Raw genomic sequence first — 114,063 nt, forward strand, 5'->3', positions numbered from 1 at the left:
GGATCCGGAGCTCATGCGCCGGGCCGCCCCGCGGCTGGCCTTGATCAGCACGGGGGAGGACAACCCGTACGGCCATCCGGCCCCGGGCACGGTCGCCGCACTGCGCGCCGGGGGCGCGACGGTGCTGCGCACGGACCGGGACGGGGCGCTGGCGGTGACGGGCGGAGGGGAGGGGAGCGAAGGACTGGCGGTGACGCGGCACTGAGAGCCCGACCGGCGGGACCGGTGGAACCGGCGTGACGGAGGGCGTGACCGGCCTGACCGGCGGCCGACCCCGGTGCCGGACAATGGCCGGGTGAGTGATGTGCGACATGTGCTGGTGCTGCCCGACCGTGATGCCGCGGAGGAGGTGGCCGAGGCCCTCGGGGAGCGGTTCGGCGTGGACGAGGAGCCGCGGCTGGTGCGGGACGCCCTGGCGGGGGAGGACGACGCGGAGGACGCGCAGTGGCTCGTCGTCCTGCGGGACGAGCCGGGGAGGCTCGACCCCGAGGAGCTGAACGAGTTCGTGGCCGGGTGGGACGGCTGGCGCGAGGAGCCCTAGTCTCACGGGCCCCGGGCCCCCGGCTTCCGGGCCCCGGCTCACGGGCCCCGGGCCCCCGGCTTCCGGGCCCCCGGCTCACGGGCCCCGGCTCATGGACTCCGGGCTCACGGGGCCCGGCGAAGCGGTCGCGGGCCCGGCGGTGTTGTCGGTGGCGCGTGGGATGCTTGTCGCGATGGCCAGGAAATCCGCATCCGACGACCCCCTCGCCCCGGTGACGCTCGCCGTGGGCCAGGAGGACCTGCTGCTCGACCGCGCCGTGCGGGAGGTGGTGGCCGCCGCGAGGGCCGCCGACGCCGACACGGACGTCCGTGACCTGACACCGGACCAGCTCCAGCCCGGCACCCTCGCCGAGCTGACCAGCCCGTCGCTCTTCGCGGAGCGCAAGGTCGTCGTCGTACGCGATGCGCAGGACCTGTCGGCCGACACCGTCAAGGACGTGAAGGCGTATCTCACGGCGCCCGCCGAGGAGATCACCCTCGTGCTGCTGCACGCGGGCGGTGTCAGGGGCAAGGGGCTGCTCGACGCGGCGCGCAAGGCGGGGGCGCGGGAGGTGTCGTGCCCGAAGATGACGAAGGCCACGGACCGGCTGTCCTTCGTGCGGGGCGAGTTCCGCACGGCGGGGAGGTCGGCCACACCGGACGCGTGCCAGGCGCTCGTGGACGCCCTGGGCAGTGATCTGCGGGAGCTGGCCTCGGCCGTGTCCCAGCTCGTCGCCGACATCGAGGGGACGATCGACGCGGCGGTCGTCGGGCGGTACTACTCCGGGCGGTCGGAGGCCTCGAACTTCACCCTCGCGGACCGGGCGGTGGAGGGGAAGCTCGTGGAGGCCCTGGAGGCGCTGCGGTGGTCGCTCGCCACCGGGGAGCCGCCGGTGAGGATCGTCAGCGCGCTGGCGCAGGGCGTACGGGCCATCGGCAAGCTGCAGTCGGCGCCGGGCGCCCGTCCCGCCGATCTCGGCATGCCGCCGTGGAAGATCAACCAGGTGCGGCAGCAGATGCGCGGCTGGACCCCGGACGGCGTGGCCGTCGCGCTGCGCGCGGTCGCCGAGGCGGACGCGGGGGTGAAGGGCGGCGGGGACGACCCGGAGTACGCCCTGGAGAAGGCGGTGGTCGCGATCGCCCGGGCCGCCCGCTCGCGCGGCCGGGGCTGACAGCCGCCGCCCCACGGACCGCCGCCCCCCACGGACCGCCGCCCCACGGACCGCCGCCCCACGGACCGCCGCCCCACGGACCGCCGACGCCCCACGGACCGCCGCCCCACGGACCGCCGCCCCACGGACCGCCGACGCCCCACGGACCGCCGCCCCACGGACCGCCGCCCCCCCACGGACCGCCGCCCCACGGACCGACGCCGCCCGACGGACCGCGCTGGCCAGACCGGGAGAACCGGGAGGACCGGGAGGACCGGGAGGACCGGGGGCCGGGAGGACCGGGAGGACCGGGAACGCCGGAAGGCCCCGGTTGCCCGTCCTGGGGAAGGACGGCACCGGGGCCTTCGACTGAAGCGTGTGAGCCCGTACCCGCGTGGCGAACGCAGGCCGCGTACGAGCTCGGGGTGCCGGCCGGGGGCGGATGAGAGAGGGCCCGCCCGGAGTCCCGCCGACGGTCAGATCAAAGGGTTGTTCAGCCCTTGACGGCCGCGACCTTCTGAGCCAGCGCCGACTTCTTGTTGGCGGCCTGGTTCTTGTGGATGACGCCCTTGGAGACGGCCTTGTCGAGCAGACGAGCGGCGGAGCGCTGGTACTCGGTGGCCTTCTCGGTGTCACCCGCGGCGGCGGCCTCGCGGGCCTTGCGGATCGCGGTCTTCAGAGAGGACTTGACGGCCTTGTTGCGCAGCCGGGCCTTCTCGTTGGTCTTGTTCCGCTTGATCTGGGACTTGATGTTCGCCACGAATGAGCCTCTACAGGTTCTGGCACGAGGGCCGCTCGGATTCCGCGCGGATCCCGCACCGGGTGATTTCTTGGGGTGTGCCTCGCGCTGAGAGGGCATGAGACACAGCCCCCACACTACCAGCGGCCCATTCGGTGGCCCAAACCCGTTCCGGGTCGCCACCCGTGGGACCATGGAGGCTACGTATCGATCCGACCCGAGACCGCAGACGCACAAGCACACGTATGCGGACGCCTCAAGAATCAGGACCCTGCGTGCCCGCGATCCCCAGCCATGTGCCCGAGCCGAGCCGTACCGACCCGGCGCTGATCCGCAATTTCTGCATCATCGCGCACATCGACCACGGCAAGTCCACGCTCGCCGACCGGATGCTCCAGCTGACCGGAGTGGTCGAGCAGCGGCAGATGCGCGCTCAGTACCTCGACCGCATGGACATCGAGCGCGAGCGCGGCATCACGATCAAGTCCCAGGCGGTGCGGTTGCCGTGGGCCCCGACCCACGACAAGAGCGACACGCACATCCTCAACATGATCGACACCCCGGGGCACGTCGACTTCACCTACGAGGTCTCCCGCTCGCTCGCCGCCTGCGAGGGCACGATCCTGCTGGTCGACGCCGCCCAGGGCATCGAGGCCCAGACCCTCGCCAACCTCTACCTGGCGATGGAGAACGACCTCACGATCATCCCGGTGCTCAACAAGATCGACCTGCCGGCCGCGCAGCCGGAGAAGTTCGCCGAGGAGCTGGCGAACCTGGTCGGCTGCGACCCCGACGACGTCCTCAAGGTGTCCGCGAAGACCGGTCTGGGCGTCGAGGCGCTGCTGGACAAGGTGGTCGCCGAGATCCCCGCCCCGGTCGGCGTCAAGGACGCCCCCGCCCGCGCGATGATCTTCGACTCGGTCTACGACTCCTACCGCGGTGTCGTGACGTACGTCCGTGTCATCGACGGCCAGCTCAACAAGCGCGAGCGGATCCGGATGATGTCCACCGGCGCGACCCACGAGCTGCTGGAGATCGGCACCAACTCCCCGGAGATGCTGCCCGCCGACGGCCTCGGCGTCGGCGAGGTGGGCTACCTGATCACCGGTGTGAAGGACGTCCGCCAGTCGAAGGTCGGTGACACCGTCACCAGCCAGCACAAGGGTGCCCAGGAGGCGCTCGGCGGCTACAAGGACCCCAAGCCCATGGTGTTCTCCGGCCTCTACCCGCTGGACGGCTCGGACTACCCGGAGCTGCGCGAGGCCCTCGACAAGCTCCAGCTCAACGACGCCGCCCTGGTCTACGAACCGGAGACCTCCGCCGCCCTCGGCTTCGGCTTCCGCGTCGGCTTCCTCGGCCTGCTGCACCTGGACGTGATCCGCGAGCGGCTGGAGCGCGAGTTCGGCCTCGACCTGATCGCGACCGCGCCGAACGTGGTCTACCGCGTGGTCATGGAGGACGGCAGCGAGCACATCGTCACCAACCCGAGCGAGTTCCCCGAGGGGAAGATCGGCGAGGTGTACGAGCCGGTCGTGCGCGCCACCATCCTGGCGCCCAGCGAGTTCATCGGCTCGATCATGGAGCTGTGCCAGACCCGGCGCGGTGTGCTGCTCGGCATGGACTACCTCTCCGAGGACCGGGTCGAGATCCGCTACACCCTGCCGCTCGCCGAGATCGTCTTCGACTTCTTCGACCAGCTGAAGTCCAAGACCCGCGGCTACGCCTCCCTCGACTACGAGCCCACCGGCGAGCAGACCTCCAGCCTGGTCAAGGTGGACATCCTGCTGCACGGCGACAAGGTGGACGCGTTCTCCGCGATCACCCACAAGGACGCGGCGTACGCGTACGGGGTGCGGCTCGTCGCCAAGCTGCGCGAACTCATCCCGCGCCAGGCCTTCGAGGTGCCCATCCAGGCCGCCATCGGCTCGCGGGTCATCGCCCGCGAGACCATCCGCGCCATCCGCAAGGACGTCCTCGCCAAGTGCTACGGCGGTGACATCTCCCGCAAGCGGAAGCTGCTGGAGAAGCAGAAGGAAGGCAAGAAGCGGATGAAGATGGTGGGTTCCGTGGAAGTTCCGCAGGAGGCCTTCATCGCGGTCCTGTCCAGCGATGACAGCGCGGGATCGGGCAAGAGCAAGAAGTAGCCGGGGTTACTGCGGGTCACTCCGCGAACCGGGCGGAACAGGGGCCCGTCGCACGCGCGTGCGGCGGGCCCCCGCGCGTACACGGGGTAGCTGTCTGTACGAAGTGACAGGCCGTGGCCCCTTACGCGGTGGCCGATCGACCCTTACTCTGTCCGTGCTCGATAGTTACTCGCGAGTTAAACAACGACGCGAGGGAAACCCAGCCGCACTGAGCCAGCCGCACCGTCGCGGGCCCGGAGGATGTCGTGAGCGACACACAGACACTGATCGAGAACCGTCCGCCGAGCGTGGCGACCCTCTTCCTGGAGCGTGTGGCGGCCACACCGGACGCCGAGGCCTACCGCTACCCGGTCCCGTCCGCCTCGGGCGAGGGCCCGGACAACTGGAAGTCGCTGACCTGGGCGGGCACCGCCGAGCGGGTCCAGGCCATCGCGGCCGGGCTGATCGAGCTGGGTGTACAGCCGGAGGAGCGGGTCGCGCTGGCGTCGTCGACGCGCGTCGAGTGGATCCTCGCCGACCTCGGCATCCTGTGCGCGGGCGCCGCCACCACCACGATCTACCCGCAGACCAACGCCGAGGAGTCCGCCTACATCCTCTCGGACTCCCAGAGCCGGGTGCTCATCGCGGAGGACGCCGCGCAGGTCGCCAAGGCGGTGGAGCGGCGCGCCGAGCTGCCCGAGCTGATCCAGGTGGTGGTCGTCGACGCGGCCGGCGTCGAGACCGACGACTGGGTGATCACCCTCGCCGAGCTGGAGCGGCGCGGTGGGGCCCGGCTGGCCAAGGACGCGGAGCTGGTCGAGGAGCGGGTCGCCGCGATCACCAAGGACCAGCTCGCCACCCTCATCTACACCTCCGGCACCACCGGCCGCCCCAAGGGCGTGCGCCTGCCGCACGACTGCTGGGCGTACATGGCCAAGGCGATCGCCGCGACCGGACTGGTCAGCGGCGAGGACGTGCAGTACCTGTGGCTGCCGCTCGCGCACGTCTTCGGCAAGGTGCTCACCTCCGGCCAGATCGAGGTCGGTCACGTCACCGCCGTCGACGGCCGCGTCGACAAGATCATCGAGAATCTGCCCGTGGTCCAGCCGACCTACATGGCGGCCGTCCCCCGCATCTTCGAGAAGGTCTACAACGGTGTCGCGGCCAAGGCGAAGGCCGGCGGCGGCGCCAAGTACAAGATTTTCCAGTGGGCCGCCGGCATCGCCCGCGAGTACGCCAAGGTCGCCCAGGACAACTTCCGCCGCACCGGCACCGCGAGCGTCCCCTTCGGCCTCGGCGCCAAGCACGCCGTCGCGGACAAGCTCGTCTACGCCAAGATCCGCGAGGCCTTCGGCGGCAACCTGCGCGCCTGCGTCTCCGGCTCGGCCGCCCTCGCCCCCGAGATCGGCTACTTCTTCTCCGGCGCCGGCATCCACATCCTGGAGGGCTACGGCCTCACCGAGTCCTCCGCGGCCTCCTTCGTCAACCCCGGCGAGGCCTACCGCACCGGCACCGTCGGCAAGCCGCTGCCCGGCACCGAGGTGCGCATCGCCGACGACGGCGAGATCCTGCTGCGCGGCCCCGGCATCATGCAGGGCTACCACAACCTGCCCGAGAAGACCGCCGAGGTGCTGGAGGACGACGGCTGGTTCCACACCGGCGACATCGGCGAGCTCTCGCCCGACGGCTATCTGCGCATCACCGACCGCAAGAAGGACCTGATCAAGACCTCCGGCGGCAAGTACATCGCGCCCGCCGAGGTCGAGGGCCGGTTCAAGGCGGTGTGCCCGTACGTCTCCAACATCCTGGTGCACGGCGCCGACCGGAACTACTGCACCGCCCTCATCGCCCTCGACGAGGTCGCGATCACGGCATGGGCCGCCGAGAACGGCATGGAGGGCAAGCCGTACGCGGAGATCGTCGCCGCGCCGGCCACGGTCGAGATGGTCGACGGCTACATCAAGCAGCTCAACGAGGGCCTGCAGCGCTGGCAGACCATCAAGAAGTTCCGCCTGCTGCCGCGCGACCTCGACGTCGAGCACGGCGAGATCACCCCGAGCCTGAAGCTGAAGCGCCCGGTGGTGGAGCGCGAGTACAAGGACCTCATCGAGGAGATGTACGCGGGCACGCGCGAGGCGTGACCGAGCGGGGCGGGTGGTCTCCCGCCCCGCTCGGGGCCGGCAGCGTGCGGGCACGGTGACGGGGCCCGTCGCGTCGGCGACGGGCCCCGTCACCGTGCCCGTCAGTCGGGGAGGTGTTCCAGGCAGGGCCCGTCGGCTCCGTTCGGCAGGCTCGCCCGGTACGTCGCCTCGTCCGTCTCCTCGTAGCCCAGCGCCCGGTAGGCGCCGGCGTCGCGCAGGTTGTAGACGGCCTGGACGCCCTCGCCCTGTCTGGTGAAGTAGCGTGCGCGGGGCCCGGGGGCCGGTCCGGTGCCGGTTTCGCCGCTCATCGGCGTCCTCCTGGTCGGAGATCTTGTGCCAGGAGATGCGGGGCGCGCGCACCTCGGCGCGTTGCACCGTGCTGTTCTCGGCCACGCGGCCGTAGGCGGCGGCGACCACGCGGAGAGTGGCCCGGTCACCGACGACGACGTTGCGCGTGAGGGACCCCTGGCCGACGTGGCACGCCTGGTGGCCGTCGCCCGCGGCCGGGAAGCCGTACTGGTGCTGCACCACGCCGTAGGCGGTCAGCACTGCTCGAAACAGGTCATCTTTTTGGCTGTTCCTGAGCGTTCTTGGAGCGCTGTTCTCACCCCTGGCGGCCCACTTCGGTAACTCGGCGCTTATGAGTGGGGTCGGTCTGTCACCCTGTGGGCGTCGATCGAGGTTCTATTCGTACGAACTGCCCGGGGAGCTGCCCATGAGGGCCATTCCGACCCAACGGGAGACCGCCTCGTGCGCCTTGGGCGCGCGGGGGTGCGCGCGGGTGGAAGCGACCCTGTCCGGAAGTCCCCTCGCGCCGGGTGCCGCGCGGGCCCTGCTGCGCAAGGCGCTCGGTGAGTGGGCGCGACGCCCGCTGCCCGGCGCCGAGCACCTCACCGGCCGGGTCGGCGACGACGCCCTGCTGGTCGTCAGCGAGCTCGTCACCAACGCCGTCGTGCACGCCGGCACCGAGGTGCGCCTGACGTGCGCACTCGACGAGGAGACCGGCGCGCTCGTCGTCGAGGTCGCCGACCGGCACCCCTCCCGGGCGCCGCGCGGTGGCGAGCCGGAAGCGCCGGCGCACGACGCCCCCGAGTTCGGGCGCGGTCTGCGCCTGGTCGCCGCGCTCTGCGAGGCCTGGGGGATCACGTACCGCACGGGCACGAAGACGGTGTGGGCGCGCCTGCCCGCCGGGGGGTGCGCGGCGGACGACCAGAGGGAGGCGTACGCGGGGGAGCGCGCGTTGGCGCGCGATCTGAGGGTCGCGGAGATCCTCGCTCCCGACCCCCTGCCCCCGCGGGACCCGCCGGGTTCCCGGGGGCCGTCCGCGCACCGGGACGGGCCCGGCGCCCGGGAGGCCTGGCGGGGCGGCTCCTACGGCGACGACTGGCTCGCCCGCCGCCCCGGGCGGGACGGCGCCTGGCTGGGGCGCGGCGCGCTGTCCTTCCTCGCCGAGGCCTCCGACCTGCTCGCCGGCCAGCTGGACGAGGACCTGGTCGCCTCCCTCACCGGCCAGCTGATCGTGCCGCGCCTGGCCGACTGGTGTGCGGTGTGGCTGGAGGACGAGGCCACCGGGCACGGGGGCTGGAGCGGCGCGACCCGGATCGGCGGCCCCCGCCTCGCCCGGGTCTGGCACGCCAGCGAGAACCGCATCGAGGAACTGAGCCGGGCCCTGGAGCGGAACCCGCCCGATCCACCCGGCCCCGGAGACCCGTCAGGACCGGGTCCGGTGCCCTACCCCTGGCCGGACGAGGCGCTCGACGTGCCGGCCGACGTCCTGATCGACGTACCGGCCGGCGCCGCCGGTGACGCCCCCCATGCCCACGCCCTCGCCACCATCCCCACCCCCTCCGGCCCCACCCCCTCCGACCCCTCCGACCCCTCCGACCCCTCCGACCCCTCCGGCACCGCCCTCGCCTACCGGCTCGTCGCCGGCGGGCGGCCGCTGGGCACGCTGGTGATCGGGCGGGGCGGGATCGACCGCTTCCCGGACGAGATCACCGGGCTCGTGGAGGACCTCGGCCGACGGGTCGCGCTCGCCATCGGGGCGGCCCGGCAGTACTCCCGCCAGGCCACCATCAGTGCCGTGCTCCAGCGCGGACTGCTCCCCGGCGCCGTCGCCGAGATCCCCGGCGTGCGCAGCGCCCTCGTCTACGAGCCCTGCGACAAGGGCGGGCCGAGCGGCGACTTCTACGACCTCTTCCCGGCCGGACAGGGCCGCTGGTGCTTCGCCGTCGGCGACGTCCAGGGCAAGGGCCCGGAGGCCGCCGTCGTCATCGGGCTGGCCCGGCCCTGGCTGCGGTTGCTCGCCCGCGAGGGCTACCGTGTCGCCGACGTCCTCGACCGCCTCAACCAGCTCCTCCTCGACGACGCCACCGAGGCCGCCGACGCCGCCGCCCGCGCCCTGGTGGCCGCCGGCGCGCGCCCCACCGCCCCCGGCGACGGCCCCCAGACCCGCTTCCTCTCCCTCCTCTACGGCGAACTCGTCCCCTTCGAGGGCGGCGTCCGCTGCACCCTCGCCTCCGCCGGGCACCCCCTGCCGCTGCTGCTCGCCCCCGACGGCACCGTCCGCGCGGTCGCCCAGCCGCAGACCCTGCTCGGCGTCGTCGAGGACGCCACGTACACCAGCGAGACCTTCGAGATGTACTCCGGCGACACCCTGCTCTGCGTCACCGACGGGGTCACCGAGCGGCGCTCCGGCTCCCGCCAGTTCGACGACGGGGACGGGCTCGCCACGGCCCTGGCGGGGTGCGCGGGGATGGACGCCGGCCCGATAGCGGAGCGCATCACGCGGCTCGTGCACGACTTCGGGGCCCGCCCGCCCGCCGACGATCTCGCCCTCCTGGTGCTGCAGGCGGAGTGACGCGGTGGGTGCGGGACAATGGAGCACATGCCTTCCGCACTCCCCGACGGCGAGCCCGTCCCCGCCGACGGCGCGCTGCCCGCGTCCGCGCTCGCCGGGGCCGCCGACCGCCCCCTCGGGTTCTACCTGCACGTCCCCTACTGCGCGACCCGCTGCGGCTACTGCGACTTCAACACCTACACCGCCACCGAGCTGCGCGGCAGCGGCGGAGTGCTGGCCTCGCGCGACAACTACGCCGAGACCCTGATCGACGAGGTCCGCCTGGCCCGCAAGGTCCTCGGGGACGACCCGCGGCCGGTCCGCACGGTGTTCGTCGGCGGCGGTACGCCGACGCTGCTCGCGGCCGACGACCTGGTACGGATGCTGGGGGCGGTCCGGGAGGAGTTCGGGCTGTCGGACGACGCCGAGGTGACCACCGAGGCCAACCCGGAATCGGTCGACCCGGCCTATCTGGCCACCCTGCGGGCCGGCGGCTTCAACCGGATCTCCTTCGGTATGCAGAGCGCCCGGCGGCACGTGCTGAAGGTCCTGGACCGCACGCACACCCCCGGCCGCCCCGAGGCCTGCGTCGCCGAGGCCCGCGCGGCCGGCTTCGAGCACGTCAACCTCGACCTGATCTACGGCACCCCGGGCGAGTCCGACGACGACTGGCGGGCGTCCCTGGACGCGGCGATCGGCGCCGGGCCGGACCACGTCAGCGCGTACGCCCTGATCGTGGAGGAGGGCACCCAGCTCGCCCGCCGCATCCGGCGCGGCGAGGTCCCGATGACGGACGACGACGTCCACGCGGACCGCTACCTGATCGCCGAGGAGATGCTGTCCGCGGCGGGCTTCGCCTGGTACGAGGTCTCCAACTGGGCCACCTCCGAGGCGGGCCGCTGCCTGCACAACGAGCTGTACTGGCGCGGCGCCGACTGGTGGGGCGCGGGCCCCGGCGCCCACTCCCACGTGGGCGGGGTGCGCTGGTGGAACGTCAAGCACCCGGGCGCCTACGCGGCGGCCCTGGCGGACGGGCGGTCGCCCGGGGCGGGCCGCGAGCTGCTGTCGGACGAGGACCGGAGGGTGGAGCGGATCCTGCTGGAGCTGCGGCTCGAGGAAGGCGTTCCGCTCGCGCTCCTGCGGCCGGAAGGGCTGGCGGCTTCCCGGCGGGCCCTGAGCGACGGGCTGCTCCAGGAGGGCCCGTACGAGGAGGGCCGGGCGGTCCTCACCCTGCGCGGGCGGCTGCTGGCGGACGCGGTGGTGCGGGACCTGGTGGACTGACTCCTCCCCGTCCCGCCGGGGTGGCGAGGGCCGTCCCGTGCGTCCGTCAGGCCGGCGCCGTCACGAAGTCGATCAGTTCCTCCACCCTGCCCAGCAGGGCGGGCTCCAGGTCCTTGTAGGAGTGCACCGAGCCGAGGATCCGCTGCCACGCCTCCCCGGTGTTCGCCACCCGCCACCCCAGCGCCGCGCACACCCCGGTCTTCCAGTCCTGGCCGCGCGGCACCCGGGGCCAGCCGGCGATCCCCACGGACGACGGCTTCACCGCCTCCCAGACGTCGATGTACGGGTGGCCCACCACCAGCGCGTGCTCGCTCGTCACCGACTCGGCGATCCGCCACTCCTTCGAGCCCGGGACCAGATGGTCCACCAGGACGCCCAGACGCGCGTCCGGGCCGGGACCGAATGCGGAAACGATCGACGGCAGGTCGTCCACGCCCTCCAGGTACTCCACCACCACGCCCTCGACGCGCAGGTCGTCGCCCCACACCTTCTCGACCAGTTCGGCGTCGTGCCGGCCCTCCACGTAGATGCGTCCCGCCCGGGCGACCCGCGCGCGGGCGCCGGGGACGGCCACCGAGCCGGACGCCGTACGGGTGGGGCGTGCCGGGCCGGCGGACGGCCGCACCAGCGTGACCACGCGGCCCTCCAGCAGGAATCCCCTCGGCTCCAGCGGGAACACGCGGTGCTTGCCGAAGCGGTCCTCCAGGGTCACCGTGCCCGCCTCGCAGCCGATCACCGCGCCGCAGAAACCGGTGCCGGGCTCCTCCACCACCAGACCGGGCTCGGCCGGAACCTCCGGCACCGGCTGCGGTTTCTTCCACGGAGGGGTCAGATCGGCGGAGTACTGGCGCATTCTGATGACGATACGAGGAGCCCGCCCGTGACGATCAGCACGACACGCCGTTCACCCCGACACGCCGAACCTGGCCGCCAGGGCGTCCCGTTGGGCCCGTACGAACGCCGCGTCCACCACCGCTCCGTGACCGGGCACGTACCGCGCGTCCTCGCCGCCCAGCTCCAGCAGCCGGTCCAGCGCGGCCGGCCAGTGCGACGGCACGGCGTCGGGGCCGGCCTGCGGCTCGCCCGACTCCTCGACCAGGTCGCCGCAGAAGACCACCTCCGGGTCGCCGGGGACGAGCACGGCGAGGTCGTGCGCCGTGTGCCCCGGGCCCACGTTCGCCAGCAGCGCCTGCCGGCCTCCGCCCAGGTCGAGCGTCCACTCGCCGCACACCGCGTGCCGCGGCCGGACCAGCGCGTCCACCGCCTCCTCCGCCGCCCGCGGGTCCAGCCCGTGACGTACCGCGTCCGCCCGCAGCTCCTCACGCCCCCGGCCCGCCAGCGCCATGTCCATCCCCACCGCGCCGAACACCTCCGCGCCCGCGAACGCCGCCGCCCCGAGGACGTGGTCGAAATGGGGGTGGGTGAGCGCGAGATGCGTCACACGGCGGCCGGTCAGCGCCTGCGCCTCGGTCCGCAACCGCGCGCCCTCGCCCAGACTGGAACCCGCGTCCACGAGGAGCACGGCGTCCGTGCCGACGACGAGCCCCGCCGTGCAGTCCCACCCCGGCAGCCGGCACCGCCCGGCCCCGGCCGCCACCCGTTCCCACCCCGGCTCTTCCCACGTCACGCTCATACCGCGACGCTAGCTGCCACGACGGCCCGGGGCGCGACGGCGTGGACCGCCCTTGCCCGGGGCGTACCCCCCGGCCGTACACTGGGCCGGGGAACTCTGGCACTCGCGTACGAAGAGTGCCAGGGAAGTGTCGGAAGTGCCGGGCGGAAGGCTTCTGGAGGTGTGCGCGATGCTCAGTGAACGCAGGCTCCAGGTGCTGCGCGCCATCGTCCAGGACTACGTGGGCACCGAGGAGCCGGTCGGCTCCAAGGCCCTCACCGAGCGGCACAACCTCGGCGTCTCCCCGGCCACCGTGCGCAACGACATGGCGGCCCTGGAGGACGAGGGCTTCATTGCCCAGCCGCACACCAGCGCCGGGCGCATCCCCACCGACAAGGGCTACCGGCTGTTCGTCGACAAGCTCGCCGGCGTCAAGCCGATGAGCCCGCCCGAGCGGCGGGCCATCCAGAACTTCCTCGAGGGCGCCGTCGACCTCGACGACGTGGTGGCCAGGACGGTGCGGCTGCTCGCGCAGCTGACCCGGCAGGTCGCCGTCGTGCAGTACCCGTCGCTGACCCGCTCGACGGTGCGGCACGTGGAGCTGCTGTCGCTGGCGCCCGCGCGGCTGATGCTGGTGCTGATCACGGACACCGGCCGGGTCGAGCAGCGCATGGTCGACTGCCCGGCGCCCTTCGGTGAGTCGTCCCTGGCGGATCTGCGGGCGCGGCTGAACAGCCGGGTCGCGGGCCGCCGGTTCACCGATGTGCCCGGTCTGGTGGAGGATCTTCCCGAGGCCTTCGAGGCCGAGGACCGCGGTACGGTCTCGACGGTGCTCTCCACCCTCCTGGAGACGCTCGTCGAGGAGAACGAGGAGCGGCTGATGATCGGCGGCACCGCCAATCTGACCCGCTTCGGACATGACTTCCCCTTGGTGATCCGGCCCGTCCTGGAGGCGCTGGAGGAGCAGGTCGTGCTCCTCAAGCTGCTCGGCGAGGCGAAGGATCCGGGCGTGACCGTCCGTATCGGTCATGAGAACGCCCACGAGGGACTCAACTCCACGTCCGTCGTGTCGGTGGGCTACGGTTCGGGCGGCGAGGCGGTTGCCAAGCTCGGCGTGGTCGGACCGACCCGCATGGACTACCCGGGAACGATGGGAGCGGTACGCGCAGTGGCACGGTACGTCGGACAGATCCTGGCGGAGTCGTAGTGGCCACGGACTACTACGCCGTACTCGGCGTGCGCCGCGACGCGTCGCAGGAAGAGATCAAGAAGGCCTTCCGGCGGCTCGCCCGCGAGCTGCATCCGGACGTCAATCCGGATCCGAAGACCCAGGAGCGGTTCAAGGAGATCAACGCCGCCTACGAGGTGCTCTCGGACCCGCAGAAGAAGCAGGTCTACGACCTCGGCGGCGACCCGCTCTCGCAGGCCGGCGGCGCCGGTGGCGCGGGCGGCTTCGGGGCCGGCGGCTTCGGCAACTTCTCCGACATCATGGACGCGTTCTTCGGCACGGCGTCGCAGCGCGGGCCGCGCTCGCGCACCCGCCGCGGCCAGGACGCGATGATCCGCATCGAGGTGGAGCTGGACGAGGCCGCGTTCGGCACGACCAAGGACATCCAGGTCGACACGGCGATCGTCTGCACCACCTGCAGCGGCGAGGGCGCCGCGCCCGGCACCAGCGCGCAGACCTGCGACATGTGCCGCGGCCGCGGTGAGGTCTCGCAGGTCACCCGGTCCTTCCTGGGCCAGGTCATGACCTCCCGGCCCTGCCCGCAGTGCCAGGGCTTCGGCACCGTCGTCCCCACCCCGTGCCCGGAGTGCGCGGGCGACGGCCGGATCCGCTCCCGGCGCACCCTCACCGTCAAGATCCCGGCCGGTGTGGACAACGGCACCCGCATCCAGCTCGCCGGTGAGGGCGAGGTCGGCCCCGGCGGCGGTCCCGCCGGCGACCTGTACGTCGAGATCCACGAGCTGCCGCACGCGCAGTTCCAGCGGCGCGGCGACGACCTGCACTGCACGGTCACCCTCCCGATGACGGCGGCGGCCCTCGGCACCAAGGTGCCGCTGGAGACGCTGGACGGCATGGAGGAGGTCGACATCCGGCCCGGCACCCAGTCCGGCCAGTCGATCCCGCTGCACGGCCGGGGCGTCACCCACCTGCGCGGTGGCGGCCGGGGCGACCTGATCGTCCACGTCGAGGTGCAGACCCCGGGCAAGCTCGACCCCGAGCAGGAGCGCCTGCTGCGCGAGCTGGCCAAACTCCGCGGCGAGGAACGCCCCACGGGCCAGTTCCAGCCGGGGCAGCAAGGGTTGTTCTCCCGGTTGAAGGACGCCTTCAACGGGCGGTGACGGTCCTCTCGGAGCCCCTCCGAAAAGTGGCTCATGCCAAGGGGAAGGGCCGATTCGGAGTTGGTCGGGGGACGTGACAACATGCCGTCATGTCCTCCGTACCGGCCGATCTCCTACGGCACCCGATCGTGCAGGCCCCCATGGCGGGCGGCGTGTCCGTGCCGCGGCTCGCCGCCGCCGTGTCCGAGGCGGGCGGGCTCGGTTTCCTGGCCGCCGGGTACAAGACCGCGGACGGGATGTACCAGGAGATCAAGCAGCTGCGGGGACTGACCGCCCGGCCCTTCGGGGTCAACCTCTTCCTGCCGCAGCCGGAGACCGCCGACCCGGCCGCCGTCGGCGTCTACGCCCACCAGCTGGCCGGTGAGGCCTCCTGGTACGAGACCGAGCTGGGCGACCCCGACTGCGGACGCGACGACGGCTACGACGCCAAGCTCGCCGTGCTGCTGGACAACCCGGTGCCGGCCGTCTCGTTCCACTTCGGCGTGCCGGCCCGCGAGGTACTGGAGTCGCTGCGCCGCGTCGGCACGTTCACGCTGGTCACCGCCACGACAGCGGAGGAGGCCCGGGCCGTGGAACGGGCCGGGGCGGACGCGGTGATCGCGCAGGGCGTCGAGGCCGGCGGCCACCAGGGCACCCACCGGGACGTCCCGGAGGCGGACGGCTCCGGGCTCGGACTGCTCTGCCTGGTCGCCCAGGTCCGCGAGTCCGTCGGCATACCGGTGGTCGCCGCGGGCGGCATCATGCGGGGCGGCCAGATCGCCGCCGTGCTCGCCGCCGGCGCCGCCGCCGCCCAGCTCGGCACGGCCTTCCTGGCCACCCCGGAGTCCGGCGCGCACTCCCTGCACAAGCAGGCCCTGACCAACCCCCTCTTCGTGCGCACCGAGCTGACCCGGGCCTTCTCCGGCCGCCCCGCCCGCGGTCTGGTCAACCGCTTCCTGCGCGAGCACGGCCCCTACGCGCCCGCCGCCTACCCGGACGTCCACCACCTCACCGCGCCGCTGCGCAAGGCCGCCGCGAAGGCCGGGGACGCGCAGGGCCTGGCGCTGTGGGCGGGACAGGGCCACCGCATGGCCCGCGAGCTGCCCGCCGGGCAGCTGGTGGAGGTGCTGGCCGCCGAACTGGCCGCCGCCCGGACGGCGTTGTCGGCGGGGGGTGCCCGATGACCGCGCCGGTGTTCGTCGTCGACCACTTCGGCACCGACGGTTCCGGCCGTTACGTGCTCGACGGGCCCGAGGGGCGGCACGCCGTCTCCGTGAAGCGGCTGCGGGCCGGCGAGGACGTCGTCCTCACCGACGGCGCTGGCCGCTGGGCCGAGGGCGTGGTGGACGGCACCGAGGGCAAGGACCGCCTGGTCGTGCGGCTCGGTGAAGTCACCGAGGAGGCCGAGGAGTTCCCCCGCCTCACCGTCGTACAGGCGCTGCCCAAGGGGGACCGGGGCGAGCTGGCCGTGGAGACGATGACCGAGGTCGGCGTCGACGCGGTCGTGCCGTGGCAGGCGTCCCGCTGCATCACCCAGTGGAAGGGCGAGCGCGGGGCGAAGTCCCTCGCCAAGTGGCGTGCGACGGCCCGGGAGGCCGGCAAGCAGTCCCGCCGGGTGCGCTTCCCCGAGGTCGGGGACGCGGCGACCACCAAGCGGGTTGCCTCACTTCTCGCCGAAGCGGACTTCGCCGCCGTCCTGCACGAGAGCGGTACGCGGGCCCTGGCGACCGCCGAACTCCCGGCCACCGGGGACATCGTGCTGGTCGTGGGGCCCGAAGGCGGGGTCTCGCCGGAGGAGTTGGCGCTCTTCGAGGAGGCGGGCGCGCGGGCGTACCGGCTGGGCCGCAGTGTGCTGCGCACGTCCACCGCGGGGACGGCCGCCGCGGCGCTGCTGCTGGGGCGCACGGGACGCTGGTCCTGACCTGCGGGTTCCGCCCCCCCGCCGCGCCCTGCCCGTCCCGTCCCCGGGACTCCGCCCCGCCGCCCCTGCCCGTCAGCCCGTCCCCGGACACCGGACGGGCTGACGGCGCGTAAGTGACCGTATGCGCTCTACCGCGCCCGCCCGTGGCGGTGGCAGGCTGCCGTGCATGGGGGCGATGACGAGGATTGCGCGTGGGACGGGCCGGTGGCGGCGGCGGGCGCTCGCCGTCGGGTTCGCCGTCGCGGCCGTGGGCGGTGTCGCGGCGTGCGAGGGCGGCGGACTGGGATCCGCGGCCGTCGCGATCACCACCGACGAGACCGTGACCGAGGAGCTCAACCGGCAGAAGGCCGGGGTGCGTTGGCTGACCTGCACCGCGTCCTTCGGCGACGACGGCGCCTCGCCCGCCGCCGGCGACGACACGGTCGCCTCGGTCGACTGTGAGGGGGAGACGCAGGACGGCGAGGAGATCACCGTCACCGGCAAGGTCACCCACGCCGTCAACGGCGCCTGCGTACGCGGGAACATCACCGCGAAGGTGGACGGAAAGGAGTGGTTCCGGGTCGACGGCCTGGGCGACTGCGACTCCACCAGCCCGCCGCGCGTGGGCGAACCGACGAAGCGCGGACCGAACCCCACCGTCACCGTGACCGTCACCACGACCGTGTGGTGCGAGGAGTACCCGTCGTGTCGTCCCGTCGAGGGCAAGTGATCGAAACCCCTGTCCAGGCCGCCCGCGCTTGCATAGGGTGATCGGGTGACACAGCCTGCATCGGTCGCCTCCGCCGCTTATCTCCGGTTCCCGCATCTGCACGGCGAGTTGGTCGCCTTCACCGCCGAGGACGACGTGTGGCTCGCCCCGCTCGACGGCGGCCGGGCCTGGCGGGTCAGCGCCGACAACGTGCCGGTGAACCACCCCCGCATCTCGCCCGACGGCACCACCGTCGCCTGGACCTCCACCCGGGACGGCGCCCCCGAGGTGCACGTCGCGCCCGTCGACGGTGGCCCCGCCCGGCGGCTGACCCACTGGGGGAACCCCAGGACCCAGGTGCGCGGCTGGACCGAGGACGGCCGGGTCCTGGCGATCGGCGCCCACGGCGAGGCGAGCCTGCGCCGCACCTGGGCCCGCGCCGTCCCCCTCGACGGCGGCCCCGCCACCACCCTGCCGTACGGCCCCGTCGGCGACGTCGCCCACGGGCCGCACACCGTGCTGCTGTCCGCGCCGATGGGCCGCGAGGCCGCCTGGTGGAAGCGCTACCGGGGCGGCACGGCGGGCAAGCTGTGGATCGACCGCGACGGCGACGGCGCGTTCGTCCGGCTGCACGAGGAGCTGGACGGGAACATCGAGTACCCGCTGTGGGTGGGGATGGGGGTCCCCCCGCTCGAGCGAAGCCGAGAGTGGGGGAGGATCGCGTTCCTCTCGGACCACGAGGGCACCGGCGCGCTGTACTCCTCCCTCGCCGACGGCTCAGACCTGCGCCGCCACACACCCCTCCACGGCTTCTACGCCCGGCACGCCGCCACCGACGGCACCCGGGTCGTCTACTCCAGCGCCGGTGAACTCTGGCTGCTGGACGACCTCGACGGCGCCGAACCGCGCCGCCTGGACATCCGGCTCGGCGGACAGCGCGTCGACCTCCAGCCGTTCCCGGTGAACGCCGCCCGCTGGTTCGGCTCCGCGTCCCCCGACCACACCGCCCGCGGCAGCGCCGTCTGCGTGCGCGGCACCGTCCACTGGGTCACCCACCGCTCCGGGCCCGCCCGCGCGCTCGCCGCCGCCCCGGGCGTACGGGCCCGCAAGCCGCGCGCCTTCCGCGCGGACGGCGAGGAGTGGGTGGTGTGGGTGACCGACGCCGAGGGCGACGACGCCCTGGAGTTCGCCCCCGCCACCGGTCTCGCCCCGGGCGCCACCCCGCGCCGCATCGCCGCCGGGCAGCTCGGCCGCGTGCTGGAACTGGCCATGGCCCCCGACGGCGGCCGCGCCGCGATCGCCTCGCACGACGGCCGGGTCCTGCTCGTCGAGCGGGAGACCGGAGAGGTCCGGGAGGTCGACCGCAGCGAGGACGGCGACGTCTCCGGGCTGGTCTTCTCCCCCGACTCCGCCTGGCTCGCCTGGTCCCACCCCGGCCCCAGCCCGCTCAGCCAGCTCCGGCTCGCCAACACCACCGACCTGTCGGTCACCGAGGCGACCCCGCTGCGCTTCCAGGACTACGCGCCCGCCTTCACCCTCGACGGCAAGCACCTCGCGTTCCTGTCGACCCGCTCCTTCGACCCGGTCTACGACGAGCACGTCTTCGACCTGGCCTTCGTCGAGGGCGTACGCCCCTACCTGATCACCCTCGCGGCGACCACCCCGTCCCCGTTCGGCCCGCAGCGGCACGGTCGCCCCTTCGAGACCCCGGACCGCGACGAGACCCCCGACAGCGAGGGCACCCCCACCACCCGCATCGACCTCGACGGCCTCGCCGACCGGATCGTGCCGTTCCCGGTGGAGGCCGCCCGCTACACCAACCTGCGCGCCGCCAAGGACGGGGTGCTGTGGCTGCGCCACCCGGTGCGCGGAGTGCTCGGCGCCAACCGCGCCACCCCCGACGACCCGGACCCGAAGACCGACCTGGAGCGCTACGACCTCGCCCAGCAGCGCATCGAGCACCTGGCCGTGGACGCCGACCACTTCGAGGTCAGCGGCGACGGCAAGCGGGTGCTGCTGTGGACCGACGGGCGGCTCAAGGTCGTCCCCAGCGACCGGCGCGCCTCCGGCGACGAGGACAGCGACAGCAACATCACCGTCGACCTGGGCCGGGTGCGCCAGTTCATCGACCCGGCCGCCGAGTGGCGGCAGATGTTCGACGAGAACGGCCGCATCATGCGGGACAACTTCTGGCGCCCCGACATGAACGGCGTCGACTGGGACGCCGTCCTGGACCGCTACCGCCCCGTCCTCGACCGCCTGGCCACCCACGACGACCTGGTCGACCTGCTCTGGGAGGTGCAGGGCGAGCTGGGCACCTCGCACGCCTACGTCACCCCGCGCGGCGGCTCCGGCGGCGGTGCCCGGCAGGGCCTGCTCGGCGCGGACATCTCCCGGCACGAGGACGGCAGCTGGCGGGTGGACCGCGTCCTGCCCGCGGAGACCTCCGACCCCGACGCCCGCTCCCCGCTCGCCGCGCCCGGTGTCGCCATCCGGCCCGGTGACGCGATCGTCGCCGTCGCGGGGCAGCCGGTCGACCCGGTGACCGGGCCGGCGCCGCTGCTGGTCGGCACGGCGGGCAAGCCGGTGGAGCTGACCGTCTCCCCGGCGGGCGGCGGCGACCCGCGGCACGCGGTCGTCGTCCCCCTCGCGGACGAGGAACCGCTGCGCTACCACGCCTGGGTCACCGGCCGGCGCGCCCATGTGCTGGAGACGTCCGGCGGACGGCTGGGGTACATCCACGTCCCCGACATGCAGGCGCCCGGCTGGGCGCAGATCCACCGCGACCTGCGGGTGGAGGTGCTGCGCGAGGGGCTGATCGTGGACGTGCGGGAGAACCGGGGCGGACACACCTCGCAGCTGGTGGTGGAGAAGCTGGCCCGGCGGATCGTCGGCTGGGACCTGCCGCGCGGCATGCGGGCGGAGAGCTACCCCCGGGACGCGCCCCGGGGGCCCGTCGTCGCCGTCGCCAACGAGTTCTCCGGGTCGGACGGCGACATCGTCAACGCGGCGATCCGGGCGCTCGGCATCGGACCGGTGGTCGGCACCCGCACCTGGGGCGGGGTGATCGGCATCGACAGCCGCTACCGCCTGGTCGACGGGACGCTGGTCACCCAGCCGAAGTACGCGTTCTGGCTGGAGGGTTACGGCTGGGGCGTGGAGAACCACGGCGTCGACCCCGACGTGGAGGTCGTGCAGCGGCCGCAGGACCACGCGGCGGGCCGGGACCCGCAGCTGGACGAGGCGGTGCGGCTGGCGCTGGCCGCGCTGGAGACGTCCCCCGCGAAGGTGCCGCCCACGCTGTCCTAGGTCCTGTTCGTCGAACTCCCGTCTGCCGCGCGACGACAGGACCCGGCCGGGAGGCGGTCGCGCGGCCCGGCACGACTGCCCCCGGCCGCGCGGCGCGGATACCATGCCTGCGTACGTGATCACCGGGCCGAGGAGGGTGTATGGCTGGGGAGCCCCAGGACGACTGTCTGTTCTGCAAGATCGTGGCCGGGAGCATTCCCGCGACGATCGTGCGGGAGACGGAGACCACCGTCGCGTTCCGCGACATAAACCCCCAGGCGCCCACCCACGTCCTGGTGATTCCGAAGGCGCACCACCAGGATGCCGCGGCCCTCGCCGCCGCCGCGCCCGAGCTCGCCGCGGACGTGCTGCGCGAGACGCGGGCCGTCGCGGACGAGGAGAAGCTGGAGAGCTACCGCATCGTCTTCAACACCGGCACCGGCGCCGGCCAGACCGTCTGGCACGCGCACGCCCACGTCCTGGGCGGGCGCGGCTTCGAGTGGCCCCCCGGATAAGCCGTGTCCGTACGCGAACTGGTGGTGCTCGGCACCGCCAGCCAGGTCCCCACCCGGCACCGCAACCACAACGGCTACCTGCTGCGCTGGGACGGCGAGGGCATCCTGTTCGACCCCGGCGAGGGCACACAGCGCCAGATGCTGCGCGCCGGGGTCGCCGCCCACGACCTCAACCGGATCTGTGTCACCCACTTCCACGGCGACCACTCGCTGGGACTCGCCGGGGTGATCCAGCGGATCAACCTCGACAAGGTGCCGCACCGGGTCACCGCCCACTTCCCGCGCTCCGGGCAGCGCTTCTTCGACCGGCTGCGGTACGCCACCGCCTACCGCGAGACCGTCGCGCTCACCGAGGCCCCGGTCGACGCGGACGGCCCCGTCGCCCGTACGCCCGGCTACACCCTGGAGGCGCGCAGGCTGTCCCACCCGGTCGAGGCGTACGGCTACCGGCTGGTCGAGCCGGACGGCCGGCGCATGCTGCCCGACCGGCTGGCCGCGCACGGCATCACCGGCCCGGACGTCGGCCGGCTCCAGCGCGAGGGCGTGCTCGGCGGGGTGCGGCTGGAGGAGGTCAGCGAGGTGCGGCGCGGGCAGCGGTTCGCGTTCGTCATGGACACCCGGCTGTGCGACGGGGTGTACGCGCTCGCCGAGGGCTGCGACATGCTCGTCATCGAGTCGACGTTCCTCGACGAGGACGAGGAACTGGCCGTGGAGTTCGGACACCTGACGGCCGGCCAGGCGGCGCGGGTGGCGCGGGACGCGGGCGTACGGCACCTCGTCCTGACCCACTTCAGCCAGCGCTACGCGGAGCCGGCGGAGTTCGAGCGGCAGGCGCGGGCGGCCGGCTACGAGGGCGAGCTGAGCGTGGCCCGGGACCTGCAACGGGTGGGGCTTCCGAAGCGTCGGTGAAACCGCCGTACGATATTTCGATGCTCGTACCCAAAGCCGAACTGCACCTTCACATCGAAGGCACGCTCGAACCCGAGCTGGCCTTCGCGCTCGCCGCGCGCAACGGCGTCGCGCTGCCCTACGCCGACACCGACGCGCTCCGCGAGGCGTACCGCTTCGAGGACCTGCAGTCCTTCCTGAACCTGTACTACGAGCTGATGGCGGTGCTGCGCACCGAGCGGGACTTCGAGGACCTCGCCGACGCCTACCTCGCCCGTGCCGCCGCGCAGGGCGTGCGGCACGCGGAGATCTTCTTCGACCCGCAGGCGCACCTGGCGCGCGGCGTCGGCATGGACACGGTGGTCGAGGGACTGTGGCGGGCCCTGGGCAGGAGTGTCGAGACGCACGGCGTCTCGACCCGGCTGATCCTGTGCTTCCTGCGCGACGAGTCCGCCGCGTCCGCCCTGGCCACCCTGGACGCCGCGAAGCCGTACCTGGACCGGATCACCGGTGTCGGGCTCGACTCGGCCGAGGTCGGGCATCCGCCGGCGAAGTTCCGCGAGGTGTACGAGGCCGCCGCCGCGCTGGGGCTGCGGCGCGTGGCGCACGCCGGTGAGGAGGGGCCGCCGGAGTACATCACCGAGGCCCTGGACGTGCTCGGCGTCGAGCGCGTCGACCACGGGCTGCGCTGCGTGGAGGATCCGGCGCTGGTGGCGCGGCTGGTGAGGGAGCGGATACCGCTGACCCTGTGCCCGCTGTCCAACGTCCGGCTGCGCACGGTGGACACCCTCGCCGCCCATCCGCTGCCCGCGATGCTCGACGCCGGACTGATGTGCACGGTCAACTCCGACGACCCGGCGTACTTCGGCGGCTACGCCGGGGACACCTTCGACGCGGTGCGCGACACCCTCGGCCTGCCGCCGGAGCGCCTGCGCGAGCTGGCCCGCAACTCCTTCCTCGCCTCCTTCCTGGAGGACGACGAGGAGCTGCGGGCGCGGTACCTGGCCGAGGTGGAGGCGTACGACTTCGGCGCCGGCGTCCGCTGACCCCTCAGGGCGCCCCGGGTGCCCGGGTCGCCGCCGCGGTGTCGTAGGCGCGGCGGGCCGGGGCGGGGGTGCCGTCCATCGGGATCTCCACCACGGGCTGTTCCGGGGCGCCGATCTCCGGGACCGTGCCCGCCGGGGCGCCCGGGGCCGCGGCCACCACGGCCGCCGGGTGGCCGCCGCGGCGCCGGACCGCGCCCGGCAGCAGCGGTCGCCCGCCGGTGTGCAGGGCGACGGCGGTCATCGGGAGCGCGACCAGCAGCAGTCCGGCGGCGAGCACGGTGCCCATCACCGGGAACCCGGCCTGCGCGGACAGCACGCTGCCGGTCAGCGGCCCGGCGGCGGTGCCCAGCGAGGACGCGGAGCCCACGAGCACGGCCCAGCGTCCGCGCGGGTCCAGCGAGGCGGCGAGTCCGATCAGGTACGACAGGACGACCGGGTAGACCGTGTTCCAGGCGATCTCCCCGGCGGCGAAGCCGCCCAGACCGGTCGCGGAGGCGCTGAGCGCGATGCAGCCGGCGATGACGACCGTGCCGCCGCCGATGGGCAGCGCCCGCCCGAGCCGCGGGCCCAGCGCGCCCGCGCCCAGGACACCCAGCAGTCCGGCGCCCAGCGCCACCGCGAAGACGACGCCCACGGTCGCCTCGGAGAGGTGCGCCTGGTCGACCCCGATGCGTCCGCTCACGCCCCACAGCGCGTTCTGCGCGAGGGACCACAGCAGCATGGCGCCGGCCAGGACCGTCCCCGACCGCAGGTGGGGCAGACGGGCGGCCGTCGCCGGCTCGGCGTGGCGCGGACCGGGGGTGCCGGCGGGCAGCCGGGAGGTCAGCGGCCACACGGCCAGCGCCGTGAGGGCGATGGCGGCCAGGGTGAGCCCGTGGCCCGGCAGATGGGGCACCGTCAGGTACACCACGCCCGCGAGCGCGGAGACGCTGAGGAGTCCGAGCGTGGAGGCCCGGTGGGGGTCCCGTTCGGCGGCGATCCGGGTGGCGGCGACCGTCGTGGCCGTGCCCGAGCCGAAGCCGCCGACCATCGCACCGGCGACGACGGCCGGTACGGCGGTGGTGAGGGCGGCCCCGCCGTATCCGACGGCGGCCAGCACGAGACCCAGCCGGGCCAGGGTGCGCGCCCCGGCCCGCTCCACGCGGGAGGCCAGCAGGAACCCGGCCGTGGCGGAACTCAGCAGCAGCGCGCTGCCGACGGCTCCGGCCTGGGTGGCGGACAGATCGAGGCCGCGTTCCAGCCGGCCGACGGTGGTCGGCAGCAGATACGGGGCGAGGTACCCGGCCGTGAAAAGGGCGACGAGGGGCCAGGGAGTGGTGCGGGGGGCGAACACGGGCGTTCCCAGGGCATGCGAAGGGGACGGTGCGGAATTGCGGAGAAAGGGGGAGCGACGACCGTCGATCGACAGGAGCGCGCGGGCAATTTGTATCAAGCCGGGGGAGGGCAACGGGAGCGCGCAAGGTGTGATCTAAGACACTCTTGCGTTTGAGGTTTCGGGGGCGGGGGTAGCCGCGTCCGCTACCGCCAGTGAATGGCCCCGCCACCTGCGGGAACCGTCGCCTCCACCTTGGTCCGGATCTCCCGCATCACGGCGACGATCCGCCGCTCGCGCTCCGGCGTCAGCCGGGCCACCGGCACCGAGCAGCTGATGGCGTCCTGCGCGGGGGAGTCGTACCGCAGGGCGAAGCCGAAGCCGACGATCCCGGGCACGCCCTCCTCCCGGTCCACGGAGTGGCCGCGCTCCCGCACCCGGCCCAGATCGGCCGCCAGCGCCTCCCGCGAGGTGAGCGTGTTGGGCGTGGCCGCCTCGTACGGTCCCTCGGGCAGCTCCTCGTCCGGCCGCTCCGCCAGCAGCGCCTTGCCCAGCGCGCCCATGTGGGCGGGCAGCCGCCGGCCGACGCGGCTGATGGTGCGCAGGTACTCGTGCGACTCGCGCGTCGCCAGATAGGCCACGTCGTGCCCGTCCAGCCGCCCCATGTGGATGGTCTCGCCCAGCGCGTCGGACGCCTCGTCGAGATACGGGCGCACGATCCGCACGCGGGGGTCCGAGTCGAGGTAGCTGGTGCCGGTGAGCAGGGCGTGGATGCCGATGCCGTACAGCGAGCCGGTGACGTCGGTGCGCACCCAGCCGCGCCCGATCAGGGTCTGCAGCAGCGCGTACATCGAGCTGCGCGGCACCTCCAGCGCGTCCGCCAGCTCCTGGAGGCGGGCGGGGCGGTCGCCGCGCGCGGCGAGCAGTTCCAGCAGATCCACTGTCCGCGCGGCGGACTTCACCTCGCGCACGCCCCCGGTCTCCGACATGCGCCGATCGTAGTCCGGCGGGAGAAGGGGCGCTCCGGACCGTTGACGGCTCCTGTTCGCGTACCTAACCTTCATCTCCATACGTGGATGACGTCTACATAGGGAGATGGGTGCGGGTGAGTCCCGATACGGACCCGAGCGGTGCGGCCGCCGTGGCGAGCCGCCTGAAGGACGCGATGGCGAACGGGGTGCTCTCCTTCCCGCTCACCGCCTTCCACGACGACGGCTCCCTCGACCCGGACGGCTTCCGCGCCTACGTCGCGGCTCAGCTCGCCACCGGCCCCGGCGCCGTCTTCCCCGCCTGCGGCACCGGCGAGTTCTTCTCCCTGGACGAGGAGGAGTACCGGCAGGTCGTCACCATCACCGCCGAGGAGAGCGCGGGCCGGGTGCCGGTCGTCGCCGGCACCGGCTACGGCTGGGCCCAGGCCGCCCGGTTCGCGCGCATCGCCGAGGAGGCCGGCGCCGACGCCCTCCTCGTCCTGCCGCACTACCTCGTCACCGCCCCGCAGGACGGCCTCGTCGCCCAGGTGGAGGCGATCGCCGCCCGCACCCGGCTGCCGCTCGTCGCCTACCAGCGCGGCCAGGTCGCCTACACCGCCGACGCGCTGAAGCGGATCGCCGCCCTGCCGAACGTCATCGGCCTCAAGGACGGCCACAGCGACCTCGACCGCCTGCTGCGCCTCACCCTCGCCGCCCCCGAGGACTTCCTCTTCTTCAACGGCGCCGCCACCGCCGAGATCCAGGCCCGCGCCTACGCCACCGTCGGCGTCCCCGCCTACTCCTCCGCCGTCCACGCCTTCGCCCCCGAGATCGCGAACGCCTTCTTCGCCGCCCTGCGCGACGGCGCCGGGGACACCGTCGACGCGCTGCTGCGCGGCTTCTACATCCCCCTCGTCGAACTGCGCGACCGCGTGCCCGGATACGCGGTGTCGCTGGTGAAGGCCGCGGCCCGGCTGCGCGGCCGCCCCGTGGGCCCCGTACGCGCCCCGCTCACCGACCCGTCGGCCCGGGACCTGGCCGACCTCGAAGCCCTGCTCACCACCGGACTCGACCTCGTAGGAGCCGCCCTGTGACCTCCCCGACCGCCCGCGACCTGACCGTGACGGAGGTCCGGCTCACCCCGATCCTCGTCGCCGACCCGCCCCTGCTCAACACCCAGGGCGTCCACCAGCCCTACACCCCCCGCCTGATCATCGAGGTGGTCACCGCCGACGGGACCACCGGACTGGGCGAGACCTACGGCGACACCAAGTACCTGGACCTCGCCAAGCCCCTCGCGGACAGGCTCGTCGGCCGCCAGGCCGGCGACCTGAACGCGCTGTTCATGGAGGCCGACGAGGTCGCCGTCGACGCCTCCCAGGTCTCCGGCAAGGTCGACGTCGGCGGACTGCGCGGCGTGCAGACCGCCGACAAGCTCCGCCTGTCGGTGCTCTCCGGCTTCGAGGTCGCCTGCCTCGACGCCCTCGGCAAGTCCCTCGGCCTGCCCGTGCACGCCCTGCTCGGCGGCAAGGTGCGCGACGCCGTCGAGTACAGCGCGTACCTCTTCTACAAGTGGGCCGGCCACCCCGAGGGCGTCACCGCGGAGCAGGACGACTGGGGCGCCGCCGTCGACCCGGCCGGCGTCGTCGAGCAGGCCCGCGTCTTCAAGGAGCGCTACGGCTTCACCTCCTTCAAGCTCAAGGGCGGCGTCTTCCCGCCCGACGAGGAGATCGCCGCGATCCGCGCCCTCGCCGACGCCTTCCCCGGCCACCCCCTGCGCCTGGACCCCAACGGCGCCTGGTCCGTGGAGACCTCGCTGAAGGTCGCCGAGGAACTCGGGGACGTCCTCGAATACCTGGAGGACCCCACGCTCGGCACCCCCGCCATGGCCGAGGTCGCCGCCCGCATGCAAGGGGCGGCGCGCAGCGCCTCGGACAAGGGCGGTGGTGGGCGACGGGTGGGCGTGCCGCTCGCCACCAACATGTGCGTGACGACGTTCGCCGAGATCAAGGAGGCGTTCACCACCGGCGCCGTCCAGGTCGTCCTCTCCGACCACCACTACTGGGGCGGACTGCGCAACACCCAGCAACTCGCCGCCATCTGCCGCACCTTCGGCGTCGGCGTCTCCATGCACTCCAACACCCACCTCGGCATCAGCCTCGCCGCCATGACCCACGTGGCGGCCACCGTCCCCAACCTCCACCACGCCTGCGACTCCCACTACCCCTGGCAGTCGGAGGACGTCCTCACCGAACGCCTCACCTTCGAGGGCGGCACCCTGCGGGTCTCCGACGCCCCCGGCCTCGGCGTCGCACTCGACCGCGACCGCCTCGCCCTCCTGCACCAGCGGTGGCTCGACGACGACGGCTCGCTGCGCGACCGCGACGACGCGGCGGCCATGCGGGTCACCGACCCCGACTGGGTCACCCCGGCCGTCCCGCGCTGGTGACCGCCCGGCGGGGGCGGGCGGCCGTCGCCGCCCGCCCCCGCCGACCCCACCTCCCCCCTGCCACGATCGGAGCCGCTCGTGTCCGCAGTGCCCCAGGTCCCCGAAGTGATCCACCCGCCGGCCGTCCAGTCGGCCATCCGCAAGATCTTCCGCCGCGTCGTCCCGCTGTTCTTCGTCATGTTCGTCGCGAACTACATGGACCGCGTCAACCTCGGCTTCGCCCAGGACGAACTCCGCGCCGACGTCGGCCTGTCGGCCGCCGCGTTCGGCCTCGGCGCCGGCATCTTCTTCATCGCCTACGCCCTCTTCGAGGTCCCCTCCAACATCCTCATGGAGCGCTACGGGCCCAAGGTCTGGCTCACCCGCATCATGATCAGCTGGGGCGTCGTCGCCACCGCGATGGCCTTCGTCAACAGCGTCGAGATGTTCTACGCCCTGCGCTTCCTGCTCGGCGTCGCCGAGGCCGGCTTCTTCCCCGCCGTCATCTACTACTTCAGCCGCTGGCTGCCCGACTCCCACCGCGGCCGCGCCACCTCGATGTTCCTCATGGGCTCGGGCACCGCCACCGTCATCGTCGGACCCGTCTCCGGCGCCCTGATGGAGATGCACGGCATCTGGGGCCACGCCGGCTGGCAGTGGATGTTCTTCATCGAGGGCGTCTTCTCCGTCGTCCTCGGCTTCGTCGTCTACCGCTTCCTCGACTCCGGCATCGACAAGGCCGACTGGCTCACCGACGAGGAGAAGACCGGCCTGGTCGCCGTCATCGACGCCGAACAGGACGCCCGCGACGCACAGCGCGGCACCCGCGGCCGCGCCTCCCGCTGGAAGCTGCTCGCCGACCCCCAGATGCTGCTCTTCCTGTGGATCTACTTCGCGATCAACGTCGCCCTGTACGCGGTCACCTTCTGGCTGCCGTCGATCGTGGCCGACATCGGCGGGCTCAGCTCCTTCCAGGTCGGGCTGCTGACGTCCGTGCCATGGCTGTGCGCCATCGCCGCCGTGTACCTCAGCGGGCGGGTCTCCGACCGCATCGGCAAGCGGCGCCCCGTACTGATGACCCTGCTCGTCCTCGGCGGCTGCGGCACCCTGCTGGCCGTGTTCGTCTCGCCCTGGGCGGGACTGGGCGCGCTCTGCCTGGCCGCCATGGGCTTCAAACCGGCCTCCCCGATCTTCTGGACCATCCCGCAGAGCTATCTCGACGCCCGCGCGGCGGCCCCCGGCATCGCTCTCATCAACTCCATCGGCAACCTCGGCGGCTTCGTCGCCCCCACCGCCTTCGGGATCATCGAGGACTCGACGGGCTCCACCAAGGGCGGCCTGGTCGGACTCACCGTCGTCGGCTTCCTGGCCGCGCTGAGCGTGCTGCTGGTGCGCGGCGGCGGACGCAACGACCGCGTCAGGACCAGCCCGTCCAAGGCCCCGACGGCCACCGCACCCGGGACGACACCGGGCGCGGCGCGCACCGCGCACCCGGGGCCCTCGACGGCCTGAGACTCCTCGAAGGGCGGGCCCGCACCGTGACAGCCGTCACGGTGTCGGTGATGTGGTGCACACTGGCCAGATCCGCACCATGTCAGGGAGTCCACCGTGATGGCGTCCACAGGGAAGGCAGTCACCGACGGATCGCACCGCTCGTTCCGGGTCGATCCCCTCGCCGCCCTGCGCACCCCGCACGATCCCCCCTGGGACGTCTACCTCACCGGCACCGTCTTCCTCGACATCGTCTTCACCGGGCTCGACTCCGCCCCGGTGCGCGGGACCGAGTCCTGGGCACGCGGGATGGGGTCGAGCCCCGGCGGCGTCGCCAACATGGCCACCGCGCTGGCGCGCCTCGGCCTGCGCACCTCCCTCGCGGCGGCCTTCGGCGACGACCACTACGGCGAGTACTGCTGGGACGCGCTGGAGCAGGGCGAGGGCATCGACCTCTCCCCGTCGCGCACCGTGCCCGGCTGGCACTCGCCGGTCACGGTCTCCATGGCCTACGAGGGCGAGCGCACGATGGTCTCCCACGGCCACGAACCGCCCCCCGAGGAGCCCGACCGCCCGTCGCCCGCCACCACCCGCACGCGCCGCCCCCCGGGCGCCGGCCTGCCTCCGTGCCCGCCCCGCGCGCGGGCCGCGGTCGCCTCCCTCACGCCGGGCCGCAGCGCCCCCTGGATCGCGCAGGCCGTGCGCCAGGGCGCCAGGATCTTCGGCGACGTCGGCTGGGACGACACGGGCGCCTGGGACCTCGCCGCGCTCGGCGACCTGCGGCACTGCGAGGCCTTCCTGCCGAACGCGCAGGAGGCCATGCGCTACACCGGCACCGACTGCCCCCGCGCCGCCGCGCACGCCCTCACCGAGCACGTGCCGGTCGCGGTGGTCACCCTCGGCGCGGAGGGTGCGTACGCGGTGGACCGGCGCACCGGGGAGACCGCCTCGGTGCCGGCCATCGAGGTGGAGGCGCTGGACCCGACCGGGGCGGGCGACGTGTTCGTCGCGGGCTTCGTCACCGGCACGCTGGCCGGCTGGCCGCTGGCCGACCGCCTCGCCTTCGCCGGCCTCACCGCCGCGCTGTCCGTCCAGGAGTTCGGCGGCTCGCTGTCGGCGCCGGGGTGGACGGAGATCGCGGGGTGGTGGCGCAGGGTCCAGTCGGTCGAGGGGCAGGACCCCGCCGCGCTGCGGCGGTACGCGTTCCTGGCGGACGTGGTCCCGGAGGACTGCGTACGGCCCTGGCCGCTGAGGCGCGCGGTCCCGACGATCGGCTTCCGCCGCTCGGCCTGAGGGGGAGCGGGAGCGGGCGGAGGGCGGTCGACGGAGGGGGCGGTCGACGGACGGGCCCCGGTGCTCGCGGGGACAGCCGGTGAACGGCCGGTGGCCGGAAGCGCGGCCGGTGGGTGGAAGCCGGGCGTCCGGACAAACGGCGGTCGAAAAGGCCTACGGCCTTGTCACCCCCGCGGCGTACCCTGGGACACGCGAGGCCGCCCTCAGCCGTGCGGCCCTGACGAGGAGGAACCGCAGGCCTTCAGCGCCGGCCCATGACTCAGACACCCACAGCTCACACCCCCGCGCAGGGGCAGGCGAGAGTGCAGTTGACCGTCCCCGCCCAGCACCCCATGGTGACCGTGCTGGGTTCCGGAGACTCCCTCCTGCGCGTGATCGAGAAGGCCTTCCCGGGGGCCGACATCCACGTCCGGGGCAACGAGATCAGCGCGGTCGGCGACGCGAGCGAGGTCGCCCTCATTTCGCGCGTGTTCGACGAGATGATGCTGGTGCTCCGCACCGGACAGCCGATGACGGAGGACGCAGTGGAACGCTCGATCGCCATGCTCAAGGCGAGCGAGGACGGGCAGAGCGACGGCCAGGAGACCCCTGCCCAGGTGCTCACGCAGAACATCCTGTCCTCCCGCGGCCGCACCATCCGCCCCAAGACCCTCAACCAGAAGCGCTACGTCGACGCCATCGACAAGCACACCATCGTCTTCGGCATCGGCCCGGCCGGCACCGGCAAGACCTACCTCGCCATGGCCAAGGCGGTGCAGGCCCTGCAGTCCAAGCAGGTCAACCGCATCATCCTGACCCGGCCCGCGGTCGAGGCGGGGGAGCGGCTCGGCTTCCTGCCGGGCACGCTCTACGAGAAGATCGACCCGTACCTGCGCCCGCTGTACGACGCGCTGCACGACATGCTCGACCCCGACTCCATCCCCCGCCTGATGGCGGCCGGGACCATCGAGGTCGCCCCGCTGGCGTACATGCGCGGCAGGGCCCAGCCGGTCTTCACCAACGTCCTCACCCCGGACGGATGGCGTCCTATCGGTGACCTCAGGGTCGGTGACCTGGTCATCGGTTCGAACGGCCAGCCGACCCCCGTCCTCGGCGTGTACCCCCAGGGGGAGAAGGACGTCTACCGCCTCTCGGCGCAGGACGGCTCATGGACCCTGTGCTGTGGTGAGCACCTGTGGACCGTCCGTACGGCCGCGGACAGGCGCCGGGACAAGCCGTGGAGAGTCCTCGAAACCCAGGAGATGATCGGCGACCTGCGCGCGGGACATGCCCGTCGTTACGAACTGCCGACGCTCACCGCGCCGGTACAGCTTCCGGAGGCCGAGGTCCCCATGGACCCGTACGCTCTCGGGCTGCTGCTCGGCGATGGATGCCTGACCGGCTCCACCACCCCGTCCTTCGCGACGGAGGACCCGGAGCTGGCCCGGGCGCTGGAGTCCGCGCTGCCGGGCGTCACGCTGCGGCACCGTGGTGGCCCCGACTACGTCATCAACAGGACGAAGTCCCCCGGCGACGTGATCACGTTGGAGAACCCGGTCACCGGGGTCCTGCGCCGACTCGACCTCCTGCACACCAGGTCCCACACCAAGTTCGTGCCGGACGACTACCTGTACAACTCCGCAGAGGTACGACTGGGCGTTCTCCAGGGTCTCCTCGACTCCGACGGTGGTCCGGTGGTCCAGAAGGACCGGACCTGCCGGGTGCAGTTCACCACCACGTCGGTCCTGCTCCGGGACGACGTGATCGCCCTCGTCCGGTCGTTGGGCGGAGTGGCCTACGCCCGTCGGCGAGCGGCGGAGGGCCGTGAGCCGGGTCGTGCGGGCGGCCGGGACGTCATCCACCGCCGGGACGCCCACGTCATCGACATCCGCCTCCCCGAAGGCATCGAGCCCTTCCGCCTCGCCCGCAAACGCGCCACGTACGACGCGGCGGGAGGTGGCGGCCGTCCGATGCGGTTCATCGACAGCATCGAGCCCGCGGGCCGCGAGGAGACGGTCTGCATCCAGGTCGCGGCCGAGGACTCGCTGTACGTCACCCAGGACTACCTGCTGACGCACAACACGCTCAACGACGCGTTCATCATTCTCGACGAGGCCCAGAACACCAGCCCCGAGCAGATGAAGATGTTCCTCACCCGCCTCGGCTTCGAGTCGAAGATCGTGATCACGGGTGACGTGACGCAGGTCGACCTGCCGGACGGCACCAAGTCCGGCCTGCGGCAGGTGCAGGACATCCTGGAGGGCCTGGACGACGTCCACTTCTCCCGGCTGTCGTCCCACGACGTCGTCCGGCACAAGCTGGTGGGCCGTATCGTCGACGCGTACGAGCAGTACGACAGCCAGCACGGCACCCAGAACGGCACGCACAAGGGCGGCCGGGGCAAGTCCGGGCACAAGGGGAAGTAGACCGAGCACCAGATGTCGATCGACGTCAACAACGAGTCCGGAACCGAGGTCGACGAGCAGGCGATCCTCGACATCGCCCGCTACGCGCTCGCGCGGATGCGCATCCACCCGCTCTCCGAGCTCTCGGTGATCGTCGTGGACGCCGGCGCCATGGAGCAGCTGCACATCCAGTGGATGGACCTGCCCGGGCCGACGGACGTCATGTCGTTCCCGATGGACGAGCTGCGGCCGCCGTCCAAGGACGACGACGAGCCTCCGCAGGGGCTGCTCGGCGACATCGTGCTCTGCCCCGAGGTCGCCGCCAGGCAGGGTGAGGAAGCGGAGACGCGGCACACCATGGACGAGGAGCTCCAGCTGCTCACCGTCCACGGTGTGCTGCACCTGCTCGGCTATGACCACGAGGAACCGGACGAGAAGGCCGAGATGTTCGGTCTGCAGGCCGCCATCGTGGACGGCTGGCGCGCGGAGAGGGGCCTGACCGGCCCGTCCCCGGCCCCGACCGTGTCATGAGCCCGCAGCTCGTCCTCGGTGCGATCGCCCTGGTGGTCGTGGCCTGGCTCGCCGCCTGCGCGGAAGCCGGTATCGCCCGCGTCTCCAGCTTCCGCGCGGAGGAGGCCGTACGGTCCGGCCGCCGCGGCAGCGCCCGGCTCGCGCAGATCGCCGCCGATCCCACCCGCTACCTCAACGTGGCGCTGCTGGTCCGCGTCGCCTGCGAGATGGCCGCCGCCGCGCTCATCACGTACGGCTGTCTGCGCGAGTTCGACGGCACGGCCGAGGCGCTGCTGATCGCCATCGCGGTCATGGTCCTCGTCTCCTACGTCGCCGTCGGCGTCTCCCCGCGCACCATCGGCCGCCAGCACCCGCTGAACACGGCCACGGCCGCCGCGTACGTCCTGGTGCCGCTCGCGCGGATCATGGGCCCGATCCCGTCTCTGCTGATCCTCATCGGCAACGCGCTCACCCCGGGCAAGGGCTTCCGGCACGGGCCCTTCGCCTCCGAGGCGGAGCTGCGCGCGCTGGTCGACCTGGCGGAGGCGGAGTCGCTGATCGAGGACGACGAGCGCCGCATGGTGCACTCGGTCTTCGAACTGGGCGACACCCTGGTGCGCGAGGTGATGGTGCCGCGCACCGACCTGGTGGTGATCGAGCGGTACAAGACCATCCGCCAGGCCCTCACCCTCGCCCTGCGCTCCGGGTTCTCCCGGATCCCGGTGACCGGGGAGAGCGAGGACGACATCGTCGGGATCGTCTACCTCAAGGACCTGGCCCGCAAGACGCACATCAGCCGGGACGCCGAGAGCGAGCTGGTGTCCACGGCGATGCGCCCGGCGTTCTTCGTGCCCGACACCAAGAACGCCGGCGACCTGCTGCGCGAGATGCAGAAGGAGCGCAACCACGTCGCCGTCGCCGTCGACGAGTACGGCGGCACCGCGGGCATCGTCACCATCGAGGACATCCTCGAGGAGATCGTCGGCGAGATCACCGACGAGTACGACCGCGAGCTGCCGCCCGTGGAGGAGCTGGGCGGGGACCGCTACCGAGTCACCGCCCGCCTCGACATCGGCGACCTGGGCGAGCTGTACGGCCTGGAGGCGTTCGACGACGAGGACGTGGAGACCGTCGGCGGGCTGCTCGCCAAGCACCTGGGCCGGGTGCCGATCGCGGGCGCCTCGTCCGTGGTCGCGCTGCCCGACACCCGCGAGCTGCGGCTGACCGCGGAGGCGGCGGCCGGACGCCGGAACAAGATCGTGACGGTGCTGGTGGAGCCGGTGGACCCGGCCGGCCCGCCCGCCGAGGAGGAGGCGAAGCCGGAGTGACCCCGGCACGGCTGCGTGCGCTCTGCCTGTCCTTCGACGCGACCGTGGAGGACTTCCCCTTCAACCCGGAGACGTCGGTCTTCAAGGTGCTGGGCAAGATGTTCGCGCTGACGAACCTGGACGCGCGCCCCCTCACGGTCAACCTCAAGTGCGACCCCGACGACGCCCTCCGGCTCCGCACCGACCACCCGGGCCTGATCGTCCCCGGCTACCACATGAACAAGCGCCACTGGAACACGGTGACGGCCGACGGCGCCCTCCCGGACCGCCTGGTCCGGGAGCTGGTCGAGGACTCCTACGACCTGGTCGTGGCCGGCCTGCCACGAGCGGAACGGCTGAAGCTCGACCGGGCGTGACCCACCCGAACGTGCCCCCGGCGCACACCGAATTGGCCTGACTGGCCCCTCGCCAACGCCGTGGCACGGCGGCAGAATGTACGCACGGTGCGCTACGACGCCACCGCTCCGGGCCGCCTGCCAGGGAAACTCGGAGCGGAAGCGTCTTCCTACAGCGTCCGCCGCTCTCGGCCCCGGCCCTTCAGGTCGGGGCTGACTGCTGTCACACGAAGGGCAGAACCCACTCGTCGACGATCTTGTGGATCGCGATGAGGAGATTGATCAGCGGGAGGGCCAGGGCCACCCGCTTCCCCCATGTGCGCTCGGCTCGTTCGGGGCGGCGCTCTCCTTCCTGTTCCTGTCGGTCCGGCATCGGTGATCGGCTCCTCTCGGCTCCGTCCGTCGCCGTGTCCCGGCGAGCCTCGAACGGGCGGTGTCAGGAGTAAGGACGATGCCTCTGACGTGCACTCACCGTGTCCGCTGGGCGTTCTGATGGCTGATCAACCCCCTTGCCGACGTGGGCTGTTCGACAAGCGTTACGCTGGACAGCGTAACCCGAAGGGTCCGCATTGGACAGTGCCTGTTGTAAGCCAGCTATGCGAGTCCTCTGAAAAGGTTCATCCGATGTGCGACATCGCAGATTGCGTGACTCCCGAGTGCGGGTGGGTGCGTGCTGTGGTAGTCCTCTCCCTGGGTCTATGCGCAGCTCTCCACCCGGTGCACCCTTCTCGAAAGGTCTCGATGAGTAATATGCACATCTGCTACGTTGCACAGTGCTGGATCCGGTGGGGGGTGGAGCAGTCATGGTCGTGACGAGTGCGGCGTTGCTGCGCCTGCGGCTGCGCACCGAACTGCGCAAGGCCCGTCTGGCCGCTGGCCTGACGCAGCGTGAGGTCGCCGACCGGATGGAGTGGAGTCCGTCCAAGCTCATCCGGATCGAAGCCGGCGAGGTCGGCATTTCGGTCAACGATCTGCGTCCGCTCGTCGCCGCGTACGGGATCACGGACCGGCGCAAGCTCGAAGAGCTGCTGAACATGGCCCGGGGTAGCCGGCGGATGCCGTTCACCGAGTACCGGGACCTGTACGGCAAGGACTTCCTGCAGTTCCTGGCCCTGGAGTCGGCCGCCTGGATCAACCGGCAGTACAGCTCACTCGTCATCCCCGGCCTGCTGCAGACCGAGGAGTACATGCGTGCCGTGATGGAGGCGTTCGGCAAGGGGGCGTCGGAGGAGCGCGTCGATCGCGGTGTCGAGGCGCGCCTGGCCCGTCAGGAGCTGCTGGAGGAGTCCGGCGGACGTGAGTTCTTCTTCGTCCTTGACGAGTCGGTGGTGCGCCGGCAGACCGGAGGCAGAGGGGTGATGCGAGCGCAACTGGAGCACTTGGCCGAGCTGTCCACGCGCGACCACATCACGATCCAGATCCTGCCGTTCAGTGTGGGCGCCCACCCCGGGATTCACGGGCCCTTCACTCTGTTCGAATTCCAGGCCGAGGAGATGGAGGACGCACTCTTCATCGAGGACTCACGAGGTGCCATCTATCCCGGTGGTTCCTCGGAGGAGACCAGGCGGTACCTGGAGCGGTTCTGGGAGCTCGAGGACCTGGCGCTCAAGGACGGCATGGATGTGGTGCTCCGGCGCCTCGCCGAGCGCGTCACCGAGGGTGGAGACGAACTGGAGGTCCTGCTGCAACAGGATCCCGCCTGAATCGCCCCGAGCCCGCCAACTTCCGGCTGTGGTCGGCAAGTTGGCGGGAATTGTCGTGTTCGAATACATGGCCCGTCCCGCTATCCTGGTCTCGCTGCTGCGTGTCCCCGCGACAGCTGTACGGGGGCACCCCGGCTGGACCGTTCCGCGACCGGGGTGGAGGTTGAGGGTGAGTGGGTCATGGACATGGCGTAAGAGCAGTGCCAGCCCGGAGAATCCGTCGACCTGTGTCGAGGTCGCCTGTACCGGCAGCATGATTCTGATTCGCGACTCGAAGCGGCGGTACGGCAGTGTCGTCGGTGTCACGCCCGCCGCCTGGGGCTCCTTCCTCCTTTCCCTTTCCGGCGGCGCCGAGGCTGCGGAGCGGACCGAGCCGGGGCACCCCCGGCGCTGACCGGGTCTGCTTCCTTATGCTCACCCCATGACTGAAAGCACCGACCTCGCCCCCGAGGACCGCAAGATCGTCACCCTGGCCCGTTCCGCGCGGGCCCGTAACGGTGTGCCCGAGGGGGCGGCCGTGCGCGACGAGACCGGGCGGACGTATGTCGCCGGGACCGTGGCCCTGGAGTCCCTGAAGCTCAGTGCCCTGCAGACGGCCGTGGCGATGGCCGTGGCGTCCGGCGCGACGTCGCTGGAGGCGGCGGCCGTGGTGACGGAGGCGGAGTCGGCGTCGCCCGAGGACCGGGCGGCCGTACGGGACCTCGGCGGGCCACGGACGCCCGTGCTGGTGGCCGGTACGGACGGGACGGTCCGGGAGACCGTCACCGCGGGCTGAGACCGCCAGGGGCACCCATCTGTTACCGGCGGTAAGTAGGCCGGATTTCAACCTTGTCGCGCCCTGCCTCCCGCGCATCAATGGAGACGCCGGTCCTGACACCACGTCAGCCGGTGTGGTGCAGCGGGTCCGGACCCCATCTGCCGAGCAGTTCCCCCCACGGAATTCCCCCCACACGGAAAGGGACCGGAATCCTATGAGAGGCAAGCGAATCGGAACAGGTGCGTCCCTGGTCGCGGGTGCCCTCGCGGTCTGCGGGCTCGCGTTCGCCCCCACGGCCGCCGCCGTCGCCCCCGGCACGGCGACGGTCAACGCCGACTGCGGGAGCTGGGGCGGCGGCGAGGCCGCCCTGACGGCCACCCAGAACGGCACGTCCGCCACCGTCACCATCTCCACCTCCGCGGTCACCGCGCCCGTCGCGCTCGGCCGGGACTCCCTCGTCTCGGAGCTCACCCTGGTCAAGGCCGGCGGCGGCAAGACCGTGTTCAAGGGCACCAAGAACCCGGCCATGGCGGTCGGCGACGCCCTCGAGGTCGGCCCGCTCACCGGAACCGTGGCCTCCGGCGACAGCCTGGAGGCGTTCGGCGGCACCCTGAAGGTGACCGCGTTCGGCTTCATCACCATCACCTGCACGGCGACCGGGCCGCAGGCGCCGGGCCCGTTCGTCTTCGACTGATCCACCGGGCGGACGGCCGGGACGGGCACCACGGCGCCCGTCCCGGCCCCGCCGTTCCGGGCGGTGGTACGGCGGGGCTCCGACGATCAGGGACAATGGGCGGCATGAGCGTTCGTACCCAGTCATCGCAGCAGCCGGCCGAAGCCGTTCACCGGGCCGGTTTCGCCTGCTTCGTGGGCCGCCCCAACGCGGGCAAGTCCACCCTCACGAACGCTCTGGTCGGGCAGAAGGTGGCGATCACCTCCAACCGGCCGCAGACGACCCGGCACACCGTGCGCGGCATCGTGCACCGCCCCGAGGCCCAGCTGATCCTGGTCGACACCCCCGGGCTGCACAAGCCGCGCACCCTGCTCGGCGAGCGGCTGAACGACGTGGTCCGCACCACGTGGGCGGAGGTCGACGCGATCGGCTTCTGCATCCCCGCCGACCAGAAGATCGGCCCCGGCGACCGCTTCATCGCCAAGGAGCTGGCCGGGATCAAGAAGACCCCCAAGGTCGCGGTCGTCACCAAGACCGACCTGGTGGACGGCAAGGCACTGGCCGAACAGCTCATCGCCGTCGACCAGCTGGGCCAGGAGCTGGGCATCACCTGGACGGAGATCGTCCCGGTGTCGGCGACCGCCAACAAGCAGGTCGGCCTGCTGGCGGACCTGCTGATCCCGCTGATGCCCGAGGGCCCGGCCCTCTACCCCGAGGGCGACCTCACCGACGAGCCCGAACAGGTCATGGTCGCGGAGCTGATCCGCGAGGCGGCCCTGGAGGGCGTCCGCGACGAACTCCCGCACTCCATCGCCGTGGTCGTCGAGGAGATGCTCCCGCGCGAGGACCGCCCCGCCGACAAGCCCCTGCTCGACATCCACGCCAACCTCTTCATCGAGCGCCCCAGCCAGAAGGGCATCGTCATCGGCCCCAAGGGCAAGCGCCTGAAGGACGTCGGCATCAAGTCCCGCAAGCAGATCGAGGCGCTGCTGGGAACCCCCGTCTTCCTCGACCTCCACGTCAAGGTCGCCAAGGACTGGCAGCGCGACCCGAAGCAGCTGCGGCGCCTGGGGTTCTGAGGCGCGCGGCGCCGCACCCGCGGCCCGCGCCCGTACGGTCCTCGTGTCCTCGCCGCCCGGCAGGCGCTTACGCGCCTTCCTTCAGCACCCTGCGGATGAGCGTCCGCTCCTCCTCCGTCAGCCGGGGATCCGCGCAGTACACCGACCTGCCGTCCACCGTGATGCGGTAACCGAAGCCGTCCGGAACCCCGGTGGGCGGGGTGCCCCGGCCGACGGCCACCACCCGCTCGGCCAGGGCGTGCCACTCGGGGGCGTCCGCGCGGCCCGAGGTGTCCACCTCGGCCCGCCGCTCGATGCCCGCGAACCCACCGGTGCGTGTCACCTGAATGCGCATGGTCCGTGTCTAGTACGGATCTACGGCGTGCGCACCCCCACCCGGTCCCACGCCTTGGTCACCGCCAGCAGCTCGTCGCCCTCCCCGTAGCGGGCGCGGGCCGCCTTCACCGTGAGCGTCGCGAAGTCGGTGAACTGCGCGTCCTGCTCCAGCTCCCCGCCGGTGAGAACGTCGTACCAGACCTGTCCCGCCCGCTCCCAGGCGTGCCCGCCGAGGGCGGTGGCCGCCAGGTAGAAGGCGTGGTTCGGGATGCCGGAGTTGATGTGCACCCCGCCGTTGTCGCGGCCGGTGCGGACGTAGTCGTCCATCGTCGCCGGCTGCGGGTCCTTGCCGAGGACGTCGTCGTCGTACGCCGTGCCCGGGGCCTTCATCGAGCGCAGCGCCGTGCCCGTGACGCGCGGGGCGAGCAGGCCCGCGCCGATCAGCCAGTCGGCCTCGGTCGCGGTCTGGCCCAGCGAGTACTGCTTGATGAGCGCGCCGAAGACGTCGGACACCGACTCGTTGAGCGCGCCGGACTGGCCGAAGTAGTCCAGGTTCGCGGTGTACTGCGTGACGCCGTGGGCGAGTTCGTGGCCGATGACGTCGATGGGGAGGGTGAAGTCCAGGAAGATCTCGCCGTCACCGTCGCCGAACACCATCTGCTCGCCGTTCCAGAAGGCGTTGTTGTAGTCCTCGTCGTAGTGCACGGTCGCGTCCATCGGCAGCCCCTTGCCGTCGATCGAGTCGCGGCCGTAGGCCTTGAGGAACAGCTCGAACGTGGCGCCCAGCCCCGCGTAGGCGCGGTTGACGGTGGCGTCCCGGCCGGGCTCGTCGCCCTCGCCGCGCACCTTCTCGCCCGGCAGGCCGGTGCCGTGCCCGGCGTCGTACACGGTGCGGTGCGGGGTGCCGGGCCGGGCCTCGGCGAGCGGGGCGACGGCCGGGGCGCCGACGACGGTGGTGAGCCGGCGCTGGGTGCGCTCGTAGGCGTCGCGGCGGAGGGTCCGGCGGGCGGGTCCGGCGAGGACGGGGTCGTCGGCCTGCGCGAGGCGGTCGAGGACGTGGGGCGGGACGATGGTGCAGAAGACGGGCTCGAAGCCCCCGTGGGTGGTCATACCCGGAACCATCGCACTCCGTGACACGACTGTCACCAGCCGCAACCGTGATGGATGAAATCTCCGGCCACTCCGCCTCCGGCTCTCCTGTGCGGTGGTATACGGCACTTTTTGTCCCGTTCATCCCCCGGGTCCCGCATACTGATACGGACCCTCGCACGGTGGGCGTCTCGGTTAAGCTGCGGAGCATCATGCGTTTCGGGCTGCTTCTCCTTAGCTGCCGCGGTGAGGGTCTGCAGTAGAGGCCGACCCCCTCCCCGCGGAGTCTGGCGTTGCGCCGTCGGCCGTCCCTTCCGGACACCCCGCGGACCACCGAGGAGCCCCCGCATCATGGCGAACCGCCAGCAGCCCAGCCCCATGCCGATCCACAAGTACGGCCGGTACGACCAGGTCGACATCCCCGACCGCACCTGGCCGGAGAAGCGGATCACCACCGCCCCCCGCTGGCTCTCCACCGACCTGCGCGACGGCAACCAGGCCCTGATCGACCCCATGTCGCCCGCCCGCAAGCGCGCGATGTTCGACCTGCTGGTCAGGATGGGCTACAAGGAGATCGAGGTCGGCTTCCCCGCCTCCGGCCAGACCGACTTCGACTTCGTCCGCTCGATCGTCGAGGACCCGGACGCCATCCCGGACGACGTCACCATCTCCGTACTGACCCAGGCCCGCGAGGACCTGATCGAGCGCACGGTGGAGTCCCTGAAGGGCGCCAAGCGCGCCACCGTCCACCTGTACAACGCCACCGCCCCGGTCTTCCGCCGCGTCGTCTTCCGCGGCTCCCGTGGCGACATCAAGCAGATCGCCGTCGACGGCACCCGGCTGGTCATGGAGTACGCCGAGAAGCTGCTGGGCGACGAGACCGAGTTCGGCTACCAGTACAGCCCGGAGATCTTCACCGACACCGAGCTGGACTTCGCGCTGGAGGTCTGTGAGGCGGTGATGGACGTCTACCAGCCGGGACCGGGCCGCGAGATCATCCTCAACCTGCCCGCCACCGTCGAGCGTTCCACCCCCTCCACGCACGCCGACCGCTTCGAGTGGATGGGCCGCCACCTCTCCCGCCGCGAGCACGTCTGCCTGTCGGTCCACCCGCACAACGACCGCGGCACCGCCGTCGCCGCCGCCGAGCTGGCCCTGATGGCCGGCGCCGACCGTGTCGAGGGCTGCCTGTTCGGTCAGGGCGAGCGCACCGGCAACGTCGACCTGGTCACCCTGGGCATGAACCTGTTCTCCCAGGGCGTCGACCCGCAGATCGACTTCTCCGACATCGACGAGATCCGCCGTACCTGGGAGTACTGCAACCAGATGGAGGTCCACCCGCGCCACCCGTACGTGGGCGACCTGGTCTACACGTCCTTCTCCGGCTCCCACCAGGACGCCATCAAGAAGGGCTTCGACGCGATGGAGGCCGACGCGGCCGCCCGGGGCGTCACCGTCGACGACATCGAGTGGGCCGTCCCGTACCTGCCCATCGACCCCAAGGACGTCGGCCGCTCCTACGAGGCCGTCATCCGCGTCAACTCCCAGTCCGGCAAGGGCGGCATCGCCTACGTCCTGAAGAACGACCACAAGCTGGACCTGCCGCGCCGAATGCAGATCGAGTTCTCCAAGCTCATCCAGGCCAAGACGGACGCCGAGGGCGGCGAGATCACCCCGGCCGACATCTGGGCCGTCTTCCAGGACGAGTACCTGCCCAACCCGGAGAACCCCTGGGGCCGCATCCAGGTCGCCAACGGCCAGTCCACCACCGACCGCGACGGCGTGGACACCCTCACCGTCGAGGCCACGGTCGACGGCACCGAGACCACCCTGGTCGGCACCGGCAACGGTCCGATCTCGGCGTTCTTCCACGCGCTGCAGGGCATCGGCATCGACGTACGCCTGCTGGACTACCAGGAGCACACCATGAGCGAGGGCGCCTCCGCGCAGGCCGCCTCGTACATCGAGTGCGCCATCGGCGACAAGGTCCTGTGGGGCATCGGAATCGACGCGAACACCACGCGGGCCTCGCTGAAGGCGGTCGTCTCGGCCGTCAACCGCGCGGCGCGCTGAACAGCCGTTTCGAGGAGTTTGAGGGCTCCGTCCGCCTTGTCCGGCGGGCGGAGCCCCGTCGTATACCGGCCAAATGCTGTGGAGGTCACGGAAAGGTCTCGTCCGGGGTACTGACTCCGACTCCCGGATGTGGCTAACATCACGCAAGCGCGGCGATGGTGCTGTGGCCATATGGAGGTGCGACGTGCTGCCAGGACGGGGACCCAACGGCCGTGCCGCTGCCACCAGACTGTCCCGCCTGCTGGGCACCCGCACCGCCTGGACGCCCGTCGGGGACGGCGAGTTCTTCTGCCCCGGCTGCGGCGGCGACCGCAACTACCAGCGCCTGACCGGACACCGCCGCCTCGCCCTCTTCGGCGTGCCGGTGCTGCCGCGCGGCGAGACCGGGCCGGTCGTCGAATGCGCCGCCTGCCGCCGCCACTTCGGCACCGACGTCCTGGACCACCCCACCACCACCCGCTTCTCCGCGATGCTCCGCGACGCCGTCCACACCGTCGCCCTCGCCGTGCTGACCGCGGGCGGCACCGGCTCGCGCGCGTCCCTGGAGACCGCCGCCACCGCGGTGCGCGCGGCCGGCTTCGACGACTGCACGGAGGAGCAGCTGGCCGCGCTCGTCGAGGCGCTGGAGGCGGACACCGGCCGCTTCACCGGCGAGCCCTGCGCGGCGGGACTGGCCATCGAGCTGCACGAGGCCCTCGACCCGCTCGCCCCGCACCTCGCCGCGCCGGGCCGCGAGTCGATCCTCCTCCAGGGCGCCCGCATCGCCCTCGCCGACGGGCCCTACACCCCCGCCGAGCGCGACACCCTGGCCACCGTGGGCGCGGCCCTCACCATCTGCGCGGACGACGTCACCCGCCTGCTGGCGGCGGCCCGCACGCCGTCCTGACCGGAGCCGCCGCCCGTCGCGGCGGCTCAGCGGTTCCCGGGGAGTGCGAGGCGCAGGATCTGGCGGTCCTGGCCGGGGCCGAAGTAGTCCCGGCGCAGGCCGTCGCCGGGCTGTTCGGGCCGGAATCCCAGCGACCGGTACAGCAGGATCGCGGCGCGGTTGGCGGGCTCGACGGTCAGCCGCACGTGTTCGATCCCGTCCCGGCGCAGCCGTGCCAGGATCTCCGTCATCAGCTCGCGGCCCAGTCCGTGACGGCGGCGGTCCGGGGTCACGCACAGCCCGAGGATCCAGCTGTCCCGGTTCAGGGCCGTGGTGGCGGCCAGCACGTAGCCGCGCAGACGGCCCTCGCCCTCGTCGAGGACCAGCAGGTGCCCGGCGTACATGTCGTAGAGCTGGCGCAGCAGGAACGCGGGGTAGGCGACCTCCTGGAAGACCTCCTCGTCGAGCCGGCGCAGCTCGGGCAGGTCGGACTCCCGTGCCGCCCGGAGGACCAGGCGCCCGGCCCCCGGGAAACCGGCCGGTTCCCCGAGGTCCTCGCGGCGGTCCAGGGCGTACTCCAGCGGTTCGGCGGTCATGCCACCCCCCAGTCGGGACATGCGGACGTCAACGCGGCACGCACCGGCCCCATCACCCGGGAGGATTGCGGCTCCCGCTGGCGGCCGGTGAGTTCTTCTGGCTAGAGTGAGCTTCCAACTCACCGCGTGCAAGGGCGAGTTCAGGCGTGCGGAGTTATACCGGCGTGCGCCTGGTGTGCGCCCGTTCATTGAGGACTGGCGTGTTCCTGGCTTTTTCCGCGTGCCCCACCGGCCTACCGTGCGAGCACCGGAGATGCTGCTTCACCTGCCGACGTTCACGAGGACGCGCAGACAGGCACACGGTCTTGTCCGACACTGAATGGAACGCGGCAGGGTGACTATGGACCGCAACGCCGACGCCCCGTGGTCGAAGTTCGATCCGGAGGCCTATGTCGACCTCAATTACCGCACTCCGCTCGAGGTCGACCTGCTGATCGTCCGATTGCTGCGCGACTATTTCAGCGGCTGCTTCGACGGCGGAATTCCGGATTCGGTGCGCGGTGTCGACGTGGGGGCCGGTGCGAATCTCTATCCCGCGCTGTCCATGCTGCCCTGGTGCGAAAAGATCCTCTTGCTGGAATACGCCCGCCCGAACGTCGAATACCTCGAAAGGCAGGCGTCGCCCGAGGGATACGACGAGGTGTGGGACGCGTTCTGGGACGTGCTCCGCGACGCCCCCGCCTACCAGTCGCTCGACCCGCGCAGCCGGTTCGGCGAGATCGTCCGCGCGGAGCGGGCCAACCTGCTCGACCTGGACGGACAGCGCCGCTGGGACATCGGGACGATGTTCTTCGTCGCCGACTCCATGTCCGAGTGCCCCGACGAGTTCCGGCGGGGCGTGCGGTGCTTCATGGACGCGCTGAACGAGTCGGCGCCGTTCGCCGCCGCGTTCATGAAGGAGTCGGTCGGATACAAGGTCGGCGCCCACCGGTATCCGGCCTACCGGGTGAACGAGAACCGGGTCAGGGAGAGCCTGGAGGAGTTCACCGACGAACTGGAGATCCACGATCTGCACCACATGGTGCGGCCGGGACACGAGGGAATGATCCTCGCGCTGGGGCGGCGGAATTCCGCGATTGCCGCCCCGTAGGAACGGGGACCATGTCTGAACACGGGCAACCGGATCTGTACGAGGGGTAGGGGGATGCAGATCAAGCCACGCCAGCATCTGCTGGACATCTGGCGGGCAGCGGCCCGCTATTCGTTCGACGACGGAAAGCTCGTCTGGGGGGACACCGACGGGCTGAGCAGCGTCGCGGACGCCGAGCGGCTGCTCTGTCTGCTGTACCCCGCCACCGAGGTCCCCGCGTTCCGCCTGGACCAGCCGGACACCACCGAGCGGGACGTGCTGCGCGCACTGGAGCGGGTCGGCAGCCGGCTGGAGATCCCGCCCAACCTGATCACCGCGCTGACCCAGTTCATGCGCACGTACACCGGGCCGGACGACAGCCCCACCTTCGCGGGCGGACCGTACTTCAAACCGGCCGACCCCAAGGACGAACTCACCTACGAGCAGGGCAAGCTGGGCGTCGTCGACTCCTACTCCATGTCCGTCACCCTCTGCCTCGCCACGCTCGGGTTCCTCAAGGTCTACGAGACCAGCACCACCCGCCCCGAAGTGCGCAAGGCGCTCGGCGAGCTGAGGGAGGCCACCAGCACCCGGCTGACCGCCGCGATGATCAACCTGCTGCGCTCCTTCACCGTCAACGTCTTCGACGCCGAGTCCGAACAGGGCCGCCGGCTCATCGACGTCATCGGGCAGAACAGACAGTCCGACCGGGCGGTGCTCCAGCAGTTCTCCCGCCGGTTCCGCCCGCTGCGCGCCACGATCATCGAGAGCCTCAGCCGCGGCATCGAGGTCGAGGAGAGCATCCGGGACGAGAGCCAGCTCTTCGAGTGCGGCTGGGCCTGGGGCGTCGTCAAGGACGCGCCGCAGATCACCGACCTGAGCGTGCACGTCCCCGGCCAGCCCGACGGCATCGCCGACCGGCTGCCCTACGTGTACTTCACCGTCGTCGCCCTGGACGGCATCCAGGACCTCTTCTCCGAGCGCACCCTCACCCTGGGCCTGCTCGACGCCGACCAGCAGAAACTCGCCGAGGCGCTGCGGCTGCGCTGGGAACTCAGCCAGCAGTACTGGTCGGCCGTCGCCCGGTTCGGCAGCGAACGCTGGCCCCTGGAGGACCTCCCCTGGCAGACCACCGGCCTGCGGCTGGAGTCGGAGTACTTCTCCCTCACCGTCGCGGCCATCCTCGTGCACGACCTGGTCCGCCGGAAGGCCACCGACGACGACCTCACCCGCACCGTCGCCATCATGGAACGCCTCGCCGACCGCGGCCGGATCACCAGCCGGATGACGCGGAACGACCCCGTGGTCCGGCTGCACGACCCGGGAGTGATGATGCCGCTCGCCGGCTCCGAACGCTCCGGCTCGCTCCTCCAGTGGCGGATGACCGACTTCTCGGCCCAGCTGCTCAAGCGGACCATCCAGCTCGCCGAGCTGTCCCGGAACATCGACGCCCAGGACCGTCTGCTGCGCCTCGCCGAGCAGACCTTCGAGCACCTGTGGAACCGGCGGATCGAAGAGGGCCACGGCACCGGCCTGTGGGACAACGTGCAGGCCGTCTACCCGGACGCGCGCGGCCTCACCCGGCGCCTGTCCTGGAGCGTCACCGAACGCGTCACCGAGTGCCTGGTCGCCGCGCGCAACTTGTACGAGCAAGAGCCCATCCGCAGCCCGGAACTGGCCCAGCTCGCCAGGGAACTGCTCAGCGAGGCCACCCACCTGTTCGGCAAGGAGCAGCTGGAGGCACCCGCCTCCGCCGACGGCAGCCGGGGGCGGGCCATGCGGAGCATCGAGAGCCGCCTCGACCACGCCCGCGGCCTGGTCGACGAACGGCCCGCCACCGCCTTCGCGCTCGCCCTGCCCGTGCTCCAGGAACTCGACACCCTGGCCCAGGCCCGGGGTGCCGCCACACAGGAGGGCTGAGCCGTGCTCGTCTTCGCCGCCTCCGACAAAGGAGGCACGGGCCGCTCGGTCACCAGCGCCAACCTGGCCTACCAGCGGGCCCTGACCGGCGACCACGTGGCCTACGTCGACTTCGACTTCGGCTCGCCCACCGCCGCCGCCGTCTTCGACGTCCCCGGCGCGATGCGCGGCACCGACGAACGGGGCCTGCACTCCTACCTCGAGGGCGCGGTCACCGAGCCGGCCCGGATCGACGTCTGGCGGCAGACCGAGCACCCGCTGCTGCGGTCCCGGCCGAACCAGTCCGGCCGCCTGGTCCTCTTCCCCGGTGACGTCGGCGGCGGCGAGTTCGCCACGGACGACGACGCCCTGGAGCGGTGCGTCGACCTCCTGCTCCAGCTCAACGGCGAGTTCGACCTCATCGTGGTCGACCTGAGCGCGGGCCGCAGCTACGCCGTGGACCTCGTCCTGGCGGCCACGGCCCACCCCCGCATGCGCTACGTCCCCTTCCGCTGGCTCGTCTTCCACCGCTGGACCCGGCAGCACGTGATCGCCGCCTCCGGTCTCGTCCACCGGGAGAACGGCATCGTCAGGGGCGGCGTGGACCGCGGACACGACGAGGACACCCTGCAGGGCGCCATCCGCTTCGTCCGGGCCGCCGTGCCCGACCCGGACTCGCCGGTGTGGCTGCACGGCTCGCCCGCCCAGGCCGCCTGGATGCAGTCCTGCGACGAGGCGCTGCGCCGGCTCGCCGCGGAGCACCGCATCGGGGACAGCGTCGTCCTCGGCATCGTGCCGCTGGAGCCCATCCTGCAGTGGCGCGAACAGCTGATCACCGAAGAGGACGTGCTCTCCACCCAGATCGCCAACAAGGAGACGCTGGAGGCGCTCGAGGAGATCGCCCGGCGCCTGACCGACGACTCCCACTGGGGGCGGACATGACGGAAGCGGTGTTCCGCGAGACCTCCGCCGAACCACGGACCCAGGCGGTCCCGCTGTCCCATCTCTCCCTGGAACTCGGCCACTTCTACCTGGAGGACTTCGAGGCCGGCCCCGCCCACCTGCGGCAGCACTTCGACCGGGTCCGCCCCTGGGTGGAGGCGGCGCGTACGTTCGCCGCCGCCCAGGCGGGCGGCACACGCCCCCGGATCAGCACCTGCTTCCTGATCGACGACTACTTCACCCGGTTCTCCAGCCCCGCCGAACTCGTCCCCCTGCTGCTGGCCGAGGCCGACCGCGCCGGACTGGTCATCGACTACCTGGCCCGCGAGTCCGGCTGCGCCGTCACCGGCAAGGTGCCGGTCGCGGAGGCGGTGGCCGGCCGCATCGTCGAGGAACCCCCGCCCGGCAGCCACGGCGTGCGGCCACCGGCCGCGCAGACCGGCTGGCTGGCCAACGGCGAGCGCAGCCCCACCGCGCGCGCCCCGCAGGCGATGAAGAAGGCCACCGCCTGGCAGCCGCCCACGGAGACCGCGGCCCGCCGCCACTCCGTCTTCCTGGACGTCGAGCTGTGGAGCGACACCCCGGACGGGCAGCGCATCTGGTCCTGCCCCTTCCTGGCCGCCGTGTGGCAGCTCGCCCGCCTCGGGCTGCTGCGCAACCAGGGCGAGGCGGTCCTGACCCCCCAGCCGGCCACCGACGCCGGCTTCCCCGACGACTGGGACGAACTGCCCACGCTGGTGCGGCTCAACCCGCGGGCGGACCCCTTCGCCGCCTACCGGACCTGCTCCGTGCTGCCCAACCGCTTCCTGCCCGTCGAACACGCCGTCCGGGTGATCCTCGACCAGATCGAGGTCGACCCGGAGGCGCTGCACCAGGTCGCCGAACGGTCCGCCCGCGAAGCGGCCGCCGTACCCGACTCGGTGGCCGACCGCGTCTCCTACCTCTTCTACGCGGGGACCTGACATGAGGCCGGAGGCGCCCGCACCGCGTGCCGTGCTCGCCTGCGGCGAGGTCCGGACCTGCCTGCTGCCCACCGGGCAGGCCCTCGACAGCCGGGCCGCCGCCCAGCTGCTGCGGCTGCGCGCCGACGAGCGGGTCCTGGTCTCCGAGCGGCCCAACGTGTACGGGCGTTCCCCCGACACCCTCACCGGGGTCGACTGCCCCCTCCCCAGCTCCAACGGCGCCCGGGTCCGTGCGGTCGGCACGGTCGCCGCGCGGGCCGCGCTCACCGAGGGACGCGTCCTGCAGACCTCCGCGTCCTTCCGGGTCCCCGCCACCGGCCCCGACCACCGCCGGCCCTGGGGCCACTACCTGGTACGGCCCGGGGTCGTCGAGCCGTTCGGGAAACTGCCCCGGGACGCGGTCGCGCAGGGCCTCCTCGACGGCGGCGGGCGCGGTGAACTCGACGTCGGGCTGATCGCCGGCGGACTGCTCACCCGGCTGCTGCGCCACCCCCTGCTCGACCACCGGCCGCCCCTGAGGTCCCGGCCCACCCGGCTGCGCTGGGTGGCCCTGCCCACCCGGCACGGCGAGGGGCCGTCCATCGAGCGGTTCACCGTCGAGGAGGACGAGCTGCGCACCGTACGGCTGCGGGTCCCCGAGGGCACCCGCGGCGCCGAGGTGGCCGGGCTCTGCGAGGACCTCGCCCTGCACGACTGGCTGCTGACGACCGTCGTCCACATCCTGGACGGCATCCGCCTGGGCCCCGGAACACCGCGCGCCCGGCCGCGCCCGGGCCCGTCCGGGGACCGCCCCGCCGTCGTCACCGCGCTGCGGCCGGCCGTCGACCACCTGCTGCACCTGTGGATGCCCCGGGCCCGGGTGTCCGCGGAACTGGCCCCGCTGTGGGCCGCGCTGGAGGAACAGCCCGGTTTCACCCGGCAGTGGCAGGTGCTGGTGCAGCGCATCCGCGACCAGCTGACCCTGCACGCCATCCCCTCGGCGCACCGGGAGGTGGAGCCCACTCCCTAGCCCGTCCCCTCCGAGACGCCCACCAGCCGTGAGCGGACCCGACCCGATCCCCACGCACAGTCCCGCATCCCGAACCGACGTGTATCCCAACGGGGGAGAAGCGAGATGAGCACGGCACAGTCATCCCAGCCCGACGACACACCCGGCCCGCCGGACCCGGCCCTCTGGACCCGCAGACTGCTGGTCGCACTCGTCCTCGGCCTGCTGGCCTGGGGCGTGGCCGCGCTGCTGAGCCCGGAGGACGGACCGCTGCGGCAACTCGGCGCGGCCGCGCTCTGCGCCGCCGCCGCGATGGTCCTCCAGCACCTCCTCGGCCCGGACCGGACGGCGGAGGAACGCGCCCGGCGGGCCGAGGACCTGCTGGCCGAGACCGCCGCCACGGTGCGGGACGGCCTCCGGCGCCACGACGAACTGCAGAACGGCCTGACCCGGCACACCGAGGACATGCGGCAGCTCGTCGAGACCCGGCTCGTCGCGCCGGACCGGGACGCGGAGCTGCGCCCGGCACCGGCCGGTCCCCGCATCGACATCGACACGGCACCCGACCTGGTCACCGGCTTCGCCGACGCCGTGGCGCCCGGCCCGCCGATCCTGTCCGCCTTCGTCCGCCTGGAGATGACGCGGGTGATCGGCTACATGACGGACCTGTCCACGCTGAGCGTGGAGTGCCCCGGTGAGAACCACGACTGGATGCTCACCCTCACCCGGGCGGCACAGGAGTCCATCTGCGCCATCAGCACCTCCGTCGACCGGGAGTTCTGGAACAGCGAGCCCGCCAGCCGCTACCTGCACGCCCAGAAGGAGGCGATCGACGAGCACGGGGTGCCGGTGAAGCGGCTGTTCCTGCTGGAGAGCGCCCGCGAGCTGGGCGACCGGCTGCTGCGGCTGTGCGAGGAGCAGGAGGTCCTGCACATCGAGGTGCGCGTGGCCGTACTGCCGGAACTGCCGCCGCACCTGCTGCGCGGCACCACCAACGACTTCATCGTCTACGACGAGGCGGTCTCCTACGAGATCGACCAGGACCTGCGCGACGTCAACATCAGGACCCGGCTCATCGCACGCCCGGACCACGTCCAGGACCGGATGAAACGCTTCCGGGAGCTCTGGGAGGCCGGCATGAGCCTGCGCGAACTGGAGGTGCGGGTGGACGACGAGGAGGACGGCACCTGGATGGTCGACCGGGGCTGAGCGGGGGCCGGACGGCGGTACGCGCCGGGGGCTGAGCGGGGCGGGACGGGGGTATGCCCGCGTACTCCCCCGGGAGTAGTCCCGGCCCGGCGCCGCCCGTCGCAGTACCCGCCGGTTCGCCCTCACGCCCGACGCCCCGGCCCCTCCCGGCCGGGAGTCTGGAGAACGCATCCAGACACCCGACCGGAGGGGAGCCCGTCCCATGGGGGACGCAAGGACACGCACACGGCGGCGCGCCGTGCCCTGGGCGGTGGTCGGCCTGTGGCTGGCCGCGCTCGTGCTCATCGGACCGTTCGCCGGCAAGTTCGGCGAGATCCAGCAGAACCGGGCCGTCGACTACCTGCCCGACAGCGCCGACTCCACCCAGGTGGCCCGCATCCAGGACGAGCTGCCCGGCGGCGAGTCCACCGACCTGGTGCTGGTCTACCACCGGGACGGCGGTCTGACCGCCGCCGACCGGCAGACCGCCGCCGCGCAGGTCGCCGAGGTCGAGGGCGCCCACGAGCTGTCCGGCCGGCCGCAGGGTGTCCCCTCCGAGGACGGCAGCACCCTCATGTACCCGCTCTCCAGCACCCGGCCGGGCCAGGACGAGGAGGCCAGGGACGCCTTCGTCGACCGGGTGCGCGAGATCGCCGAGGGGACCGGCGGGCTGAGCGTCGAGGTCGGCGGGCCCGGCGCGCTCGGCACCGACATGGGCAAGGTGTTCGAGACGATCGACGGCACCCTGCTGCTGGCCACGCTGGGCGTCGTCACCGTGCTGCTGGTGCTGATCTACCGCAGCCCCTTCCTGTGGCTGGTCCCGCTCGCCGTCGCGGGCGTCGCCGCGGGACTGGCCATGGCCGTCGGCTACGGCCTGCACGAACTCCTCGGCATCACCGTCACCGGGCAGAGCGGCGGCATCATGACCGTGCTCGTCCTGGGCGCCGGCACCGACTACGCGCTGCTGCTCATCTCCCGCTACCGCGAGGAACTGCGGCGCCACGAGCGGCCGTACGACGCCATGCGCGCCGCGCTGCGCGGCTGCGGGCCGGCGATCCTCGCCTCCTCCGGCACCGTCGCCGCCGGACTGCTGTGCCTGCTCGCCGCCGACCTCAACAGCAGCAGCGGCATGGGCCCGGTCGGCACGGTCGGGGTGCTCGCGGCCCTGGCCGCCATGACGACCCTGCTCCCGGCGGTGCTCGTGCTGCTTGGCCGCCGCGTGTTCTGGCCGCTGATCCCCGCCTTCGGCAGCGCGCCCACCGCACGCCGGTCGCTGTTCGCCGCCATGGGCACCTCGGCCGCCCGCCGCCCCGCCGCCGTCCTCGCGGGCGGCGCCGTCCTCCTCGGCACGCTCGCCCTGGGCGCCCTCAACCTCACCGGCGACCTCAGGCAGGAGGACTCCTTCACCGACCGGCCCGAGTCCATCACCGCGATGCGGACCCTGGCCGAGGAGTACCCCGAGCGCAGCACCCGCCCGCTCACCGTGATGGCGCCCACCGACCGGGCGGACGCCGTCCTGGAGCGGGCCCGCACCACCGACGGGGTCGCCGAGGCCGCCGCCGGACGCAGCGGCGGCGGCTGGACCGAGATCTCCGTGTTCGCCACCGCCGCCCCCCAGTCACCGGGGGAGACCCGCACCATCGAGGCCCTGCGCGACGGACTCGACGACGGCCTCGGCGCGTACGTCGGCGGCCCCAGCGCCCAGCAGCTCGACCTCGCCGACAGCGAGGCCCGGGACCGCTCGGTGATCGTGCCGCTGGTGCTCGCCGCCGTGTTCGTGATCCTCGTGGTGCTGCTGCGCAGCCTCGTCGCCCCCCTGCTGCTGCTCGCCGCGGTGGTCGCCGTCTGGGGCGCCGCCCTCGGCATCGGCGGACTGGTCTTCGAGCCGCTGTTCGGTTTCGCCGGGAACGACCCCGGTCTCGGCCTGCTGTCGTTCGTCTTCCTGGTCGCCCTCGGCGTCGACTACGGCATCTTCCTCATGCACCGGATGCGCGAGGAGTCCCTGAACGGCGCCGCACCCGAGGCCGCCGCCCTCACCGCGCTGCGCACCACCGGCGGGGTGATCGCCTCCGCCGGCATCGTGCTCGCCGCGACCTTCGCCGTCCTCACCACCCTGCCGCTGGTGGGCCTGGTCGAACTCGGCTTCGTCATCGCGGTCGGTGTCCTCCTCGACACCTTCCTCGTCCGCACCTACCTGGTCACCACGGCGAGCGTGCTGCTCGGCCGCCGGATGTGGTGGCCCGGCAGGCTGTCCCGGGCGCCGGAGCCCGCCCCGCGCGAACGGCAGCCGGAACCCGTGTAACCACCCGCGTGCCGACGCGAGGGCGCCCCTGACTCACGGAGGGGCGCCCTCCTCCCGGAGGATGGACCCCGTGCAGGCAACCCCCACGACAGCGAGCCCGGCGACGGCACGGGCGGAACGGCCCCGCCGCGGCGAGCGGATCATGGCCGCGATCAACCGCGACCCCCTGACCGCCCCGCACGCCGTCCGCAACGACGCGGTGCTCGCCGTGTTCACCGCCGCCCTCGCCACCGTCCTCGCGCTGCTCGTCGGCCACGGCCGCGATCCCGGCGCGCCGGGCTGGGCGCTGCTGCTCGCCGCCCATCTGCCGCTGCCGTGGCGCCGGCGCCGGCCGCTGCTCGTGCTCCTGCTGGTGCTGGTGCCGGTGGTGCCGTACCACGCCCTCGACAACAACCACGCCGCGCCCGTCGCCGCGACGATGGTCGCCCTCTACACGGTCGCGGCGACCGTCCCGCCACGCCGCACCCTGCTCCTGGGCACCGTCCTCATCGGCGCGACCCTCACCCTGAACGCGCTCACCAACCCCGACGGCTTCGTGGAACTGGTCCGCATCACCGGCTGGGTCGTCGCGGTGCTCGTCTTCGGCGTCGACGTCCGCTACTACCGCCAGTACGTGGCCGCGATCGTGGAGCGCGCGGAACGGGCCGAACGCACCCGCGAGGAGGAGGCCCGCCGCCGCGTCGCCGAGGAACGCCTGCGCATCGCCCGTGACCTGCACGATCTGCTCGCCCACAGCATCACCCTCATCGGGGTGCAGACCTCCGTCGCCGCGCACGTCCTGGCCGCCGACCCCGAGCGGCTCGACCGGGAGACCGTCGCCAAGGCCCTCGACGACATCGCCGAGACCTGCCGGGCGGCGCGCGGTGAGCTGCGTACGACGCTGGAGGTGCTGCGCGACAACGGCACCGCGGACGTGCGCGGCCCGCTGGCCGGTCTCGACGGCGTGCCCGACCTGGTGGAGGCCGCCCGGCTGGCGGGGGCGCGCGTCGAGCACAGCGTCCGGGTCGGTGACGCCGTACCGCCCGCCGTCGGCGCCGCCGCGTACCGCCTGGTGCAGGAGGCGCTGACCAACGCGGTCCGGCACGCCGGGCCCGAACCGGCCGTACGGGTCGACCTGCGCGAGGAGGACGGTGTGCTGCGGCTGTCCGTCGTCGACGACGGCACGGGCCCCACCCCCGGCGGCACCCCCGGGTTCGGCCTGGTCGGCATGCGGGAACGGGCCCGCAGCGTCGGTGGCACACTCGACGCCGGACCACGTGCGGGCGGCGGCTACCGGGTGAGCGCGACGCTGCCGCTGACGCCCGCCACACGGGAAGGAACCCGATGACCATCCGCGTGCTGCTCGCCGACGACCAGACCCTCGTACGGGAGGCGTTCGCGATGCTCGTCGAGTCGGCGCCCGACATGGAGGTCGTCGGGCAGGCGGCCACCGGCCGTCAGGCGGTGGAGCTGGCCCGCACCGAGCGGGCCGACCTCGTCGTCATGGACGTCCGCATGCCCGACCTCGACGGCATCGAGGCGACCCGGCTGATCGCGGCCGACGACGACCTCGCCGGTGTGAAGGTGCTGGTCCTCACCACCTACGACACCGACGAGAACATCGTGGACGCGCTGCGCGCCGGCGCCTCGGGCTTCCTGGTGAAGGACACCAGGCCCGCCGAACTCCTGGACGCCATCCGCACGGTCGCCGCCGGTGAGGCGCTGCTCTCGCCGGGGCCCACGGCACGGCTGATCGAGCGGTTCCTGCGCAGTCCGTCCGCGCCGCCCACCGCCGGCCCCGAGTGCCTGTCGGACCGGGAGCGCGAGGTGCTCGCGCTGGTCGCGCGCGGGCTGAACAACACCGAGATCGCGGAGTCGCTGGGGCTGAGCCCGCTCACCGCGAAGACCCACGTGAGCCGGACCATGGGCAAGCTCGGGGCGCGGGACCGGGCCCAGCTGGTGATCGTGGCGTACGAGTCGGGGCTGGTGGCGCCGGGCAGGCCCTGACCGGGCCGACTGACCGGTTCACCGGTTCACAGGGTGTGGTGCAGCCAGCGCTGGATGGTGGTGTTGATGCTGCCGGACAGGGCGCTCAGGCTGTCGATCGCCTCGCGGTCCTCGGGGCGGGGCGGGATGCCGGCCGCGGTCAGCGCGGCGTGCAGTTCCAGACGGCGGCGGTCGCGCGGGTCGATGGCGCTGTCGAGCCGGTCGGCCGGGTGCGGCGGCGCGAGCAGGTAGTCGTCCTCCCGCCGGCCCTCCGCCGGGGGCCACCGGACGGAGTCGGTGCCGTCCTCGACGGCGTACGGGTCGACGAAGGCGGTGGCGGTCATCTCGGTCTCCTCACCAGGGAACGTCGCTTCCGAAGGACAGGAGCCCACCACCGCCCACCCCGGTTGCGACCGGGACGAAACGTCACGCCAACGGAGTCATCGGCAGTTCATCGTCCGGTCGGACGAACGCGCGCCACCCCGCGGCCCACGGCGAGAGCCGAACGACGTCCCCTAGGGGCAGTACGTGTCGCCGTCGGGGCGTTCGCCGGTGGTGAGGAAGTGGGAGACCGTGCGGTCGCCGCAGGTGTTGCCGTGGGCCAGGTAGGAGTGGTGGCCCGTGCCGTTCACGGTGACCATGACCGCGCGCCGGCCGAGCGCCTCGCGGAGTCTCAGCGCGCCGCTCAGCGGGGTGACGGCGTCCCGTTCGTTCTGGACGAGCAGGAGGGTGGACGGCCCCCGGCCGGTGATCCGCACCGGTGCCTCGCGGGGCTCGTACCGCCAGGCCGCGCACGGCATCGCGTTGCGGGGCATGCCGGCGGTCAGCGGGTACGCGGCGCGGCTCTCGGCGACGTCCTTCCGGTAGCCGGCGGCGGACCGGGGCCAGGCCACGTCGTTGCAGATCGTCCCGGTGGCGACGGCGGCCACGTCCTGCGGGACCGACCCCGGAAGGGCGGGCGGCACGGTTCCGGACCCGGCGGCGGCCATCGCCTTCGCCAGCGTCGGGTAACGGCCGGGCAGGGAGAGGCCGTCCAGCATGATGTGGCGCAGCACGTTGCCGTCGAACTCCTCGGCGCCGGGCCGGCGGACCGGCTCGCGGTCGAGGCGGGCGGCGAGCCGCAGGAACAGCGGACGCACCTCCGCCGCCGTCCGCGCGACCCGGTCCGGATTTCCGGGCTCGGACGCCCACGCCGCGAAGTGCGGGAAGACGTCCTCGACACCCTGCTCGTGCCCGGCCAGCCAGGCCCGGGCCACCCGGCCGGGGTCGGGGTCGTCGTTGCTGTCCAGCACGATCCGGTCCGTGCGGTGCGGGAACAACTGGCTGTAGACGGCGGTGACGTACGTCCCGTACGAGACGGCCCACGCGGAGATCCTCCGCTCGCCGAGCGCGGCCCGGATCCGGTCCAGGTCACGGGCGTTGTTCGGGGTGCTCAGGTGCCGCATCAGCGCACCGCCCTCGCGCGCGCAGGCGTCCGAGACCCGTTCGGCGGTGGCCATGTTCTCGTCGACCGAACCGTCCGGGGCGGGCCAGGGACGCAGCTTGGTCATGGCCAGGTCACCCTGGTCCAGTCCGCAGCCGGCGGAGCCGGACGGGGCGATGCCGCGGGGCGCGAACCCGATCAGGTCGTACTGGTCGCGCACCTCCCGCGGCAGCTTCTGCCCCTTGCCGGAGGGGTCGTTGAGGCTGGAACCGCCCGGCCCGCCGGGGACGAGGAACAGGACGCCGCGCCGGGCCCCGTCGTCCTCGGCCGGTATCCGCGAGAGCGCGAGGGAGATCCGCGCGCCCCCGGGGTCGGCGTAGTCCATGGGCACGCGGACCGTGGCGCACTCCTGACGGGGATCGGCGCCCTTCGTGCCGTCGCAGGGCTCCCAGGACAGCGCCGAACGGTCCGGGCCCGGTACGGCGTCGGCGGTCAGCGGTGGGAGCAGGGCGACGAGGAGGGCGGCGGGTACGGCGGTGAGGGCGAGGTGGCGCGTGATCGGTGGCATGCCCACGAGCCTCACGGAACACCGGCCCCGCCCCCATCCGGGCAACGGCCCCATGTCCCCGGGGGTTTACCCCAGGGCGGCCGCGCCCGGCGTCAGCCGGCCGTCGTGGCGCGGTGCACGCTCTCGCGGAGCAGGGCGCGCCGCCGCTCGTGCGCTTCCTCGGGCTCCTCGGCGGTCGCGGCGTACACGTTGCTGACCGGTGACCAGGCCATGGACATGGCGATGACCAGGGCCATCAGGTCGAACGGGTCCCCCTGACGCACCAGACCCGCGGCCTGGGCGTCGGCGATGGCGCGCAGCTTGCCGTCGTGACGGAGCTCGTGCTCCTCCACCAGGTGGCCGGCCGGGCGGCGCTCCAGGCGCGCCCAGGTGGCCAGGCGGATGAGGTCGGGGCGGCGCAGGTACTCGTCGTAGAGGCGTACGGCCCAGTCCGCGAGGTCGGTCGCGTCGATCGGGACGACGTCCACGATCCGGTCCAGGGAGCCGAGGAAGATGGCGTCGAACAGCCCTTCCTTGCTCCCGAAGTAGGCATAGAGCTGCGCCTTGTTCGTGCGGGCGGCGGCCACGATCCGTTCGACGCGGGCACCGGCGATCCCGTGCTCGGCGAACTCCTGGGTCGCCACGTCGAGGATGCGCCGGTACGTCGCCGCTCCGCGCGAGGTCAGGGGTTGGTCTGCCATGCCCGGCACGCTACCAACCAGAACAGTTGGTTTGCTTTCCGCACCCGGCACCCCTACCGTGAAATAGACAGAACAGTCTGTTTAAGGAGACGCACTGTGCGGACAACCACCGGCTGGCAGGCGGACGGCACCACCACGGAGCTGCGGCGCACGCGCCTGGAGCGGCGCGATCTGCGCCCCGACGACCTGGCGGTCCGGGTCGACTACTGCGGCGTCTGCCACTCGGACCTGCACGCCCTGGGCAGCCACGACCCCGACGCGGGACGCCCCCTGGTCCCGGGGCACGAGTTCACCGGCGTGGTCACCGGGACGGGACCCGCGGTCACCCGCTTCTCCGCCGGGGACGCCGTCGCGGTCGGCAACATCGTCGACTCCTGCGGCGCGTGCCCCATGTGCCGCGCGGGCCAGGAGAACTTCTGCCACGCCTTCCCCACCCTGACCTACGGCGGCACCGACCGGCACGACGGATCGACCACCCTCGGCGGCTACTCCCGCGAGTACGTCGTCCACGAAGCGTTCGCCCACCCGCTGCCGGCCGCCCTGGACCCGGCCGCCGCCGCCCCGCTGCTCTGCGCCGGCGTCACCGTCTGGGAACCCCTGCACACCCTGGGCGTGGGGCCGGGGACCCGGGTCGCCGTGGCGGGCCTGGGCGGCCTCGGCCACCTCGCGGTCAAGTTCGCCGTGGCGCTCGGAGCCGACACCTCCGTCATCAGCCGCTCACCCGGCAAGGCCGACGACGCCCGCCGCCTCGGCGCCCACGGCTTCCTCGTCTCCACGGACCCCGACCGGATGGCCGCCGCCCGGGACCGGTTCGACGTCGTCATCGACACCATCTCCGCCCCGCACGACCTCGGCCCCTATCTGCGCCTGGTCGCCATGGACGGCACGCTCAGCCAGGTCGGCCACCTCGGCCCCGTCACCGTGGACACCATGGACCTGCTCGTGGGCCGCAAGAAGCTCACCTCGGCGGGAAGCGCCGGCCTCCCCGCGACCGCCGCCATGCTGGAGTTCTGCGCCGAGCACGCCGTCACCGCCGACATCGAACTGCTCCCCTCGGCCCGGGTGAACGAGGCCCTCGACCGCCTCCGCCGCAACGACGTCCGCTACCGCTTCGTCCTCGACATGTCCGACCTCACCTAGCCGCCCCCCGGCCCCTCCCGCCCGTCGCGGGCCACTGGACGGCGGGTGTTTGATTCGCGGGCATACCCGAAGCCCGCCGCTTTCCGCCGGGCCGCTCGCTTCTCTCCCGCCCGAGTACGGCACCGTCAAAGAAGCGAGTGGCCCGGCACCGGTTCACAGGTGCCGCGCTTCCCGCCCTCATCACCGCTCCTCAATAAACGGCTTCCAACATAAATGCGCGAATCCCCGCATCACCGCAACACATCCAATTAAGACTCCCGAATAATCCTGTTCGAACCGCAATCGCCAACCGCACCCACCCCGCCCCCACTCCGCGCCCACCCCGCACCCTCCTCGCCCCCGACGTCACCCCCGCACCTGACCCCACCTGCGCGGAACTCCGCCTTCACCCCGCCGTCACCCCTCCGCGCCGAAGAACTCCCACCCGCCCGGCACGAAACCGTTGGCCAAAACCAATCCCCGTGTGCCGACCCGCACGTGTAGTGCACAAGATCCTGCCGAGTGTAGGCCTGACACGGCATTCTGGGCGTGCGAAGAGTAAAACCGGAAAAGCGAGGGGATCACCGTGAAGGCACGACACTCGGCGCCCCGCGCCGAAGAAGTGGAGGAAGTGGTGAAGGAATTGCGGGCGGTACTCGCTGAAGCCGGAATTTCCCTGCTGTCACTGGGGCTGGACCCGGTGAGTCTTGCGTGGGAGGCGCCCCGCCCGCTCGTCGCACCGGGGCGGCGCCCCCCGCGCACCGCACGCCGCACCGCCGCGGCGGTGATGCGGTGAAGCCGCCCGTCGGCGCGTACGTCGTGGACACCCGGACCGAACGGATCGGCATCGTCATGGGGCATGAGGGGCCCTACGTCCAGCTGAGACCGTACGGCGGCGGCCGCGAGTGGGACGCCCACCCGGGGGCCGTCCGGCACGCGACGCCCGCCGAGCGGCTGCGCGCGGCGACGGCGTACGCCAACGCCCGCAGTCGCGGTGAGGTGCCTTGAACGTAGGCGACAATGGACGCCATGAGTCTGTTCCGCGACGACGGCATCGTGCTGCGCACCCAGAAGCTGGGTGAGGCGGACCGGATCATCACCCTGCTCACCCGCGGTCACGGGCGGGTACGCGCCGTGGCGAGGGGCGTGCGCCGGACGAAGTCCAAGTTCGGTGCGCGCCTCGAACCGTTCTCGCACGTCGACGTGCAGTTCTTCTCCAAGGGCAGCGAGCTGATCGGCCGCGGCCTCCCGCTGTGCACCCAGAGCGAGACCATCGCGCCGTACGGCGGCGGCATCGTCACCGACTACGCGCGCTACACCGCCGGGACGGCCATGCTGGAGACCGCCGAGCGGTTCACCGACCACGAGGGCGAGCCGGCGGTCCAGCAGTACCTGCTGCTCGTCGGCGGGCTGCGGACACTCGCCCGCGGCGAGCACGCCCCGCACCTCGTCCTCGACGCGTTCCTGCTGCGCTCCCTCGCCGTCAACGGGTACGCGCCCAGCTTCACCGACTGCGCGAAGTGCGGGATGCCCGGACCGAACCGGTTCTTCTCGGTCGCCTCGGGCGGTTCCGTCTGCGTCGACTGCCGGGTGCCCGGCAGCGTCGTACCCTCACCGCAGGCCCTGGAGCTCCTCGGAGCGCTGCTCACGGGAGACTGGGGGACCGCCGACGCCTGCGAGGCGCGGTACGTGCGGGAGGGCAGCGGCCTGGTCTCCGCCTACCTGCACTGGCACCTGGAGCGCGGACTGCGCTCGCTGCGGTACGTCGAGAAGTAAGCCACACAGCAACCAGCCGAAGGAGACGAGAAGCACATGGTGGTACGCGGGTTCCTGGGGCGGCAGCGCCGGGAGTACAGGACACCGGAACCGCACCCCTCCGGCGCGCGGCCCCCGAAGATCCCCGGGGAGCTGGTCCCGAAGCATGTGGCGATCGTCATGGACGGCAACGGCCGGTGGGCGAAGGAGCGGGGACTGCCGCGCACCGAGGGGCACAAGGTCGGGGCCGAGCGGGTGCTGGACGTGCTGCAGGGCGGCGTCGAGATGGGCGTGGGCGCCATCTCCCTGTACGCCTTCTCCACCGAGAACTGGAAGCGCTCGCCGGACGAGGTGCGCTTCCTGATGAACTTCAACCGCGACTTCATCCGCAAGACCCGGGACCAGCTCGACCAACTGGGCATCCGGGTGCGCTGGGTCGGGCGGATGCCCAAGCTGTGGAAGTCCGTGGCCAAGGAACTCCAGATCGCCCAGGAGCAGACGAAGGACAACGACCGGCTGACGCTGTACTTCTGCATGAACTACGGCGGGCGCGCGGAGATCGCGGACGCCGCGCAGGCGCTCGCTGAGGACGTGCGGGCCGGACGGCTCGACCCGTCGAAGGTCAACGAGAAGACGCTGCAGAGGTACATGTACTACCCGGACATGCCGGACGTGGACCTGTTCCTGCGGCCGAGCGGTGAGCAGCGCACGTCCAACTACCTGCTCTGGCAGAGCGCGTACGCGGAGATGGTCTTCCAGGACGTGCTGTGGCCGGACTTCGACCGCCGCGACCTGTGGCGGGCCTGCCTCGAATTCGCCTCCCGCGACCGGCGGTTCGGCGGCGCCATCCCCAACGAGGAACTGCTGGCCATGGAGGGCAGGCAGTCCGAGGGCTGACCCCCAGGGACAGGACGTTAGGGTTCCGCCCATGGTTCACCAGGGGCGGGACATCATTCAGGACAGCGGCACCGAGGCCGTCGAGCTGGTCTACCGGCCGACGCGCGCCGACGTCCTCCAGGGCATCCGGGTCCGTGAACGCGTGCGCGGAGTGGCGCCGGCGCGGTGGATATTCGTCGTGCTGTTCGCCGGATTCGCCGCGTTCACCGCGCTCGGAGGCGTGGACGCCGCGGTGCTGACCGCGCTGTCGCTGCTGACCGCGGTCCTGATCGGGGCCACGCCCCGGATCCAGGCCAACCAGGTGTTCCGGGCCGTCTCCTGGCAGGGCGAGTACCGCGTCACGGTGACCGACGCGGGGATCACCGTCGAGACCGGGCACACGACGCTGGTGCAGCGCTGGACGCTGTTCCGCGGCTACCGCGAGACCTCCGAGCACGTGGTGCTGCTCAGCCGCGACCCGGGCATCCTGGTGGTGGAGGTCGAGCCCAAGCGCGGTCTGCGCGGCGAGGAGGACCTCGACCGCCTGCGGACCCTGCTCGACCGGCACGTCGCCCGCGTATGACGGCTCCGCGTACGACGGCTGCTCCCGCCACCGGGGCCTCCCGGGTCGCGCGCGGGTGTGCGGCGGCGGTCGCGTTCCTCTTCGCGGGGGCGGCCGTGCTGCTCGCCTTCGGCAGCACGGTCGAGATGGAGTCCTTCCCGGGGCTGCGGGAGAACCTGGCGCCGCTCGCCGTGTACCTGCTGGTGTTCGCCGTGCCGGCGGCCGCCGCCGGACTGGCGATGGCCGGGTGGCGGTCCGCAGCGGGATGGGCGGCCGCCGCGGTCGTCGGTGTCCTCGTCGCGGTGCGGCTGTGGACGCTCGCGCCGATGCTGCACTGCTGGTCCCACGACAGCGTGGGCAGGAACGACGACGGCTCGTACCACTGCGTGAACCGCGGCGACATGCTCCCCTGAGAAGCGGCCGCCGCCGCGGCCTCGGCCGGCCGCCGCGCGCGCGGCGTCAGCCCGCGTTCGCCGCCGCCGCGCACTCCGCGCAGGTGCCGAAGACCTCGACGGTGTGCGCCACGTTGACGTAGCCGTGTTCGGCGGCGACGGCCTCGGCCCACTTCTCCACGGCCGGGCCCTCCACCTCCACGGCCTTGCCGCAGCTGCGGCAGACCAGGTGGTGGTGATGGTCGCCGGTGGAGCAGCGGCGGTAGACGGACTCGCCGTCGGCGGTGCGCAGAACGTCGACCTCACCGGCGTCGGCGAGGGACTGCAGGGTGCGGTAGACCGTGGTGAGCCCGACCGAGTCGCCCTTGTGCTTGAGCATGTCGTGCAGTTCCTGCGCGCTGCGGAACTCGTCGACCTCCTGAAGGCACGCCGACACGGCGGCACGCTGCCGGGTGGAGCGGCCCTTCACGGGCGGTCCTGCGGTCGTCACGGGAATGCCTCCTCACATCTGGCCTCTGCCCGGGCCATTGTGCCAGCCCGGCCGGAGGGCAGTCAGGCGCCGACCCCGTCGCGCTCCGTGCGGCCGGCCGGAATGGCGCACTCGGCGGGATCACCGCCGGGCTGCGCGGCGGCCAGGGCCCGGGCGCGGCGCCGGGTCAGCGGGGTGGCCAGCGCGGTCAGCGCGATGAACGCGCCGATGGTCAGCAGCACGATCGTCGCACCGGGCGGCACGTCCTGGTAGTACGAGGTGACGGTGCCGCCGAGGGTCGTGCTCACGCCGATGGCGACGGCGATGGCGAAGGTGGCGGCGAAGCTGCGGGTGAGCTGCTGGGCCGCCGCGACGGGCACCACCATGAGCGCGCTCACCAGCAGCAGGCCGACCACGCGCATCGCGACCGAGACGGTCACGGCGGCGGTGATCGCCGTCAGCAGGTTCAGGAACCGCACCGGCAGGCCCGTCACCCGGGCGAACTCCTCGTCCTGGCTGACCGCGAACAGCTGCCGGCGCAGACCGACGGTGATCAGCACGACGAAGGCGGCCAGCAGGCAGATCGCGGTGACGTCGGACGCGGAGACCGTGGACAGGGAGCCGAAGAGGAACGACGACAGGTTCGTGGTGGAGCCGCCGGGGGCGAGGTTGATGAACATCACGCCGCCCGCCATACCGCCGTAGAAGAGCATCGCGAGGGCGATGTCGCCGCGGGTCCTGGCGTACCAGCGGACCAGCTCCATGAAGACGGCGCCGAAGACGGAGACCAGCGTCGCCATCCACACCGGGGACCAGGAGAGCAGGAAGCCGAGGCCGACGCCGGTCATGGCGACGTGGCCGATGCCGTCGCCCATGAGGGCCTGGCGGCGCTGCACGAGGTAGATGCCGACGGCGGGGGCGGTGATGCCGACCAGGACGGCGGCGAGCAGCGCCCGCTGCATGAAGGCGTAGTCGAGGATCTCCATCAGCTGAGCAGTCCCGTGCGGATCGGTTCGGTGCCCGCCGGCGCGTGCGGGTGGACGTGGTCGTGGCCGGGCAGCGCGTGCTGGCCGACGGCCTTCGGGGGCGGGCCGTCGTGCAGGACGCAGCCGTCGCGCAGGACGACCGCCCGGTCGATCAGGGGCTCTAGCGGGCCCAGTTCGTGCAGGACGAGCAGGACGGTGGCGCCCTCGGCGACCTGGTGGCGCAGTGTGTCGGCGAGGACGTCCTGGCTGACCAGGTCGACGCCCGCCATCGGCTCGTCCATGATCAGCAGTTCGGGTCCGGCGGCGAGGGCGCGGGCGATCAGGACGCGCTGGTGCTGGCCGCCGGAGAGGGCGTCGACCGAGTCCTTGGCGCGGTCCGCCATGCCGACCAGCTCCAGCGCGTCGCGCACCGCCTCGCGGTCGGCCTTGCGGAAGACGCCGAAGCGGGTGCGGGCCAGGCGGCCGGAGGAGACGACCTCGGTCACCGTGGCCGGGACGCCGCCCGCGGCGGTGGTGCGCTGCGGGACGTAGCCCACCCGCGCCCAGTCGCGGAAGCGGCCCTGCGGGGTGCCGAACAGCTCGATCTCGCCGGCGCTGACCGGCACCTGGCCGATGACGCCGCGCACGGCCGTCGACTTGCCCGAGCCGTTGGCGCCGAGCAGGGCGACGACCTCACCGCGGTGCACGGTGAGGTCGATGCCGCGCAGGACGGGGCGCGAACCGAGTTCTGCGCGGACGCCGCGCAGGGCGATGACGGGCTCCGTCATGCTGCCCTCCTCCGATGGGTCGGTCACTTGGCTCCCAGGGCCGTCCGCAGGGCCTTGAGGTTGGCCTCCATGACCTGGAAGTAGTCGTCGCCGCGGGACTCGTCGGTGATGCCCTCGAGCGGGTCGAGGACGTCCGTCTCGAGTCCGGCGTCGCCGGCGAGGGTCTTGGCGGTCTTGTCGCTGACGAGCGTCTCGTAGAACACGGTGGTGACGCCGTCGGCCTTGGCCATCTTCTCAAGTTCCTTCACGCGGGCGCCGCTGGGCTCGGACTCGGGGTCCAGGCCGCTGATGGCCTCCTCGGTCAGGCCGTAGCGCTCGGCGAGGTAGCCGAAGGCGGCGTGCGTGGTGATGAAGACGTCGGTCTTCCTGTCCCGCAGGCCGGTCTTGAAGGTGGTGTCGAGGTCGTTCAGCTTGCCGACCAGGGCCTCGGTGTTCTTCTTGTAGTCGGCGGCGTGGTCGGGGTCGGCCTTCTCGAAGGCCTTGCCGACGCCCTCGGCGACCTCGGCGTACTTCACCGGGTCCAGCCAGATGTGGGGGTCCTTGCCGCCCTCCGTCTCGTGGCTGTGGCCGTGCTCCTCCTCGGCGTGCTCGCCGGCGTGCTCCTCCTCGGCGTGCTCGTCCTCGTGGGCGTGCTCGTCGGCGGACTCCTCCGCGTGACCGCCGACCTCGGCGCCGTGCTCCTCCAGGGAGGTCAGGGTGGCCGCGTCGATCTTCGTCCTGACCTCGGACTGGCCGATGGCCTCGTCGACGGAGGGCTGGAGGCCCTTGAGGTAGAGCGCCGCGTCGGACTCCTGGAGCTGCGCGGTCTGCTTGGCGCTGATCTCCAGGTCGTGCGGCTCCTGGCCGGGCTCGGTGAGGCTGGTGACGTTGACGTGGTCGCCGCCGATCTGCTCGGCGAGGAAGGCCATCGGGTAGAACGACGCGACGACGTCGAACTTGTCGGTGCCGCCCGCGGCCGCGCTGTCGGAGGAACAGGCGGTCAGCGTTCCGAGGCCGAGTGCGGTGACCGCCGCCAGCGCGGCCCCGGATATGTGGTGTCGTCGTACGTTCATGACACTCATTTTCAACAAATATGGAAACCGTTGTCAACAAAGCACGTGAGAGGCCTGTAGGGGGCACCGATTTGGTCGAGGGGCAGCCCCCGCCGGTAACCTGAAGCATTCGCTGGAAGCATCTCGCTTCGTCGCCCGTCGTCGTAATGAAGAGAGCACCGTGGCCGCCGACAAGATCGACACCATCGTCAGCCTGAGCAAGCGCCGTGGCTTCGTTTTCCCTTGTAGTGAGATCTACGGCGGCCAGCGTGCCGCCTGGGATTACGGGCCGCTGGGTGTCGAGCTCAAGGAGAACCTCAAGCGCCAGTGGTGGCGCTACATGGTCACGTCGCGCGAGGACGTCGTCGGTATCGACTCGTCCGTCATCCTGGCCCCCGAGGTGTGGGTGGCCTCCGGCCACGTCGCCACCTTCACGGACCCGCTGACCGAGTGCACCTCCTGCCACAAGCGGTTCCGCGCGGACCACTTGGAGGAGGCGTACGAGGAGAAGAAGGGCCACGCCCCGGAGAACGGCCTCGCCGACCTCAACTGCCCCAACTGCGGCAACAAGGGCACCTTCACCGAGCCCAAGCAGTTCTCGGGTCTGCTCTCCACCCACCTCGGCCCGACGCAGGACTCCGGCTCCATCGCCTACCTGCGCCCCGAGACCGCCCAGGGCATCTTCACCAACTTCGGCCAGGTGCAGACCACTTCGCGCCGCAAGCCGCCGTTCGGCATCGCCCAGATGGGCAAGTCCTTCCGCAACGAGATCACGCCCGGCAACTTCATCTTCCGCACCCGCGAGTTCGAGCAGATGGAGATGGAGTTCTTCGTCAAGCCGGGCGAGGACGAGCAGTGGCAGGAGTACTGGATGGAGCAGCGCTGGAACTGGTACACCGGCCTGGGCCTGCGCGAGGAGAACATGCGGTGGTACGAGCACCCGAAGGAGAAGCTCTCCCACTACTCCAAGCGCACCGCTGACATCGAATACCGCTTCTCGTTCGGCGGCAGCGAGTGGGGCGAGCTGGAGGGTGTCGCCAACCGCACCGACTACGACCTCTCCGCCCACTCCAAGGCCTCCGGCCAGGACCTCTCCTACTTCGACCAGGAGGCCGGCGAGCGCTGGACGCCGTACGTCATCGAGCCGGCGGCCGGTGTCGGCCGGGCGATGCTCGCCTTCCTGCTCGACGCCTACGTCGAGGACGAGGCGCCCAACGCCAAGGGCAAGATGGAGAAGCGGACCGTGCTGCGGCTCGACCACCGCCTCGCCCCGGTCAAGGTCGCGGTGCTCCCGCTGTCCCGCAACGCCGACCTGTCCCCGAAGGCCAAGGGTCTCGCCCAGGCGCTGCGGCAGAACTGGAACATCGACTTCGACGACGCCGGCGCCATCGGCCGCCGTTACCGCCGGCAGGACGAGATCGGTACGCCGTTCTGCGTCACCGTCGACTTCGACACCCTGGACGACAACGCGGTGACCGTGCGCGAGCGCGACACCATGAAGCAGGAGCGCGTCTCGCTGGACCAGATCGAGGGCTACCTCGCGTCCCGGCTGATCGGCTGCTGACGGTCCTGCGTCCCGCGCCGTAGTACGCGGCCTCCGCCCACCCTCCTCCGACTCGGTCGGCCGGGGGGTGGGCGTCTTCGTGCGCCGGACGCGCGGTGAGCCCGCGCGCCTGAGCGCTCACGGCTCCGACGGGTCCACCGTCGCCTGGTGCGCCCGGACCAGATGCTCCCGCGCCTTGGGCCACGGCAGGAACGGGGCGCCCCTGCGCCAGCCGCACGTGTCGCATCTGAGCGTGCGCTGCACACCGGTGCGTTCGACCCGTACGACGTGTTCGCGGCCGTGCAGGTCCCAGCGGCTGACCTTGCTCGTGTCGATCCGCGGCATGAATCCTCCGGCGTCGGGGGGTGATGTCGCCCTACGTCTGCCCCCGTTCGGGGACGACAAGGAGTGTGCGGCGAGAACGGCACGATCCGGAGATGTGCGGCACCACCGGACCGCATGCGTGGGCGGGCACCACGAGTTGGGCCGGTCAGACGTCCGCCGGGGTGGCCCGGCGGGTCTCCGGCGAGGTCAGCCGCCCGGCCGTGCGCTCCGCGGTGGCGCGGGCCCAGCGGCCCGAGGTCAGGGCGCCCACCAGCAGGACCGACAGACCGCACGCGGCGAGGATCCACCAGCCGGGCCGCGCGGCCGGCACGAACGCGTCCGCGTACGACGAGGAGCCGACGCCCGCCGCCAGCACCGCGCCGACCACCGCCACGCCCAGCGTCTGGCCGAGCTGGCGGCTGGTGGAGGCGACCGCCGAGGCCACCCCGGCCTGCGCGGTCGGCATGCCGGAGACGGCCGTGTTGGTGATGGGGGCGTTGACGAAGCCGAAGCCGATGCCGAACAGGACGTAGCCGAGGAACAGGGTGGTGTCCGACGTCTCGGCCTCGAAGAGGGCGAAGAGGAGCCCGCTGGCCGTCATCGCGCCGCCCGCGACCAGCAGCGGCAGGCGCGGGCCCCGGCTGCCGACCAGCCGGCCGGACAGCGGGGCGCACAGGAACGTGGGGACGGCCATCGGGAGCATCCACAGGCCCGCCTCCAGGGCGCTCAGGCCCCGGACGTTCTGGAGGTACAGCGTGGACAGGAACAGGAACCCGCCGAGCGCCGCGAACGCGCTCACCGCGATCACGGTGGCCCCGCTGAACGGGGCGGAGCGGAAGAACCGCAGGTCGATGAGGGGTTCGGGGCGGCGCGGCTCGTAGCGCAGGAGGGCGAGCAGGGCGGCGAGGGCCACGGCGGCGAAGGGGGCGGTCACCGCGAGGGCGGCGTGCGGGGCCTCGATGATCGCGTACGTGAGGGAGCCGAAGAGGACGATCACCAGGAGCTGGCCCACCGGGTCCGGGCGGCGCGCCTTCGGCGCGCGGGACTCCGGGACGAAACGCCAGGTGAGCAGCAGCGCGGCCAGCCCCACCGGCAGGTTGATCCAGAAGATGGCGCGCCAGCCGACCGACTCCACCAGCAGCCCGCCGACCAGGGGACCGGCGGCCATCGAGATGCCGACGACCGCGCCCCACGCACCGATCGCGCGGGCCCGCTCGCGCCGGTCGGTGAAGGTGTTGGTGATGATCGACATGGCGACCGGGTTCAGCATCGAGCCGCCCACCGCCTGCACCGTACGGAACGCCACCAGCGACGGCAGGTCCGGCGCGAGCGAGCACAGCACCGAGCCGAGGGTGAAGACCACCAGGCCCGCCATGAACACCCGTCTGCGGCCGATCCGGTCGGCGGTGGAGCCCGCGAGCATCAGCAGCGACGCCAGGACGAGGGTGTACGCGTCGATGGTCCACTGCAGGCCCGAGGTGCTCGCGTGGAACTCCCGCTGCATGGCGGGCAGGGCGACGTTCAGGACCGTGTTGTCCAGGCTCACGATCAGCAGGCTCATGCAGCAGATCGCGAGCACCAGCATGCGACGGCCGTGGCTGAGCTCGGGCATGGGCGCCATCGTACGCCCGCTTCGATAGTGCGTCTAACTAATGACCGCTACACGGTCCCCGGGTCCGGGCCGTGCCGGGCAGTCCGCGGCATGCGGGACAATGGGGCCATGTCCACGCCCCTGTCGACGACGAACCCGTCCCTGCGGATCGGCCCGCACGCGGTGCAGCCGCCCGTCGTCCTGGCCCCCATGGCCGGGATCACCAACGCCCCGTTCCGGACGCTGTGCCGGGAGTTCAGCGGGGGCAAGGGGCTGTTCGTCAGCGAGATGATCACCACCCGGGCGCTGGTCGAACGCAACGACAAGACGATGCAGCTGATCCGCTTCGACGCGAGCGAGAAGCCCCGCTCCATCCAGCTGTACGGCGTCGACCCGGCGACCGTCGGCAAGGCCGTCCGCATGATCGCGGAGGAGGACCTCGCCGACCACATCGACCTCAACTTCGGCTGCCCGGTGCCCAAGGTGACCCGCAAGGGCGGCGGCTCGGCCCTGCCCTACAAGCGCAACCTGCTGCGGTCCATCCTGCGCGAGGCCGTCGCCGGCGCCGGGGACCTGCCGGTGACGATGAAGATGCGCAAGGGCATCGACGACGACCACCTCACCTACCTGGACGCCGGACGGATCGCGGTGGAGGAGGGCGTGACCGCCATCGCGCTCCACGGCCGCACCGCCGCCCAGCACTACGGCGGCACCGCCGACTGGGAGGCGATCGCCCGGTTGAAGGAGCACGTCCCGGAGATCCCGGTGCTCGGCAACGGCGACATCTGGTCGGCCGAGGACGCGCTGCGGATGGTGCGCGAGACGGGCTGCGACGGCGTGGTCGTGGGCCGGGGCTGCCTGGGCCGGCCGTGGCTGTTCGCGGATCTGGTGGCGGCGTTCGAAGGGCGCGCGCAGGACCTCGCGCGGCCCGCGCTCCGGGAGGTCGCGGACGTGATGGTCCGGCACGCCACGCTGCTCGGCGAGTGGATCGGCGACGAGGCGCGCGGGGTGATCGACTTCCGCAAGCACGTTGCCTGGTACCTGAAGGGCTTCGCGGTCGGCTCCGAGATGCGCAAGCGCCTCGCGGTCACGTCCTCGCTGGCACAGCTGCGGGCGGGACTGGACGAGCTGGACCTCGACCAGCCCTGGCCCACCGGCGCCGACGGCCCCCGCGGCCGGACGTCCGGGAACAACCGCGTGGTGCTGCCGGACGGCTGGCTGAAGGACCCGTACGACTGCGCGGGCGTGACCGAGGACGCGGAGCTCGACACCTCCGGCGGCTGAACGGCGCTCCGGGAGGGGGTCCGCGGCATCGAGCCGCGGGCCTCCTTTCCGCTGTCCCGGCCGGTGGTGGGGCGGACCCGGCGTGGGGGCCCGGGTCCGCCCCCGTTCCGTACGGACGGGGCGGCCGGTGTGTTCATCCGTCGGGCGCGGCGCGGTGCCGCCGCCGGGTCGGCGGGTCGGGCCGGGAGCGGTCCGCATGGTGAAATCCGCCCCGGTGTGGCAGCGTGATTCTCGCCACCCTTGATAAGGGTTGCGCTCACATGAGCGGATCTCGGGCGGTTGCACTTCTCAAAGGGTGGCACTGAGTGCCATCTCTTGATCGTTCATCGAGCGAAATCAAACGTGGAGTTTGCCGCTCGAATGAGCACCTGGAGGGTCGTGTCGGGAGTCCCGCGTTCAAGAAGTGAAAACACATGGCTGGGATCGCTTGCCAAGCTTTGACTTTCGATCCGCTGGCGGACGAGTGGTTACAGGCGCATGACGCACAAGTGGACGTACCCATGTGCCTTTGATCTGGGTACATTCCTCGCCGTCAGGGCAGCCACCGCGTCCTCGAGGAGTCGGACCCGTGTCGGAAAACAAAGATCCCCACGTAGCTCAGCCGGGCACGAGCGTTGAGGGCGTGAAGTTCGTCTACGACTTCACCGAAGGCAACAAGGACCTCAAGGACCTCCTCGGCGGCAAGGGCGCCAACCTCGCCGAGATGACCAACCTGGGCCTCCCCGTCCCGCCCGGCTTCACCATCACCACCGAGGCCTGCAAGACCTACCTCGACAGTGGCGAGGAACCGGCGGCACTGCGTGACGAGGTGAGTGCGCACCTCGACGCCCTCGAAGCGACCATGGGCAAGAAGCTCGGGCAGGCCGACGACCCCCTCCTCGTGTCGGTCCGCTCCGGGGCCAAGTTCTCCATGCCCGGCATGATGGACACCGTCCTCAACATCGGCCTCTCCGACAAGTCGGTGCAGGGCCTGGCCCGGCAGGCCGGCGACGACCGGTTCGCCTGGGACTCCTACCGGCGCCTCATCCAGATGTTCGGCAAGACCGTCCTCGGCGTCGACGGCGAGCTGTTCGAGGACGCGCTGGAGGCGGCGAAGACGGCCAAGAAGGTCACCGTCGACACCGAGCTGGAGGCCGCCGACCTCAAGAAGCTCGTCACCAAGTTCAAGAAGATCGTCAGGACCGAGGCCGGGCGGGACTTCCCGCAGGACCCGCGCGAGCAGATGGACCTCGCCATCAAGGCCGTCTTCGACTCCTGGAACGGCGACCGCGCCAAGCTCTACCGCCGCCAGGAGCGCATCCCGCACGACCTCGGCACAGCGGTCAACGTCTGCTCCATGGTCTTCGGCAACCTCGGCCCCGACTCCGGCACCGGTGTCGCCTTCACCCGCGACCCCGCCTCCGGCCACCAGGGCGTCTACGGCGACTACCTCCAGAACGCGCAGGGCGAGGACGTCGTCGCCGGCATCCGCAACACCGTGCCGCTCGCGGAACTGGAGTCGATCGACAAGAAGTCCTACGACCAGCTGATGCAGATCATGGAGACGCTGGAGAACCACTACAAGGACCTCTGCGACATCGAGTTCACCATCGAGCGCGGCCAGCTGTGGATGCTCCAGACCCGCGTCGGCAAGCGCACGGCGGGCGCGGCCTTCCGCATCGCCACGCAGCTGGTGGACCAGGGCCTGATCGACGAGGCCGAGGCGCTGACCCGCGTCAACGGCGCGCAGCTCGCCCAGCTGATGTTCCCGCGCTTCGACGAGGACGCGAAGGTCGAGCAGGTGGGCCGCGGCATCGCCGCCTCCCCGGGCGCGGCCGTCGGCAAGGCGGTCTTCGACTCCTACACCGCCGTCAAGTGGTCGCGCTCCGGTGAGAAGGTCATCCTGATCCGCCGCGAGACCAACCCCGACGACCTCGACGGCATGATCGCGGCCGAGGGCATCCTCACCTCCCGCGGCGGCAAGACCTCCCACGCGGCCGTGGTCGCGCGCGGCATGGGCAAGACCTGCGTCTGCGGCGCGGAGGAGCTGGAGGTCGACACCAAGCGCCGCCGGATGACCGTCCCCGGCGGGCACGTCGTCGAGGAGGGCGACGTCGTCTCCATCGACGGCTCGTCCGGCAAGGTCTACCTGGGCGAGGTCCCGGTCGTCCCCTCCCCGGTCGTCGAGTACTTCGAGGGCCGGATGCACCCGGGCGCCGACGACGCCGACGAGCTGGTCGAGGCCGTGCACCGGATGATGGCCTTCGCCGACCGCAAGCGCCGGCTGCGGGTGCGCGCCAACGCCGACAACGCCGAGGACGCCCTGCGCGCCCGCCGTTTCGGCGCCCAGGGCATCGGCCTGTGCCGCACCGAGCACATGTTCCTCGGCGACCGGCGCGAGCTGGTCGAACGCCTGATCCTCGCCGACACCGAGGCCGAGCGCGAGGAGTCCCTGAAGGCCCTGCTGCCGCTCCAGAAGCGGGACTTCGTGGAACTCTTCGAGGCGATGGACGGCCTGCCGGTCACCATCCGCCTGCTCGACCCGCCGCTGCACGAGTTCCTGCCCGACATCACCGAGCTGTCGGTCCGCGTCGCCCTCGCCGAGTCCCGCCAGGAGCCGCACGAGAACGAACTGCGTCTCCTCCAGGCCGTACACCGCCTGCACGAGCAGAACCCGATGCTGGGCCTGCGCGGTGTCCGTCTCGGCCTGGTCATCCCGGGCCTGTTCACCATGCAGGTGCGGGCCATCGCGGAGGCCGCCGCCGAGCGCAGGGCCGCCAAGGGCGACCCGCGCGCGGAGATCATGATCCCGCTGGTCGGCACCGTCCAGGAGCTGGAGATCGTCCGCGAGGAGGCCGACAAGGTCATCGCCGAGGTCGAGGCCGCCACCGGCACGGAACTCAGGCTGGCCATCGGCACGATGATCGAGCTGCCGCGCGCCGCGCTGACCGCCGGCCAGATCGCGGAGGCGGCGGAGTTCTTCTCCTTCGGCACCAACGACCTCACCCAGACGGTGTGGGGCTTCTCCCGGGATGACGTGGAGGCCAGCTTCTTCACCGCCTACCTGGAGAAGGGCATCTTCGGGGTGTCGCCGTTCGAGACGATCGACAAGGACGGCGTCGGCTCCCTGGTGAAGCTCGCCGCCCGGGCCGGCCGCGCCACCCGCCCCGACCTGAAGCTCGGCGTCTGCGGCGAGCACGGCGGCGACCCCGAGTCGGTCCACTTCTTCCACGAGGTCGGCCTGGACTACGTCTCCTGCTCCCCGTTCCGCATCCCGGTCGCCCGACTGGAGGCCGGCCGCGCGGCGGTCACCTCGGCGGGCAGCGACCACCGCTGACCCCCTCCGGGGCGGCGCGAAGCCCCGGAGCCGTTGCCTGTCACCCGACCACCCTCACCGATCGGCAACGGCTCCGGACCACGAAGGAGAGGGCGGCACCCGTGCGGGGGTGCCGCCCTCCCGTCGTTCCCCGTGCTGGACGTCGTCGGCGAGAATCGTGCGGCCGCCGCGGACGAGGCCCGGCAGGAGACAGCGCGTCAGGCCGAACGGGTTTCCCTGCCCCGGTTCAGCGGGCTGCCCCGTCGGGGTGCGCCGTGGCGGCCGACGGAGCAGTGGCACCGTCCCCGACCTGCCCTGCACCGCCCCAACGGCTGTGCTGTCGAGCACTCCGCACCGGCGTCGTGGCAGCCCCGGCGGGCTGTAGTGTCTCGTGCCGGACTCACGGAGCCGCCGTGGTGGGGGAGTGCAGGGAGCAGCAGTGCCACTGGGAATACGCAGGAGCAGCATCAGGCCGCTGAGTGCCATGGGCGGGTACGCCGTCGACCCCTGGCGGTCGTTCCGGCGCACGGTCGGGGCGGTGCTCTTCGGGTGGGCCGCCGCGGCCGTCACCGCGGGGGCGTCCTACCTGGCGCTGCGCTGGGTGTGGGTGCCCATTGCCGTGGGGGTTCCGCTGTGTCTGGCGTTCGCCGTGTTCCTGATGCTGCTCCATCGTGCGGGGTGGATCGCCCTGCTGTCGTTCGTGCCGGGGCTGTTCGTCCTCGTCGGGGCCGTCCAGTACGCGCCCGAGGCGGCGTTGGAGCTGCGCGGGGTGCGCGAGAGCGTGGTGATCGTGGCGGACAGTGTGGACGAGACCGGTGGTGACAACCACCGGTTCACGCTGCGTACGGCGGAGGGCGAGGAGTTGGCGGAGCGGCTCACCCACAACGGTGACGGCTCGGGTCTGGAGGTGGGGGACCGGCTCGATGTCCTCCGTGACCCGGAGGGTGTGGCGCCCATGGAGCAGGCGGACGAGGTGGACGCGGCGGGGCGGCTGAGTGGTCTGATCGGCGGCCTCGTGGCGTGGACGCTCCTGGCGCTGCTCGCCGGGCGGCGCGGGCATGTGCGCCGCCGGCGCGGGAAGACCGACTCCCTGTTGCTGTCCCTGTAGGGGCGGGGGGAGCCGGTCTGTGCGCGGGACGGTGTCAGTCGGAGCCGCCGCGTCGCCTGCGGGCCGCGATCATCACGCCGCCGCCCAGCAGGACGACGGCCGCGCCGCCGGCCGCGATGTACGGGGTGGCGTCGCTGCCGCCGGTCTCGGCGAGGTCGGTGCCGCCGCCCTGCTCCTCGCTGCCGGAGCCGGTGTCCTCCGTGGTCCCGGTCCCGGCGTCGTCGCCGGTGTCGGTCCCGGTCTCCTCGTGGGGCGTGAAGTCCGCGGGCGGCTTGTCGCAGCCGATGCCGTCGCCGTCGCGGTCCAGGTGCTTGCCGTAGTGGGGGCTGGACGCGGGGATGTGGGCGTGCCCGTTCGCGTACGCCTCGGAGCAGTTCTCGAACGGGGTGTTGCCGCCGTGTGCCGTCGCGGTGGCCGGTACGGCGGCCAGGGCGAGTGCGGCGAGGACCGCGGCGGCGGAGGTACGGATCGGGTTCATGGTGAGGAGCCCCCCAGATCGGGCGATTGCGTGTGCTTGGTGCGAGCGTGACGAAGCTACTGGGGGGCTCGTGCCCTGTGGGGCGTATGAAAAGCCTGTGATGCGAACGTGATGTGACCGGAGAGTAGCTCTCCGCTATCGGGCTGCCGTCACCCCGGCGTCACACCCGGAACGGTCCCGTCACCTCGTACGTGATGCCCCCCGATGAACTCCCGCTCGTGCCGCGCTGGCTGGAGAAGTACAGGCGGCTGCCGTCCGGGGAGAAGGCGGGGCCGGTGATCTCGGAGCCCGACTGGCCGGCGATGCGCAGGAACGGGGCCACCACGTCGTCGGGGGTGATGACGCAGATCTCCATGTTCCCGCCGTCCTCGGCCACGAAGAGGTCGCCGGAGGAGGTGCCGGTGACGTTGTCGACGCCGGTCAGGGGAGCGGTGCCGCCCGTCACCAGTGAGTCGTCGTAGGCGAGGGCGAGGGTCTGGGCGGCCGCGTCGTACTGCCAGACGCGGTTGTCGCCCTTGGTGGTGAACCAGCAGGTGTCGTTGGCGTAGTAGCAGCCCTCGCCGCCGTTGAAGCGCTTGGCGCCGGAGACCTGGGCGCGGGTGGCGGTGGCGCCCGACGGGTCGGGGACCCGCGCCCAGCTCACCGGGCCGCTGGTGCCGCTGCCGGCGACCAGCACCTCCAGCGTGCCCGACGACAGATCGCCCCAGGTGGTGGGCCGGAAGCGGTAGAAGCAGCCGTCCGACACGTCCTCGGTCAGGTAGATCACCCCGCGGACCGGGTCGGCGGCCGCCGCCTCGTGCTTGAAGCGGCCCATGGCGTCACGGCGGACGGCCGCCTTCACGCCCCACGGGTCGGTCTCGTAGACGTACCCCCGGTCCACCTCCTCGCAGGACAGCCAGGTGTTCCAGGGGGTCTTCCCGCCCGCGCAGTTCTGCCGGGTGCCGGACAGGACGCGGTACGCGCCCGTGATGGCGCCGGTGGCCGAGAACTTCAGCGCGCTCGCCCCGCCCGAGGGGTTGATCTCCGAGTTGGAGACGTAGATCCAGCCCGAGCCGTCGGCGTAACAGGCCCCGCCGTCGGGGGCGTTGTGCCAGGTGTACGAGGTGCCGGTGACCGTTCTGCCGGAGCGGGCCACGACCCGGCTGGTGAACCCGGCGGGGAGGCTGACGCCGTTGGCGTCCGCCGCCCCGAGCGGGCCGTAGGGGCCGGTGCCGGGCTGGGCGGGGGCGGCGTACGCCGCGCCGCGCCACAAGGTTCCGCCGAACACGGCGGAGGTGCCGCCTACGGCGGTCGCACGAAGGAAGGTACGACGTTCCACTGTCGCTCCAAGAGGTGCCGTGACCGTCCCGCCGCCGGTCGGCGGCGGGGGCGTGCGAGCAGCGAACCTAGGGGAGCGGAATGGACGCCTCATGACCGGGGCCGTACCAGCGGATGACCATCACGGCGGGCCTACAGGGGCACGGCCACCGCCGTGAACGTCGTCTGCGGGGTCTGCGGGCTGGTGAAGCGCGCGTTGACCAGGTAGAGGCGGTCGCGGAAGCGGGCGGCGGTGGCGGGCACGTCGAAGCGCGGGTCGGTGATCGAGCGGCGCAGGGTCGCCGTCGTGGCCCCGGCGTCCAGGTCGAACACGGTGACCACGTTCAGCCGGTTCTGCACGACGTACAGGGTGCGGCCGACACGGACCAGGCCGTCGCCGTTGACCACGCTCTCCGCCCCGGACAGGGCGATGCGGGTGGCGCGCCCGGTGCGCGGGCACACCCGGTACAGCTCGCCCGGGGTGCTCTTGACCACGATCACCTCGCGGCCGTCGGGCGTGCTCACGATGCCGTTGGCGTTGTTGACGTCCGGCAGCTGCTCCCAGTCGCCGGTGAGCGGCAGCGCGCGGACGGTGCCGCCCCGGCCGCGCGGAACGCCGTACAGGACCGCGTCGCGGGAGTCGGTGAACCAGGCGCGGTCCCGGAGGAGCACGACGTCGTTGACGAAGTGGCCGGTGGGCGCGGTGAGTTCGTACGTCGTGCGCAGCTCGCCGGTGCGGGCGTCCACGAGGCGGGCGGTGCCGCCCGCGCCGCCGGCGACGTACAGCAGGCCGTCGTCGCCCAGCTTGAGGCCGATGGCCGCCAGGCCGGGGGCGCCCCCGTGCAGGACGGCGCCCCGGCCGGTGCGCAGGTCGGTGCGGTGGATCGCGCCGTTGGCGCGGGAGCCCATGTAGGCGTACGGCGCGCTGCCGATGGTGATGCCCTCGGGCAGCCAGCCGTCGGGCAGCGGGAACTCGGTCGGCCAGGGGTGCGCGCGGTGGGCGGCCCGCGCGGTGCCGGAGCCGGCCGCCACCGCGAACGCGGCGACGGCGGCACCGCCGAGCAGGGCGCGCCGGGAGGGTCGGGACTGCTGGGGGGTCATGGTGGGGGCCTCCGTGACGGATGGGGTGGGGCCTGACACGGGTGGGGCGGTACCGATGTAACCCGATGACCCCGCCCGCCGGGCGGAACGACCCGGACCCGACAGGAATCCGACAGGCCCCGCGCCCTCAGGCCGCCCTCACCTCGTACGCCGTCACCCGGACCGTCTCGTCGTCCAGGCACGCGCCCGACTCCAGGTCGAAGCGCTGCTTCAGGAGCGGGGAGGCGACGAACGGGCGGTCTCCGTGGGTGCCGGTCAGGCCGCGGGAGAGGACCGCGGCGCCGGTGAAGGGGTCCCGGTTGTCGATGGCGTAGAGGCGGCCGGTGCGGTCGGCGAAGACGGCGGCCTGCCGGCCGTCGGGGAGCAGCGCGGCCACGCCCCGGCCGGGGAGCAGCGCGCTCAGGTCGCAGACCGTGAACCAGTCCTCCGCCAGGCGGAGCCGCACCTTCAGATCGGTGGTCTCGGGTGCCAGGGTCATCGCGTGGCGCTTCCTTCCAGGAGGTCGTCGGCGGGGCGCAGGCCGATGTTCAGCAGCGGCAGGTCGGGCTTGATCTGGTCGCGCTCGGGGACGAAGGCGACCACCGGGTCGGGGGTGTCGGGCGCGTTCACGAAGGACACGAACCGGGCGAGCTTCTCCGGGTCGTTGATGGTCTCGGCCCACTCGTCGCGGTAGTGGGAGACATGGGCGGCCATCAGCGCCTCCAGCTCGTCGCAGATCCCGAGCGCGTCGTGGACGACCACGTCCCGGACGTGGTCCAGGCCGCCGGGGATCCGGTCCAGCCACACGCTGGTGCGCTCCAGCCGGTCGGCGGTGCGGATGTAGAACATCAGGAACCGGTCGATCAGGCGGATCAGCTCGGCGTCGGAGAGGTCCTGCGCGAGCAGGTCGGCGTGGCGCGGGGTGGCGCCGCCGTTGCCGCCGACGTACAGGTTCCAGCCGCCCGCGGTGGCGATGACGCCGAAGTCCTTCGACTGGGCCTCGGCGCACTCGCGCTGGCAGCCGGAGACCGCCGACTTCAGCTTGTGCGGCGACCTGAGCCCCCGGTAGCGCAGCTCCAGGTCGATCGCCATGCGCACGGAGTCCTGCACGCCGTACCGGCACCAGGTCTGTCCCACGCAGGACTTCACCGTGCGCAGCGACTTGCCGTAGGCGTGGCCGGACTCGAAGCCGGCGTCGACCAGGCGGGCCCAGATGACGGGCAGTTGCTCGACCCGCGCGCCGAACATGTCGATGCGCTGACCGCCGGTGATCTTCGTGTAGAGGCCGAAGTCGCGGGCGATCTCGCCGATCACGATCAGCTTCTCCGGGGCGATCTCGCCGCCGGGGATGCGGGGCACGACCGAGTACGAGCCGTTCTTCTGCAGGTTGGCCAGGAAGTGGTCGTTGGTGTCCTGGAGCGCCGCCTGCTCGCCGTCCAGGACGTGGGTGGCGGCGCCGATCGTCGGGGCGAGGGAGGCGATGATCGAGCCGACCGTCGGCTTGCACACCTCGCAGCCCTCGCCGCCCCGGGCGCCCTCACGGCCGTACCGGTCCAGTAGCTCCCGGTAGGAGGTGATGCGCAGGGCGAGGACGATCTCGTACAGCTGCTCGCGGGTTTGGGCGAAGCAGCCGCACAGGCCCTTGTCGACCTCGACGCCGCTCGCCTCCAGCTCGGCGTTGACCAGCTGGCCGAGTACCTTGACGCAACTGCCGCACGTGGTACCGGCCTTGGTGCACTTCTTCACCTCGGGCACGGTGGTGCACCGGTGCTCGGTGACGGCGCCGCGGATCGTGCCCTTGGTGACGTTGTTGCAGGAGCAGATGATCGCGTCGTCCGGCAGCGCGGCCGGGCCGAGCTGCGCGGGCGCCCCGGCGCCGGCCGGCAGCACCAGCGACTCGGGGGAGACCGGCGGGACCGAGCCGGTGAACGCCTTCAGCGTGCCGTACGCCTCCGCGTCGCCCACCAGGATGCCGCCGAGCAGGGTGCCGTCGCGGCCGATGACCAGCTTCTTGTAGAGGCCGGCGCGCGAGTCGGAGTAGACGACGTCCAGGCAGTCCTCGGCCGTGCCGTGCGCGTCGCCGAAGGAGGCCACGTCCACGCCGAGCAGCTTCAGCTTGGTGGACAGGTCCGCGCCGGTGAAGGACGCCTCGTCGGCGGCGATCGTCGCGGCGGCCGTCTCGGCCTGCTCGTACCCGGGGGCGACCAGGCCGTACACCCGGCCGTCGGCGGCCAGCGCGCACTCGCCGATCGCGAAGACGTGCGGGTCGGCGACGGTGCGGCACTGCTCGTCGACCGCGATGCCGCCGCGCTCGCCGACCGTCAGACCGCAGTCGCGGGCGAGCTGGTCGCGGGGGCGGACCCCGGCGGAGAACACCACCAGGTCGGTGGCGAGTTCGGAACCGTCGGACAGCCTCATCCCGGTGACCGCGCCGTCCTCGCCGACCACGATCTCCTGCGTGCCGACGCCGGTGTGGACGGACAGGCCCATCTCCTCGATGGTGCGCAGCAGCGCGGCGCCGCCGCCCTCGTCGACCTGGACGGGCATCAGCCGGGGCGCGAACTCCACGATGTGGGAGGTGAGTCCGAGGCCCTTGAGCGCGCCCGCCGCCTCCAGGCCGAGCAGGCCGCCGCCGACCACGGCACCGGTCGTCGACGTCTTCGCGTACTCCTCGATCGCGAGCAGGTCCTCGATCGTGCGGTAGACGAAACAGCCCTCGGCGTCCTTGTTCGGCACGGGCGGCACGAACGGGAAGGAGCCGGTGGCCAGGACCAGGACGTCGTAGCCGACGACGAGACCGGACCGGGCCGTCACCGTCCGCGCCGCGCGGTCGACCGCTTCCGCCGGGTCGCCGACGTGCAGCTCGATGCCGTGCTCCGCGAGGAACGCCGGGTCCGTCATGGACAGGTCCTCGGGGGTCTTCCCCGAGAAGTACGAGGTGAGCGCCACGCGGTCGTACGCCGGACGCGGCTCCTCGCACAGCACGACCACGCGGTGGGTGGCGGTCAGGCCGCGCTCGGCGAGTGCCTCCAGGAAGCGCTGGCCGACCATGCCGTGGCCGACGAGCACGATCGTGGGGGATGCCCCCGGGGTGGCGGTCATCAGGAGCCTCCATCGTTGGTGAGCAGGTGGAGCAGGGGCCCGCCGCCGGAGGGGAGCGGCTCTGCTCCCTCCCAGGCGCGCGCGAGCGCGCCGACGGTGCCCAGTTCGCCGACGAGGACCCCGCCGACCAGGCGGTCGTCACGGACGACGACCTTGCGGTAGGTGCCCCGGGTGGCGTCGGTGAGCTGCACGACGTCGTCGCCCGGCAGCGCGTCGGTCTCGCCGAACGCGGCGAGGTCGAAGGGGCTGTCGGGGCCGGTGAGCGTGAGCCGGGTCAGGGAGCGGGTGCCGGTGTAGCGGGCGGCGGTGTCCCCGGCGAGCAGCGCGGCGAGCGCGTCGGCCTGCTCCAGCGCCGGGGCGGCCAGCCCGTACACGGTGCCGGCGTGCTGGACGCAGTCGCCGACGGCGTGGACGTACGGGTCGGAGGTGCGCAGCTCGTCGTCGACGACGATGCCCTTGCGGACCTCCAGCCCGGCCGCCTTGGCGAGACCGGCCCTCGGGTGCACCCCGCAGGCCAGCACCACGAGGTCGGCGTCGAGGGCGTAGCCGTCGGCCAGCTCCACCGAGCGGACGGCGCCGCCGACGCAGCGCACGTCCCGCACCCGGCACTCCGTGTGCACCTCCACGCCGAGGTCGGCCAGGTGCCGCCCGACCAGCGCGGACGCGGCCGGGTCGAGCTGCCGCTCCATCAGCCGCTCGGACTGCTGGGCGAGGACGACCTGCGCGCCGCGCACGGCGAGCGCGCGGGCCGCCGAGACGCCGAGCAGCCCGCCGCCGATCACCACCGCCCGCACCCCCGGCCGTACCGCCTTGGCCAGGCCCAGGCAGTCGTCCATGGTGCGGAACGCGTGCACGCCCTCGGGCAGTTCGTGGTCCTCGGTGAACAGGCCGCGCAGCGGCGGCAGGACGGGGTTGGAGCCGGTGGCCAGGACGAGCCTGTCGTATGCGATCACGGAACCGTCCGCGCAGGCGACGGTCCGCCCGGCGCGGTCGATGCCGGTGACCCGGGCCCGGGTCAGCTCCGCGGGCGCCGGGAGGGCGATCACCTCGGGGCTGTAGCGCCCGGCCAGCACCTCGGCGAGCAGCACCCGGTTGTAGGGCCGGTGCTCCTCCTCGCCGATCAGCGTCACGGGCGTGCCGAGCTCGCCGAGCCGGCGGGCGAGTCGTACGCCCGCGAGGCCGGAGCCGATCACCACCACACGCTCATTCGAGGTCATGACATCGAGCGTGCGGTGCGGGTGTTACCCGGCGGCATCACCTCTGTTTCCCGTGCGGAACGCTGCCCTCAGCGGGTCGGCGGGGTGGATGTGAGGGTTCCGGGCGGCCGGCGGGGCGCCGCTGTGAGGAGGGCAACCTCAATAAACGCTCATCTTGATGGACGGCACATCTATCGCGTCCCTAGGGTCGTGACCATGCCCGACATCTCCCTGACCATGGTCGTCCTGCTCTGCCTGGCCGCCCTCGCCGCGGGCTGGATCGACGCCGTGGTCGGCGGGGGCGGGCTGCTGCTCCTGCCGGTCCTGCTGCTCGGCCTGCCCGCCGGGACGCCGGCCGCGCACGCCCTGGGCACCAACAAGGCGGTGGCGATCGTGGGCACCACGGGCGCCGCGGTCACCTACGCCCGCAAGGCACCGGTCGACGTGAGGACCGCCGTGCGCATCGGACTGGCCGCCCTCGCCGGTTCGTCGGCCGGGGCGTTCTTCGCGGCCGGGATGAGCACCGAGGTCCTCAAGCCGGTCATCATGGTGGTGCTGCTCGCCGTCGCGGCCTTCGTCATCCTGCGCCCCGCCTTCGGCACGGCCCCCGCCACCGGCCCGGCGACCCCGCGCCGGATCCTCGCGGCGATCGGCCTGGCCGGGCTCGGCATCGGCTTCTACGACGGTCTGATCGGCCCCGGCACCGGCACGTTCCTGGTGCTGGCGCTCACCGCCGTGCTGCACCTGGACCTGGTCACCGCCTCCGCCACCGCCAAGATCGTCAACTGCTGCACCAACGCCGGCGCGCTCGCCACCTTCGCCTGGCAGGGCGCGGTGCTGTGGCAGCTGGCCGCCGTGATGGCCGTGTTCAACCTGGCGGGCGGCACCCTCGGCGCCCGCACGGCGCTGAAGAAGGGCAGCGGGTTCGTCCGGATCGTCCTGCTGACGGTCGTCTTCGCCCTGGTGGCGAACCTGGCGTACGAGCAGTGGCTCGCCTGAGCGGTGCCCGCCCGTCGCCCCGGCCCGGGGACCGTTCAGTGGCTGCCCGTCAGATGGGCGTACACGACGACGTTCCCCCGGTAGCCGGTCGTCGGTGAGTAGTCGCCGCCGCAGGTGATGACCCGCAGCTCGGGGCGGTCCGCCGCGCCGTAGACCTTCGCGTCGGGGAACTCCCGCGCGTCGTACACCTCGACGGCGTGCACGGTGAACTCGGCGACGCCGCCGTCCCGCCGGTCCACCTCGATGGTGCTGCCCTTGCGCAGCGCGCCGAGGGAGTAGAAGACGGCCGGACCGTCGGCGTTGTCGACGTGGCCCGCGATGATCGCGGTGCCGGTCTCGCCCGGGGTGGTGCCCGCCTCGTACCAGCCGGCGAGGTTCTCGCGGCCGGGGGGCGGGACGTCGAGGCTGCCGGTGCCCGTCAGGCCCAGGCCGATCAGGGGCGCGTCCACGTCGATCGCGGGGATGCGGACCCGGTCGGGCGCGGAGGGCGTCAGCGCGGCCGCCGCGGACCGGCCCGCGCCGTGGCCGCCGGCCCCGGTGTGCGCCTGGGCGGCGGAGGGCTGCGGCGGGGAGTGCGCCCCGGTCCCGTCGCGCAGCAGCCACATCCCGCAGCACAGGGCGACCACGGTGACGGAGGCTATGACGGCGTTGCCCGGACCCCCGGTCCGGCGGAACCTGCGGCGCATCACGGACGGACCTCCTGTCGAGTCGGCCCCGTGCCCCCTCCGGGCCGCGAGGGGCGTCGGACCCGGAGGGGGAGGGGACATGCGGTACCGGCGGGACGGGCAGCGGAGGGTGCCCGTCAGATCCCGTCGCCTCTCGCCCGGCGATGCAGGAGCCAGGTACCGCCCGCGGCGGCGACGGCCAGAGCCGTCACACCGGCCGCGGTCTGCACGGGGTCGGGGCCCAGCGCGCCCCCGACCCCCGTCTTCACACTGCCCCGGGGACGCACCTGCTGCGCACCGGGCGTGAGCGTCACCTCCAGATCGCCGGAGACCCGCCGGCCGCTCCCGGCGCACGTCGCGACGATCTCGTACGTCCCCGGCTGCGCGCCCGGCGGCACCTGGAACCGCCCGGTCGCCTCGCCTCCGTGGGCGTCCGGCGCCAGCGTGAACCGGCCGCCGCCGACGGCGGAGGCGTCGCCCGCCGCCGACCCGTCGCCGCCGCACGCCGCGGTGCCCACCGTGACCTGCGCGCCCGGCGCGACCGAGGACGGGTACGCCTCCAGGGCCCCGGCCGACGTGCCGTGCGGGCGGGCGGCGGGGACGGCGCCCGCCCCGGCGTGCGCGGGCGCGGCGAGCAGCCCCGCGGCGGCCACGGCGAGCGCGGTGCCGGTCATGCCGGTCAGCGGCCGGGCGGTACGTCGCATCGAAGCTCCCTCGGGCTCACGAAGGGGCCGCGGCCCGCGGCACCCCCATGTGCCGCCGTCGGACGCGTCCCGCACCTTCGAGGTAAGTGCCACCGGGTGCGGACCGCTTCCTGAGCAGGCGTCAGGAGCGCGGCTGAACGGGTGTCAGACGCCCCGGGCCGCGCGCCGGCCGCACGACGTTCCAGCAGGTCACCGGGGCCCTGCCGACCGGGCCGCGAAAAAGTGCCCGAAGGCTGGGCGGCGCGGCTGTGAACGGGTGACCGGCCGGGCGCGCGCCGCGGATCCCGCCGCTTCGCGGCTCACCGCCCGCCGCCCCGCCACCGCCCGCCCGCGATCCGCCTGCCCCGCGCCCGCAGCCGCCCGGCGACGGAGGGCGCGGCGAGGTACACCCACGCCCGCACCGCCGTGCCGTCGGCGTCCCGGACGACCTCCCCGGCCACTCGCTCGTAGAGGTTGCGCGGATCGCCCGGGACGTACTCCTCCAGCCGGTCCAGTTCGGCGAGCAGCCCCGCGTACGCCTCCGGCAGGGCGGTCACCAGCTCCCCGCCCACCACCGAACCCGTCTCCTCGACGGCGTACGGGTATCCCGGCCCCTCGTAGAGCACCGCGTCCCGCAGCCGCCCCGGTTCCTCGCGCAGGGTGCGGCCGCGCAGGAAGCGGTCGTGGTTGCGCTCGCCGGGGCGGAGGGTGCCGTAGACGAAGAAGGGGAGGATCACTCGGTTCACCTGCGCGGACGGTCGGCGGAGCCCCTCTGCACCGAAGTGCCACGGGAGCCTTGCAGGAACGATTCTCACCCCTCACACACCCCCACATTCGCGCTATGGACATGACATTCGCGCGGCCACTTGAATCACGGTCACCATCCGCGCCGCCCCTCCCCCCACCCGCACCGGGGCGCCCGTTCTAGGAGACCGCTTGAGCCGGATACGGCATGCCCGAGGTTCCCGACTCGTCACCGCCGGCGTCACCGTCACCAGTGCCGCCCTGCTGGCCGCCGCACTCTCCCCCACCAGCGCCGGCGCGGCCGACCGCCCCACCCGGGCCACCGCCGTCGACAACGCCGCCTCGGTCCTCGCGGACCGCGCCGCCGCGCTGGGGCTCACCGCGGGCCAGGAGACGAAGGTCCGGGACGTCGTCGTCGACGAGGACGGCTCCCAGCACGTCCGCTACGACCGCACCTACCGCGAACTGCCGGTCCTCGGCGGTGACTTCGTGCTCCACCTGGCCCCTGACGGCAGCTACCGCGGCGCCTCGCGCGCGACCCGCGCCGCCCTCGCCCTCCCGACCGTCACCCCGGCGCTCGCCGCCCCGAAGGCCGCCGACCTCGCGGCGAACGCCCTGCGCGCCGCCCACCTCGGCGAGCCCCTCAAGGGCCTCACCGCCAAGCCGCAGTTGGTGGTCGACGCCCTGCACGGCGCCCCGAGGCTGGCCTGGCGCACCGACGCGGTCGCCCAGGACTCCGCGGGCAACCCGGTCGCCCGCACCCTGCTCACCGACGCGCGCACCGGCGCCCGCATCGACGCCTGGGACAGCCTGGAGAGCGCCACCGGCGACGGCGAGTCCCTGTACGGCGGCACGGTCCCGCTGGAGACGACGCCCACGTCCTCCGGATTCGAGCTGAAGGACCCCACCCGCGGCGGCACCTACACCGGCGACGCGGGCAACGGGACCGACCTGTGCGTCCTGGTCGTCTGCCTCGACCGCGCCCCGGCCACCCCCTTCACCGACGCCGACAACCACTGGGGCACCGGCGACACCGCCGACCGCGCCACGGTCGCCGTGGACGCGCAGTACGGCACCGACGTCACCTGGGACTACTACGAGGACGTCCACGGCCGCCGCGGCATCGCGGGCGACGGCAAGGGCTCGTACAACCGCGTGCACTACGGCAACGACTACAACAACGCCTTCTGGGACGACCGCTGCTTCTGCATGACGTACGGCGACGGGGACGGCGAGCTGATGGGGCCGCTGGTGTCGCTGGACGTGGCCGGGCACGAGATGACCCACGGCGTGACGTCCAAGACGGCGGCCCTGACCTACTCGGGCGAGTCCGGCGGCCTGAACGAGGCCACCTCCGACATCTTCGGCACCCTGGTGGAGTTCCACGCGAACAACCCCGAGGACGCCGGGGACTGGCTGATCGGCGAGGAGATCGTCCGGGACGGCTTCGGCAAGGACGCCCTGCGCTACATGGACGAGCCGTCCAGGGACGGCAAGTCCGCGGACTGCTGGGACGCCTCGGTCAAGGACCTCGACGTCCACTACTCCTCCGGCGTCGCCAACCACTTCGCGTACCTGCTCGCCGAGGGCAGCGGCGCCAGGACCGTCAACGGCGTCGCCCACTCCTCGCCCACCTGCGACGGCTCCACGGTGACCGGCATCGGCCGCGCCGCCCTGGGCAGGATCTGGTACCGCGCCCTGACGGTCTACATGACCTCCTCGACCGACTACGCGGCCGCCCGCACGGCGACCCTGAAGGCGGCCGCGGACCTCTACGGCGAGGGCGGCACCGAGCACGCCGCGGTCGCCGCGGCCTGGAGCGCGGTGAACGTGGGCTGACCGCCCCGCGCCCCGGGCGCCCCTACGGCCGCACCGCCTCCACCCGCACCGCGCACGCCTTGAACTCCGGCATGCGGGAGGTCGGGTCGAGGGCGGGATTGGTGAGGGTGTTGGCGCGGCCCTCGCCGGCCCAGTGGAACGGCATGAACACCGTGTCGGGGCGGATCGCGGTGGTGATCCGCCCCGGCGCCACCGCCCGGCCCCGGCGCGAGACCACCGCCACCGGGTCGCCCTCGGCCACGCCGAGCCGCTCCGCGAGCCGGGGGTGCAGCTCCACGAACGGGCCCGGGGCGGCGGCGTTCAGCTCCGCCACGCGCCGGGTCTGGGCGCCGGACTGGTACTGCGCCACGACCCGCCCGGTGGTCAGCAGCACCGGGTACTCCTCGTCGGGCTCCTCGGCGATCGCGCGGTGCGACACCGGCACGAACCGGGCCCGCCCGTCCTCGGTGGCGAACCGGTCGAGGAAGAGCCGGGGGGTACCGGGGTGCACACCGGCACCGTGGGAGGCGCCCGCGCCGGTTTCCCCCCGCGGTGTTCCGGTGCCCTCCCCGGCCCCCGTTCCCGTCTCCACAGCCCCGACCCGGGCCCCCGTGCCCGTCCCCGTCCCCGGCGCCGGGCACGGCCAGAACACGCCGTTCTCCTCCGCCAGCCTGCGGTAGCTGATCCCGGAGTAGTCCGCCGGACCGCCCGCGCTGGCCCGGCGCAGTTCCTCGAAGACCTCCTCGGGGTCGGTCGGGAACTTCTTCTCCAGCCCCCGCCCGCCGCCCAGCCGCGCCGCCAGTTCGTGCATGACCTCCAGGTCGCTGCGGACCCCGTCCGGCGGGCTGATCGCGCGGCGCCGCAGCAGCACCCGCCCCTCCAGGTTGGTGGTCGTGCCCGTCTCCTCCGCCCACTGCGTCACCGGCAGCACCACGTCGGCGAGCGCGGCCGTCTCCGACAGCACCACGTCGCACACCGCCAGGAAGTCCAGCGAGCGGATCCGCTCCTCGACGTGCGCGGCGCGCGGCGCCGAGACGACCGGGTTGGACCCCATCAGCAGCAGCGCGCGGATGTCCGTGCCGAGCGCGTCCAGCAGCTCGTAGGCGCTGCGCCCCGGTCCGGGCAGGCTGTCGGGGTCCACGCCCCACACCCCGGCCACGTGCGCGCGGGCCGCCGGGTCGGTGAGCTTGCGGTAGCCGGGCAACTGGTCGGCCTTCTGGCCGTGTTCGCGCCCGCCCTGCCCGTTGCCCTGCCCGGTCAGGCAGCCGTACCCGGACAGCGGACGGCCCGCCCGGCCCGTCGCCAGGCACAGGTTGATCCACGCGCCCACCGTGTCGGTGCCCTTCGCCTGCTGCTCCGGTCCGCGCGCGGTCAGCACCATCGCGGCCTCCGGCGCGCAGAACATCCGGACCGCCTCGCGCAGCTGCGGGACGGACACCCCCGTGATCCGCTCCACGTACTCCGGCCAGTGCGCCATCGCGGCCGCCCGGGTCTCCTCCCAGCCGGTGGTGCGCTCCTGGATGTACGCCTCGTCGGTGCGGCCCTCGGCGACGACCAGGTGCAGCAGCCCCAGCGCCAGCGCGAGATCGGTGCCGGGGCGCGGCGCCAGGTGCAGATCGGCCTGCTCGGCGGTCTTCGTGCGGCGCGGGTCGACGACGATCAGCGTGCCGCCGTTCTCGCGCAGCTCGGTGAAGTAGCGCAGCGACGGCGGCATGGTCTCCGCCGGGTTCGACCCGACGAGGATCACGCAGCCGGTCCTCGGGATGTCCTCCAGCGGGAACGGCAGCCCCCGGTCCAGCCCGAACGCCCTGCCCCCCGCCGCTGCCGCCGACGACATGCAGAAGCGCCCGTTGTAGTCGATCTGGGAGGTGCCCAGCACCACCCGCGCGAACTTCCCCAGCGAGTACGCCTTCTCGTTGGTCAGCCCGCCCCCGCCGAACACGCCGACCGCGTCCGCCCCGAACCGCGCGCGCGTGCCCCCCAGCCCCTCGGCGATCCGGCCCAGCGCCTCCTCCCAGGACGCCGGCACCAGCGAGCCCCCCTCGGACCGCACCAACGGCGAGGTCAGCCGGACGCCCGACGACAGCACGGCGGGCGCCGTACGCCCCTTCCCGCACAGCGCGCCCCGGTTCACCGGGAAGTCCGCGCGCTCGCTCACCTCGACGGTCCCGTCCGGGGCGGGCGTCAGATTCATCCCGCACTGCAGGGCGCAGTAGGGGCAGTGCGTGGGCGTCACGGTGTTCTGCATGCGGCTCAGCCTGCGCCGCCGGTGTTACACGGCACGCCGGTCCCTGTTACACGCCCGGTACGGCGACCTCCCCGCCCCTCGCGGCCGGCGGTGAGGGGCGGGCCCGTGTCATCCGGCGGCCCGCGCGGACGCGTCCGCCAGCGCCCGCTCCACCCCCGGCTCCCGCGGACCGAGGAAGCGCGGGTCGGGGCGGAAGGCCGCGTCCAGGGCCGCCTTGCCCGCCGCGAGGAGTTCCCGTGCGCCCCCGTAGTACCAGGTGACGTCGTGCCGCTCGTCGACGCCGACGCCGTACGAGGAGACCCCGGCCGCCCGGCACAGGGCCACCGCGCGGCGGATGTGGAAGCCCTGGCTGATCAGCACCGCGCGGTCCACGCCGAAGATCTTCTTCGCGCGGACGCAGGAGTCCCAGGTGTCGAAGCCCGCGTAGTCGCTGACGATCCGCGCGCCGGGGACGCCGTGCCGGGTGAGGTAGGCGCGCATCGCGTCCGGCTCGTCGTAGTCCTCGCGGCTGTTGTCGCCGGTGACCAGGACCACCTCGATCCGCCCCGCCCGGTACAGCTCGGCCGCCGCGTCCAGCCGGTGCGCCAGGTACGGCGACGGCTCCCCGTCCCACAGGCCCGCGCCGAACACCACCGCGACATCGGTGCGCGGCACGTCGGCGGTGGTGCGCAGCCGGTCGTCCGTCGTCAGCCGCAGCCAGGTCGCCGGCAGCAGCGCCAGCACGCACCCCGCCACCACCACCCGCACCAGCCGCCGCCGGCCCGCACGGGTACGGGGAAGACGTGGCGGACGGACTCTGAGACGTCGCAGCGGACGGCGCATCGGACGGGCCCCTCCCCGGTGGTTCCTCGACCCTGCAAGACGCCCCGGCGGGCCTCCCGGTTCACGAAACGCCCTGTGACCGGTTTCACGGCACCGGAGGAAACCACAGGTCGAACGGCCTCACACCCACCGGGGGCCGCACCGTGAACCGCCGGAAAACACCCGTGATGCCCGCGCAACGGGAAGGCAACGTCCCGCGGCCACGATCGACGCATGACGGCGTATCCCCAGAACCTCTTCGGCCGGCACCACCCGGTCGCCCCGCCCCCCGCTCTCGTCGTCGTGGCCCACGGCAGCCGCGACCCGCGCGCGCTGAGCACCGTACGGCAGCTCCTGGACCGCGTCCGCGCGCTGCGCCCCGGCCTGCCCGTGCACCTGGGCCACATCGAGCTGAACGCGCCCCTGCTCACCGACACCCTCGCCGGGCTGGACGCGCGCGGAACGGAGGCCGCCGTCCTCGTGCCGCTGCTGCTCAGCCGCGGCTACCACGTCAAGCGGGACATCCCCGAGACGGCCGCCGGGGCACGGCTGCACACGCGCGTGGCCGCCCCGCTCGGCCCGCACCCGCTGCTCGTGGACGTCCTGCACGCCCGCCTCACCGAGGCCGGCTGGCGCACCCCGGCCGACCCCGCGGCCCGCCGCGCGAGCGGTGTCGTCCTGGCCGCCGCCGGGTCCCGCGACCCCGAGTCGCGGACCGACACCGCCCGCATCGCCGACGACCTCGCCGCACGGCTCGGTGTCCCCGTCGTCCCCGCCTACGCCTGTGCCGCCGCCCCCACCGTGGCCGACGCCGTCCGCGCGCTCGCCGCCCGGGGCCGCCACCGTGTCGCCGTCGCCTCCTGCTTCACCGCCCCCGGCCGCTTCGCCACGCAGTGCGCGGCGGCGGCACCCGGGATCGCCGCCGCCCCCCTGGGCACCCACCCCGCGATGGCCCGCCTCCTGCTGCACCGCTACGACCAGTCCCTGACCACCCGCACGCCGCTCACCGCACCGGCCCTCGCGTCGGCGTGAAACGGCCGCCGTCGTCCCGGATGTCGGTGGCGGCGTTTACTGTCGGTGCATGGAAGGCACCGCATCCGACACCTCCGCACCTCCCGCGCCGTACGAGAACCACGTCCCGCCCGCCGGGTACGACCCGTCGGCCGTCGAGCGCTGGGCCGCCGAGCCCGACAAGCGTCCCGGCCGCACCGCCTTCCAGCGCGACCGCGCGCGCGTGCTGCACTCCGCCTCCCTGCGCCGCCTCGCCGGCAAGACCCAGGTCGTCGCGCCGGGGGAGGGCAGTTCCGTCTGGGACGCCAGCCCCCGCACCCGCCTCACCCACTCCCTCGAATGCGCCCAGGTCGGCCGGGAGCTCGGCGCCGCCCTCGGCTGCGACCCCGACCTGGTGGAGGCCGCCTGCCTCTCCCACGACCTCGGGCACCCGCCGTTCGGGCACAACGGCGAACAGGCGCTGAACGAGTTCGCCGAGGACTGCGGAGGCTTCGAGGGCAACGCCCAGTCGCTGCGCCTGCTCACCCGCATCGAACCCAAGCGGTTCACCCCCGAGGGCTCCGTCGGCCTCAACCTGACCCGCGCCGCCCTCGACGCCGCCACCAAGTACCCCTGGCCCCGCGGCGCCCACCCCACCGACCCCGCCTCCGCGAAGTTCGGCGTCTACGACGACGACCGCCCCGTCTTCGACTGGATCCGCGGGGACGCCCCCGGCTCCCGCACCTGCTTCGAGGCCCAGGTCATGGACTGGTCCGACGACGTCGCCTACTCGGTGCACGACGTGGAGGACGGCCTGCACGCCGGTCACATCGACCCGAACTGCCTGCTCGCCGAAGCGGAACGCCGGGCGGTCTTCGCCGTCGCCGTGGGACGGTACGTCCCCGCGGACACCGACCACGAGGAGCTCGCCGAGGCCCTCGACCGCCTCCTCGCCCAGGAGTGGTGGCCGCACGCCTACGACGGCACCGCCGTCGCCCAGGCCCGCCTCAAGGACGCCACCAGCCAGCTCATCGGCCGCTTCTGCCTCGCCGCCGAGGGCGCCACCCGGCAGGCGTACGGGGGCGGCCGCCTCACCCGGTACGGCGCCGAGCTGGTCGTCCCGCGCGGCACCCGCATGGAGTGCGCCGTCCTCAAGGCGGTCGCCGACCGGTACGTCATGCAGCGCGCCGAACAGGAGCGGCTCCGCGCCGACCAGCGCGTCGTCGTCCTGGAACTCGCCGAGGCCCTCACCGCCCGCGCCCCCGAAGGGCTCGACCCCCAGTTCCGCACCCTGTTCGCACAGGCCCCGGACGACCGGGCCCGCAAGCGCGTGATCGTCGACCGGATCGCGTCCCTCACGGACGCCTCGGCCCGCGCGCTGCACGCCCGGCTCACGGGGCAGGCATGACCCGTATGGCCTGATCGGGTCACTCCCCCTTCCGGCAACACCGCGGGTGCGGGACGCTCGCAGGTGGCGGCACCCCCAAGAGGAGGCATCACGTGGTCGACGCGGATCAGACATTCGTCATCGTCGGAGGCGGCCTGGCCGGCGCGAAGGCGGCCGAGACGCTGCGAGCGGAGGGCTTCACCGGCCGGGTGATACTGATCTGCGACGAACGCGACCACCCCTACGAGCGTCCGCCCCTGTCCAAGGGCTACCTCCTCGGCAAGGAGGAACGCGACAGCGTCTTCGTGCACGAGCCCGCCTGGTACGCGCGCCACGATGTCGAACTGCACCTCGGCCAGACCGTCGACGCCGTCGACCGCGCCGCGAGGACCGTCCGCTTCGGCGAGGACGGCACCGTCGTCCGCTACGACAAACTGCTGCTCGCCACCGGCGCCGAACCCCGCCGCCTGGACATCCCGGGCACGGACCTGGCCGGCGTCCACCACCTGCGCCGCCTGGCCCACGCCGAACGCCTCAAGGGCGTCCTGGCCTCCCTCGGCCGGGACAACGGCCACCTGGTGATCGCCGGCGCCGGCTGGATCGGCCTGGAGATCGCGGCGGCGGCCCGCCAGTACGGCGCCGAGGTCACCGTCGTCCACCGCGGCCCGACCCCGCTGCACTCGGTCCTCGGCCCCGAACTCGGCCAGCTCTTCGCCGAACTGCACCGCGAGCACGGCGTGCGCTTCCACTTCGGCGCCACCCTCACCGAGATCACCGGCCAGGACGGCATGGTCCTCGCCGCCCGCACCGACGACGGCGAGGAGCACCCCGCGCACGCCGTCCTCGCGGCGATCGGCGCGGCCCCGCGGGTCTCCCTCGCGGAGGCGGCGGGGCTGGAGCTCGCCGCCCGCGCCGACGGCGGCGGCATCCTAGTCGACGAACGGCTGCGCACCTCCGACCCCGACATCCACGCGGCCGGCGACGTCGCGTCCTTCCCGCACGCCCTGCTCGGCACCCGGCTGCGCGTGGAGCACTGGGCCAACGCGCTGAACGGCGGTCCGGCGGCCGCCCGCTCGATGCTGGGCCGGGAGGAGGTCTACGACCGCGTCCCCTACTTCTTCACCGACCAGTACGACCTGGGCATGGAGTACTCCGGGTGGGCGCCGCCGGGGTCGTACGACCAGGTGGTGATCCGCGGTGACGCCGGCAAGCGCGAGTTCATCGCGTTCTGGGTGAAGGAGGGGCGCGTCCTGGCGGGCATGAACGTGAACGTGTGGGACGTCACGGATCCGGTCCAGGCACTGATCCGCTCCGGCCGGCGGGTGGACCTCGAGGCCCTGGCCGACCCGCACGTACCGCTGGACGGCCTGGTCGCCTAGGTCCTGTCGTCGCACTCCCGTCCGCCGACAGGACCGGGGCCCCGCGCCCCCGAGGAGCGCGCTCGCGTCCTCGTGCTGTCGGTCCGGCCCCGTAGAATTCACGCGTGGCAGGACGGATCAACGACGAGGACGTGAAGGCGGTACGGGACGCGGTCCCGATCGACGCCGTGGTGTCCGAGTACCTCCAGCTGCGCAACGCGGGCGGCGGCAACCTCAAGGGCCTCTGCCCCTTCCACGACGAGAAGTCGCCGTCCTTCCAGGTCAGCCCGAGCAAGGGACTCTTCCACTGCTTCGGCTGCCAGGAGGGCGGCGACACCATCACGTTCGTGATGAAGATCGACCACCTCTCCTTCTCGGAGGCGGTCGAGCGCCTCGCCGGACAGGCCGGCATCACCCTGCGCTACGAGGAGGGCGGGTACAACCCCACCCACCAGCGCGGCGAGCGCATCCGCCTGGTCGAGGCCCACAAGATCGCCGCCGAGTGGTACGCGGAACAGCTCGCCTCCTCCGCCGAGGCCGAGACCGGCCGGGTCTTCCTCGCCGAGCGCGGCTTCGACCAGGCCGCCGCCCTCCACTTCGGCGTCGGCTACAGCCCCCAGGGCTGGGACCACCTCACCCGCTTCCTGCGCGGCAAGGGCTTCAGCGACAAGGAGCTGCTGCTCTCCGGGCTCGCCCAGGAGGGCCGCCGCGGCCCCATCGACCGCTTCCGCGGCCGGCTGATGTGGCCCATCCGCGACATCGGCGGAGACGTCGTCGGCTTCGGCGCCCGCAAGCTGTACGAGGCCGACAACGGGCCCAAGTACCTCAACACCCCCGACACCGCGATCTACAAGAAGTCCCAGGTCCTCTACGGCATCGACCTGGCCAAGAAGGACATCGCCAAGTCCTCCCGCGCGGTCGTCGTCGAGGGCTACACCGACGTGATGGCCTGCCACCTCGCCGGAGTGACGACCGCCATCGCCACCTGCGGCACCGCCTTCGGCGGCGACCACATCAAGATCCTGCGCCGGCTGCTCATGGACAACGGCAGCGCCCGCGTGATCTTCACCTTCGACGGCGACGCGGCCGGCCAGAAGGCCGCCCTGCGCGCCTTCGAGGACGACCAGAAGTTCGCCGCCGAGACCTACATCGCCATCGCCCCCGACGGCATGGACCCCTGCGACCTGCGCCTCGCCAAGGGCGACGAGGCCGTCGCCGACCTGGTCGAACCCCGCACCCCGCTCTTCGAGTTCGCGCTCTGCCAGATCGTGCGCCGCTACGACCTGGACACCCCGGCCGGCCGTGCCGCCGCCCTCGACGAGGCCGCCCCGATCGTCGCCCGCATCAAGAACAGCGGCGCCCAGCACGAGGTCGCCGTCGAGCTCGCCGGCATGCTCGGCATCCTCGACACCCAGTTCGTCGTCAAGCGGGTCGCCCAGCTCGCCCGCTGGGCCCGCGACCGCGGCGGCAAGGGCCCCGCCCCCGACCGGCAGCAGCGCGGCGGCCCGCAGCAGTACGCCGGCGCCCCCGGGCAGCCCGCCCCGCGCGGCCCCGCCCTCACCCTCCGCAACCCCGTCTTCGCCACCGAACGCGAACTGCTCAAGCTCGCCCTCCAGCGCCCCGAACTGGTCTCCCCGGCCTTCGACGCCTACGGGGTCGACGAGTTCACCGCCCCGCCCTACGCCGCCGTCCGCCAGGCGATCCTCGACGCCGGGGGCGCGGAGTACGGCCTCCAGGACCCGCAGGAGTACCTGATCCGGGTCCGCGAGGCCGCCCCCGACGACACCGTCCGCGCCATGGTCACCGAACTCGCCGTCGAGGCGATCATGCTGCACCGGGGCGTGAAGGACGCCGACGACACCTACGCCGGCGCCCAGCTGGTCACCGTCCGCCGCCGCGCCGTCGAGCGCCGCATCCGCGACATCACCAGCCGCCTCACCCGCCTCGGCGCCCACGGCGACCCGGCCGAACTGACCGCCGTGCAGAACGAGCTGTGGGTCCTCCAGCAGTACGACCAGGCCCTGCGCGAGCACGGCGCCGCGGCGCTGTAGCCCGGCATCACCACGCCGTCACGGACCGGACGCAAAAAGTCATCGCACGCCCCTCGTGAGGACGATGTGTCGTACCCCACACTGGGTGACGGTGCCTGAGTCCTCGGAGCGCGGCCGATCCGTCACCGACGGGTCCCGGACATCCGCGGTTCCGCTCATCGCGTACGGGACGGACAGCGGCGAGGCCGCCGACTCCGCTCCCGAAGTACCGCTGCCGCCCTCCTTGGCAGCGATCATCCTGGAGGTCGCCCCCGTGCAGACCCAGACCCTCACCCAGCCGGACGCCGGCGTGCTGTCCGCGATGCCCGCGCAGAGCCGCGTCGCGCACCACCCCGAGACCCCGCCCGAGCCGGCCGAACCCCCCGCCGAGGCCCTGGACCCGGCCGGCCTCCCGGCCGAACCCGCCGAACCCGCCGAACCGGCCGCGCCCGTCCGCCCCGACACCGGCAGCCCCTCCTCGGACCTGTTCCGCCAGTACCTGCGCGAGATCGGCCGCATCCCCCTGCTGACCGCGGCCGAGGAGGTCGAACTCGCCCGCCGCGTCGAGGCCGGACTGTTCGCCGAGGAGAAACTGCGCCTGACCCCCGACCTGGACAGCCGGCTCGCCCACGACCTGGACCGGCTCGTCGTCATGGGCCGGATGGCCAAGCGCCGGCTGATCGAGGCGAACCTGCGGCTCGTCGTGTCCGTCGCCAAGCGGTACATCGGCCGGGGCCTGACCATGCTCGACCTGGTCCAGGAGGGCAACCTCGGCCTGATCCGCGCGGTGGAGAAGTTCGACTACGCCCGCGGCTACAAGTTCTCCACCTACGCCACCTGGTGGATCCGCCAGGCCATGTCCCGCGCCCTGGCCGACCAGGCCCGCACCATCCGCGTCCCCGTCCACGTCGTCGAACTCATCAACCGCGTCGTCCGCGTCCAGCGGCGCATGCTCCAGGAACGCGGCTACGAACCGACGCCGGCCGAGGTCGCCGCCCATCTGGACCTGCCGCCCGAGCGGGTCGGCGAGGTGCTGCGGCTGGCCCAGGAACCGGTCTCCCTGCACGCCCCCGTGGGCGAGGAGGACGAGGTGGCCCTCGGCGACCTCATCGAGGACGGCGACGCGGCGAGTCCGGTGGAGTCGGCGGCGTTCCTGCTGCTGCGGGAGCACCTGGAAGCGGTGCTGTCGACGCTGGGGGAGCGGGAACGCAAGGTCGTGCAGCTGCGCTACGGACTGGTCGACGGGCGTCCCCGCACGCTGGAGGAGATAGGCCGCATCTTCGGCGTGACACGCGAACGCATCCGCCAGATCGAGTCCAAGACGCTCAGCAAACTCCGCGACCACGCCTTCGCCGACCAGCTGCGCGGCTACCTGGACTGACGCCCCCGCCCCCCGCTCCGGTCCGGACCGCAGCGGGGGGCGGGGGCGTCAGCCGCCGGGGACGGTCAGTCGACCTCCGCCACCGCCTCCGCGAACTGCGCCTTGTAGAGGCGGGCGTACGCGCCGTCGGCCGCCAGCAGCTTCTCGTGCGCGCCCTGCTCCACGATGGACCCGTTCTCCATCACCAGGATGGTGTCCGCGTCCCGGATGGTCGACAGCCGGTGCGCGATGACGAACGACGTACGCCCGTGCGCCAGCCGCGCCATCGCCTTCTGGATCAGCACCTCCGTCCGCGTGTCCACGGAACTCGTCGCCTCGTCCAGCACCAGGATCACCGGATCGGACAGGAACGCCCGCGCGATGGTGATCAGCTGCTTCTCACCCGCGCTGACCCCGCTGCCCTCGTCGTCGATCACCGTGTCGTACCCGTCGGGCAGCGTGCGCACGAACCGGTCCGCGTGGGCGGCCCGCGCCGCCTCCTCGATCTCCTCCCGGGTGACCTCCCGGGACGCCCCGTACGCGATGTTCTCCGCGATGGTGCCGCCGAACAGCCAGGTGTCCTGGAGCACCATGCCGATCCCGGCCCGCAGGTCGTCCCGGGACATCCGCGCGATGTCCACCCCGTCGAGGGTGATGCGCCCGCCGGACACCTCGTAGAACCGCATCAGCAGGTTCACCAGCGTGGTCTTGCCGGCGCCCGTCGGGCCGACGATGGCCACCGTCCGGCCCGGTTCGACCGTCAGCGACAGGTCCTCGATCAGCGGCTTGTCGGGGTCGTACCGGAACGACACCCGCTCCAGCTCCACCCGCCCGCGCGGCTCCCGGGGCCGCTCGGCCGGCGAGGGGTCGGCCTCCTGCTCCTCCGCGTCCAGCAGTTCGAAGATCCGCTCGGCGGAGGCGACACCGGACTGCACCAGGTTCGCCATCGAGGCGACCTGCGTCAGCGGCATCGAGAACTGCCGCGAGTACTGGATGAACGCCTGCACGTCACCGATGGACAGCGACCCGGACGCGACCCGCAGCCCCCCGACGACCGCCACCAGCACGTAGTTGATGTTCGACACGAAGAACATCAGCGGCTGCATGATCCCGCTGTTGAACTGCGCCTTGAACCCGGCCTCGTACAGCGCCTCGTTCTCCTCGGCGAACTTGGCGGCCGACTCCTCCTGCCGCCCGAACACCTTCACCAGGGTGTGCCCGGTGTACATCTCCTCGATGTGCGCGTTGAGGGTGCCGGTGGTGCGCCACTGCTGCACGAAGTGCGGCTGCGACCGCTTGCCCACACGGGTGGCGACGACGAACGACAGCGGCACCGTCACCAGCGCCACCAGCGCGAGGATCCAGGAGACGTAGAACATCATCGCCAGCACACCGATGATCGTGAGCAGCGAGTTGATCAGCTGGCCCATCGACTGCTGGAGCGTCTGCCCGACGTTGTCGATGTCGTTGGTCGCGCGGCTCAGCACCTCACCGCGCTGCCGCCGGTCGAAGTACGACAGCGGCAGCCGCGACAGCTTCGTCTGCACGTCCTCGCGCATCCGGAACACGGTGCGGTTCACCGCCCGGTTCACCAGCCGGGTCGCCACCGCCATCAGCAGACCGGCGGCCGTGAACACCACCAGCGCGAACAGCAGGACGTTCCCCACCGCCGTGAAGTCGATGCCCTCGCCCGGGGTGAAGTCGGTACCGCGGAGCATGTCGGCGACATCGCCCTCGCCCCGCTCCCGCATCGAGTCGAGCACCTGCTCCTTGGTGGCGCCCTCCGGCATCTCCCGCCCGACGATCCCCGCGAACACCAGGTCGGTCGCCCGGCCGAGGATCTTCGGCCCGATCACGCTGAATCCCACGCTCAGGACGACACAGGCCAGCAGCCCGTAGATCGTCAGGCGCTCCGGCCGGAACTGTGCGATCAGCCGTCTGCTCGACCCCTTGAAGTCGATCGTCCGCTGGTCGGGGCCGCCCCCGGCCATCATCCGGCCTCCTGGCCCCGCCATCAGGCCGCCTCCGCTTCCGTCAGCTGGGAGAGCACGATCTCCCGGTAGGTCTCGTTGTCCGCCATCAGCTCGTGGTGCCGGCCGGTGCCGACGACGCGGCCCTCGTCCAGGACCACGATCCGGTCGGCGTCCCGGATGGTCGCCACCCGCTGCGCGACGATCACCACGGTCGCCTCGGCGGTCTCCCGCGCGAGAGCCGCCCGCAGGGCCGCGTCGGTGGCGTAGTCGAGCGCGGAGAAGGAGTCGTCGAAGAGGTAGATCTCCGGGCGCTGCACCAGCGTGCGGGCGATCGCCAGGCGCTGGCGCTGACCGCCGGAGACGTTCGTCCCGCCCTGCGCGATCGGCGCGTCGAGGCCGCCCTCCAGCCGCTCCACGAAGTCCCTGCCCTGCGCCACCTCCAGCGCGTGCCACAGCTCCTCGTCGGTGGCGTCCGGATGGCCGTAGCGCAGATTGGTCGCCACCGTCCCCGCGAACAGGTACGGCTTCTGCGGCACCAGCCCGACCGTCCTCGCCAGCAGCGCCGGCTCGACGTCCGCCACGGGCACGCCGTCGACCAGCACCTCCCCGTCGGTCGCGTCGAACAGCCGCGGGACGAGACCGAGCAGCGTGGACTTGCCGGAGCCGGTCGACCCGATCACGGCGGTGACCTCGCCCGGCCGCGCCACCAGGTCGACCGCCCTCAGCACCGGCTCCTCGGCGCCCGGGTAGCGGAAGCCCGCGCCCCGCAGCTCCAGATGGCCGTGCCGGCGCAGCTCGGTGACCGGCGCGACCGGCGGCACCACGCTGGAGGAGGTGTCCAGCACCTCCTGGATGCGCTCCGCGCACACCTCGGCGCGCGGCACCATCATGAACATGAAGGTGGCCATCATCACCGACATGACGATCTGCATCAGATAGGCGAGGAACGCGGTCAGGTCGCCGATCTGCATCCCCCCGCTGTCGATCCGGTGCGCGCCGAACCACACCACCGCGATCGACGACAGGTTCACCACCGTCATGACCACCGGGAACATCAGCGCGAGCAGATTGCCGGTGCCCAGCGAGACGTCGGTCAGCTCCGTGTTGTGCGTCCGGAACCGCCGCTGCTCGTAGGTGTCCCGCACGAACGCGCGGATCACGCGGTTGCCGGTGATCTGCTCGCGCAGCACCCGGTTCACCGTGTCCAGCCGCTCCTGCATGGTCCGGAACAGCGGGCGCAGCCTGCGCACGATCAGCGTCACGCACAGCCCCAGCACCGGTACCACCGCGACCAGCACCCCGGACAGCGGCACGTCGAGACCGAGCGCCATCACGATGCCGCCCACGCACATGATGGGCGCCGACACCATCAGGGTGAACGTCATCAGCACCAGCATCTGCACCTGCTGGACGTCGTTCGTCGTACGGGTGATCAGCGAGGGCGCGCCGAAGTGACCCACCTCTCGCGCGGAGAACGACTGCACCCGGTCGAACACGGCGGCCCGGACGTCCCTCCCCAGCGCCGAGGCGGTCCGGGCGCCGTAGTACACGGCACCGATGTTGCACACGACCTGGGCCAGCGAGATGCCGATCATCAGGGCGCCGTAGCTCAGGATGTAACCGGTGTCGCCCTCGACGACACCGCTGTCGATGATGTCCGCGTTGAGCGTGGGCAGGTAGAGCGAGGCGCAGGTCTGCAGGAACTGCAGCAGCACCAGCAGGGCGACGGGTCTCTTGTAGGGCTCGAGATGGGTCCGCAGGAGTCGTATCAGCACACTGAATCTCTCGGAGTGGTCGACGGGGGCGCTTGGTTGCCCGTGGCCCCTATCGTCGAACACTCCACCCGCGTTACCTCAACCGAATTAACCGGCGGGGCCGTGCTAGGAACGGAAAGCGGCCGGATGCGTCTGCTCGCGCACCGACACGTACTGCTGCCGCACCGCCTGCCCCACCGCCAGCTCCTCGCCGGGATCCAGCACCTGCGCCACCGGACCCTGCCAGACCGGCGGCGTCCGCGGGTCCAGCGCGCCCTGCGACACCCCGAGCGCCCAGGCGGCCTGCCGGGCCGCGCCGATCGCCGCGTAGTCCGCGGGCTGCGGCACCACCACCTGCGCACCGAACAGCGCGGGCGCCGCCGCCTGCACGGCGGGCAGTTCGGCCGCCGGACCGAGCAGGAAGACCCGCCGCACGTCCACGCCCCGGCCGCGCAGCACGTCCAGCGCGTCCGCGAGCCCGCACAGCATCCCCTCGAACGCGGCCCGCGCCAGGTGCTCCGGCCGCATCGACTCGCGCCTGAGCCCCGCCAGCGTCCCGGCGGTGTGCGGCAGGTTGGGGGTGCGCTCACCCTCCAGGTACGGCAGCAGCACCAGCCCGTGCGCCCCCGGCGTCGACTTCATCGCCAGCTCGGACAGGCTCTCCAGATCGGGCAGCCCGAGCAGCTCCGCGGTCCCGCGCAGGGCGCGCACGGCGTTCAGGGTGGTGACGACGGGCAGGTGCATACCGGTCGCGTCGGCCAGGGAGGTGATCATCCCGTGCTGGTCGACGAGCGCCTCCGGATGCACGGCCATCACCGACCCGGACGCGCCCAGCGACACCACCGCGTCGCCCAGCCCGATGCCGAGGCCGAACGCGGCCGCCATCGTCTCGCCCGTACCGGCCGAGATCAGCAGCCCCTCCGGCGTCGTACCGGCCGCGTCCGACGGGCCGATCACCTCGGGCAGCATCGCCTGGTGACCGAGCGCCAGCTCCACCAGATCCGGCCGGTAACCGCCGGTGGCCGCCGCCCAGTACCCGGTGCCCGAGGCACCGCCCCGGTCGGTGGTCCGCCGCACCGGCCGGCCCAGCAGCTGCCACACCAGCCAGTCGTGCGCCTGGAGCAGCACGGCGGTGCGCGCGGCGTTCTCCGGCTCGCTACGGGCCATCCAGCGCAGCTTGGTCACCGGCTGGGCGGCCTGCGGCACACAGCCCACGGCCTGCGCCCACGCCTCGCGCCCGCCGAGCGCGTCGACCAGATCGGCCGCCGCGACCTGCGCCCTCTTGTCACCGCCCACCAGTGCGGGCCGCACCGTGTTGCCCTGCGCGTCCAGCGGCACCAGCGCGTTCTGCTGCGCGGACACCCCGATGGCCTGCACGCCCTCCAGCAGCCCGCCGCCCGCCGCCTCGCCGAGCGAGAGCAGCCAGGCCTGCGGGTCGACGTCGGAGGAACGGCCGCCGTCGGCGCCCTGCGCAGGATGCTGGGCATACCCCTGCCTGAGCACCGCTCCGGTGTCCGTGTCACAGACGACGATGCGAGTGAAATCGGGCGCACTGTCCAGCCCGGCGACTATCCCCATGCGGAAATTCTGCCGCACGCGCCGCCCGGACCGGGCCGTGGGCACCGTCAAGTGTTGCTGGTGCCCCAGTCGTCCTCCGCCGGACCATGGGCGGTGCGCTCGCGCAGGGTGCGCACCCGCTGGGCGACCGAGTCGGGCATACGGTCGCCGACCTTGTCACTCACCACGTGGTACGCCTTGTCCGCGAACTCGCGGCCCTGCTGGGCCGCGCTCTCCGCGGTGTTGCGGACGGCGGGGTTCTGCGTGAACTGCTGCGCGGACCTCTTCAACTGCTCGTAGCGCTCGCGCCCGGCTTTCGTGCCCAGCACGTAGCCCAGGACGACTCCGGCGACGAACGTGAGCCGGTATCGCATGGCGGTCACCCTTCCCGTTGTTCCAGTGTTGCGTAGGTCTCCGGTGCGGCGACGGCGCCGGGGAGTACCGATTGGCGGAGCACCCCCCTGCTTGCGCTAATGTATGTGTCGCAGCGAGCGCGCGCCCCCTGGCGAATACCCAGGTGGGTGCGTTCGATGCAACGAGGCATTCCTCCGTAGCTCAATTGGCAGAGCAGCCGGCTGTTAACCGGCAGGTTACTGGTTCGAGTCCAGTCGGGGGAGCTCGGTCCTCCGTAGCTCAATTGGCAGAGCAGCCGGCTGTTAACCGGCAGGTTACTGGTTCGAGTCCAGTCGGGGGAGCATGCTGAACGAGGACCCCGCAGGGGTCCTTTTTCATGTGCGGGGGAACCGTGCGGGGCTCGTCGAAGTCTCCATGGTCACGAAGCCGTACGCAGCCGACCGTCCGAAGCAGGAGATCGTATGAGCGGCTATGCTGCGGCAGACGGCGCGCACACATGTACGCGACACGCCGCTATGGGGCGGTAGCTCAGCCGGTTAGAGCAGCGGACTCATAATCCGTCGGCCGTGGGTTCGAGTCCCACCCGCCCCACCTCAGCGTTCTTCCGGGTCCGCCCCCGTGGGCAGGGGCGGCTCCGCCTCGATGCTCCGCCACTCGGTGTCGGTGAGCAGCCGTGAGCGGATCAGGAACCGTACGCCCTCCGGGGCCTCCAGGGAGAAGCCGCTGCCGCGGCCGGCGACGACGTCCACGGTGAGGTGCGTGTGCGACCAGTACGCGTACTGGTCCGCGCTCATCCAGAACGGGGTGTCGCCGGCCACGTGCCCGAGCAGGACGTCCGAGGCGCCCACGCGGAACTCGCCGCGCGGGTAGCACATCGGGGCGCTGCCGTCGCAGCAGCCGCCGGACTGGTGGAACATCACCGGCCCGTGCCGCCCGGCCAGCAGCCGCACCAGGTCCTCGGCGGCCGGGGTCAGCTCGACGCGCCTGGTGCGGGCCGCCATCAGAAGAACCCGAGCTTCTGGCCGGAGTAGCTCACCAGCAGGTTCTTGGTCTGCTGGTAGTGGTCCAGCATCATCTTGTGGTTCTCGCGGCCGATGCCGGACTTCTTGTAGCCGCCGAACGCCGCGTGCGCCGGGTAGGCGTGGTAGCAGTTGGTCCACACCCGGCCCGCCTTGATCGCGCGGCCCATCCGGTAGGCGGTGCTGCCGTCCCGGGTCCACAGGCCCGCCCCGAGGCCGTACAGCGTGTCGTTGGCGATCTTCAACGCCTCGTCGACCGAGTCGTACGTCGTCACCGACACCACCGGGCCGAAGATCTCCTCCTGGAAGATCCGCATGTCGTTGTCGCCGCGGAAGACGGTCGGCTGGATGTAGTAGCCGCCCTCCAGGCCGGGCACGGTGCGGCGGTCGCCGCCGGTCAGCAGCCGGGCGCCCTCCTGCTTGCCGATGTCGATGTAGGACAGGATCTTCTCGAACTGGTCGTTGCTCGCCTGCGCGCCGATCATGGTGGCCGGGTCGAGCGGGTCGCCGCCGACGATGGCCTCGGTGCGCTCGATGCAGCGGGCCATGAACGCGTCGTAGATCGAGGAGTGGATCAGGGCGCGGGACGGGCAGGTGCACACCTCGCCCTGGTTCAGCGCGAACATCACGAAGCCCTCGACGGCCTTGTCCAGGTAGTCGTCGTCGGCGGCCATCACGTCGGGCAGGAAGATGTTCGGGCTCTTGCCGCCCAGTTCCAGCGTGACCGGGATGATGTTCTCGCTGGCGTACTGCATGATCAGGCGGCCCGTGGTGGTCTCGCCGGTGAACGCCACCTTCGCCACCCGGGGGCTGGACGCGAGCGGCTTGCCGGCCTCCACGCCGAAGCCGTTGACGACGTTCAGCACGCCCGGCGGGAGCAGGTCGGCGATCAGCTCGACCACGTACAGCAGGCTGACCGGGGTCTGCTCGGCCGGCTTGATGACCACGCAGTTCCCGGCGGCCAGCGCGGGCGCCAGCTTCCAGGCGGCCATCAGGATCGGGAAGTTCCACGGGATGATCTGGCCGACCACGCCGAGCGGTTCGTGGAAGTGGTAGGCGACGGTGTCCGCGTCGATCTCCGCGATGCTGCCCTCCTGCGCGCGCACCACGCCCGCGAAGTACCGGAAGTGGTCCACGGCCAGCGGGATGTCGGCGGCCAGCGTCTCGCGCACCGGCTTGCCGTTCTCCCACGTCTCCGCGACGGCGATCCTCTCCAGGTTCTCCTCGATGCGGTCCGCGATCCGGTTGAGGATGTTCGCCCGCTCCGTGGTGGACGTCCGCCCCCAGCGGGCAGCGGCCGCGTGGGCGGCGTCCAGGGCGAGTTTCACGTCGGCGGCGGAGGAACGGGCCACCTCGCAGAACACCTTGCCGGTCACCGGCGTCGGGTTCTCGAAGTACCGGCCCTCCACGGGGGCGACCCACTCGCCGCCGATGAAGTTGTCGTACCTCGGGGCGAACTCGACGATGCTTCCGTCCGTTCCGGGCTGCGCGTACACCATGCGGCTCTCCTCGAAGGGGTCACGAGTACGGTCCTGCGACGGCCCCTGCGCCGTCGTACTGTGCCGCACTGTGGCCCTCAGAGGTTGGCGCGAGGTTGGCGCCCGGCGCGCGGGTCAGTCGCGCAGGGCCGCGGCGAGCCGGCCGGCCGCGAGGGCGCGGCGCGGGTCGCCCGGGCCGAGCAGGCGCAGCGCGTGCTCGTGCACCTCGGCGTCGTAGGGGGCGCGTTCACCGAAGCGCAGGGCGTGGTCCGGGCGGCCGCTCGCCAGGACCGCCTCCCGCACGGCCACCTCCAGGAAGGTGCGCCACGCCTCGATGCCCGGCGCGACCGAGCGGGGCAGCAGCGGGCCGCGGTACAGGTCCAGCGCGGTGTCCGCGTCCCCGCTCTCCAGCGCGCGCAGCACGTCGGTGGCGTCGCAGGACACGGGAGCGGTCAGCGCGTAGCGGCGGGTGGCGACCCCGCCGTCGAGGGCCCGGCGCAGATGGGAGATCTCCGCCTTGAACGTGGACGCGGTGACCGGCCGGTCCCCGTACAGGGCCGCGCGCAGCCGCTCCGGCGGGAAACCCTCGGGCTCCAGCGCGAGCAGGGTCAGGATCTCCAGCTGGCGCGGGCGCAGGACGAGGGCGGCGCCGCCCTCGCGCACCGCCCGCTGCGCGCCCAGGCAGGTCAGCCGCACCGGGGCGGGCGCGCGCGGCGTGCGGCGGGGGGCCTCGGCGCGCAGCCGGGCCTCGATGGTCGCCGCGAGCGAGCGCACGGTGGACATGGCCAGCGGATGCGACCGGTCCCAGGTGGTGGACATGTCCAGCACGCCGAGCAGGCCCCCGTCGGGGCCGTGGACCGGCGCGCAGTAGCAGACCCAGCCGTGCAGGGCCGTCACCAGGTGCTCCGCCGAGAAGACGGAACTGGGGCGGCCGGTGCGCAGCGCGAGCGACAGGGCGTTGGTGCCCATGGCCGGCTCGTCCCAGCGGCCGCCGGGCGCGAAGTTGACGCGCTCGGCCCGCCGGCGCATGGTGCGGCCGCCGCACGTCCACAGGATGGTGCCGGACGCGTCGGTGACGGCGGTGACGAATCCCGCGTCCTCGGCGATGCTGCGCAGCTCCTCGGCGAGCCCGTCGACCGGCCGGCGCAGCGGCGAGGCGCTCCAGCGGCGGCGCACGGCGTCCCCGTCGGCGGCCGGGGCGCTGTCCTGCGTCGGGTCGACGCTGCTCAGCGAGCGCACCCAGGACTCGGCCACGTCCTCGCGCAGCGCCGCCCCGCCGCTCGGTCTCGGCCCGGTGGCACCCATCCTCGGCACCCAGCGGGACCACTCGTCCTCCAGGGTGGCCCTGCGCCGCCTCAGGTCGCTGCTGCCTGCCATGTGCTTCCCCTGCCGTCGGACGGGGACAACCGACTCTTGTCCGTGGGACCGGCCTGCACACAGAGTTATCGGCCAACCGGGCGGCAAAAGCAAGGTCTCGCGCGCCGCGGGCGGCTCAGCTGCCGCCGGCGTCGTCGTCCGCCGCGGTCGGGGCGTCCGCCGGGTCCCGTTCGCCCTCCGCCTGGGAAGGGGTCGTGTGCGGTACGTCCGGGGTGGTCCACTCGGTGTCGTCCCGGTCGCCCTCGGCCTGGGACGGAGTGTGCTCGCTCATCGTGCTTCCTCCCTGATCACGGGGCCGTGCCCGCCGGGTACCCCCGTGCGGGACGGCGTCACCGCGACGCGCGGCGGGCCAGGGCCCGGGACAGGGCGGTGCGGACCTCCTCGGGCGGGGGAGCGCCCTGCGCCTGGGCGGAGGCGGTGAGGGCCGCGGCGACCGTGCGGAGCTTGGTGTTGGACATCTGCGACGCCTCCCGGAGGATGTGCCAGGCCTCCTCGGAGGTGCAGCCGTGGGTCGCCATCAGGATGCCGCGCGCCTGGTCGATGACCGGGCGGGAGGCGATCGCCTGCCGCAGCTGCTCGACCTCCTCCTGGAGCAGCCGCAGCCGCTCCTGCCGCTCCGGGGCCACCGGCGGGGAGGCCGGTGACGGTCCGTCGCCCGGCGCCGGCGGGCGCAGCGGGTCGGCGGGGTCGAGGCCGGCCAGCTCCAGGATGAGGCGCGGCTGGCCGTTCCAGCGCGTGGCCGTGACCGGCACCGACCGTCGCCGGCCGTGCTCGCGCAGCACCTCCAGGAACTCCAGGCCCGCCGTGTCCATGAAGTACACACCGCTCATGTCCACGTCGACCCGGGCCGTGCCCTCGGGCACCCGCGCCAGCCGCTCGGCCAGGACGTCCGCGCACCCGCGGACCAGCTCGCCGCGGGGGGTGAGCAGCACCCGGTCCGCGTCCGTACGACCGCCGATGACCAGGGTGTTCAGCCTTCCCGGAAAGGGGAACGATGCCGCGGAGGTCATGTCACCGCCTTGTCGGTGCTCGTGGCTGGTCGGGGGCATTCGGGGAAATGACCAGCAGTTCGGGGGATTTTGGCCTGCGTCGGCGCCGGGGAGGTAGGCTGCCCAGGGTCCCGGCTGCACTGCGTTTGCGCCTGCCCACCCTGCGGCGCACTACACACCGAGCCGGTGAATGGCCGGGAACCGACGGGGTACGTACGGCCCCGGGAGCGTGAGGAGACGGGTGTCGGACAGTCGGCATCGGACACCGGACGGGCCCGGGAGTCCCAGGCAGTCTCTTACGGTGCGCCCACTGGAAGGATGCAGGGGTGTCCGCGCGGCCGGGGAGATCGGCCTGGGCACCCGCACGATCTGGGAACGCGTGCTGGAACAGGCGGTGCGCGGAGGTGAGTCTGTGTACTACCTGGAGCTGTCCGAGGTGACGTTCGTCGACGTCGCGGGCGCCGGCGCGCTCGTCGCCGCCGCCGAGCGGCTGGAGGACGGCCGCCGCTTCGTCGTGCGCAGGCCGCCGCCCGCCCTGAGCCGGGTGCTGGAGATGTTCTGGCCCCACCAGCCGGCGATCGAGGTGTCGACGTCATGAGCACCGCGACCGGACCCCTGGGCACCGCCCCGGACCACTTCGTCCACCCCGCCCTCTTCTACCGCGACGAGCGGGAGTACCTGGCGGGCACCGTCCCCTTCGTGCGCGAGGGACTCGCGGCCGGCGAGCCCGTCGCGGTCGCCGTGCCCGGCGAGCGGCTGCGGCTCATCGAGGACGCGCTGGGCGACGACGCCGGGCGCGTGCGCCTCCTCGACATGCGCCAGGCCGGCCGCAACCCGGGCCGGATCATCCCCGGGGTGCTGCGCGCCTTCGCCGACACCTGCCCGGACGGGCAGCGGGTCCGGATCATCGGCGAGCCGATCTGGGCCGGCCGCTCCGCGACCGAGTACCCCGCCTGCGTCCAGCACGAGGCGCTGATCAACGCCGCCTTCCGGGGCCGTACGGTGACCGTCCTGTGCCCCTACGACGCCGTGGGCCTGCCCGGGCACGTGCTCGCCGACGCCCATGCCACCCACCCCACCGTCATCCCGGCCGGCTCCCGCAGCGTGCGGGACAGCGCGGCCTACGCCCCCGACGCGGTCGTCGCCCGCTACAACGAGCCGCTGCCGCTGGTCGAGGACGCCATGACGGTGCCCTTCGTGGCCGAGTCGCTGCCCCCCGCCCGGTACGCCGCGACCGACGAGGGACGGCGGCTGGGCCTGACCGGCGTCCGGCTGGAGGACCTGGCCCTCGCCACGGCCGAGCTGACCACCAACAGCGTGCTGCACGGCGGCGGCGCGGGCGTGCTGCGGGTCTGGGGCGAGGACGGCCACGTGGTGTGCGAGGTGCGCGACCGGGGGCGGCTCACCGATCCGCTCGCCGGACGCCGGCCGGCCGGCCGCGACCAGCGCGGCGGGCGCGGACTGCTGCTGGTCAACCTGATCGCCGACCTGGTGCGGGTGCACACCGGGGACGAGGGCACGACGATCCGGTGCTGGTTCGCCCGCTAGGCCGGGCTCCTGTCGTCCGCCGGGCGGGCCCGGCGCGGCTCAGGCGCCCAGCGGGTCCAGCACCATCGGGGCGATCCGGCCCTCCAGCATCTCGCCGAGCCCCTGTACGGCGCACACGTCCGGGCGTTCGGCGATGTGCACCGGCATGCCCGTGGCCTGACGGAGCATCTGGTCCAGGCCCGGCAGCAGGGCGCTCCCGCCGACCATCATGATCCCGCGGTCCACGAGGTCGGCGACCAGGTCCGGCGGGCACTCCCGCAGCACCTTGCCGATGCCGTCGAGGACGGCGGTGAGCGGTGTCTGGATGGCGTGCCGCACGGCCGCCGTGTCGACCGTCACCGAACGGGCCAGACCGGTGGCGACGTCCCGGCCGTGGATCTCCGTGGACTCCGGGCCCTGCGGGGTGAGCCCGTTGCCGTGCAGGGCGAGCTGGAGCGGCCGGACGGACTGGCTCGGCAGCATCAGCTGGTGCTGGTGGCGCAGGTGCTGCACGATCGCGTTGTCGACGGCCTCGCCGCCCACCGGGATGCGCTCCGCCGTCACGATCGCCCCGAGGGACAGCACGGCCACCTGGGTGGCCGCCGCCCCGCACACCATGATCATGGTTGCTTCGGGCCGCTCCACGGGGAGGCCGCAGCCGACGGCCGCGGCGATGAGCGTGTCGACCAGCTCCACCCGGCGGGCGCCCAGACCCACCAGCGTCTCGATCGCGGCGCGCTGCGCGAGCGGGTCGGCGTCGTGCGGGGTGCAGGCCGCGGCCCGCAGCCGGGGCTTGCGGCGCAGGGTGCGGCGGATCCGGTCGCCGAGCAGCTGCCGCAGCATGCGCTGCGCCATCTCGATGTCGACGACCGTGCCGCCGGACACCGGCCGTACGACGCGGATGTACCCCGGGGTGCGGCCCGTCATCTTCTCCGCGAACTCCCCGACCGCGATCAGCGCCCCGGTGCGGGTGTTCACGGCGGCGACGGACGGCTGGTCGACGACGAGCCCGGCGCCCTTGACGTACACCCGGGTGCGGGCCGCCCCCAGGTCGACGGCGAAGTGGCAGCGGCGCAGCTGCTCCAGACTGGCGGTCACGGAACCTCCCGAGGGCGCACCCAGCGGCCCGCCGGGCGGCGGACCTCTCAGGCATCGTGCGCGGCGGGCGGGTGCGGGCGCCTGTCCTGGGGGGCCGGGTGGGGGGCCGCCGAACGGGGGGCGCGCGTCACGGGCCCGCCCGGGCGGGGCAGGGCGCGGGCGGCGTCCAGGAGGGGGTCCAGGGAGTCGACGGTGAGCTCGCAGCCGGCCTCGCGCAGGCTTCGCCGGACGGCGGCGGTGTAGGCGTAGCCGATGAAGCGCAGACCGCTGAGCCGGGCGGCGGTGAACTCGGCGACGGACGAGCCGATCAGGACGGCCCCCGGAGCGGCGCCCCCGGGGGCGGCGGCCGCGCCGGAGGCGCCCAGGGCGCGCCGCAGGCAGTCCGGGTGGGGCATCAGCAGGGTGAGGTCGTCGGCACGGCCGTGAATACCGGCCAGGGGCACGCGGAAGGGCGACAGACAGCGGCGCAGCGCCTGTTCGCCGACGTCGCTGACGACGACGACACGCCGGCCGGACGTGTGCAGGGCCCGCACCAGGGCGACCGAGCGGTGCGTGGCGGGGGCGTCGGGCGCCGCCCGCAGTTCGAGCGCGTCGAGGCGTTCGCGCAGCACCGCTCCGAGCGGATCGTGCGCGAAGGCGCGCAGCACCTCCAGCGGATGCACCAGCGCCTCCCGGGAGACGTCACCGCTGCCGGGCGGACGGCCCTCCAACGCGTCCCGCGGCGCGCGGTGTTCGGCGACGACGGACAGCAGGTCCAGGGCGGCCTCGCGCGCGGTGCGCGCCGAGAACAGGCGGGCGAGCGGCCCGTCGAAGCCGATGAGGACGGTGGCGGAGCGGGCCAGGACGTCGGCCGGGGTGTCGGCCGGCGGCGGGCCCGCCGGTCCCCGTCCCGGCGGCTCCGGCAGCGGCGTACCCTCCCGGGCGAGCCGTACGGAGCAGGACACCGCGAGACCCGGCACCGGCCAGGTGCCCAGTCCGGAGTCGATCTCCCGCTGCGCCCCGGCCACCCGGCGCACCGGGTGACGGCGGGTGACGCGGGCCGCCCGGTCCAGCAGATGGGCGAGCAGCCGCTCGGATACGTCGGTGACCTCCGCGCGGACGAAGGCGACCGGGTCCGCCACGTGCCAGGACAGGTCGACCGCCGCGGCGAAGGAGCCGCCCCGCGCACCCGGCAGGGTGACCGTGCGCCGGGCCTGTCGCGCGGTGAGGTCGACGACGTAGTACGTCGCCGGACGTGGTGCGCGGGTGCCGTACGGCTGGATCGGGTTGAGCAGGGTGAGCGAGCCGTCGTGCCCGGTGTGGACGACGGCCGTACGGCCCGGGGCGGGGGCACCCAGCTCGTGCAGGTCACGGATGAGGAACGGGCCCCGCACCAGATCGCGGGCCGGGGCGTCGGTGTCCTGCGACCCGGCGGGTCCGCCCAGCGGGCAGAACCAGGCGACCGGCGGGGCGGACGGCGCGCCCGGCGGGTACAGGGGCTGGAAGCGCAGGGGCTCGCGGGCGGCGGAGCTGGCGGCGAACTCCTCCCACAGGGCGGGCGGGACGACGACCACGAGGTCGGTGCCGGCGTGGCGGGGCGGCTCGGGCAGGTCGGCCCGCGCCGCGGGCGCGTCCCGGAGGAACACCCGCAGGCGCGGCGGATCCGTGAGCCCGGCGAGCGCCTCGGGCAGCCCGCGCAGCAGGGCGACCAGGACGGGCAGCAGATAGGCGTCGGGTCCGGTGCGGACGACGTACCCGTCGGGCAGGACCCGCACCTCGTACTGCTGAGGGGTGAGGGCGCCCCGGGAGAGGATCTCGTGGACGGCGTACTCGAGGGTGATGCGCGCTTCCGGATGGCCGGCCAGGCCCTCGGCCCGGAAGGTGATCGTGGCGTGGTCCCGCGGCTCCGCGGAGCCGCCCCGGCCCGCGGAGGCCGCCGGGGACGACTCGACGGGCCCGGACAGCCGGCGCGCGACCCGCGGACGGACCGTGGCGAACGCCTCCCCGGCGGCGGGCCCCGTGAGCGTTCCGGAGCGGGACGGCGTGGACGCGAGGAAGTCGCCGGGCGCGCGGCCCGCGCGCTCGTCGATCAGGCCGCCCACGCGTTCCAGCAGCTCCGCGGTGCGGTCGCGGGCCGTGCGCGGCAGTCCCCGCAGCAGCAGGTCCCGCACCCCGGGGCGGAAGGCGTAGGAGCCGGGCGGCCCGGGGACGGTGGTGAGCATGCCGCTGAGGATCACCTCGGCGAGGTGCCGGGGCCGGGGGTCGGGTTCGATGGCGGCCTGCACGAGGCGCATCACGGGCAGGTCCGGACGGCCCAGGGCGAGATGACCGGCCAGCCGGAACGCCTCCGGGGAGGCGGTCGCCCGGAACCGCAGCACGAGCTCCTCGGGCGAGAGCACACCCACGTCCGTACGGTCGTCGCGGTCCGCCGGGAGCGGCCCGTCCAGCTCCGCGACCGCGGCCGGGACCTGGCCGCCGCCCGGCGCGGCGATAAGGGACGCCCAGTTCGCCAGCCACCGCGGGTCCGGCTCCAGCACGGGCAGCGGGACGGCACGGCGCGGCGCGTACGGGGTGTCGCAGGGGGTGTCGTACGGGGTGAAGGCGAGTGCCGCGGTGGGGGCGGCCGGGTACGGGGCCGACAGCAGGCCCGCGACGGTGGGCAGGGCCGTGTCGCGCCACAGGTGTTCCGGGAGGGGCTGGACCACGGCCAGGGGCATCCGGCGGGCCCAGCGGTGCAGGGTGGCGTACCACAGGGCACCGGCCGGGCCCTCCCGCCACTGCGGGCCCATGCAGTCGCTGATGACGAGGGCGGCGCTGCGGCCGTCCCCCGGGGCGTGCGCGCCGTGACCGCGTACCGTGCCGTCGGGGGCGGCGCGCAGCACGGTCACCGTGCGGAAGACCCCCGACTGGGCGAGCGTCGTGCGCAGTTCGCGGATCAGCGGCCGCCAGACGGGCATGGTGGGGCCGGCGTCGCACACGAGGAACAGGCGCAGCCAGCGTTCCCGGGCGGGCCGCATCACCGGCAGCCACCCGTCGGGGGCGGCGCCCAGGCGGGCGAGCCGGTCGGCGGTCGCCCGTTCGTCCAGTTCGAGACCGACGGGGGAGTCCACCCGGCGTTTGAGCGGGCGCAGGGAGCGTTGCAGTGCCAGCGGGTGGCGCAGCATCGGGGGTGTCGGCGCCAGCAGGGTGGCGTGCGGTTCGGTCCGCGCGCCGGTAGGTGGGGCGGGGGAGGCCGGGGACGGCAGGTGGAGCGGGCTGCGGGGGGCGTCGCGCTGCTCGCGCGGGGCCCCGGGCGAGGGGGCGGACTCCGGCCGCTGGTCGGGGGCGACGGGGCGCGGGGCCGGCGTGCGGGGCGGTCCA

The 114,063-nt window shown here is 72.8% G+C and carries 100 protein-coding genes and 3 tRNA genes (2 of these 103 running past the window's edge); 62 read left to right on the forward strand and 41 right to left on the reverse strand.

Annotated features, from left to right (window positions below; translation table 11 throughout):
* From FHX78_RS22925 to holA, 3 genes are all read left to right on the forward strand, one after another.
* A protein-coding gene (locus FHX78_RS22925) for a ComEC/Rec2 family competence protein (protein ID WP_229923985.1) crosses the window boundary here: on the forward strand, positions 1–205 show its 3' end. It extends 2,423 nt beyond the left edge of the window; the window shows 205 of its 2,628 coding nt (coding positions 2,424–2,628); its start codon lies beyond the left edge, outside the window; its stop codon occupies positions 203–205.
* Positions 206–295: 90 nt separating this feature from the next.
* On the forward strand, positions 296–541 hold the full coding sequence (locus tag FHX78_RS22930) for a hypothetical protein (protein ID WP_145869295.1): 246 nt from the start codon (positions 296–298) through the stop codon (positions 539–541).
* A 172-nt stretch (positions 542–713) separates the two neighbouring features.
* On the forward strand, positions 714–1,691 hold the full coding sequence (holA, locus tag FHX78_RS22935) for a DNA polymerase III subunit delta (protein ID WP_189908611.1): 978 nt from the start codon (positions 714–716) through the stop codon (positions 1,689–1,691).
* Positions 1,692–2,163: 472 nt separating this feature from the next.
* Here holA and rpsT read toward each other — a convergent pair whose 3' ends face one another.
* Complete coding sequence (rpsT, locus tag FHX78_RS22945) at positions 2,164–2,430, reverse strand: 30S ribosomal protein S20 (protein WP_145869297.1); 267 nt, start codon at positions 2,428–2,430, stop codon at positions 2,164–2,166.
* Between the two features lie 254 nt (positions 2,431–2,684).
* Between rpsT and lepA the strand changes: the two genes are divergently transcribed.
* Complete coding sequence (lepA, locus tag FHX78_RS22950) at positions 2,685–4,553, forward strand: translation elongation factor 4 (RefSeq protein ID WP_145869298.1); 1,869 nt, start codon at positions 2,685–2,687, stop codon at positions 4,551–4,553.
* A 245-nt stretch (positions 4,554–4,798) separates the two neighbouring features.
* Positions 4,799–6,673: an AMP-dependent synthetase/ligase gene (locus FHX78_RS22955; RefSeq protein WP_145869299.1), complete on the forward strand. Its 1,875-nt coding sequence runs from the start codon at positions 4,799–4,801 to the stop codon at positions 6,671–6,673.
* A 101-nt stretch (positions 6,674–6,774) separates the two neighbouring features.
* Here FHX78_RS22955 and FHX78_RS22960 read toward each other — a convergent pair whose 3' ends face one another.
* Complete coding sequence (locus tag FHX78_RS22960; protein WP_145869300.1) at positions 6,775–6,981, reverse strand: hypothetical protein; 207 nt, start codon at positions 6,979–6,981, stop codon at positions 6,775–6,777.
* A gap of 407 nt (positions 6,982–7,388) precedes the next feature.
* Between FHX78_RS22960 and FHX78_RS22965 the strand changes: the two genes are divergently transcribed.
* Complete coding sequence (locus FHX78_RS22965) at positions 7,389–9,533, forward strand: ATP-binding SpoIIE family protein phosphatase (protein ID WP_145869301.1); 2,145 nt, start codon at positions 7,389–7,391, stop codon at positions 9,531–9,533.
* A 27-nt stretch (positions 9,534–9,560) separates the two neighbouring features.
* Positions 9,561–10,793, forward strand: coding sequence for a radical SAM family heme chaperone HemW (gene hemW, locus FHX78_RS22970; RefSeq protein WP_145869302.1), 1,233 nt, complete (start codon positions 9,561–9,563; stop codon positions 10,791–10,793).
* Positions 10,794–10,839: 46 nt separating this feature from the next.
* Here the strand turns inward: hemW and FHX78_RS22975 are convergent, their stop codons facing one another.
* Complete coding sequence (locus FHX78_RS22975; protein WP_145869303.1) at positions 10,840–11,646, reverse strand: DUF3097 domain-containing protein; 807 nt, start codon at positions 11,644–11,646, stop codon at positions 10,840–10,842.
* Positions 11,647–11,697: 51 nt separating this feature from the next.
* Positions 11,698–12,426, reverse strand: coding sequence for an MBL fold metallo-hydrolase (locus tag FHX78_RS22980; RefSeq protein WP_145869304.1), 729 nt, complete (start codon positions 12,424–12,426; stop codon positions 11,698–11,700).
* A gap of 169 nt (positions 12,427–12,595) precedes the next feature.
* Between FHX78_RS22980 and hrcA the strand changes: the two genes are divergently transcribed.
* The 9 genes from hrcA to FHX78_RS23025 all read left to right on the forward strand — a co-directional run bounded on the left by hrcA (position 12,596) and on the right by FHX78_RS23025 (position 23,076).
* Positions 12,596–13,612, forward strand: coding sequence for a heat-inducible transcriptional repressor HrcA (hrcA, locus tag FHX78_RS22985; RefSeq protein WP_145869305.1), 1,017 nt, complete (start codon positions 12,596–12,598; stop codon positions 13,610–13,612).
* Complete coding sequence (gene dnaJ, locus FHX78_RS22990; RefSeq protein WP_145869306.1) at positions 13,612–14,751, forward strand: molecular chaperone DnaJ; 1,140 nt, start codon at positions 13,612–13,614, stop codon at positions 14,749–14,751. The genes hrcA and dnaJ overlap by 1 nt, the downstream gene beginning before the upstream one ends.
* An 89-nt stretch (positions 14,752–14,840) precedes the next feature.
* Positions 14,841–15,914, forward strand: a complete 1,074-nt coding sequence (locus FHX78_RS22995) for a nitronate monooxygenase (protein WP_145869307.1) — start codon at positions 14,841–14,843, stop codon at positions 15,912–15,914.
* Positions 15,911–16,651: a 16S rRNA (uracil(1498)-N(3))-methyltransferase gene (locus tag FHX78_RS23000; RefSeq protein WP_145869308.1), complete on the forward strand. Its 741-nt coding sequence runs from the start codon at positions 15,911–15,913 to the stop codon at positions 16,649–16,651. The genes FHX78_RS22995 and FHX78_RS23000 overlap by 4 nt, the downstream gene beginning before the upstream one ends.
* A gap of 166 nt (positions 16,652–16,817) precedes the next feature.
* Entirely contained in the window at positions 16,818–17,360 is a 543-nt protein-coding gene (locus FHX78_RS23005; protein WP_373313054.1) for a hypothetical protein, read from the forward strand.
* A 45-nt stretch (positions 17,361–17,405) separates the two neighbouring features.
* Entirely contained in the window at positions 17,406–20,648 is a 3,243-nt protein-coding gene (locus FHX78_RS23010; RefSeq protein ID WP_145869310.1) for a S41 family peptidase, read from the forward strand.
* Between the two features lie 140 nt (positions 20,649–20,788).
* A complete protein-coding gene (locus FHX78_RS23015; protein ID WP_145869311.1) occupies positions 20,789–21,142 on the forward strand; it encodes a histidine triad nucleotide-binding protein in 354 nt (117 codons plus the stop codon).
* Positions 21,143–21,145: 3 nt separating this feature from the next.
* On the forward strand, positions 21,146–22,051 hold the full coding sequence (locus FHX78_RS23020; RefSeq protein WP_145869312.1) for a ribonuclease Z: 906 nt from the start codon (positions 21,146–21,148) through the stop codon (positions 22,049–22,051).
* Positions 22,052–22,071: 20 nt separating this feature from the next.
* Entirely contained in the window at positions 22,072–23,076 is a 1,005-nt protein-coding gene (locus tag FHX78_RS23025; RefSeq protein ID WP_167531826.1) for an adenosine deaminase, read from the forward strand.
* 4 nt (positions 23,077–23,080) lie between these two features.
* Here FHX78_RS23025 and FHX78_RS23030 read toward each other — a convergent pair whose 3' ends face one another.
* Together FHX78_RS23030 and FHX78_RS23035 are read right to left on the reverse strand one after the other, a co-directional pair.
* On the reverse strand, positions 23,081–24,409 hold the full coding sequence (locus FHX78_RS23030; protein ID WP_145869314.1) for an MFS transporter: 1,329 nt from the start codon (positions 24,407–24,409) through the stop codon (positions 23,081–23,083).
* 185 nt (positions 24,410–24,594) lie between these two features.
* Positions 24,595–25,377, reverse strand: a complete 783-nt coding sequence (locus tag FHX78_RS23035; protein ID WP_145869315.1) for an IclR family transcriptional regulator — start codon at positions 25,375–25,377, stop codon at positions 24,595–24,597.
* Between the two features lie 110 nt (positions 25,378–25,487).
* Here FHX78_RS23035 and FHX78_RS23040 point away from each other — a divergent pair, with 110 nt between their 5' ends.
* The 8 genes from FHX78_RS23040 to FHX78_RS23075 all read left to right on the forward strand — a co-directional run bounded on the left by FHX78_RS23040 (position 25,488) and on the right by FHX78_RS23075 (position 35,146).
* Positions 25,488–26,450: a 5-dehydro-4-deoxyglucarate dehydratase gene (locus FHX78_RS23040; RefSeq protein WP_373313058.1), complete on the forward strand. Its 963-nt coding sequence runs from the start codon at positions 25,488–25,490 to the stop codon at positions 26,448–26,450.
* Positions 26,447–27,805 (forward strand): glucarate dehydratase family protein, encoded by a 1,359-nt coding sequence (locus tag FHX78_RS23045; RefSeq protein WP_145869316.1) that lies wholly within the window; start codon positions 26,447–26,449, stop codon positions 27,803–27,805. The genes FHX78_RS23040 and FHX78_RS23045 overlap by 4 nt, the downstream gene beginning before the upstream one ends.
* Before the next feature lie 108 nt (positions 27,806–27,913).
* Complete coding sequence (locus FHX78_RS23050) at positions 27,914–29,296, forward strand: MFS transporter (RefSeq protein ID WP_145872116.1); 1,383 nt, start codon at positions 27,914–27,916, stop codon at positions 29,294–29,296.
* Between the two features lie 99 nt (positions 29,297–29,395).
* The gene (locus FHX78_RS23055; RefSeq protein WP_145869317.1) at positions 29,396–30,568 is read left to right on the forward strand and encodes a carbohydrate kinase family protein; all 1,173 of its coding nucleotides are present in this window, start codon (positions 29,396–29,398) and stop codon (positions 30,566–30,568) included.
* A 254-nt stretch (positions 30,569–30,822) separates the two neighbouring features.
* Entirely contained in the window at positions 30,823–32,973 is a 2,151-nt protein-coding gene (locus FHX78_RS23060; protein WP_145869318.1) for a PhoH family protein, read from the forward strand.
* A 12-nt stretch (positions 32,974–32,985) separates the two neighbouring features.
* The gene (gene ybeY / locus FHX78_RS23065) at positions 32,986–33,483 is read left to right on the forward strand and encodes an rRNA maturation RNase YbeY (RefSeq protein ID WP_145869319.1); all 498 of its coding nucleotides are present in this window, start codon (positions 32,986–32,988) and stop codon (positions 33,481–33,483) included.
* Positions 33,480–34,790, forward strand: a complete 1,311-nt coding sequence (locus FHX78_RS23070; protein ID WP_145869320.1) for a hemolysin family protein — start codon at positions 33,480–33,482, stop codon at positions 34,788–34,790. The genes ybeY and FHX78_RS23070 overlap by 4 nt, the downstream gene beginning before the upstream one ends.
* The gene (locus FHX78_RS23075; protein ID WP_145869321.1) at positions 34,787–35,146 is read left to right on the forward strand and encodes an MmcQ/YjbR family DNA-binding protein; all 360 of its coding nucleotides are present in this window, start codon (positions 34,787–34,789) and stop codon (positions 35,144–35,146) included. Before FHX78_RS23070 ends, FHX78_RS23075 begins: the two co-directional genes overlap by 4 nt.
* 202 nt (positions 35,147–35,348) lie before the next feature.
* Here FHX78_RS23075 and FHX78_RS36865 read toward each other — a convergent pair whose 3' ends face one another.
* The gene (locus FHX78_RS36865) at positions 35,349–35,498 is read right to left on the reverse strand and encodes a hypothetical protein (protein WP_167531827.1); all 150 of its coding nucleotides are present in this window, start codon (positions 35,496–35,498) and stop codon (positions 35,349–35,351) included.
* A gap of 430 nt (positions 35,499–35,928) precedes the next feature.
* Here FHX78_RS36865 and FHX78_RS23080 point away from each other — a divergent pair, with 430 nt between their 5' ends.
* The 5 genes from FHX78_RS23080 to era all read left to right on the forward strand — a co-directional run bounded on the left by FHX78_RS23080 (position 35,929) and on the right by era (position 39,337).
* Positions 35,929–36,828: a helix-turn-helix domain-containing protein gene (locus FHX78_RS23080; RefSeq protein WP_145869322.1), complete on the forward strand. Its 900-nt coding sequence runs from the start codon at positions 35,929–35,931 to the stop codon at positions 36,826–36,828.
* Between the two features lie 67 nt (positions 36,829–36,895).
* Complete coding sequence (locus FHX78_RS23085) at positions 36,896–37,222, forward strand: DUF397 domain-containing protein (RefSeq protein ID WP_145872117.1); 327 nt, start codon at positions 36,896–36,898, stop codon at positions 37,220–37,222.
* 27 nt (positions 37,223–37,249) lie between these two features.
* Positions 37,250–37,603: a cytidine deaminase gene (locus FHX78_RS23090; RefSeq protein WP_145869323.1), complete on the forward strand. Its 354-nt coding sequence runs from the start codon at positions 37,250–37,252 to the stop codon at positions 37,601–37,603.
* A gap of 196 nt (positions 37,604–37,799) precedes the next feature.
* Positions 37,800–38,279, forward strand: a complete 480-nt coding sequence (locus tag FHX78_RS23095; RefSeq protein WP_145869324.1) for a hypothetical protein — start codon at positions 37,800–37,802, stop codon at positions 38,277–38,279.
* A gap of 104 nt (positions 38,280–38,383) precedes the next feature.
* Positions 38,384–39,337, forward strand: a complete 954-nt coding sequence (gene era, locus FHX78_RS23100; protein WP_167531828.1) for a GTPase Era — start codon at positions 38,384–38,386, stop codon at positions 39,335–39,337.
* A gap of 67 nt (positions 39,338–39,404) precedes the next feature.
* Here the strand turns inward: era and FHX78_RS23105 are convergent, their stop codons facing one another.
* Positions 39,405–39,671 (reverse strand): protealysin inhibitor emfourin, encoded by a 267-nt coding sequence (locus FHX78_RS23105; RefSeq protein ID WP_145869326.1) that lies wholly within the window; start codon positions 39,669–39,671, stop codon positions 39,405–39,407.
* Between the two features lie 20 nt (positions 39,672–39,691).
* On the reverse strand, positions 39,692–40,762 hold the full coding sequence (locus FHX78_RS23110; protein WP_145869327.1) for a M4 family metallopeptidase: 1,071 nt from the start codon (positions 40,760–40,762) through the stop codon (positions 39,692–39,694).
* A gap of 330 nt (positions 40,763–41,092) precedes the next feature.
* Between FHX78_RS23110 and leuA the strand changes: the two genes are divergently transcribed.
* Both leuA and FHX78_RS23125 read left to right on the forward strand, forming a co-directional pair.
* Positions 41,093–42,814, forward strand: a complete 1,722-nt coding sequence (gene leuA, locus FHX78_RS23120; RefSeq protein ID WP_145869328.1) for a 2-isopropylmalate synthase — start codon at positions 41,093–41,095, stop codon at positions 42,812–42,814.
* 184 nt (positions 42,815–42,998) lie between these two features.
* Positions 42,999–43,700: a TerB family tellurite resistance protein gene (locus FHX78_RS23125; protein WP_145869329.1), complete on the forward strand. Its 702-nt coding sequence runs from the start codon at positions 42,999–43,001 to the stop codon at positions 43,698–43,700.
* Positions 43,701–43,726: 26 nt separating this feature from the next.
* On the opposite strand, the gene FHX78_RS23130 is transcribed toward FHX78_RS23125, so the two are convergent.
* A complete protein-coding gene (locus tag FHX78_RS23130; RefSeq protein ID WP_145869330.1) occupies positions 43,727–44,275 on the reverse strand; it encodes a GNAT family N-acetyltransferase in 549 nt (182 codons plus the stop codon).
* A 319-nt stretch (positions 44,276–44,594) separates the two neighbouring features.
* On the opposite strand from FHX78_RS23130, the gene FHX78_RS23135 reads away from it, so the two are divergent.
* The 9 genes from FHX78_RS23135 (at position 44,595) to FHX78_RS23175 (ending at position 55,611) form a co-directional block, all read left to right on the forward strand.
* Positions 44,595–45,365: an SCO2525 family SAM-dependent methyltransferase gene (locus FHX78_RS23135; RefSeq protein WP_145869331.1), complete on the forward strand. Its 771-nt coding sequence runs from the start codon at positions 44,595–44,597 to the stop codon at positions 45,363–45,365.
* Between the two features lie 54 nt (positions 45,366–45,419).
* Positions 45,420–47,264 carry an SCO2524 family protein gene (locus FHX78_RS23140; protein WP_145869332.1) on the forward strand — a complete coding sequence of 615 codons (1,845 nt, stop codon included), beginning with the start codon at positions 45,420–45,422 and terminating at the stop codon, positions 47,262–47,264.
* A gap of 3 nt (positions 47,265–47,267) precedes the next feature.
* Positions 47,268–48,185, forward strand: coding sequence for an SCO2523 family variant P-loop protein (locus FHX78_RS23145; protein WP_145869333.1), 918 nt, complete (start codon positions 47,268–47,270; stop codon positions 48,183–48,185).
* Entirely contained in the window at positions 48,182–49,147 is a 966-nt protein-coding gene (locus FHX78_RS23150) for an SCO2522 family protein (protein WP_145869334.1), read from the forward strand. Before FHX78_RS23145 ends, FHX78_RS23150 begins: the two co-directional genes overlap by 4 nt.
* 1 nt (position 49,148) lies before the next feature.
* On the forward strand, positions 49,149–50,156 hold the full coding sequence (locus FHX78_RS23155; protein WP_145869335.1) for an SCO2521 family protein: 1,008 nt from the start codon (positions 49,149–49,151) through the stop codon (positions 50,154–50,156).
* A 105-nt stretch (positions 50,157–50,261) separates the two neighbouring features.
* Positions 50,262–51,344 carry a hypothetical protein gene (locus FHX78_RS23160; RefSeq protein ID WP_145869336.1) on the forward strand — a complete coding sequence of 361 codons (1,083 nt, stop codon included), beginning with the start codon at positions 50,262–50,264 and terminating at the stop codon, positions 51,342–51,344.
* Between the two features lie 202 nt (positions 51,345–51,546).
* On the forward strand, positions 51,547–53,625 hold the full coding sequence (locus FHX78_RS23165) for an MMPL family transporter (protein ID WP_145869337.1): 2,079 nt from the start codon (positions 51,547–51,549) through the stop codon (positions 53,623–53,625).
* A gap of 61 nt (positions 53,626–53,686) precedes the next feature.
* Positions 53,687–54,952, forward strand: coding sequence for a sensor histidine kinase (locus FHX78_RS23170; protein WP_229924045.1), 1,266 nt, complete (start codon positions 53,687–53,689; stop codon positions 54,950–54,952).
* On the forward strand, positions 54,949–55,611 hold the full coding sequence (locus FHX78_RS23175; RefSeq protein WP_145869338.1) for a response regulator transcription factor: 663 nt from the start codon (positions 54,949–54,951) through the stop codon (positions 55,609–55,611). The genes FHX78_RS23170 and FHX78_RS23175 overlap by 4 nt, the downstream gene beginning before the upstream one ends.
* Positions 55,612–55,637: 26 nt before the next feature.
* Here the strand turns inward: FHX78_RS23175 and FHX78_RS23180 are convergent, their stop codons facing one another.
* The 3 genes from FHX78_RS23180 to FHX78_RS23190 all read right to left on the reverse strand — a co-directional run bounded on the left by FHX78_RS23180 (position 55,638) and on the right by FHX78_RS23190 (position 58,261).
* On the reverse strand, positions 55,638–55,934 hold the full coding sequence (locus FHX78_RS23180) for a hypothetical protein (protein WP_229924046.1): 297 nt from the start codon (positions 55,932–55,934) through the stop codon (positions 55,638–55,640).
* Positions 55,935–56,105: 171 nt separating this feature from the next.
* Positions 56,106–57,581 carry an alpha/beta hydrolase gene (locus FHX78_RS23185; RefSeq protein ID WP_145869339.1) on the reverse strand — a complete coding sequence of 492 codons (1,476 nt, stop codon included), beginning with the start codon at positions 57,579–57,581 and terminating at the stop codon, positions 56,106–56,108.
* Between the two features lie 92 nt (positions 57,582–57,673).
* On the reverse strand, positions 57,674–58,261 hold the full coding sequence (locus FHX78_RS23190) for a TetR/AcrR family transcriptional regulator (RefSeq protein WP_145869340.1): 588 nt from the start codon (positions 58,259–58,261) through the stop codon (positions 57,674–57,676).
* Positions 58,262–58,357: 96 nt separating this feature from the next.
* On the opposite strand from FHX78_RS23190, the gene FHX78_RS23195 reads away from it, so the two are divergent.
* The 6 genes from FHX78_RS23195 (at position 58,358) to FHX78_RS23225 (ending at position 62,986) form a co-directional block, all read left to right on the forward strand.
* Positions 58,358–59,401, forward strand: coding sequence for an NAD(P)-dependent alcohol dehydrogenase (locus FHX78_RS23195; RefSeq protein ID WP_145869341.1), 1,044 nt, complete (start codon positions 58,358–58,360; stop codon positions 59,399–59,401).
* A gap of 771 nt (positions 59,402–60,172) precedes the next feature.
* Complete coding sequence (locus FHX78_RS23205) at positions 60,173–60,388, forward strand: hypothetical protein (RefSeq protein ID WP_145869343.1); 216 nt, start codon at positions 60,173–60,175, stop codon at positions 60,386–60,388.
* Positions 60,389–60,409: 21 nt separating this feature from the next.
* On the forward strand, positions 60,410–61,156 hold the full coding sequence (gene recO / locus FHX78_RS23210; RefSeq protein ID WP_145869344.1) for a DNA repair protein RecO: 747 nt from the start codon (positions 60,410–60,412) through the stop codon (positions 61,154–61,156).
* Positions 61,157–61,192: 36 nt separating this feature from the next.
* Positions 61,193–62,032, forward strand: a complete 840-nt coding sequence (locus FHX78_RS23215) for an isoprenyl transferase (protein WP_145869345.1) — start codon at positions 61,193–61,195, stop codon at positions 62,030–62,032.
* 31 nt (positions 62,033–62,063) lie between these two features.
* A complete protein-coding gene (locus FHX78_RS23220; RefSeq protein WP_145869346.1) occupies positions 62,064–62,594 on the forward strand; it encodes a YcxB family protein in 531 nt (176 codons plus the stop codon).
* Positions 62,591–62,986, forward strand: coding sequence for a hypothetical protein (locus tag FHX78_RS23225; protein ID WP_145869347.1), 396 nt, complete (start codon positions 62,591–62,593; stop codon positions 62,984–62,986). Before FHX78_RS23220 ends, FHX78_RS23225 begins: the two co-directional genes overlap by 4 nt.
* 46 nt (positions 62,987–63,032) lie before the next feature.
* Here FHX78_RS23225 and FHX78_RS23230 read toward each other — a convergent pair whose 3' ends face one another.
* The 4 genes from FHX78_RS23230 to FHX78_RS23245 form a co-directional block, all read right to left on the reverse strand.
* On the reverse strand, positions 63,033–63,455 hold the full coding sequence (locus tag FHX78_RS23230; protein ID WP_145869348.1) for a Fur family transcriptional regulator: 423 nt from the start codon (positions 63,453–63,455) through the stop codon (positions 63,033–63,035).
* 62 nt (positions 63,456–63,517) lie between these two features.
* Positions 63,518–64,420, reverse strand: coding sequence for a metal ABC transporter permease (locus FHX78_RS23235; protein ID WP_145869349.1), 903 nt, complete (start codon positions 64,418–64,420; stop codon positions 63,518–63,520).
* Complete coding sequence (locus FHX78_RS23240) at positions 64,420–65,187, reverse strand: metal ABC transporter ATP-binding protein (protein WP_145869350.1); 768 nt, start codon at positions 65,185–65,187, stop codon at positions 64,420–64,422. Before FHX78_RS23240 ends, FHX78_RS23235 begins: the two co-directional genes overlap by 1 nt.
* 23 nt (positions 65,188–65,210) lie before the next feature.
* A complete protein-coding gene (locus FHX78_RS23245; protein ID WP_145869351.1) occupies positions 65,211–66,239 on the reverse strand; it encodes a metal ABC transporter substrate-binding protein in 1,029 nt (342 codons plus the stop codon).
* Between the two features lie 160 nt (positions 66,240–66,399).
* On the opposite strand from FHX78_RS23245, the gene FHX78_RS23250 reads away from it, so the two are divergent.
* On the forward strand, positions 66,400–67,782 hold the full coding sequence (locus tag FHX78_RS23250) for a glycine--tRNA ligase (protein WP_145869352.1): 1,383 nt from the start codon (positions 66,400–66,402) through the stop codon (positions 67,780–67,782).
* A gap of 117 nt (positions 67,783–67,899) precedes the next feature.
* On the opposite strand, the gene FHX78_RS23255 is transcribed toward FHX78_RS23250, so the two are convergent.
* Together FHX78_RS23255 and FHX78_RS23260 are read right to left on the reverse strand one after the other, a co-directional pair.
* Positions 67,900–68,106 (reverse strand): hypothetical protein, encoded by a 207-nt coding sequence (locus tag FHX78_RS23255; protein ID WP_145869353.1) that lies wholly within the window; start codon positions 68,104–68,106, stop codon positions 67,900–67,902.
* 145 nt (positions 68,107–68,251) lie between these two features.
* Positions 68,252–69,697 carry an MFS transporter gene (locus tag FHX78_RS23260; RefSeq protein ID WP_145869354.1) on the reverse strand — a complete coding sequence of 482 codons (1,446 nt, stop codon included), beginning with the start codon at positions 69,695–69,697 and terminating at the stop codon, positions 68,252–68,254.
* A gap of 108 nt (positions 69,698–69,805) precedes the next feature.
* Between FHX78_RS23260 and dusB the strand changes: the two genes are divergently transcribed.
* The 3 genes from dusB to FHX78_RS23275 all read left to right on the forward strand — a co-directional run bounded on the left by dusB (position 69,806) and on the right by FHX78_RS23275 (position 75,363).
* Positions 69,806–70,960, forward strand: coding sequence for a tRNA dihydrouridine synthase DusB (gene dusB, locus FHX78_RS23265; RefSeq protein WP_145869355.1), 1,155 nt, complete (start codon positions 69,806–69,808; stop codon positions 70,958–70,960).
* A gap of 568 nt (positions 70,961–71,528) precedes the next feature.
* Complete coding sequence (ppdK, locus tag FHX78_RS23270) at positions 71,529–74,276, forward strand: pyruvate, phosphate dikinase (protein ID WP_373313055.1); 2,748 nt, start codon at positions 71,529–71,531, stop codon at positions 74,274–74,276.
* A gap of 418 nt (positions 74,277–74,694) precedes the next feature.
* Entirely contained in the window at positions 74,695–75,363 is a 669-nt protein-coding gene (locus FHX78_RS23275; protein WP_145869357.1) for a hypothetical protein, read from the forward strand.
* Between the two features lie 34 nt (positions 75,364–75,397).
* On the opposite strand, the gene FHX78_RS23280 is transcribed toward FHX78_RS23275, so the two are convergent.
* The 6 genes from FHX78_RS23280 to FHX78_RS23305 form a co-directional block, all read right to left on the reverse strand.
* Positions 75,398–75,841, reverse strand: coding sequence for an LAETG motif-containing sortase-dependent surface protein (locus tag FHX78_RS23280; RefSeq protein ID WP_145869358.1), 444 nt, complete (start codon positions 75,839–75,841; stop codon positions 75,398–75,400).
* 160 nt (positions 75,842–76,001) lie between these two features.
* Entirely contained in the window at positions 76,002–77,159 is a 1,158-nt protein-coding gene (locus tag FHX78_RS23285; RefSeq protein WP_145869359.1) for an alkaline phosphatase PhoX, read from the reverse strand.
* A 131-nt stretch (positions 77,160–77,290) separates the two neighbouring features.
* Positions 77,291–78,238: an SMP-30/gluconolactonase/LRE family protein gene (locus FHX78_RS23290; protein WP_145869360.1), complete on the reverse strand. Its 948-nt coding sequence runs from the start codon at positions 78,236–78,238 to the stop codon at positions 77,291–77,293.
* 127 nt (positions 78,239–78,365) lie between these two features.
* A complete protein-coding gene (gene nirD, locus FHX78_RS23295; RefSeq protein ID WP_145869361.1) occupies positions 78,366–78,716 on the reverse strand; it encodes a nitrite reductase small subunit NirD in 351 nt (116 codons plus the stop codon).
* Positions 78,713–81,319 carry a nitrite reductase large subunit NirB gene (gene nirB / locus FHX78_RS23300; RefSeq protein WP_145869362.1) on the reverse strand — a complete coding sequence of 869 codons (2,607 nt, stop codon included), beginning with the start codon at positions 81,317–81,319 and terminating at the stop codon, positions 78,713–78,715. Before nirB ends, nirD begins: the two co-directional genes overlap by 4 nt.
* On the reverse strand, positions 81,319–82,536 hold the full coding sequence (locus FHX78_RS23305) for an NAD(P)/FAD-dependent oxidoreductase (RefSeq protein ID WP_145869363.1): 1,218 nt from the start codon (positions 82,534–82,536) through the stop codon (positions 81,319–81,321). The genes nirB and FHX78_RS23305 overlap by 1 nt, the downstream gene beginning before the upstream one ends.
* 195 nt (positions 82,537–82,731) lie before the next feature.
* Here FHX78_RS23305 and FHX78_RS23310 point away from each other — a divergent pair, with 195 nt between their 5' ends.
* Positions 82,732–83,514, forward strand: coding sequence for a sulfite exporter TauE/SafE family protein (locus tag FHX78_RS23310; RefSeq protein ID WP_145869364.1), 783 nt, complete (start codon positions 82,732–82,734; stop codon positions 83,512–83,514).
* Positions 83,515–83,549: 35 nt separating this feature from the next.
* On the opposite strand, the gene FHX78_RS23315 is transcribed toward FHX78_RS23310, so the two are convergent.
* From FHX78_RS23315 to FHX78_RS23325, 3 genes are all read right to left on the reverse strand, one after another.
* Positions 83,550–84,200, reverse strand: a complete 651-nt coding sequence (locus FHX78_RS23315; protein ID WP_145869365.1) for a class F sortase — start codon at positions 84,198–84,200, stop codon at positions 83,550–83,552.
* A 116-nt stretch (positions 84,201–84,316) separates the two neighbouring features.
* On the reverse strand, positions 84,317–84,883 hold the full coding sequence (locus tag FHX78_RS23320) for a hypothetical protein (protein ID WP_145869366.1): 567 nt from the start codon (positions 84,881–84,883) through the stop codon (positions 84,317–84,319).
* Positions 84,884–85,182: 299 nt separating this feature from the next.
* Positions 85,183–85,599, reverse strand: coding sequence for a gamma-glutamylcyclotransferase family protein (locus tag FHX78_RS23325; protein ID WP_145872120.1), 417 nt, complete (start codon positions 85,597–85,599; stop codon positions 85,183–85,185).
* Positions 85,600–85,798: 199 nt separating this feature from the next.
* Between FHX78_RS23325 and FHX78_RS23330 the strand changes: the two genes are divergently transcribed.
* Positions 85,799–87,445 carry a M4 family metallopeptidase gene (locus tag FHX78_RS23330; protein ID WP_145869367.1) on the forward strand — a complete coding sequence of 549 codons (1,647 nt, stop codon included), beginning with the start codon at positions 85,799–85,801 and terminating at the stop codon, positions 87,443–87,445.
* A 22-nt stretch (positions 87,446–87,467) separates the two neighbouring features.
* Here FHX78_RS23330 and FHX78_RS23335 read toward each other — a convergent pair whose 3' ends face one another.
* Together FHX78_RS23335 and FHX78_RS23340 are read right to left on the reverse strand one after the other, a co-directional pair.
* Complete coding sequence (locus FHX78_RS23335) at positions 87,468–89,672, reverse strand: molybdopterin oxidoreductase family protein (protein ID WP_145869368.1); 2,205 nt, start codon at positions 89,670–89,672, stop codon at positions 87,468–87,470.
* Between the two features lie 108 nt (positions 89,673–89,780).
* Positions 89,781–90,482 (reverse strand): SanA/YdcF family protein, encoded by a 702-nt coding sequence (locus FHX78_RS23340; RefSeq protein ID WP_145872121.1) that lies wholly within the window; start codon positions 90,480–90,482, stop codon positions 89,781–89,783.
* Between the two features lie 225 nt (positions 90,483–90,707).
* Here FHX78_RS23340 and FHX78_RS23345 point away from each other — a divergent pair, with 225 nt between their 5' ends.
* The 5 genes from FHX78_RS23345 to FHX78_RS23365 all read left to right on the forward strand — a co-directional run bounded on the left by FHX78_RS23345 (position 90,708) and on the right by FHX78_RS23365 (position 97,619).
* The gene (locus FHX78_RS23345) at positions 90,708–91,505 is read left to right on the forward strand and encodes a sirohydrochlorin chelatase (RefSeq protein ID WP_145869369.1); all 798 of its coding nucleotides are present in this window, start codon (positions 90,708–90,710) and stop codon (positions 91,503–91,505) included.
* A 49-nt stretch (positions 91,506–91,554) separates the two neighbouring features.
* Positions 91,555–92,871 (forward strand): deoxyguanosinetriphosphate triphosphohydrolase, encoded by a 1,317-nt coding sequence (locus FHX78_RS23350; protein WP_145869370.1) that lies wholly within the window; start codon positions 91,555–91,557, stop codon positions 92,869–92,871.
* Positions 92,872–92,963: 92 nt separating this feature from the next.
* Positions 92,964–94,229, forward strand: a complete 1,266-nt coding sequence (locus FHX78_RS23355) for an NAD(P)/FAD-dependent oxidoreductase (RefSeq protein ID WP_145869371.1) — start codon at positions 92,964–92,966, stop codon at positions 94,227–94,229.
* A gap of 104 nt (positions 94,230–94,333) precedes the next feature.
* Positions 94,334–96,259: a DNA primase gene (dnaG, locus tag FHX78_RS23360; protein WP_145869372.1), complete on the forward strand. Its 1,926-nt coding sequence runs from the start codon at positions 94,334–94,336 to the stop codon at positions 96,257–96,259.
* A gap of 91 nt (positions 96,260–96,350) precedes the next feature.
* A complete protein-coding gene (locus tag FHX78_RS23365) occupies positions 96,351–97,619 on the forward strand; it encodes an RNA polymerase sigma factor (protein WP_145869373.1) in 1,269 nt (422 codons plus the stop codon).
* A 65-nt stretch (positions 97,620–97,684) separates the two neighbouring features.
* On the opposite strand, the gene FHX78_RS23370 is transcribed toward FHX78_RS23365, so the two are convergent.
* The 4 genes from FHX78_RS23370 to FHX78_RS23385 all read right to left on the reverse strand — a co-directional run bounded on the left by FHX78_RS23370 (position 97,685) and on the right by FHX78_RS23385 (position 103,256).
* Positions 97,685–99,613: an ABC transporter ATP-binding protein gene (locus FHX78_RS23370; protein WP_145869374.1), complete on the reverse strand. Its 1,929-nt coding sequence runs from the start codon at positions 99,611–99,613 to the stop codon at positions 97,685–97,687.
* Positions 99,613–101,346 (reverse strand): ABC transporter ATP-binding protein, encoded by a 1,734-nt coding sequence (locus tag FHX78_RS23375; protein ID WP_145869375.1) that lies wholly within the window; start codon positions 101,344–101,346, stop codon positions 99,613–99,615. The genes FHX78_RS23370 and FHX78_RS23375 overlap by 1 nt, the downstream gene beginning before the upstream one ends.
* A 105-nt stretch (positions 101,347–101,451) precedes the next feature.
* The gene (locus FHX78_RS23380) at positions 101,452–102,903 is read right to left on the reverse strand and encodes an FGGY family carbohydrate kinase (RefSeq protein ID WP_145869376.1); all 1,452 of its coding nucleotides are present in this window, start codon (positions 102,901–102,903) and stop codon (positions 101,452–101,454) included.
* A gap of 47 nt (positions 102,904–102,950) precedes the next feature.
* A complete protein-coding gene (locus FHX78_RS23385; RefSeq protein ID WP_145869377.1) occupies positions 102,951–103,256 on the reverse strand; it encodes a YtxH domain-containing protein in 306 nt (101 codons plus the stop codon).
* A 170-nt stretch (positions 103,257–103,426) separates the two neighbouring features.
* Between FHX78_RS23385 and FHX78_RS23390 the strand changes: the two genes are divergently transcribed.
* The 3 genes from FHX78_RS23390 (at position 103,427) to FHX78_RS23400 (ending at position 103,827) form a co-directional block, all read left to right on the forward strand.
* Positions 103,427–103,499: transfer RNA gene (locus FHX78_RS23390), tRNA-Asn, on the forward strand.
* A gap of 5 nt (positions 103,500–103,504) precedes the next feature.
* A tRNA-Asn gene (locus tag FHX78_RS23395) sits at positions 103,505–103,577 on the forward strand.
* 176 nt (positions 103,578–103,753) lie between these two features.
* A tRNA-Ile gene (locus FHX78_RS23400) sits at positions 103,754–103,827 on the forward strand.
* 2 nt (positions 103,828–103,829) lie between these two features.
* Here FHX78_RS23400 and FHX78_RS23405 read toward each other — a convergent pair.
* The 5 genes from FHX78_RS23405 to FHX78_RS23420 all read right to left on the reverse strand — a co-directional run bounded on the left by FHX78_RS23405 (position 103,830) and on the right by FHX78_RS23420 (position 108,120).
* Positions 103,830–104,237, reverse strand: a complete 408-nt coding sequence (locus tag FHX78_RS23405) for a DUF779 domain-containing protein (RefSeq protein WP_145869378.1) — start codon at positions 104,235–104,237, stop codon at positions 103,830–103,832.
* The gene (adh, locus tag FHX78_RS23410) at positions 104,237–105,754 is read right to left on the reverse strand and encodes an aldehyde dehydrogenase (protein ID WP_145869379.1); all 1,518 of its coding nucleotides are present in this window, start codon (positions 105,752–105,754) and stop codon (positions 104,237–104,239) included. Before adh ends, FHX78_RS23405 begins: the two co-directional genes overlap by 1 nt.
* Before the next feature lie 114 nt (positions 105,755–105,868).
* The gene (locus FHX78_RS23415) at positions 105,869–107,110 is read right to left on the reverse strand and encodes a helix-turn-helix domain-containing protein (protein WP_145869380.1); all 1,242 of its coding nucleotides are present in this window, start codon (positions 107,108–107,110) and stop codon (positions 105,869–105,871) included.
* 115 nt (positions 107,111–107,225) lie between these two features.
* Complete coding sequence (locus FHX78_RS36870; protein ID WP_167531829.1) at positions 107,226–107,381, reverse strand: hypothetical protein; 156 nt, start codon at positions 107,379–107,381, stop codon at positions 107,226–107,228.
* A gap of 58 nt (positions 107,382–107,439) precedes the next feature.
* Positions 107,440–108,120, reverse strand: coding sequence for an ANTAR domain-containing response regulator (locus FHX78_RS23420; RefSeq protein WP_145869381.1), 681 nt, complete (start codon positions 108,118–108,120; stop codon positions 107,440–107,442).
* A gap of 280 nt (positions 108,121–108,400) precedes the next feature.
* Here FHX78_RS23420 and FHX78_RS23425 point away from each other — a divergent pair, with 280 nt between their 5' ends.
* Together FHX78_RS23425 and FHX78_RS23430 are read left to right on the forward strand one after the other, a co-directional pair.
* Entirely contained in the window at positions 108,401–108,697 is a 297-nt protein-coding gene (locus FHX78_RS23425) for an STAS domain-containing protein (protein ID WP_229924049.1), read from the forward strand.
* Positions 108,694–109,647: an anti-sigma factor RsbA family regulatory protein gene (locus tag FHX78_RS23430; RefSeq protein ID WP_145869383.1), complete on the forward strand. Its 954-nt coding sequence runs from the start codon at positions 108,694–108,696 to the stop codon at positions 109,645–109,647. The genes FHX78_RS23425 and FHX78_RS23430 overlap by 4 nt, the downstream gene beginning before the upstream one ends.
* Before the next feature lie 39 nt (positions 109,648–109,686).
* On the opposite strand, the gene mreB is transcribed toward FHX78_RS23430, so the two are convergent.
* Positions 109,687–110,724, reverse strand: coding sequence for a rod shape-determining protein (gene mreB / locus FHX78_RS23435; RefSeq protein ID WP_145869384.1), 1,038 nt, complete (start codon positions 110,722–110,724; stop codon positions 109,687–109,689).
* Between the two features lie 47 nt (positions 110,725–110,771).
* On the reverse strand, positions 110,772–114,063 hold the 3' portion of the coding sequence (locus FHX78_RS23440) for an SAV_2336 N-terminal domain-related protein (RefSeq protein WP_229924050.1). It continues 170 nt past the right edge of the window; the window shows 3,292 of its 3,462 coding nt (coding positions 171–3,462); the start codon falls outside the window, past its right edge — the gene reads right to left on this strand; it ends in the stop codon at positions 110,772–110,774.

It is taken from the genome of Streptomyces capillispiralis, assembly GCF_007829875.1.
Taxonomy (GTDB): Bacteria; Actinomycetota; Actinomycetes; order Streptomycetales; family Streptomycetaceae; genus Streptomyces; species Streptomyces capillispiralis.

Excerpts from the sequence above, each read along its gene's own strand:
- FHX78_RS23245 (WP_145869351.1), bottom strand. The coding sequence starts at position 66,239 with ATGAACGTACGACGACACCACATATCCGGGGCCGCGCTGGCGGCGGTC.
- FHX78_RS23385 (WP_145869377.1), bottom strand. The coding sequence starts at position 103,256 with ATGCGATACCGGCTCACGTTCGTCGCCGGAGTCGTCCTGGGCTACGTG.
- FHX78_RS23240 (WP_145869350.1), bottom strand. The coding sequence starts at position 65,187 with ATGACGGAGCCCGTCATCGCCCTGCGCGGCGTCCGCGCAGAACTCGGT.
- hrcA (WP_145869305.1), top strand. The coding sequence starts at position 12,596 with ATGCTCAGTGAACGCAGGCTCCAGGTGCTGCGCGCCATCGTCCAGGAC.
- FHX78_RS22960 (WP_145869300.1), bottom strand. The coding sequence starts at position 6,981 with ATGAGCGGCGAAACCGGCACCGGACCGGCCCCCGGGCCCCGCGCACGC.
- FHX78_RS23140 (WP_145869332.1), top strand. The coding sequence starts at position 45,420 with ATGCAGATCAAGCCACGCCAGCATCTGCTGGACATCTGGCGGGCAGCG.
- FHX78_RS23260 (WP_145869354.1), bottom strand. The coding sequence starts at position 69,697 with ATGCCCGAGCTCAGCCACGGCCGTCGCATGCTGGTGCTCGCGATCTGC.
- FHX78_RS23070 (WP_145869320.1), top strand. The coding sequence starts at position 33,480 with ATGAGCCCGCAGCTCGTCCTCGGTGCGATCGCCCTGGTGGTCGTGGCC.
- recO (WP_145869344.1), top strand. The coding sequence starts at position 60,410 with ATGAGTCTGTTCCGCGACGACGGCATCGTGCTGCGCACCCAGAAGCTG.
- FHX78_RS23215 (WP_145869345.1), top strand. The coding sequence starts at position 61,193 with ATGGTGGTACGCGGGTTCCTGGGGCGGCAGCGCCGGGAGTACAGGACA.
- FHX78_RS23420 (WP_145869381.1), bottom strand. The coding sequence starts at position 108,120 with ATGACCTCCGCGGCATCGTTCCCCTTTCCGGGAAGGCTGAACACCCTG.
- FHX78_RS23175 (WP_145869338.1), top strand. The coding sequence starts at position 54,949 with ATGACCATCCGCGTGCTGCTCGCCGACGACCAGACCCTCGTACGGGAG.
- FHX78_RS23015 (WP_145869311.1), top strand. The coding sequence starts at position 20,789 with ATGGCTGGGGAGCCCCAGGACGACTGTCTGTTCTGCAAGATCGTGGCC.
- FHX78_RS23255 (WP_145869353.1), bottom strand. The coding sequence starts at position 68,106 with ATGCCGCGGATCGACACGAGCAAGGTCAGCCGCTGGGACCTGCACGGC.
- FHX78_RS23280 (WP_145869358.1), bottom strand. The coding sequence starts at position 75,841 with ATGAACCCGATCCGTACCTCCGCCGCCGCGGTCCTCGCCGCACTCGCC.
- FHX78_RS23060 (WP_145869318.1), top strand. The coding sequence starts at position 30,823 with ATGACTCAGACACCCACAGCTCACACCCCCGCGCAGGGGCAGGCGAGA.
- FHX78_RS23135 (WP_145869331.1), top strand. The coding sequence starts at position 44,595 with ATGGAACGCGGCAGGGTGACTATGGACCGCAACGCCGACGCCCCGTGG.
- FHX78_RS23305 (WP_145869363.1), bottom strand. The coding sequence starts at position 82,536 with ATGACCTCGAATGAGCGTGTGGTGGTGATCGGCTCCGGCCTCGCGGGC.
- era (WP_167531828.1), top strand. The coding sequence starts at position 38,384 with ATGAGCGTTCGTACCCAGTCATCGCAGCAGCCGGCCGAAGCCGTTCAC.
- FHX78_RS23130 (WP_145869330.1), bottom strand. The coding sequence starts at position 44,275 with ATGACCGCCGAACCGCTGGAGTACGCCCTGGACCGCCGCGAGGACCTC.
- FHX78_RS23290 (WP_145869360.1), bottom strand. The coding sequence starts at position 78,238 with ATGACCCCCCAGCAGTCCCGACCCTCCCGGCGCGCCCTGCTCGGCGGT.
- FHX78_RS23170 (WP_229924045.1), top strand. The coding sequence starts at position 53,687 with ATGGACCCCGTGCAGGCAACCCCCACGACAGCGAGCCCGGCGACGGCA.
- FHX78_RS23370 (WP_145869374.1), bottom strand. The coding sequence starts at position 99,613 with ATGGCGGGGCCAGGAGGCCGGATGATGGCCGGGGGCGGCCCCGACCAG.
- FHX78_RS23095 (WP_145869324.1), top strand. The coding sequence starts at position 37,800 with ATGAGAGGCAAGCGAATCGGAACAGGTGCGTCCCTGGTCGCGGGTGCC.
- FHX78_RS23430 (WP_145869383.1), top strand. The coding sequence starts at position 108,694 with ATGAGCACCGCGACCGGACCCCTGGGCACCGCCCCGGACCACTTCGTC.
- FHX78_RS23155 (WP_145869335.1), top strand. The coding sequence starts at position 49,149 with ATGAGGCCGGAGGCGCCCGCACCGCGTGCCGTGCTCGCCTGCGGCGAG.
- nirB (WP_145869362.1), bottom strand. The coding sequence starts at position 81,319 with ATGACCGCCACCCCGGGGGCATCCCCCACGATCGTGCTCGTCGGCCAC.
- FHX78_RS23320 (WP_145869366.1), bottom strand. The coding sequence starts at position 84,883 with ATGCGACGTACCGCCCGGCCGCTGACCGGCATGACCGGCACCGCGCTC.
- FHX78_RS23165 (WP_145869337.1), top strand. The coding sequence starts at position 51,547 with ATGGGGGACGCAAGGACACGCACACGGCGGCGCGCCGTGCCCTGGGCG.
- FHX78_RS23160 (WP_145869336.1), top strand. The coding sequence starts at position 50,262 with ATGAGCACGGCACAGTCATCCCAGCCCGACGACACACCCGGCCCGCCG.
- holA (WP_189908611.1), top strand. The coding sequence starts at position 714 with ATGGCCAGGAAATCCGCATCCGACGACCCCCTCGCCCCGGTGACGCTC.
- FHX78_RS23190 (WP_145869340.1), bottom strand. The coding sequence starts at position 58,261 with ATGGCAGACCAACCCCTGACCTCGCGCGGAGCGGCGACGTACCGGCGC.
- leuA (WP_145869328.1), top strand. The coding sequence starts at position 41,093 with ATGGCGAACCGCCAGCAGCCCAGCCCCATGCCGATCCACAAGTACGGC.
- FHX78_RS23055 (WP_145869317.1), top strand. The coding sequence starts at position 29,396 with ATGGCGTCCACAGGGAAGGCAGTCACCGACGGATCGCACCGCTCGTTC.
- FHX78_RS23000 (WP_145869308.1), top strand. The coding sequence starts at position 15,911 with ATGACCGCGCCGGTGTTCGTCGTCGACCACTTCGGCACCGACGGTTCC.
- FHX78_RS22995 (WP_145869307.1), top strand. The coding sequence starts at position 14,841 with ATGTCCTCCGTACCGGCCGATCTCCTACGGCACCCGATCGTGCAGGCC.
- FHX78_RS23235 (WP_145869349.1), bottom strand. The coding sequence starts at position 64,420 with ATGGAGATCCTCGACTACGCCTTCATGCAGCGGGCGCTGCTCGCCGCC.
- FHX78_RS23005 (WP_373313054.1), top strand. The coding sequence starts at position 16,818 with ATGGGGGCGATGACGAGGATTGCGCGTGGGACGGGCCGGTGGCGGCGG.
- FHX78_RS23185 (WP_145869339.1), bottom strand. The coding sequence starts at position 57,581 with ATGCCACCGATCACGCGCCACCTCGCCCTCACCGCCGTACCCGCCGCC.
- FHX78_RS23105 (WP_145869326.1), bottom strand. The coding sequence starts at position 39,671 with ATGCGCATTCAGGTGACACGCACCGGTGGGTTCGCGGGCATCGAGCGG.
- FHX78_RS22975 (WP_145869303.1), bottom strand. The coding sequence starts at position 11,646 with ATGCGCCAGTACTCCGCCGATCTGACCCCTCCGTGGAAGAAACCGCAG.
- FHX78_RS23110 (WP_145869327.1), bottom strand. The coding sequence starts at position 40,762 with ATGACCACCCACGGGGGCTTCGAGCCCGTCTTCTGCACCATCGTCCCG.
- FHX78_RS23220 (WP_145869346.1), top strand. The coding sequence starts at position 62,064 with ATGGTTCACCAGGGGCGGGACATCATTCAGGACAGCGGCACCGAGGCC.
- FHX78_RS23380 (WP_145869376.1), bottom strand. The coding sequence starts at position 102,903 with ATGGGGATAGTCGCCGGGCTGGACAGTGCGCCCGATTTCACTCGCATC.
- FHX78_RS23080 (WP_145869322.1), top strand. The coding sequence starts at position 35,929 with ATGGTCGTGACGAGTGCGGCGTTGCTGCGCCTGCGGCTGCGCACCGAA.
- FHX78_RS23350 (WP_145869370.1), top strand. The coding sequence starts at position 91,555 with ATGGAAGGCACCGCATCCGACACCTCCGCACCTCCCGCGCCGTACGAG.
- FHX78_RS23345 (WP_145869369.1), top strand. The coding sequence starts at position 90,708 with ATGACGGCGTATCCCCAGAACCTCTTCGGCCGGCACCACCCGGTCGCC.
- adh (WP_145869379.1), bottom strand. The coding sequence starts at position 105,754 with ATGGTGTACGCGCAGCCCGGAACGGACGGAAGCATCGTCGAGTTCGCC.
- FHX78_RS23025 (WP_167531826.1), top strand. The coding sequence starts at position 22,072 with ATGCTCGTACCCAAAGCCGAACTGCACCTTCACATCGAAGGCACGCTC.
- dusB (WP_145869355.1), top strand. The coding sequence starts at position 69,806 with ATGTCCACGCCCCTGTCGACGACGAACCCGTCCCTGCGGATCGGCCCG.
- hemW (WP_145869302.1), top strand. The coding sequence starts at position 9,561 with ATGCCTTCCGCACTCCCCGACGGCGAGCCCGTCCCCGCCGACGGCGCG.
- ybeY (WP_145869319.1), top strand. The coding sequence starts at position 32,986 with ATGTCGATCGACGTCAACAACGAGTCCGGAACCGAGGTCGACGAGCAG.
- FHX78_RS23085 (WP_145872117.1), top strand. The coding sequence starts at position 36,896 with ATGGCCCGTCCCGCTATCCTGGTCTCGCTGCTGCGTGTCCCCGCGACA.
- FHX78_RS23035 (WP_145869315.1), bottom strand. The coding sequence starts at position 25,377 with ATGTCGGAGACCGGGGGCGTGCGCGAGGTGAAGTCCGCCGCGCGGACA.
- nirD (WP_145869361.1), bottom strand. The coding sequence starts at position 78,716 with ATGACCCTGGCACCCGAGACCACCGATCTGAAGGTGCGGCTCCGCCTG.
- FHX78_RS23180 (WP_229924046.1), bottom strand. The coding sequence starts at position 55,934 with ATGACCGCCACCGCCTTCGTCGACCCGTACGCCGTCGAGGACGGCACC.
- FHX78_RS23150 (WP_145869334.1), top strand. The coding sequence starts at position 48,182 with ATGACGGAAGCGGTGTTCCGCGAGACCTCCGCCGAACCACGGACCCAG.
- FHX78_RS22965 (WP_145869301.1), top strand. The coding sequence starts at position 7,389 with ATGAGGGCCATTCCGACCCAACGGGAGACCGCCTCGTGCGCCTTGGGC.
- FHX78_RS23225 (WP_145869347.1), top strand. The coding sequence starts at position 62,591 with ATGACGGCTCCGCGTACGACGGCTGCTCCCGCCACCGGGGCCTCCCGG.
- FHX78_RS23405 (WP_145869378.1), bottom strand. The coding sequence starts at position 104,237 with ATGGCGGCCCGCACCAGGCGCGTCGAGCTGACCCCGGCCGCCGAGGAC.
- FHX78_RS23315 (WP_145869365.1), bottom strand. The coding sequence starts at position 84,200 with ATGCGCCGCAGGTTCCGCCGGACCGGGGGTCCGGGCAACGCCGTCATA.
- FHX78_RS36865 (WP_167531827.1), bottom strand. The coding sequence starts at position 35,498 with ATGCCGGACCGACAGGAACAGGAAGGAGAGCGCCGCCCCGAACGAGCC.
- FHX78_RS22980 (WP_145869304.1), bottom strand. The coding sequence starts at position 12,426 with ATGAGCGTGACGTGGGAAGAGCCGGGGTGGGAACGGGTGGCGGCCGGG.
- FHX78_RS23335 (WP_145869368.1), bottom strand. The coding sequence starts at position 89,672 with ATGCAGAACACCGTGACGCCCACGCACTGCCCCTACTGCGCCCTGCAG.
- FHX78_RS36870 (WP_167531829.1), bottom strand. The coding sequence starts at position 107,381 with ATGAGCGAGCACACTCCGTCCCAGGCCGAGGGCGACCGGGACGACACC.
- FHX78_RS23415 (WP_145869380.1), bottom strand. The coding sequence starts at position 107,110 with ATGGCAGGCAGCAGCGACCTGAGGCGGCGCAGGGCCACCCTGGAGGAC.
- FHX78_RS23310 (WP_145869364.1), top strand. The coding sequence starts at position 82,732 with ATGCCCGACATCTCCCTGACCATGGTCGTCCTGCTCTGCCTGGCCGCC.
- FHX78_RS23090 (WP_145869323.1), top strand. The coding sequence starts at position 37,250 with ATGACTGAAAGCACCGACCTCGCCCCCGAGGACCGCAAGATCGTCACC.